Source organism: Segetibacter koreensis DSM 18137 (assembly GCF_000374045.1).
GTDB lineage: Bacteria > Bacteroidota > Bacteroidia > Chitinophagales > Chitinophagaceae > Segetibacter > Segetibacter koreensis.
On sequence record NZ_KB893359.1, the window covers coordinates 173015 to 288357 of the forward strand.

The window sequence follows — 115343 nt, forward strand, 5'->3', positions numbered from 1 at the left end:
GTTCCTGATGTCAAAGTTTGCGCTGATCAGGTTGTGCATACCTTTTATATAGTGTGCAGTTTCTATTTCGATCATATGTGGCTCGCGTTCAAAAAGATCTACCCATTTTTGTGTGTAACGGTAATACATTAAAAAATCCTGGAGGATAAATGCAAACCAACTATAGCTTTGATAATAATATAACTTTTCGTAGAAACCTGTTGCCTGGTCACCTTCAAACGGAAGTGACTCTTCAAAATATTGTTTTATAGCGGTGGCGTCGTGTTCGTTTCTTGCATGACCGTGTTTTATATACCAGCTATACAGTTTCAGCGCGAGGTTAGAAAGTAGTGTTATTCTTAGCAATCTTCGGCTTGATTGCTCTGCCTCGTTTGCCAAAACATCTGCCTTATCTTCCATACTACGGGTAATGTGTAGACCTTCAATATTTTTTTCAAGAAACAAAGCCTGCATCAGTAAGGTTACCTGGTTATTTTCGCGTGCAGTTTCTTTCAATTTCTCAATTATTTTCAAACTCTGCAGGTAAAGACCTTTGTTGTATAATAAATTTGCATAATCCAATTGTTCGTGCAATTGAACCTGCATATTTTCATTGGTTTTTAGTAATCGCAGACTTGCCAGTAACTGCTTGTATAAATGAGCTTTAATATTTGACAGTTGTTGCTTTTTTACTGAAGGATTTTTCTTTAATAAATATTCTTCATCATACTCCGTCATTTTATCCAATGCATCAAATACCTGTATGATTTTTAAATCTTCAGCGGAGCTGTTCCTGGTTACATATAATTTAAAGTTTCGCTTTTCTGATTTTTCCAGCGAATGAATTAATTGAAACAAAGCATCTGTGGACCTGTTGGGCATCGTATAATTTTTTTTGTAGAAATCAATACCAGTAAGCGTTTTAACAAAGTCTTGCTTTTTTTATTAGTGTAAAAAAGGTTCAACATTGTTTTATATATCATTTTAAACATGGTAATTTCGAAAATACAGGTAGTTTTCACTATATTTTACTATTATTACAAATATAAACAGCCTGTTCATCATCTTATAAAAATTAGATTTATGCAAGGCAAGCAAGTTTACATTTTCGATACCACTCTTAGAGACGGCGAGCAGGTCCCCGGATGTAAGCTGAATACTTTGGAGAAAGTGGATTTGGCATTAAAGCTTGAAGAACTGGGCGTAGATATTATTGAAGCTGGTTTCCCCATTTCCAGCCCTGGTGATTACGAGTCAGTTAATATGATTTCTAAAACCATTAAAAATGCAACGGTTTGCGGGCTAACAAGGGCAGTGCAAAAAGATATTGAAGTAGCAGGACAGGCACTTAAATATGCGAAACGGCCCCGCATACATACCGGCATTGGCACATCAGACTTTCACATAAAAGGAAAATTCAATTCAAATCGCGAAGACATTTTACAAAGAGCTATTCAATGCGTAAAATGGGCAAGAAATTTTACGGACGATGTAGAGTTTTACGCAGAAGATGCAGGCCGTACCGAAAATGAATATCTGGCAAAAGTAATAGAGGCGGTAATTGCGGCAGGAGCTACCACAGTAAATATTCCTGATACAACCGGTTATTGTCTTCCTTCTCAATACGGAGAAAAAATTGCTTATTTAAAAAACAACGTTTCAAATATTGATAAGGCTATTATTTCGTGCCATTGTCACAATGACCTTGGTCTTGCAACCGCCAACTCAATAGCAGGCGTTATAAACGGAGCTCAGCAAATTGAGTGTACGATAAATGGCATAGGTGAGAGAGCAGGTAACACTGCACTGGAAGAAGTGGTAATGATTATAAAGCAACACAAAGAGCTTGGTTTTTTTACCAACATCCAGACAAAATTATTGAATCCGCTCAGCCGCCTTGTTTCAGATACAATGCGTGTACCTGTGCAACCCAATAAAGCAATTGTAGGTGCAAATGCATTCTCGCATTCCTCCGGCATTCACCAGGATGGATTTTTAAAAGATGCAAATACTTACGAAACTATTAATCCCGATGATGTCGGGGCTGAGGGAAGTAAGATTGTTTTAACAGCACGAAGCGGCAGAAGTGCCTTAGCATATCGTTTTCAAAAATTAGGTTTTTCATTTACACGCAATGATATAGATGTGTTATATGAAAACTTCTTACAGCTTGCAGATAAGAAAAAAGAAGTTGATGAAGATGACTTAGCTAAACTTGCGCAGGAATACCAGCCCGAGATGTCAGAAGTGTTATAGGTTTGGTTACAAGCAGTATTGGTTCCTGTGAAACATCCGTCGGCGAGTCCAGTTTAAACTTGTTTCAAGATTATTTGGAAATACCATTACTTTCATCATCGATCGTTGTATTAAGCTTTTAGAAAAAGTCTAAATTTTGAAAAGGAATGGCCAAAACATTATTTGAATAATTGAGATAAAGAGGGATAAAATCAATGCCAGTGGGACGTTTTGGTTTGTAAAAAATGGTAATGATAATATTAATTTCTTATTGAACATAAAAGGCGAAATAGAAGAATTGAATCATTTGGCTGACTAATGAAACATTTGCATACTCTTCCCTAAAAGAGTTATTACATTTTATAAGGCGCTGTCTAAAGGGAGACATCGGCAAATTAGAGAGGCTTTTAATGGATAAGAAAATAGCAGTCATATTTGGAGACGGAATAGGACCGGAAGTAACGCAACAATCAATAAAAGTATTGGATGCAATTGCACGCCAGTTCAAACATAATTTCAAGTACCAATATGGCCTTATGGGTGCAGTTGCTATTGATAAAACGGGAAACCCTTTGCCTGATGAAACCCTCCAGATATGTTTGAAAAGTGATGCAGTCTTATTTGGAGCTATTGGCCATCCAAAATACGATAACGACCCATCAGCTAAAGTAAGGCCCGAACAAGGCTTACTTAAAATAAGAAAGGAATTAGGGCTTTTCGCAAATATTCGACCTGTAATCACATATACTTCTTTACATTATTTATCGCCTTTAAAAAATAATCGCCTCGAAAATGTAGACTTTATTATTTTCCGTGAATTAACAGGAGGAATTTATTTTGGAAAAAAACAATTAAGCGACGATAAAACAGAGGCCTCTGACGATTGCATATACCATAGAGATGAAATAGAAAGAGTAGCACACCTTGCTTTTCAATATGCTCAAAAAAGAAGAAAAGTTCTTACACTGGTTGATAAAGCTAACGTACTGGAAACGTCAAGGCTTTGGAGAAAAGTGATACAGGAGTTGGCAAAACAATATGCTGACGTTAAGGTGGACTATATGTTTGTAGATAATGCAGCGATGCAGATTATTCTTAATCCAAAACAATTTGATGTTGTCTTAACTGAAAATATGTTTGGTGATATTATAAGCGACGAAGCAAGTGTTATCACCGGCTCCCTTGGCCTATTACCATCGGCTTCTATTGGAAATAAACTTGCCCTGTTCGAACCTATTCATGGCAGTTATCCGCAGGCTGCAGGAAAAAATATTGCGAACCCGATCGGCTCCATCTTATCTGCGGCTATGATGCTCGACCATTTTCAGCTTCATACAGAAGCGGAGTTGATAAGAGAAGCGGTACAATGGACGTTGGCCAATGGTTTTGTTACCAAAGACATCGACCCTATAAATAATTATTCAACATCGACTATTGGGGAACTAATAACAGATTATGTGGAAAACAGGATACCGTCAAAAATCAATAAAGAAAATATGATTATCAGTAAGTCGACCATCATTTAACCCTAAAAGGCAGTAATAAATCCTACATTATAAACAACCAAACAATAGCTGAAGAATAATGGAACTAAATAAATACAGCAAAACAATTACACAGGATGTAACACAACCGGGAGCGCAGGCGATGTTATACGCTATTGGCTTTAAAGATGAAGATTTTAATAAAGCACAAGTTGGTATTGTAAGCATGGGTTGGGATGGAAACCCTTGCAATATGCATCTTAATGACCTTGCTACAACTGTAAGGGAAAATATTAATAAGACGAAAGATTTGCTGGGTCTACGGTTTTATACTATTGGTGTCAGTGATGGTATCAGTATGGGTACCGATGGTATGCGCTATAGTCTTGTTAGCCGCGATTTGATAGCTGACAGCATTGAAACAAATGCAGGGGCACAATACTATGATGCGATAATTACTATACCCGGTTGCGATAAAAATATGCCTGGTTCAATCATAGCAATGGGTAGATTAAACCGACCTTCCATTATGTTATATGGAGGTACGATTGCACCCGGTCATTATAAGGGAGAAGATTTAAATCTTGTAAGCGCATTTGAAGCACTGGGACAAAAAATTGCAGGCAACTTAAGCGAAGCAGACTTTAAAGGCATTGTAAGAAATGCTTGTCCGGGCGCAGGTGCTTGCGGTGGTATGTATACCGCAAACACAATGGCCAGTGCTATTGAAGCATTGGGTATGAGTTTGCCAAATTCATCATCAAATCCTGCATTGAGCACAGACAAACAAAAAGAATGTGTAGCGGTAGGCGCAGCTATAAAAGTGTTGCTTGAAAAAGATATTAAACCACGCGATATTATGACACGTAAAGCATTTGAAAATGCTGTTACAGTGGTGATGGTATTAGGTGGAAGCACCAACGCTGTATTGCATTTGATTGCAATGGCAAAGAGTGTAGATGTGGAATTAACACAAGATGATTTCCAGGATATCAGTAATAAAATACCGGTATTGGCAGATTTTAAACCCAGCGGTAAATACCTGATGGAAGACCTGCATCAATACGGAGGTATACCGGCAGTAATGAAATATTTATTGAGCAAAGGCTTGTTGCATGGTGATTGCTTAACAGTAACCGGAAAAACTGTGGCAGAAAATTTAGCTAATGCTCCTGACCTTGATTTTGAACAACAGAAAATAATTATGCCCCTTGAAAAGCATTTAAAGGCGACAGGTCATTTACAGGTATTATATGGAAACCTTGCTGAAGGCGGTAGCGTTGCAAAAATAAGTGGTAAAGAAGGAGAACGTTTCGAAGGACCGGCAAGAGTGTTTGATGGAGAGAAGCATTTAATAGAAGGTCTTTCAAGCGGAAAAGTAAAACACGGTGATGTAGTTGTAATCAGAAACATCGGACCTAAAGGTGCCCCGGGTATGCCTGAAATGCTTAAGCCAACAGGAGCTATTATTGGCGCAGGTTTAGGAAAAAGCGTTGCCTTAATAACCGATGGAAGATTCAGCGGAGGAACGCATGGTTTTGTTGTAGGACACATTACTCCGGAAGCATATGAAGGCGGTTTAATAGCATTGGTTGAAGATGATGATATCATCGAAATAGATGCCATAAAAAACACACTCATACTAAAAGTAGATGAAGAAACCATTGCGGAAAGAAAAACCCGCTGGAAACAACCGGCATTAAAAGCAACTAAAGGAATACTCTTTAAGTATGCGATGCAGGTTACGAGCGCAGCGAATGGTTGTGTGACAGATGAACAAGCAAATAATACCGTTCCTTCCTTTAAAAAGGAAGAAGCGATGAGCAAAATGTAGAATATTAATATTTTTATAAGCCTTTTTGGAATTAGGGCTAAAAAACAATTGTGATGATTAACTCAATTCTTGATGTAGAAGAACAAATCGTAGTTAAGCAAAAACCAGCAAAACCAGCGCTTCAAGGTCCGGGAATAATGAGCGGTGCCCAGGCGGTTCTTGAAGCATTTCTTGCTGAAGACGTTGATACCATTTTTGGTTATCCCGGCGGAGCTATCATGCCAATTTATGATGCGCTGTACGATTACCAGGAAAAGTTGAAACACATTCTCGTCAGGCACGAGCAGGGAGGCATTCATGCTGCGCAGGGTTATGCACGTGCATCTGGCCGTACAGGTGTCGTGTTTGCAACAAGTGGTCCCGGAGCGACTAATTTAGTCACAGGATTGGCGGATGCAATGATTGATAGTACTCCGCTGGTATGTATAACAGGACAGGTTTTTGCTCATTTGCTTGGCACCGATGCCTTCCAGGAAGTTGATGTAGTCAATATAACCACACCAGTTACAAAATGGAATTACCAGGTAACTGATGCTTCAGAAATTCCGTTGGTTTTATCAAAAGCATTTTATATAGCAAAAACCGGCAGACCCGGACCAGTGCTAATTGACATTACAAAAAATGCTCAGCTTGATAAATTTTCTTATGAGGGTTACAAACGTTGCGATCATATTCGCAGCTATCGTCCCAAGCCTGTAATAAGAAAAGAATACATAGAAGAAGCAGCAAAACTTATAAACGAAGCTAAGAAACCTTTTGTACTCTGGGGACAGGGTGTAATATTAGGCAAGGCCGAAAAAGAATTTAAAGCTTTTTTAGAAAAGAGTGGCATTCCTGCAGCCTGGACAATTTTAGGTGCAAGCGCTATCCCTACAGACCATCCTTTAAATGTGGGAATGCTTGGCATGCACGGTAACTATGGTCCAAACGTACTTACCAACGAGTGTGATGTGATGATAGCAATAGGTATGCGCTTTGACGACCGTGTAACCGGGAGACTTGATAAATATGCAAAGCAGGCAAAAGTCATTCATTTAGATATTGACCCTTCAGAAATAGATAAAAATGTAAAAGCAACCGTTGGTGTATGGGGAGACTGTAAAGAAACATTACCTATTCTTACTAAACTGGTTGAGCAAAAAGAACATACTGAATGGCTTGAAAAGTTTCATGAATATAGTAAAAAAGAAACTGAATTAGTTATTTATCCGGAGTTAAACCCTACAGGTGAAAAATTGACAATGGGTGAGGTTATTAACCAGATAAATTTACTTACCAAGGGAGACGCAATCATGGTAACAGACGTTGGTCAACACCAAATGGTCACATGCAGGTACGCAAAATTTAACCAGTCAAAGAGTAACATAACCTCAGGAGGCGCAGGCACTATGGGCTTTGGATTGCCTGCTGCAATAGGCGCAAAATTTGGTGCTCCCGAAAGGACAGTCATAGCCATAGTTGGTGATGGCGGCATTCAAATGACTATTCAGGAGTTGGGTACTATAATGCAGACGGAAGTAAATGTGAAAATTGTGATCCTGAATAACGAATTTCTTGGAATGGTAAGGCAATGGCAGCAATTGTTTCACGACAAGCGCTATTCCTTTGTCGACATTACCAGTCCTGATTATGTAACGGTTGCCAAGGGGTATGGCATTGCTGGTAGAAAAGTTTCTGCGCGAGGAGATTTACAACCAGCATTACAAGAAATGTTTAATCATAATGGTTCATACCTGCTCGAAGTAATGGTAGCAAAGGAAGATAATGTGTTTCCAATGGTTCCACAGGGATGTAGCGTAGCGGAAATAAGATTGGCGTAGAACCAAAATTAATTGGTCAACCAATTTCAATCACGCGTTATTGAGGTTTAGTATTTAATTTAGGAATATGTGTGTAGCGAACGAAAGAATAGAAATATAGCATTGTTGGGTCGCACACTTCAACTCTTGTACAATTATGGACAAAAAAAATACAGGCAACGTTAGCGGTTCCCCATCCTTAACAGGAGGCAAACAGGAATATACCATAACAGTATATGCAGAAAACCAGGTTGGTTTGTTAGTGCGTATAGCTATTATTTTTTCCAGAAGGAAAATAAATATTGAAAGTATTAATAGTTCACCTTCTGAAATAGAAAGTATTTCACGCTTTACTATCGTTATACATGAAACAGTAGACGTAGTAAAAAAAGTAGCACGCCAGATTGAAAAGCAGGTTGAAGTATTGAAAGTGTATTTTAATACAAATGATGAAATAGTATGGCAGGAACTAGCCATGTACAAAGTAAGTACAGACCAGATTGCAGAAAAAGTGCAGGTAGAACGACTTCTTCGTGAATACGGTGCCAGGGCAGTCGTTATCAGAAAAGATTATACAGTTTTTGAGACAAGTGGACACCGGGAAGAAACTGACAGGTTAATTTCTTTTTTGAGCCCTTATGGATTGATAGAATTTGTAAGAAGTGCAAGGGTGGCAATCATAAAAGCAAGCCACGGTTTTCATGACAAACTGAAAGAATTTGAAGAAGCGGAGCCAGGTGAAGAAGCAGTTGAAAATGAATACCTTAATAAGCAGGAAGAAGTTTTTACTATGTAAAAGCCTGAATCTCTTTTTATTGGATCAGGAGGGTGAGTACTTAATAAATCATTTTTATACATTAAAGTTCTTTATTAAAAAACAACAGCATGAATGTTGAAAAAACGATTCCTATTTTGAGAATCTTTGATTATGACAAAGCTGTTGAGTTTTACATCGATTGGCTCGGTTTTGAAATTGTATGGGAACACCATTTTGAAGAAAATACGCCGGTATATATGGAAGTAGCCAAAGATGGTTTAACATTACACTTAAGCGAACATCACGGAGATGGAACACCTGGAAGCAGGGTGTTTGTTTGGTGCAAAAATTTAAAGGAATATCATCAACAACTGATTGATAAAAAATATAAGTACAACAAACCAGGTTTTGACGAGACATTTTATGGTTCCTGGTGTGTAGAAGTAATTGATCCTTTTGCTAACAAAATATTATTTAACGAAAAAAAAGCTGAAAACATTTCAAAACGTACAAGTGAGTGACACAACAAAAGCTGAATAGAAATCAGGTGTTGGTTACAGAAAAATAAAATTTGCAATCAAAACTTTCAAATTAAAAATCAGAACTTAAAACCTAAATAACAATGGCAAAATTAAATTTTGGCGGTGTTGAAGAAAATGTAGTAACACGCGAAGAATTTCCTTTGGCAAAAGCACAGGAAGTATTGAAAGACGAAGTAGTAGCTGTAATTGGTTACGGCGTACAAGGTCCTGGACAGGCTTTGAACCAAAAAGAAAACGGTGTGAATGTGATAGTGGGACAACGCAAAAATTCGAAGTCGTGGGATAAAGCGGTTCGGGACGGTTTTGTTCCGGGCGAGACATTATTTGATATAGAGGAAGCACTGCAACGCGGTACAATCATCTGCTACTTACTTAGCGATGCTGCACAAATTCAATTGTGGCCAACGGTTAAAAAGCATTTAACTCCTGGTAAGGCTTTATATTTTTCTCATGGTTTTGGTATCACTTACAACGACCAAACCGGCATTATTCCTCCATCTGATGTAGATGTTTTCCTAGTGGCTCCTAAAGGCTCTGGCACATCTTTACGCAGAATGTTTTTGCAAGGGCGTGGATTAAACAGTAGTTATGCTATTTTTCAGGATGCAACAGGTCGGGCCTGGGAAAGAGTAATTGCTTTAGGTATTGCAATTGGTAGTGGCTACTTATTTGAAACAGATTTCAGAAAAGAAGTTTTCTCTGATCTTACCGGTGAGCGTGGAACTTTGATGGGTGCCATCCAGGGTATCTTTGCTGCTCAATACGAGGTTTTAAGGTCAAATGGACACTCTCCTTCTGAAGCCTTTAATGAGACAGTTGAAGAGCTAACACAGTCTCTAATGCCACTAGTCGCCGAGAATGGTATGGACTGGATGTATGCGAACTGCTCTACCACTGCACAACGTGGAGCCTTGGATTGGTGGAAAAAATTCCGTGATGCTACTTTACCGGTATTTAAAGACTTGTACCAGAGCGTTGCCGCAGGAAAAGAAGCGGCAAAATCAATAGAAAGCAACAGCAAACCTGATTACCGCGTTAAGTTAGAAGAAGAATTAAAAGAATTGCGTGAAAGTGAAATGTGGCAGGCTGGTAAAACTGTAAGAAGTCTCAGACCTGAAAACCAGGAACCTTCTACGCAGGAAAATGAAGAAAAGTTTGAAGAAGCGGTTATTTAAATAAACAAGACCACGATTTTTATAGATTGATAGTTTTTTTGTTAAGGTAAAGTAGAATTCATTTACTGCAGCCCTTAACCTTAAAATCTTTCGTAACTTTATAGATCGTGGTTTTTTTATTTTACCTCATCCAACCCACGACCTTGATGACCACAATATGCAAACAAGCACAGATAAAAAGCCGGTTTTAGACTTTATTAAAGCAACGGAAAGAATAAAACAACTGGTTAATAAAACTCCACTTGTTTATCATCATAATCTTTCAAAAAAGTATGGGTGCAATATTTATCTCAAGAGAGAAGATTTGCAAATTGTTAGATCTTACAAGATCCGCGGTGCCTATAATATGATGAGCAGCCTCCCTGCAGAAAAGCTAGAATGTGGTGTAGTGTGCGCAAGTGCCGGAAATCATGCACAAGGTTTTGCCTACTCGTGTAAGAAACTGAATGTGAAAGGAGTTGTTTTTATGCCTTCTATCACTCCCAAGCAAAAGATACAGCAAACCAAGATGTTTGGTGAGCAAAATGTTCAAATAATATTAGTTGGAGATACTTTCGATGACTGTGCAATTGCAGCAAAAAAATATACTGCTGACCATGGGATGACGTTTATACCACCCTTTGAAGATTATAAGATAATTGAAGGTCAAGCAACTGTAGCAGTTGAAATTTATGAGGAGTTATCAAATATTGATTATCTTTTTGTACCTGTTGGCGGCGGGGGATTAGCTGCGGGAATTGGCTCTTACATGAAAACAGTTAGTCCAAAAACAAAAATCATAGGTGTTGAACCTGAAGGTGCTCCATCTATGCTGGCTGCTTTTAAAGCCGGTCACCCGGTAACCCTGGAAAATATCGACAGCTTTGTAGATGGAGCTTCTGTAAAGCGTGTTGGTGATATCACTTATTCTATTTGCAAAGATGTTTTAGACGATATGCACCTTGTTCCGGAAGGAAAGGTATGCTCTACAATCTTGCAATTATACAATGAAGATGCGATTGTAGTTGAACCTGCCGGAGCTTTGTCCATTGCTGCTCTTGATGATTATAAAGAACAAATAAAGAGTAAAAACGTTGTTTGCATATTAAGTGGCAGCAACAATGATATAGATAGGATGCAGGAGATAAAAGAAAGGTCTTTGCAATATGAAGGCTTAAAGCATTATTTTCTCATTCGCTTTGCACAAAGACCAGGGGCTTTAAAAGAATTCGTAAACAATGTTCTGGGACCAACTGATGACATTACCCGTTTTGAGTATATGCAGAAGAATAACAAAGAAGCAGGACCAGCACTTGTTGGAATAGAACTGAAAAATAAAGATGATTATAAGCGATTGATCAACCAAATGAAGATTTTAAATTTCAAGTATACGGAACTAAATAAAAATGACCTTTTGTATGCCCACCTTGTTACCGGGTAACCCAACTATTAATCCAAAGGAATAACGCCTGAATTAGTCGCTATAAGCTTTTAATTGTCCTTATTCGATAATGTCTCCGTGAATTGCAAAAAATGAACATTTCCCGATTTTTTTTCGTTGAAGATACCTACCTTGATAAAACCTTCTGCGAGTCAACCAATGCAAGCATTGATTTTTATTTACTAGTAAACATTCTTATTCATTAAAGCGCCAACAAGTATCGTTAAAAGATGTTTGCGGCTACCAGAGTGGTCAGCATTATTAAAGGTGATCAACAATTGGAACTGCCTCATTGTTAACCATAAAAACTAGGTATACAAAAAAAGTCCTCCAAACAAGGAGGACTTTTTTTGCATACCATTGAACTTCTTTCAATGATTATTTCTTTGCAATAATATTATTCTTCTGCTACCTGGAAGGTTACAAACTGAATAGCCTGATAAATAACATTTCTTCCATTTTGAACTGCAGGCTCCCACTTTGGACCTTTCTTGATAACTTTTACGGCTTCCGGTCCGCAACTTGGACAAGGTTTTGGAACTTCAATTGCTTGTACATTACTGATGTTTCCTTCCTTATCAACAATAAACTGAACTTTAACTGTATAATTACCAGTTGGGGCACCATCATTGGCAGCTACATTCGCATCAAGATTTCTTTCCAGGTATCGTTTCCATCCTTCAGGTCCGCCTGGAAATTTAGCTTCCTTTTCTACTTTGGTAAATACTTTATCGTAATCTTCTTCCACCTTTTTAGGGGCTTCTACTACACCGGTACCTTGTTCTACAGGAGGGGCAACAAAACCTTCATCTTTTTTTCCTTCCTGGTTAATAGTACCGATTTTTGTTTCTTCAAGTTTCTCCTGAGGAGGTGGTGGTTCTTTCACTTCTTCATCCTTTACAATCTTAGGAGGAGTAAATTTAGTGATCTCTACTTTTGGAGGTTCTGGTTTCGGAGGAGGAGGTGGAGGAGGTGGCTCCGGCTTCTTCTCTTCGGTTTTAATATCCTCTAATTGCACATCCTGCACAATTATTTTGTTCTTGTCGTTGTCATTCCCCTTTGCCATTATTTGCGAAAGGAGAAACAACAAACATGCAACCACCATACCTGAAATAGCTATGATTATCCGTCGGTTGTATGTTTTTCTTAGCTCGTAAGCTCCATATTCTTTATTTCTTCCCTCAAAAAGAATATCGAGAAAATCCGCATTTTGAATTTTGTTAATATCCATTGTTTATGTCTTTAAAGATAAAGATAATATATTGTAATCAGTTTAGGATCTATTTACCAGCTGCGCCGCTTGCATCACTAACTTTTACTAACTGGGCTTCAACATCACTGATATCTACCAACGCGTAACGCTTAATATCATTTATGGTCATTTCATCCAGTGCGTCTACTACATCTTTGTAAGTTGATTCTTCTCCTGGTTTAATTACAATCATTAGATCTTCAGGTGGTGTAGACCTTTTCTTTTTTATTATCTCCCCTCTGATCTTCTTCATTGTACTGCTTTTAAGATTTGAGGCAGAGGGGTCTAACTGTCCTTCGTAATAATAGACATCGTTATTTTTCCCCAACAACAAAGTGAGCGCTCCGCTTTCTTTAAGCTTATTCTGCTCTTCCGGCTTATCAGTGTCTTTAGGCAAGTTCAGCTTCATAGCCGTCGGCTGACTCATCGTTGTAGTGAAAATAAAGAATGTAATCAATAGAAATCCAAGATCAACCATGGGTGTAAGATCCACCCTGGTAGATGCTTTTTTTGCCTTTTTGACTCCGGGGCCTTTCTTATGATGACCGCCACCGGAGGTATCCATTTCTGCCATTTCTGATATTTTTTTAAGTTATAAAATCTTATTCCTCTGATATGCTTTGCCCACTCTTGAACTTTTTCCAAAGATCAGTGCCTTCAGGAACGCCTTCTGCATTGGTTACCATTTGAAATTTGAACTGGTCATTCTTTTTCAATGCAGTCAGTATATTTTTAAAAGACGGATATTTCGCTAAATTATCTCCCTTAAACAAAATATTTATTTTTGTACCTGTAGCTGAATGAGCTGCTACTATTGCTCGCATCCACGCAACCATTTCGTTATGAGCCGTATCCTGCGTAGGTATTCCCGGTAACGATTCTGCTTTCAACTTATCTGTAGGAATCTGTAGAACAGATTTTAGTTGAGAAATAGGTGTTCCGAAAAAGTTGGCTTTTTTGAAAGCGGCAATATCAGACGGAGAAAGATTTGCTCCGTTATTTGCATTTAACTGGTTTGCAACTTCCCCTTTTACTTCTTCGTTATCCAAAGAAACATAAGTTTTTCCGTCTTTAGTAATGCTTATCAAAGTCACATCTTTTTCAGGTGCTACTTTAGAAGAGACGGAGCTGGGAGTTTCTACAGTAATAGCTTCCGCGGGTTTAAACTTAGTTGTAAGGATGAAAAAGGACAATAAAAGGAAAGCAACATCACACATCGCCGTCATGTCAACTGCTGTGCTCTTCCTTGCTATTTTAGGTCTTGCCATTATTTTTAATTTAATTCAATTATAGAGATGCAGAATTTTATATTTTCCACAAAAATATTACTACTATTTGTAATTAGCAGCAAAGCTTTGTGTTAGCGTAAATCCTGATTCATCAATACCGTATGTAATTCCGTCAATTCTTGTTGTGAAAACGTTGTACATGATAATAGCAATGGCTGAAGTACCAATTCCAAGAGCCGTGTTATACAAAGCTTCAGAAATACCCTGAGATAATTTTTGCGCTGCTTCACCACCACCGCTTTCGCCAAGTGCAGAGAATGAACGAATCATACCTAATACCGTTCCTAACAGACCTAATAACGTTGCTACTGATGCAATCGTCGATAAGAATACAAGGTTTTTTTCCAACATAGGCAACTCAAGAGCTGTAGCTTCTTCTACCTCTTTTTGAATGTTCAGGATTTTTTGATCCGTCTCCAGTTCTGTGTTGACTATCATTTCTTTGTATTTACGCAGACCGGCTTTCATAACATTTCCTACAGAACCTTTTTGTCTATCACATTCTGCAATGGCTTTATCAACGTCTTTATTAGCCAAATGAAATTGAACTTTTCTGATAAATTCGGTAATGCTGCCACTGCCTGCAGCTTTTGACACTGTAAGCATTCTTTCAATAACAAAAGTCAGAACAATTAAGAAAAGACCAATAAGAATAGGTACGATAATTCCTCCTTCGTACATACGTGATAGATTTCCTTTAGGACCCTGGTGGTTAGGCCAAAAACCACCTGTCTTATCAGGAGCTGTGAAATTAGCATCTGCCCCAATTACAAACCGCCATAAACAATACCCTAAAATAATACAAGCCAGGGGAGCAATCCATGAAATGGAATTTCCTGATTTTTTTGCATGCGCCGCCGAAGTCGTTGTTGTGCTTTTAACTGTAGCAGTTGGTTTAATTTCCGCCATGATTCGAATTTTTGTGTTTAATAATTTGTTTAAAGAAAATAATTAAGAATTGTTATGCAATTCTAAGGAAAAAATAACTTAATGATGAAAGGTTACCACAAATATTTTTTTATGAGGCACAAAATACAAAATTTCTTTGGAAGTAGTTAACATCAATAAATATCTGCTTTATAATGCCACAGCAAGTTTCAGGCCAGCCATTAACTATTTTTTATCATAAAATTAAATAAAAATAAATTTAAAATAAATCTCAATTTTTAATACTGACTAGGCCTTGTTTTACGATTTTTAACGATTTAAACCTATATCCTTCCATTAACTTCATAACTCTTTTAAAAAAGATAACTGTAAGATGAAGAAAATTGTATTTATGTTGCTTATAATAATATCTGCAACGACTGCAATAGCCCAAAAAAAAATTAAAACTCCACCTGCTGTTGTAAAGCCTCCTGTTACAACTTCTGCTCCTGCCGGTTTGTTTACAGGGCTAAAAGCCGGACCAAAAAGTTATAACGACATAATAACTGATAAGGCGGTTACGCAAAAAGGTTTATTTACGGTACATAAGGTAGAAGATAAATATTATTTTGAAATTGGTGACAGCGTAATGAATCGTGAAATTATGACCGTTACCCGTTTTGTGAAGGTACCTGCCAGCAAGGGCGTAGGACGTGGAGCGTACGGAGGCGAACTAACTAACCAGCAAACAATTGCGTTTGAAAAAGGTCCGAGCGATAATGTTTTCATGAGAGTTATTACATTGGTTAATGTTGCAGACACCAGTAACGCCATTTACAAAGCTGTCACCAATTCTAATCTGAATGCTATAGCAGCTGCGTTTCCCATTGCCGCTTACAGTAAAGACTCCTCGGGAGTAGTAATAGACGTTACAGAGTTTTTTAAAGGAGATAACCAGGTGGTGAGCGTTAATCCTACGGTTAAAAGAAATTTTAACCTGTCGTCACTTGCTTACGACAGGTCTTATATTCAAAATATTAGTTCCTTTCCGCTAAATACAGAAATAAGAACAGTAAAAACTTTTAATTCTTCACCGTCATTTGGATTGTTTTCTTCGGTAGCTCCTTCCTCCAATATTCCAGCCGCCAATGCCGCTGGGGTAGTAACCATAGAATTAAACACGTCTATGATACTATTGCCAGAAAAACCAATGGAAATAAGATACTGGGACCGTCGTGTTGGTTTTTTTCCTGAAGATTTTACCACTTTTAGCGACAACCAGCAAAGAACTGAAAGCAACATTTTTGCTGTTCGGTGGAGGTTAGAGCCTAAAGATGAAGATATTAAAAAATGGCAACGAGGCGAATTAGTTGAACCTAAAAAACCTATTATTTACTATATAGATCCCGCCACGCCCCCTAAATGGAGAAAATTTCTTATTGCGGGTATCAACGATTGGCAGGTTGCTTTTGAAAAAGCAGGCTTTAAAAATGCTATCATAGGAAAAGAATGGCCGCAAAACGAGCCCTCTATGAGCATGGAAGATGCAAGATATTCGGTGATAAGATATTTTGCTTCTGATATAGGCAATGCTTACGGACCTAACGTACATGATCCGCGAAGCGGTGAAATACTGGAAAGCCACATTGGTTGGTACCACAATGTGATGAAACTGGTGCACGACTGGTACATGGTTCAAGCTGCTGCAGTAGACCCGAAAGCAAGAAAAATGAAGTTTGATGATAGCCTGATGGGACAACTGATTCGTTTTGTATCTTCTCACGAGGTGGGGCATACACTAGGACTATTGCATAATATGGGCAACAGTAGCAAAACACCTGTAGAAAAATTAAGAGACAAAACATGGGTTGAGGAAAATGGCCATACAGCCTCTATAATGGACTATGCTCGTTTCAATTATGTAGCGCAACCCGAAGATAGTATTTCAGAAAAAGGATTATTTCCGCGAATAGGTGATTACGATAAATGGGCGATACGTTGGGGATATGGCTACATTGCGGGAAATACAAGTGAAGCGCAAAAGGCGGAAAGTAATAAGCTTATTATTAAGACCCTTCGCGAAAATCCCCGCACCTACTTTGGGACTTTTGAATTGGGAAACTCAAATGACCCGCGAAACCAGGCAGAAGACCTGGGCGATAATGCTATGAAGGCAAGTGCATATGGAATCAAAAACCTAAAATACGTTTTAAAAAATCTTCCGGCGTGGACAAAAGAAGAAACCGACCAGAATCAGAATATTGATGAAATGTATACCCAATTAGTAGAGCAGTTCCGCAGGTATATGGCAAACGTAACAGCCGATGTTGGCGGAGTGACTGAAACTATACAAACATCTGAACTGGGCGGTGCGGTATATGCTCCTACTCCAAAAAGTGACCAGCGTGAAGCTGTGGCATTTTTACACCACCAGCTTTTTACAACCCCAACCTGGCTTATTGATAAAAATATCTGGGATAAAATTAAAAATCCTGGAGACAGCGATCCTGTAGCTATTTCGCAGGAAATGGTGTTAAATAGCTTGCTAAGCACAGAACGATTAAATAGGATGCAGGTATCAACCGATCGTTTTGGGCCATTGAAAGCGTACAGTGCGCTTGAATTATTAAATGATATTCAAAATGGATTTTTTAGTGAATTAATATCTAAAAAGCCAACTGACAGTTATCGCCGTCGGCTACAAAGAAGTTATGTAGACAAAATCAGCAACATTGTTCATCCATCCTCAGGTAGTAGCTTTACCATCATTTCGTTTAGCCGTTCCAGTCCTTTATTGCCAACTGATGTAAGCAATACCGATATTCCATCTATTGCAAGAGAGCAGTTAACGCTGTTAAAAAGCCAGATAGCAAAAGCGATTCCCGTTATAAAAGATAAGATGAGCAAAATACACCTGGTTGATTTGCAACAAAGAATTGAAGAGGCACTCGAGACAAAAAAATAAAAAAGAAACTTGGTACAAACATTAAAAGTGCCTATAATGTTTGTTTAAAAGGTGATGCTTGTTCCGTATCAAGTTAGGCCACCTTCTACGGGATGCAGTGTCTGAAATCTTTCTTGGTTTGCAATTCTTGTTTTCAAAACGATTTTGTTTCGCGCTCCTTTAAAATAGCATTGCCAACCGCGCACTCAAGACAACGTCTCAGGTCGCAGTAATTATTTTTCAATTCAATAAGGGCCTGGCTCTCTAATGCGTTGTCATTTGAAACACCATACGCTGTCCATTTTTTTGTAATGGTATTTTTTTCTGCCGATAGTTCACTTAACCACCGCAATGCTTTGTCTTTCATTGCTTCATCCTGTTTGTATGAACCATAAGCAAATAAAACAGGTATGGCAGTGTTTATAATAATATTTTCGGTCATTTGCATTCCCAATTGTTTAGGGTGGTACTCGCTCGCTTCCCCTATCGTGTAATGATAATGCCAGTAATCGTTCGCTGTTACATTTAATAATTCTTTTACCTCTGTTGCATTGTCTGTTTCTTTAATTTTTGAAAATAAGTGCGAGGACTTATAGATCAACATTGCCAATTGAGCGAGGCGTATGGTAGGAAAACTTGCAGGCCGCATTCTTAAAAAAAACGGTTTTACAGGCACCGGCTTCAGTTGATATTTTTTCTGATAAAAAAGGTATTCTTTTTTTAAAAGCTTTGGATAATCTTCATCAAAATCCTCGTTAAGCAAACCTGCCTGGCCCAATAAAAATCCTTCAAGCTGGTGTATCTGGTTTTTATGTTTTGCAAGAATGTTAACAGGAATACTTCTGGCAACAGTCTCGAAAATATCAGCATTTACTTTTATGCCAAAATTACGTGAAAGCAGCCACCAGAAGACTTCTTCCCAATGCTGATTTGCGTCTGCCAACAAACTCAATATTTGAGAAGATTTACGTTGCAATCTTTCTATAGACATTCGTTCTTTCCAGGCAAGCCATTTCATTTCGCTAAAGACAGGCAAATATGAATCGCAAGGAACAAATGACTTGTGCAACATCAACTCTTTAAAACGGTCTAATAATAATTTAGGAACAAGATTTTGAAGAGATAAGATCGGCAACACAGATCCATTCTCAAAATAAATATCGGCGTCATTTTCCCAAACCACATGTAAAATAACGTTTGAATAGTTTTTATCTGCGGTATGGTTATGCTTATTCCAGTCTGATGATTTATGATGAATTTCTATATTTCCGGCCCACGTAGTATTATTAATGATAATTTTTGCATCAAGAAAATCTGGCCCCTGGTGAGTGTTATAATGTCCCGTATGAACAATGGTCAAACTTTCACCCCTATCTGTTTGCAACTCTTTTTTATTGAAGTATTGAAACTGCCAAATAAATTGAAGAAGGCGTTCATTCATAAGTGGAAACTTCTTTAGGTACTATATCTTGTCAGCAAAATACATTCCCTGGCAATTTTTTCAATCACTCCCCCAACAAACAAAAGTAAAGGCTCCTTAACAATGGTTATGTAATCCATCATTTTTTTTCAGTGAAGAGCAAAAAGAAAAATACGTTTCTAATAAAAATCTTAAAAAAATTTGAATACTCCTAAAGACTTTCGTTCAACCTGGCAATTTCCTGCACTACCCTGCTAACCGGAAGGCCCATAACGTTGTAAAAATCGCCAGCCACCGATTTTATACCTGTTACACCAATCCACTCTTGTATTGCGTATGCGCCTGCTTTGTCATAAGGTTTATAGTTGTCTACATAATATTCTATCTGCTCGGGAGTAAGTGTATGAAACTCTACTGAAGTAATATCAGAAAAAGCAATTTCACCTTTTTCGTGCATCAATACTACACCTGTAATTACGTTGTGAGTTCTGCCCGATAACGCAGTTAATATACTTATGGCATCTTCCCGGTGTTGCGGCTTTCCGATTATTTGAGAATTCAGTACAACTACAGTATCTGCTGCTAAAATTATTTCGTTGTTGAATTTGCCCTGACTTTGTTCATCAATATATTTCTTTACTTCAACGGCTTTTTGCTTTGCTATGTATATTGGAACATCTGCCGTATTCAATCCTTCAGGATAAGTTTCATCAGTACTTCTTATCACAATTTCGAAAGGAATTTCAGCCCATTCCAATAGTTGTTTTCTTCGGGGAGACTGAGAAGCAAGTATAATTTTTCGCATCGGTAAATGTACCTGAAAATTTGTTTTTACAGCATTTGTGAAAATAACAAAAACTCTTTTTACATGAGAATTATAAAATAATTGTTTGTACCCATAGAGTAAGAATTTGATAACAATTGCATAACCGCCAGTTAATAAAAGAATAACATAAAATAATAACTTTTGAAATTCTGTTATCAACAGTTATTTATATCCTAACTATATATGAAACCACATATAACGAATGTTAAACATAAAAAATTTTCTATGCTAATGGAAGATACCATTCAAAAACTGGAAGACATACCGGACCTGGAGAAAAAGCAGGTATCAGAAAAAATAAAAGAACTTAAAAACAATAAAAATGCATTAGAAGAAATATACGCAAATTACCAGGTTAAATTAAAAGAAGTCAGCAACCTGTTAGATAACTATGAGAGAACGCAACAAACATCGAGAATACAATTGCGCAAAATGCAATTGTGGCTAAAGTACACGCATACTAAACTGATGAAATACTTATTTCAATAAATAAAGGCTGTAAAAAAAACGATATAAAAATAAAAACCGTCTTCACAAATGCGAGACGGTTTTTTAATTATATAGGAAAGTCTGAAGAAAGATTATCTACCCCAAACCGCCCATTGAGCAGTCCAGTCATTTGAAGCATCCATTGCTCCTATAAAAGTAACCTTGTCAAAAAAAGCATCATTTAAAGTGCCCACGTCAAATTTTGCTTCTGTTGCAACAGCAGGCGAAGTAGCTTGTGGCTTCAGGTTTGGAGCAGCATTGTTAAAGGGATCAGTCAGCTTTATATCATCGGCATTTGCAAACAACTGACTTTTGTAAGTAGTAAGCGTTAGGCTCGATAATGTTGCAGAGTCAAGAAAAGTACCAACGTTGGCTACGCGGAAAGGACTTGCATAAGCATGTAAAAAGCTGTTATAAAAACGGCTTACGCCCTGCACATAGTACGAAGCTGTAGAGTCTTGTTCAATATCTAACCCTGCTTTTTGTCCCCCCATCACTATAGAGTTAGCAAGTACAAATTTACTACCTCTTCTCCAACGCATTCCAAAACCATAATCTGCACTGGTATTAGCTGCATTGTTTGGGCCGATAGCTGTGAAGTTAGATAAAACAGGATAAGTAACAGGCGCTTTACTTAAAAGGAAACCATTGGAAGGGTTCACATTATCAACCTCAAAGTTGTTTGAGATATCACCTGTAGTACCTTTAGGATCAGTGAATGCAGGGTCTTTTACTGAAATAGCATATTGAATTTTTCCAGAAAAACCGTCATCCATATCAAAATCGTCATCAGCAGAGTTATAAGCAATCAAATGCTTACAGTTTACAGTTCCACCAAAAAATTCGAAAGCATCATCAAGACCTCTTACCACCTGTACATAGTCAATAGTGGTTCCTGAACCTACACCGTACAGAGACAGGCCATTTACTTCATCACCCGGATTAACAGCTTTACCTGCATATTCAATTCTTACATATTTTAAAACTCCTGAATTATCTGCATCATTTGTTCCGCCGAAAACACTAAACTGCGGATCCACTCCGCCTTCTATTACAGAATGGTTACCATTTCCCTTTGCCTGTCCTACAAGAACAACACCTCCAAAATCACCAGGCGATGGAGCTGTTTCATTGGAGGTAAAAACGATAGGATCGGCAGCAGTACCTTGAGCCATTATTTTTGCAGTCCGATATATAATAAGTACCCCTGCAGAGTCTTTATTAGAAACAATTTTGGTTCCCGGATCGATTGTAAGTGTAGCTCCGTTGGTGACGTATACGTAACCCCGTAACCGATAAACCTTGTCTTTGGTCCAGTGTTGGTCGGTCGATATTACCCCCCTTATTTCTCCGGAAGAACTGGTGGTATCTGTCGGGTTTGTAACTGTTCCCGGATCCAACATGTCATCGCTCTTTTTACAAGAAGCAAAAAATATTGCTCCTAAACAAAACATAGCTGTTAGCTTTTTCATTTTTTCCTTAAAATTTTATTGAAACAAAACTCAATTTGTAATGTTAACCCAGCATTAAGCAATGGTTAACAATTGATGAATTAATAACCGGTGATAATAACTTCTTACTTGAAATTGTATTTAAATGAAACTGTGGTAGTGGTTCCGTATTTATACGAATTAATTATTCTGTCTTCGCCTGCTTTAAAGTTGATATTGGTTGCCTTCGGATCAAATTTGTAGTACCAGCTATAAGACTGTGCAAGTATATCACTGATGGTAAGCTTTATTTCAAACTTGTTTTTGGCAAGTTTTTTTGTTATCTGCACATCAAACATATCTCTTGGCTTTTCATATATATTTAGACCCGCACCAAGTATTGATCTGAACCGCAATCTCGGTCCTATTTTATTATACAATGCATTTACAACAAAATCATCTTCAGATGAAGAGTAAGTCAATCCACCATTTACAAGATATGGCGATTGGCCTTGTAGAGGATTGCTGCTGCTGATACCTCCAAATGTTACCCCGCCTTTTATATAAGCAGCATTTGCATAAGCTGTTAGACGGCTAAAAAAAGCAGTATTAATAAAATCCATTTTTTTTCTTGCCTCCACTTCTATACCATATGCACTTGCATGATCTGCGTTGCTGTAAGAAAACTTATCGTTACCCAGGTTTACCTGCTCTATGGGCTTATCGAAATATTTATAAAACAAACTTGCTGACAATATTTCTCCTGCCGCTGGAAACCATTCGTATTTCAGATCGGCATTGGTATTCTTAGCTCTTACCAGGTCAGGATTTCCGAGAACGGAAATATAATTTTCGTAATCGTAAGTTTCATAAGAAGCGAGCTCCCTGAACTCTGGCCTGTTAACCGCCTGAGAACCGGCTAAACGCAAATTAGCTTTATTACTGAGAGAGTAAGTTAACAGTAATGAAGGCAACACGTCTGTATTGTCTTTTTCAATATTCTTCTTATTGGCGGCTGTTACTTTCTGGTTGTATTTCTCAACTCTTGCGCCCCAGGTCAGTTTCACCTTGTCTGAAAACTTATTATCAAGCATTACATAACCCGCGTTAGAAATCACCTGCCCTTTGTAATCAATAGATTGGGAAGGAATGTTGGCAAGTGATAAATTGTACTGATTAATTGTTTGTGGTTGTAACACATTTGAGAAATTTAATCCTTTTGAAATTTCAATAGGAGTCGATACACTGTTAAGTGTGCCATAGCCTAAAGCATCTACCTGTACATTTCTATCCCGGAAATAATTATAAGTGCCAAATTTTAACTTCTGCTGTTTTCCAAAAAGGTTGAATTGTTTGGTAAGGTTAAGATTTGCGGCATAAATTCCTTCGGATAAAAAAGAATAAATTCTACCCGCATTTCTTATTTCAGGCGAATTTTCGTAACCGACTTTAAGATAATAAGTTGAAGGCGTACCGCTATTGGTAACAAACGTGAGTATTTTTTGATCAGGCTGATTTCTATAGGTTAAACCATAAGAGGTAGCCCAATCGACTGTCCAGCCTTTATTGAGACTATGCAAACCCTCGAGCACCGAGTTGAAAAGGCCATTGTTCATAGCCTCGGTGTTGGTACTCTTATAATAAAACACTTCGGGATTGTTCACCTCGTTGCGCCCGTTTCTTAATGCTACCGTTTTGGTAAATTCATTATTAAAAATATTTTTCCACGATAGCTTACTTTTTCCATAAGTGTAGGTAAGATTTAGCAAAGCTGACAAGTTCTTTCTTTCATCATAATTGGTGGTTCCATACTCATACTGAAAAAGCTTATCACTGGTGGCTAAGTATTCGTCCCTTACACGGTTTACAACTCTTCTGCCTGCACCATAATTAACAGAATAAATAAAACCTAACTTATTATTACCAATAATTTTGGTATCGCCGCCTGTATAGGAAAAACTTACATTAGGCATACTTTTATAAGCAGGATCAAAGCCAAAAGTATTGGGGAAAAGCTTGGTGACTTCTCTTTTAAAGTGAGGAGAAGTGTTGAAGAAAGCAGCGCCTCTTCTTCTATAATATGCACCAGGAATAAGCCGTGATTTGTTATCAAAAAAACCTGCCCAATCAAGATTGCCGTTATCCCTGCTTTTATAAAAATCTTTAAAAGTCGTTAGTGTATTAAAACCGACTGATAAAGACAATTCGTTTAACTGATTTGCAGGAAAATCTTTGGTGGAAACTTTAATCGCGCCGCCAGAGAAATCTCCTGGCAAGTCTGGTGTAGACGATTTATAGATTACCAGGTTATCTATTAAGGATGAGGGAATAATGTCAAATGAAAAAGCTTTTTTATCAGGTTCTGTGCTGGGCAATACGGAGTTATTGAGCAAGGAAGTATTATACCTTTCACTCAATCCCCTGATGACTACAAATTTATTATCCTGCACAGAAGCCCCGCTTACTCTTTTCAAAACCTCCCCGGTGCTTCTGTCTGGCGATCTCTTGATGGCCTCAGCAGAAATACCATCCGAAATAGATGAACTGTTTTTTTGCTGAAGATATAATGATGAAACTGTTTCTTTTCGCGTACTTGCTGACCTTACCGTAACATTACTTAATTGGCTGCTGGTCCTTTGCAGGGCAATCGTGAACGTTTGACCTGCCGTTGCTGCAGAAATATTTTTTAATGTTTTAGATGTAAAACCGATGCTGCTTACGGAAATATTAAACTTACCATCTTGAGGTATCACTAAAAAAAAACCTCCTTCCGCATCTGAATTTGTACCTTTTTTATTTTGTTCTATTACTATAGAAGCTCCTACAATAGGGCTGTTACTTTCTACATCTACTACTTTACCTGAAATTCTGTTAGTTTGCGCAGACCCAACTGAAACAATTTGAATAAGAAATAAGAAAATAAAAATTTTCTTTAGCGCTTTATTAGCAGCCATGGTTTTTATAATTTGAGGACGAAATTCTACCTCTACTATTATTGAATTGTTAACTAAAAATTACTTTACCGTTAACAAAGTCGTTCGTATAAAATTTTAATATTAATAATAGTACGCATCGAATTCATTTAGGAGTTTAATGCCATAGAGGTAAAGTCAAATGCAATTCATTTTATTTTTTAAATTCTTGTTTTTAGTCTTCTTACAGAACTTCCCTACCCAAACAACAAATAAAATTTATTTTCGTAGATTGCTTACAGAACGATCAATAACTAAAAATGAATGGCGGACATAGATGTTTTACAATACTTACAGGAACAATTTTCATCAAAGCAAGAAAAGTTTATACCTGATACAAAAAATGCAGCACAAAATGAGAAGCTGGTTGTAGTATTGAAGCAGCATAGGTTTTACAAGCAATTGTGTATAGAATTGTATAAAGCAACTGCTACGCTGGCGGGGAAAATAAAAAATCCGCTAACACCTGTCAACCCTTTAGACGTTGTATGGAAAACAAATGATCCTCGTGAACTTCAATTTTTTTCAGCTATTGCCCGCTTTCAGAATAATGCCACAGCAAATAAATCAGCAGCGGACATAGACGCGTTAAGAGCCCTTATAAAAAATCCACTAAATCTTTCTTTTTTGTATCACAACCCAGAATTTTCAGAAAATGTTGTTGCTGGTTCACTCGCCCCTGTAACTGTAGGATCGGTTGCAGATGACGTAATGCTTTTCGTTGATAAGAAAGTGAATGAATATGAAGTTACACTTGAGATTAAAATAAAAGGCTTCCAATACAATCTAAAAGATGTTGAGATCAAGTATGATTTTTTTGTTTTGATAAATGATGCCATTCATTTAATTGCCAATTTTCAAATTCTGCACGTAGTTCAGTCCTTTAAGCAAAACAAGGGCGGTTTATCTTTTAATGAAACCAAATTCAAGGAGTTCCGGCAAAACATACTTTCAAAACTGGAAGATATAATGAGTGTATATTATTCATATATAGAAGTTGGCACCCAGAAGCAAATAGAGAATAGTGAAGTGAATGTGCGGGAAGAAAAATATATTTTTTTATCTGATCTTGATAATTATGTTTTAATAGACCCCGTAATGAAATATGGAACTGCAGAGATTCCGGTCCGAACAAAAAGGCCGGTCTATGCAACGGATAATAAGGGAAATACATTTACTATAAAACGTAATGAGGAAGCTGAGATCAAGTTCATAGCATTGTTAATAAAGCAACATCCTGACTTTAATGAACAACTTGATAATTACCTCCCCTATTTCTATTTGCATAAAAAACGATTTTTAAATGAAGACTGGTTTTTAAATGCGTTTGAAGAATGGGAAAATCACGGCATTTCGGTATTTGGCTTTAACCAATTGAAAGGAAACAAACTGAATGCACATAAAGCAAAGATCACTATTCGTGTTACCAGTGGTACCAATTGGTTTAATACCGACATACAAGTTCGTTTTGGAAGAAAGAAAGCGCCGCTAAAACAGTTGCAGCAATCGGTACGCAATAAAAATAAATATGTCCACCTCCACGATGGGACACTGGGCATTCTTCCTGACGAATGGATTGAAAAATTTTCGAGCTATTTTAATGCAGGAGAAATTATACATGATGAATTGATTACGCCTAAAATAAATTTTTCAGCAATTTCTCAATTGTATGAAACTGAATTACTCGATGAGCAAGTGAAGAGTGAATTGTTGATGTTTCATTCAACATTTGAAAATTTTGATTCTATACCCTATATAGAAGTTCCTGCTGAGTTAAACGCTACCCTTCGTGATTACCAGAAGCATGGACTATACTGGCTAAACTTTTTGGATGACTACAACTTCGGAGGCTGCCTTGCAGATGATATGGGCCTGGGTAAATCAATTCAAATAATTGCCTTTATTTTATCCCAAAGAAAAAAAAGGAAACATAATACCAATCTTATTGTAGTACCAACCTCGCTTATTTTTAACTGGCAGGCAGAAGTTGAAAAGTTTGCACCGTCGATTAAAATATATATCATAAATGGCTTAGGTAAAGCAAAAGACGTACAGCAATTTAACAATTATGAGATCGTTCTTATCTCTTATGGAACCTTACTGGCAACTGTTACTTACTTAAGAAAGTATGAGTTCAATTATGTTTTTTTGGATGAATCGCAAAACATTAAAAACATCGACTCACAGCGCTACCAGGCAGCAAGGCTTTTACAAGCAAGAAATAAAATTGCCATAACAGGTACGCCTGTTGAAAACAATGTATTTGATTTGTTTGCGCAGACGTCTTTTGCATGCCCGGGATTACTAGGCAATAAACAACATTTTAGAGATATTTATTCTATTCCTATTGATAAGTTTAAAAGCAGCAAAAGGGCTATTGAACTACAGCAAAAAGTTGCGCCATTTATTTTAAGAAGAACAAAAAAACAGGTCGCAACAGAATTACCAGAAAAGACAGAAATGGTACTGTATTGCCCAATGGACACTGTACAACGCAAAGTGTACGATGCCTATGAAAAAGAGTTTCGTGAATTTATTACAGCAGAAAGCAACGAAGAAATCAAAAAAAATTCAATGCATGTTTTAAGAGGATTAACGAGGCTGCGACAAATTTGCAATTCACTGGCGTTATTGGTAGATGAAAAACTGTATGGAGACGCATCTGCCAAAATAGACCTGCTTGTGGAACAAATTGAAAACAAATCTGACCAACATAAAATATTAATCTTCTCACAGTTTGTTACAATGCTCGACCTGGTAAAAAAAGAATTAAAAACAAGAAACATTAGGTATGAGTATCTTACCGGGAGTACAAAAAACAGGGAGGCTGTAGTTAATAACTTCCGGGAGAATACAAATGTGCGAGTGTTTCTCATCAGCCTGAAAGCCGGGGGTACGGGTTTAAATTTGATTGAAGCCGATTATGTTTACCTTTTAGATCCCTGGTGGAACCCTGCAGTGGAAAACCAGGCTATTGACCGCAGTTACCGGATAGGGCAAAACAAACACGTAGTGGCCATCCGGCTGATCTGCCCTGATACAATTGAAGAAAAGATTATGAAGCTGCAAGCCTCTAAAAGAGATCTATCGGATGAGGTGGTTAAAACAGACGCCTCAATTTTAAAGTCCATTACAAAAAATGATTTGCTCGAGTTGGTGAAGTCCCGGACACTATAGCTAATAAGAAGCCGTTGATGGAGGAGACGGAAATACGAGATGCAAAGATTTCTGCTCCTTTTGGTTCGATGCGCCTTTTTATTTATTCAGATATTTTTTTCACTTATTCTAACAACTCAACACGACTCACTTTATCAAGAGGTATAGTATGAGGTTCATCGAAAGTATAACTGGTTGAGTCTTTCATATAAAGATAGATTTTTGACAATACTGAATCTTCCCCTTTCTTAAGCTGATATCCGTTAGTTTCTACGTTTTTTACATTTACAAGACGAGATGAGTCCACTTTATCAAGGGTAACCGTCATTTCTTTTTTTGCCTTATCCAGATCCACAGAAGTAATATTATATACGTTTATACCGGACTGCAGAATGAAGTACCGTTGATCCTTCTTTGCCCGCTCTATAACGCCCGGATATTTAGATTGGGAGGTAACCGTCTTTGCATTTAAATAACCATTAGAACAACTTGAGAAAGCAAATGAGAAAATAAAGGCAAAAATGGCAATACTGTAGAACGGGGAAGTCTTCATAGAAGTTTTTTTTGGTAAAAGAAGGCTAATTTTATTGAAAGTAAAAACATTTCCAGATGTGTAAACTTACTTATTTTTCTAATTGTCTTTCAGTTTTTTGCCATTGCAGCATGGCACCCGTTCGTTTATCAAGTAAAAACTACTAAATCCCGTAATTAGGAATAATATAATTAATCATCTCTCATATAACATTTGATTTTTTTATTATATATTGAAGGATAATCTCATCAAAAAATTGTAATGAAGAAAGTAGAAATGTTTATCCTTTTAATACTAATAATATTATTTGGATGTAAAAAACAAGCAGAGCAACTTTTACAAGTAGATAATAATTCTACTATAGTTAAAGAAACAGGCTCATATGGTACTGCTGCGATTCCAAACTCAACAGCAACCGTCCCTCACGTGCCAAGTCATATAATTTTTGTCTGGTTTGAGAATAAGGACTACAATGCAATCATAGGAAACCGGGCTGCACCTTACATAAACTCTTTGATTACCCGGGGTACGCTGTTCACTAACACTTATGGATTAACACATCCAAGTTATCCAAATTATATTCGTTTTTTTTCGGGGCAATCCAATGGTGTAGTTGATGACAACTGTATAAGTGGCAGCCCCTTTAAAACCAGTACAATGTATAACTCTTTAAAGGGCAAAGGTGTTTCCTTTAAATGGTTTAGTGAAGGTTTGCCATATGCAGGTAGTCGCACATGTAGTTCAGGTTATTATAAAGAGAAACATAATCCCACTACAGTATTTACCCAGGTTCCTGATACAATAAATCAACCTATCACTGCTATGAATTTAACCGACACATCAAAATATAAATACTTACCGAGAGTTGCCTGTGTTACACCTAACATGATTAATGATATGCACGACGGAACGATTAACCAGGGTGACACCTGGTTTAAAAAGAATTTTAGCAAACTAATTGACTGGAGTATTAAGCATAACTCAATTGTGGTGGTTTATTTTGACGAAAGTGAAAGTGGAATTAATAACAGAATTCCGGTAATCGCGGTTGGACAATATGTTGCTGCCAATTTAAAATTAGTTACAAAATATGACCATTACAATTGGACAAAAACAGTCTGCGCTATGTTTGGCGCGAATAACACGTGGACTTCAAACTTAAACAGCAGACAACTTATTACCGGATGTTGGAAATAACCCTTACCTAAGAAATTTTGGCCTAAACAATAGAAGTGGCTTTACTAATTTCCCTGTAAATAAATGAGCCACAAATATGCCTGCGTGCAAACCTACCGGGAGTATCAGCATTAACCAATTTGATGTAGAGAGATCTTGGCACATCAAAATATTCATAGCAGTTGCCTTCCGCATAGGTTATCTGAAGGTTTGCTCCTTTATAATTATAATCTACAATTATAGAAGAGGTTATAATATTTGTATATTCCTCTAAAGACGAGGCATGTGTCTCAGGAGAAATGCTAACTAAAAAATGATAAGCTTCAATTACCTTCTTGCTTTTTTCCTGCGCCGCCTCCAGTTCACTACTATCCTGGAATTTATCCGGGTGCCATTCTTTCATCAAATTCCTGTAAACTGTCTTTAATTCCTTTAAACCTGCCTTTTCATCAACACCCAGCATTTTTCTGTAACCAATGATCTTCTTCAATTTCCTTAAATTTCTGCAATGCTACGCTCTTTTAGTGTTTAAACGCCAAGAACTATCAAATATAACATTCTACTATGATCTCTTTTGCGCGATAGTAGCGCGAAGTATCTGCATCTCGCTCACTTCACACCTCTATCTTACTCAATATTTACACCTCTCATTCATTAATAATTATTTAACGTAACTTCCAAAAATAATTAAATATCTATCTTAGTAATCCTTAGATGTTCGAAAGCAAACATTGGAAAGACATTGAGTGTGGAGACCTTAACGCATATTCCAAGGCTTATGTTTTCTACTATAATAAATTATTTAATTATGGTAGAAATTTTACCGATAACACGGCAATTATAGAAGATGCTATACAAAGTGTTTTCATTATGGTTTGGAAAAACCGGGAAAAACTCAATGCTATTCACTCTCCTCACACGTACATTTTTTCTGCTTTTCGAAATCATATTTTTAAAGAAAAAAAGAATTTACTTGAAACAAGTTTGTTTAAAATAAAACAAGACGAAGATTTTGAGTTTGGGATTGATGCGATCTTAATCAGTAAGGATACAAGTGCGGAATTGAGCAATCGAATTCAACAAGCTTTAAATAAACTTACGGCGAGGCAAAAAGAAGCTATTTTTCTAAGATTTTATGAAGCCTTATCGTATGAGGAAGTTGCGCAGGTAATGCATATCTCTGTAAAAGCAACTTACAAACTAATGGCCAGATCTTTATTACAACTAAAAGAACTTATGTAAATCAGATTTACACAAGTTCTTTTTATTTATAACATTCGGGGGAGGTGAAAAGATAGGAGTCTTATTTAAAAAACTTTGAAATTTTCACTCGAATATTTAATATCCAGGATTCTGTATCAAAGTAGCATTGCCATTTTGCATGCTTAAATCTATCTGAGCTTGCGGAATTGGGTACAGCTCGTTTTTCCCTTTTGTAAACCTGGCCCCGTTCATGTATTGAAAAGTGTATCCGGGAATATGAGTTTCATGCTGGATGTAAGCGTTCAATACATTGGCCATATAACCTGTACCATTATCATAGCGTTGTAAATCAAAAAAGCGATGCCCTTCCATTGCCAATTCTATTTTTCTTTCAAAACGAACAGCTTTTCGTGCATAATCCTGTCCCTGTTGGGAAAATTGCCCTGTATAAACACCGATCTTATAGTTAGCAGCAGGAGTATTGGTAAATCCTTTTGAAGGATCATTATTATCTACGTAAGTATGTACCCATCCTTCAGGATTAGCTGCGCGGGCTCTAACCATGTTTACATATGCTTCTGCCTGCGAAAGGCTTCCTGCTTCCACTTCACATTCTGCTGCCCATAGTAAAACATCTGCATAACGGATCATTACATAATTGTTAGAAGTTACCTCATTTACGGCCCAGCCCTCGTAGGTATCACTGGTTGCGGCCTGGTCTGCTCTATAATACACATTTTTAATAGAAATATAAGGTCCCATTGCATCCTGCGAAACAATCCATATTCTTCCAGGCATTAAACCCCAGTCAAGGTATGGAATACCTCTTCTTCCTGCTGTATAATCGAGTCTTGGGTCAAGGGTTCCTGTATAAGGTGTAAAAGGAGCATCGCTGGCTATACCCTGATCATTTTTTACATCGAAATCATTCCAGGTATCAAGCAAAGGCAAACCAGTAACCGGATCAGTTTTAAAGGAATTTACAAGGCTAAAAGATGGCTGGTAGAACCCACAGCAGGTAGCAGGGCCACCGCTGGAGAAATTAAGAACATCACCTGCATTTCCGTTGGCTCCGTTTGCGTTATCGTGCACTGTCATCTGCACAGAAAATACCGCTTCTGAATTATTTTTTTTGGAGGGATTGAAGTTGTCAGCAAACTTTTGTAAAAGTGCATATTTTGCACCCGAAGACGTTACTCCTTTGGTTATAATATCTGTCAGCAAAGTTCTTGCGTCAGCAAATTTTTGTTGAAACATGTATGCTTTTGCCAAAAATGCTTTCGCTGCCCAACTGTTTGCACGTGCGATCTCACTTTTTGTATCTGTTAAGTTTGTTGCTGCAAACTCAAGATCCTCTTCTATTTTTGGCCAGATGGGCGTGGTGTTAGGAACATTATAATTATTATTTACAAAACCTATCGTTTCATCTACGTAAGGAACGTTCCTCCATATTTTTGCCGCCTCAAAATGATAAACTGCCCGTAAAAACCTTGCTTCTGCCGTAATTTGTTTTGCTTCTTCATCTGATATTGAACCATCTGTTACCTTCGCCAATATCCTAAGCACATCATTAGCCCGCTGTACACCGGCATACAAGGCTGTCCATTTCTCATTAAAAGGAAGAATTACAGGCGTTTCTGTATAATTTTCAATTTGCTGGTATTCTGATATGTCACCATATTCAGAACCTTTATGTGCGTCGTCCGATGCTATACCACCAAGCACCCAGTTGCTTACAGGAGTGTAGAAAGGAGCGCCGGTACCGCTTTGTCCTACTCCATCGAGTAAGGAATAAGCTCCGATCAATAAACCTTCTACTCCGGCTTTGTTGGCGAGTGTAGTTTCGCTTAGCGAACCTAACGGTTGTTTTTCAAGATAGTCTTTTTTACAAGCATACAGTAATAACAGGCAAGTAAAACAGGTAGCAATTATGAATTTATAATTAGATGGTTTCATGATTTTTTAAATTTTAAGAACGAATACTATTAAAAGGTAACATTTACTCCGACCAAAAAATTCTTCTGATTATTTGGATAATTACCGTAATCTATTCCGAAAGCAGAACTGGCCTGAGTACCACCCAGGCTTCCGGCAAGTTCAGGATCTAGCCCGGTATATTTGGTGATCGTAAATAAATTAGCGGCTTGCAAGTATACCCTGATCTTGCTAACGTTATATCTTTTTAGTATCGCAGGATTAATGCTATATCCCAGCATTAAAGATCTCAATTTAAGAAACGAACCATTTTCTTTATAGTAAGAATTGAAGACCCCGTTAGTGCTGAAGGTACTTGCATACTCCGCTATAGGAGTTTTAGCGTTTGGGTTCTGGGGAGTCCATGCATTCTTTAACACGTTACTTTTTCCCTTGCCTTCTGACGTGCCAAAGAAATCAGTATAATAACGTACAAAGTTAATAACATCATTACCTTGCGATCCGTAAAAGATGGTTGAAAAGTCAAAACCTTTATAGGTTGCACTGAGGTTTACGCCATAAGTAAAGTCTGGGTTAGGATTACCAAAAAATGTACGGTCCTCCGGGTTTATCTGACCATCCCCATTCACATCTCTGTACCTGAAACGACCCGGCGCCGCATCTGTTTGTGTCGGAGATTTTGATACTTCAGCATCGTTTTGGAATAGACCTACCACTTCATAACCATAGAAAGAGCCTACAGGGTGACCAACCTGGTTGCGAACCAGATTACCTATGCGTGAACCTGAAACATCAAAATAACCGGGATCAGGAATTGTAACCACTGAATTTTTATAAGTAGTAAGGTTTACTCCTATATTGTACTTAAAATTATTAGTTCCATTGCCATGATAGTTAGCAGAGAAATCCCACCCTTTATTTTGAATATCGCCGATGTTTATGGTTGGGGGATCAGCATTGCCAGTAGTTGCGGGCAAAGGCTGGGGAAATAATAAGCCATTGACAGACTTTTTATACCACTCTACAGAAAGATCTACTTTGTAATTAAGAATGGTAGCATCTACTCCTGCGTTTGAAATAATATCCTGCTCCCACCCGGTGTTGGGGTTTCCATTTCTTGACTGAAAAAATCCTTGGCGTGTAGAGCCGGAGCCAGTCATGTCATAATAGGAAGTGCCAAACCCGGAACCAAACAGAGTGAATGCATTAGAAGCACCTACGTTTGCCTGTGATCCCAAAATGCCATAACTGCCTCTGACTTTTAGGTCATTTATGAAAGCCACACTTTTCATGAATTCCTCATTAGATACTCTCCATCCTAATGAAAATGATGGGAATATACCGTATCGTTTGTTTGAACCAAATACAGAAGATCCATCTCTTCGAATTGTAGCTCCCAGTAAATATTTGTCATTGAAAGAATAATCCAGGCGACTAAAGAGAGAAAATAAAGTATTTACGTAAGCATTACTATAATTTGTAACGTTACTTGTCCCGTTATTTAGAAAAAGGTAATTAGGATCGGTCGAGAAAAAACCATTAGAACTTCCTCCCAATGCTTCACCATAATTTTTAACCGCTTCAGAGCCCGCTAATACTTTAATACTGTGTTTACCAAATGTATTATTATAGTTTAGCGTATTCGTAAAGGTGTAACTACTATTAAAAAAAGCATTCTCGTTATAGCTATTCTGACTGGTATGGCCTTGCTTGTCATTATAAGCATTAAAGGTAAAATTATGTGTGCTTTGGTGATCAACAGTGCCTCCAAAACTGCTGCGGGCAGTAAAGTGATTAAGAAAACTTACTTCAGCATATACGTTACCTATTACATCCCATGCATTGTTTTTGTTATTGGCGGTCCGTTGCTGCACCGCCACAGCATTTTCTACTGTACCGAGTTCAGGCCCTAACCATGTACCTCCATAATTTCCTTTTATATCATATACCGGTATTACGGGCAATGTGCGGAAAGCTAAAGAAACCGCATTACCTTCCTGCTGATTACTAAAGCCAGGATTTTGCTTGTAAAATAAATAAACGTTTTCTCCGATTTTTATATTTTTGTTTATCTTCAGTTCGGTATTAACCCTTGCAGAATATCTTTTTAAATAGGTATTTATTAATGTTCCCTGCTGATCTAAATAACCCAGCGAAAACAAGTAATTAGACTTATCTGTTCCGCCGCTACCAGTGATAGTATGGCTTTGCATGGGTGCCGGCTTAAAAATTTCATGAAACCAGTCGGTGCCGGATTTATTTATTCGTTGAATCAGGTAGTCGCTTCCCGGGTTTGATGCATCAAAATTATAATTTGCAGGATCAACGGCCGCGTCTCCCTCCATAGCTGTACCCGCACTCGAGGGGCCTGCATATGTATAATCAGGAAGTCCATTTGCAAATAATACAGTTCCTGGATTTACCTGCTTGAAAAGTGTAGCGTAATCCTGGGAGTTTAATAAATTAAATACGTTGCCTTTGGAGGGAGTTTGAACGCCATAATAGGAATCTAATGAAATAGTTGGTTGACCAGACTTTCCTTTTTTTGTGGTTATTACAATTACCCCATTGGAACCTCGCACACCATAAATAGAAGCAGCACCTGCATCTTTTAATACCTGCATGGAGGCTATGTCATTTATATTCAGGTCTGATAAGCTTCCCTGGACACCATCGACAATAATTAAAGGTTGAGAATTTCCGAATGAAGTCACCCCGCGGATAAAAATGTCATTTCGTCCGCCCGGGGCACCGGAGCCAATTACAGTTACTCCTGAAGCTTGCCCCTGCAGTGCCTGCTCGGCAGAACCTGTTGGAATAGATTTTAAAGCATTCACATCCACAACCGCTACTGAGCCGGTTATATCCTTTTTCCTTTGAATGGAGTATCCTGTCATGACAACTTCATTCAATACTTTTGTCTCTTCTGAAAGGTTTACATTAATGATACTTTGTCCACCAACCGGTATTTCTTTTATGATATAGCCAATTGAACTAAATACTAAAGTGCCATTATCAGCTACATTAATTGAATATTCGCCGTTAGCGTTAGTGGAAGTGCCGGTTTCTGTTCCTTTTACGTGCACAGTTACTGCAGCAATCGGCTTTCCGGCACTGTCAGCTACTTTACCTTTAACGATCTGATCTTTGATTACATCCTTTAAGACTTTCAAAGACGCATAACTTACCTCACTATTAACCCTGTTGCTTTCTTTGTTTTCATTAATCTTTTCTTTAGATACTATGGTGTAATAGTTTTCTTTTACATAAAGGAACACTAATCCATTGGGGTAAAGAATGGCTTTTAGTACCTCCTCTAACGACTTACCTTTTATAAGCTCCTCCTTGTAAGACGTTGTCTTACCATCCAGCAACGATTTTTCATACACAAACTTTGAATTAAATACATCACTTACGTTTTTCAGTGCCGTTGCAAGCGATATCACTTTCTCTTTTTCGTCATGGCCAAATTGTAATTGTCCCGGTTGCGCATAGATACTTTCCCCTGCTGAACACAGGAAAAGAACTAAACTTGTCCAGCCGATAAACTTGAAAAAAATTTTCATCATAAGACTAATGTTAGTTGGTTAGAAATTAGAAGTATATAAGTTCGAATTACACTAATGGGAATATTATTAAACCACGTTACTTTCTCTGTTTTTTGATATACTCGGCTACATTTTCTACAGGCGCTATCCAAACACCGTTAGCAGGGTTTTGTGCATATTCTATTAATTGTTTAAGCATTGCCAGCCGGGTAGTTTGCTGCCCAGAGTCACCCATCTCATGTCCCGCAAGTACCAGCCACTTTCCGGTCTCTTTTGCAGATTGAATCAACGGAAGCACCTGGTCAAAATCCTTTCCGTCCATTTCCATTCCTGTTAGTTGAGCAAAGTCGCAAAAAGTGGGGTCATTTGGACCTTCATCAAGCCAGCCACGGCCGCTGACAAATAACCTGGCAACGATGGGAACGTAGCTTTTTGTATTAACTCCCCGACCAACAAAAGTCTGTCCGCAAGGGAAAGCAAAATTTTTAGGTGTCACGCCTAATAAATACTGAATGCTATCGTTTGTAACTATTAATTCGCGTTGCATCTTATCCAGTGTATAATCTTCCAATGCTTTTTGCCTTGACCAGGGAAAATTTCCTGTACATGGATGATGAAGAGAATGATTTCCTATTTCATGTCCGCTGGCGACTGCTTTTTTCCATCCTTCAAGCCGCTGCTTTACTGCGGACGGAACAACATAAAAAGTAGCCTTAACTCCGTACTGATCAAGCAACGCGGTGCCGGCATCGACCTGGCTTGTACGACCATCGTCAAAAGTCAGGCTTATCGCTACCTGTTTACCATCAGGCCATGAGAAGGCAGCAGAATTTTGCTGGGCTTTTGCAACACCACCTAAAAGAATAATAAAGAAAAGCATAATCAAGTGAGGAAAAACAGTAACGACACCTTGTTTGTGTTTACAACCGAATTGGAAAGCTTGCGTATTTAATTTCATAAATAATCATTTTTTAATATGGAAGAATAGCGTTTAATTTTTTTATACCTAATTTTTAAATAAGAATTCTTTACGCACCACTTCACTCTTTTACTCTATCGGAAGGGATGCTTTTCATTTCACCTGTAAGGTATCCTATTACCGACTCTGTAACATCCTTTGCAGCAGCGGGTGTATAGGGAGATACAGTTGTTTCATAGCCACCATGTTCCCATGCAGACTCTGTCGGCAAGTAACCCAGCCAACCGTTTGCATAGCCAAAATAAAAAGTGTAGGGGAAAGGTGACCGGTCACGTATTTCATTAGCGATTTCACAGAACAACTCGACCGGCGAGCTCCAGATAGCTATGTTATCATTGATCTTTAAAAAACGCAGAGGGAGCCGTACCATATTGACCCCTTTCCTGGTGCTCGTATACTTATTCAAATCGGATGACCATTGCATTTCGGCTTTCCGCGGAGTTTCAATTATTAATTCTCCGGCGTTTAACTGTACATCTTCCGTTGTTGAAACAATTCTTTTATTTGCATCTACAATTTTATCACCTAATAAAACCTTGAATTGACCTAAATGACCTTGTTGCGCACTTGGGTACACACTGTAAATCGGAGCCAGGTTACCTGCAGCTCCATTTATAAACAGAACGGGGGCACCTGTCTGCTCAACATATTCTGAAACAATTCCAGGTGCGTCGCCACTAATCTGTAAATTTTTTTCGCCTAATACAGTTCCATGAATTGGGTAGTTTGCGATCAAAGCAAGAGGTTTACCATCGTCCTTATCAATTCGCAATAATCCTATGCGGCGATCTACTGCCCCATCTGGATTGAGACCAAGAGAAGCTTTACCATCAATATCTATAGCACGACGGTTAATATTTGCCTGTGAAAATCCCCACCCTACCCCGAGATGCGCAGGTACTAGTTTTTTTCGCGCCTCTACAATTCCTTCAATTAATTTTTGTACTACCAGAGCTGTATAATTAGAATCGACTGTGTGTTGAAAACGGTTGCCAAGAAAAACAGCATCTAAACCCGGAGAACCTACTTCTGGCGCTGAATGAGTATGGGTTACAGTCCACCAGAAATTGACAGGTTTAATTTTATATAGAGTATTCAACTTTGAAGCTATCTCATCATATAAGCCGGGAGAAATTTCGCATATGTCAGATGAAACCAGGAAGAATTGATTGCGCCCATCATCAAGAGCCACAATCCGGTGAAAAATATGATCAAGAACTCCTGTTGATTTGCGCGCATCATAGCCCAGCAACATTTGGGCGTCAGCCGGTGTAATATCTTCCTTTACTACCGCTGCTCTAAACTTCCCTGAACGTGTACTTATTCCCCGGTCATTTTTTTGAGCAAATAGAAATCCATCAAAAAGCAACAGAGTTAACAATACAACAAACCTGAGAGACTTATCTGACCCCTTAACTTTCTTCCCAAAATTCACTTCATTAGATTTTTTGTTTATTTCCATCATTAGAGGTTTATTATAAAAAATATAGAAGTTGCTTTTCTTATTCAGAGCAAAAATTTTATTTAGAAATAATCCTTTAAAAATTATTTGTTCTCTTTCAGGTATGCGATCAAGTCGGCCATTTGCTGCTGGTTGATTTGCTTTTCTAAACCAGTAGGCATAGATGACATGTTAAGCGCTTTTAAAGATTTAATATCTGCACGTCTAATCGTTTTTTCTTCTCTTCCGGCATTTTTTACGGTGATGGCTGTCGGAGTCTCTGTAGATATTATTCCCTGGAACGAACCTCCATCTTTTAGCTCAACCGACCAGAGATCAAAACCGCTTGATATGGAAAGATTGGGCGCTAATATATTTGCCATAATAGCATCGGGCGACCAATTATGAATGGTACCGAGATCTGGCCCGAAACTCACGCCCAGGTCACCTCGTATCTGATGACAGCTCGAACAGTTTTTAAAGAAGATATTTTTGCCATTTGCCACATCGCCTTTTAAAGTAAGTGCATGTTGATACTCTTTATTAACCTTTACGCGCTCTGTTTCATCTTTTGTAAGAAGTTTTCTTGCCCGCTCACGCAGCTTTAGATCTGATTGTGCCATAAGTCTTACGCTTCGCGGCCAACCAATGGCGGCAGGCTGAATCTTTGATGATTCAATTGCATCTAACAGAATTGAAATTCGCCCTGGATTTACCATAAAAGTATTTATCGCTTCATCACGGATCTCAGGAGTCAGATCAGACCATTTGTTTAAAAGATACTGAGATACAGTATTGTCAGGAATGGCACTTAGTGTCTGCAAAGAAGCCACCTGGATCGACGATTGTTCGGTCGGGGAAATCAGTTTTTCCAATTCGACCGCATAAGGAGCAGGATTTCCAAGAGCAATAAAATCGATAGCTTCCACCCTTTTATCTTCTGGCTGTTGATCGTTTGAGGCAATAGCTGCAGCTTGTTCCCTGGCTTTTTTAACCGAAGGGTCATTTGACAGACCGATCACCTTTAGCATGTCTAAAGAAGCCTCACGTACCTCCTTTGAAGGATTTTCAAACAAGTTTTTGATTAGCAGATTTTGTTCTTTTTTAAAAGGAGAGGTTGACTTTTGAGTTTTCAGTCCCCGGGCAATACCTTGTAGCAACGGCCCCTGCCAGCCTGCCTGCTGATTTACAACAGGGGCAACAGACTTTTCAATAAGCTGATGAATTACCTCCGGCTTTTCGCTCGCACCAATCATTGTGCTTAAACGGGTAACAAGAGATGCATAAGCAGGAACGTCATGCTTAAAGCTGTCAATCACCACTTTCAATAATTGTGCAGATTGTGAAGAAGAAGCAGATAAAGCGGCTATTTGCACCCAGGTTTCATTTAAGTCTCTAAACAACAGTTCATTTCGAACTTGTGAAGCTTCCGGGGTATTTACTGAACCTAATGAACAAAGGAGCTGGTATCTGACTTTTGGATTTGAATCTGCTTTTAATGATAAAAGTGCATTTTGTAAATTTGGAGAAGTTGAGAAATGAAGCTCTGCCAGTTTAATGGCATTTTCCCGAACTCCTGCAACAGGATCTTTTAAAGCTTGTTCAATCACTTGCGGTGTCAGTTCCCCAATGCCTTCCAGCGTCCACAGTGCGTGCAAACGGCCTAAAGGAGATGAGGTATTTTGAGCCATTTTAATTAATGAAGGAACAACTTGCTTATTAGCATGGTCTACCAACAAGCGCTGCGCATTTAGTCTCCACCAAATGTTAGCATTTGACAATTCATTTACCAATTGTTCATCAGTTGCATTACCTAACTGAAGACCTTTTATCCAGTCTGCTGATTTTGCATTGTTTGGTGAGATACGATAAATACGACCTTTATCCGAACCATTATATAGTTTGCCTGATTTTACGACCTCTTCTCCCATCCACTCAGGATGCTCAATAATCTGCCTGTAATAATCTACCACATACAGTGCCCCGTCAGGACCAATATACATATTTACAGGACGGAACCAGGGATCCGTAGAAGCAAGAAACTCTTTATTAGGATGAATACGGCTGGCGGTAAAAGTTGTGCCATTTTCTTTAATTCTGTCTACGTGAACAAGATTGCTTACCGGCTCGGCGACAAAAGTCACACTATCGAAGGGGGCAGGGAAAGCGCCGCCCAGATAGTCGGTAATTCCGCAGGCTGATGTGATGACGCCAACGTCAGTAAGAAGTTGATTTTCCGGGTTTTTAGTAATTGGAAAAACCTCAGCAGCGTCTTTATGATCCGACAGCGATTGGGTGGCATTGGAGACAAGTAGCTCGGGGTTTCGTTTAAGATAAGAGGCAGCGATGACCTCCTGGAAAATGTGATTGGCATTACTGACAAGAAAATGATGTCCCCAGGCATCAAAGGTATGTCCAAACTGAGTATTACTTGAAGTAGCCTCCAGCAGCTTCTGATCAGGACGGAAACGAACGGACCGACCACTCGCATTTTTTGCTAAACGGGGACTGTCAGGATGAGCCGGATAGTAAATTTCCTTTCCCGGATCTCCAAATTCGTTTTTATACGTTTGAGTTGCAACCGCTCCTTCATGTCCGAGGTAAATCCAATTATCTATTCCAAGAACAGGGTTATTAAGGTTATGTTGAGGATTAGATAATGCAAAGCCTGTAAGCATGGTATCTTTGATATCTGCACGACCATCTTTATTGGTATCTTCAAAATAAAACACGTAAGGTGCGTCTGTTACCAACACACCTTTTTTCCACCGCATAATGCTGTTTGGCAATGTTAACCCATCGGCAAAAACAGTACTCTTATCCATTCTTCCGTCGCCATTAGAATCGGTTATCAGTTTTATTTTGCCTGAACCTGTTTTATCAAGCGGATAGCCGTGCATTTCCACTACGTACATACGGCCAAATTCATCGATCTCCATATCAACAGGGTCTGAAATGAGGGGTTCATCTGCAACCAGCTCAATCTTAAAACCGGGCTCAAGTTCGAAAGTTGAAAGCGCGTCTTTAGTTCCTGCCTGCGAGCGACCAGTGTCGGAATTATTCTTACAACTGACAATAATAGCCATTGCAATAATTAATAAATAAGAAGTACGACATAGCCAAGGCGAAAAAAATTCTCTCATGTTTGTTTTCTGGTTTTTTATTTTAAAATCTTGTTTGTTAATAATATAAATTTCGTAGGTCAACAGAAAAGCCAATGAACTTTTTATTATATAAATATCTTTTTAAATTTAATGAACATCCCACCATATGGGCGTAAACAACTTATCTTTTCCATCAAGAAATTTACTTACAGCTTCTGCTGTAGCAGCGGCACTGGCATTAGTTATAGAAGTAGGATAAGTTATGCGTTTAATAAATTCTCCATTGGGAATATCGCCCCTGCTGTTATTAACCATTACAGGATAAAGTTTAGGATAACCGGTTCTCCGGAACTCAGACCAGGCTTCCTGCCCTTCAGGATACATTGATATCCATTTCTGGGTAATTATACGCTCCAGTTTTTGCTCCATTGTAGCACCTTCTTCCCATTTTATCGTTAAGGAAGTCAAAGGACCTGCGTTATTCGCAGGGTTTTTAGGATCGACGTAAGCTTTTGGTGTAGAGGTCGTATTATTTATATACTCATCTTCTCCCCCTACTCCATTTTCTTTAAAAGATGCTCTTATACCTTGTTCGTAAAAATCTTTTGCGGCGCCCCCCATGTTCCATCCTCTTAGATCACCTTCTGCTCTCAAAAAATAGCTTTCTGCAACATCCATAAGCTTTACCGGGGGGTTACCTTCAAACTTTACCTGGGAAAAACCGATGTAATCATCGTTAGAAGGAAAGGATATTCCTTGCCTCATTCCTTTGATTTCGTTATTAAGTGCAGGATCAGTTGATGGCAAGGCGTATTTTGATAATCTTGGATCATTATAACCGCCTAAAATAGTTTCTACGGGAGCACCTAACCTTGTTTCCTGCCAGGAAGACGTTATAGTTGCGAGGGGGTGACCATTACTGGCTGTTATTGTAAATGAACCCTCAGCGTCTGAAAGAACACCGTCACTAACAGCGGCTTCTGCCTCGGTGCGGGCCTTTGCGGGATCAATATAAGAAAGGCGCATAGCAAGACGAAGCCTTAGGGTATTTGCGAGTTTTATCCACTTTGCATAATCTCCACCGTACTGCGATTTATCAAATTTTGCAAAACGAATTTTATCAGCATCAGGATTATCCGCCTCAGCTTTTTTCAAACCCTCTACAGCTTGTCTCAGGTCAGAAAAAAATACATCATATGCTTCTTGCTCAGAATCAAATTTAACATCACTTGAGCTACCATATTGGGAGTAAGGAATGGGGCCAAAAGTATCAACAAGCCTGTGGCCTACAAAAGTTTTGAGTATTAAACCGATTGAATACAAATCAGGATATTTTGTATCAAAACCTTTTTTCTTCATCACTACCCACTGATCTAAAACACGTGTAGCAGGAACAGACCATATACCCGCATTCCAACTGTCGATCATAAAGTAGGTGAAGTTATTTATATCAGCGAAGTAAGGTTGAGGAAGTGCCATGTATCCGCTATAATAATCAGCATTGAGGTTTTGCTGAAATTCGTAGTTCCATGGCTCATCTACCTGCAGTATATTCTTCATCATACCAGGAAGAAGAATTCCTCCTTCATTAGCATCCTGTTCAAGCATTTTATCTGTAATAAGCTTTTCATCTATGTTAGGTGCTTTTGTACATGAAGCGAATAAGAAGACCACCGCACTTATATTTATTAAAAATTTATAACTAACCTTTTTACTCTTTAAGCATTTCATATTCTTAATGTTTTTAGGATGATTTATAGCGATCAATTTTTTATGTAACCAGTATCTACTGATCACTTTTCAAATTAAAGGGTTACCCGTATTGAAATGCCATAAGAACGGGTAGATGGAAGGTTATACGCCTCTATACCCTGTAAACTATTTGAAGCATTAATGCTTACTTCAGGATCAAAAGGCGCTTTTTTGTAAAAGAAGAATACATTTCTTCCCACCAGTGAAAGTGTTAATTCTTTAATTACACTATTTACTTTGGGGAAAGTATAGCCTAACGCAAGCTCTCTCAAACGGACATTAGTTGCATCAAAGAAATATTCTGAAACGGCTCCCTGGCTGCCAGCTCCGGTTTGGTTATAATAATAAGCTTTTGCATCAATTAGCTTTCCATTTACCATCACCCCGCCATTATCCCTGGCTATTGCTGTTCTTTTCGACAATCCCTTGTAATCAAGCCATCGCTCTGTTGCAGAAGCTACTCCACCCCCAAATCTTCCATCAATCAAAAACGAGAGTGAAATGTTTTTGTAATTAAACTTATTATTAAAACCTATTAAAAATTTAGGATTTGCATTCCCAATGTATTGATCAGCAGCAGCAGACAGCAATGGCAAACCGGTACTATCCGTTACCATATTACCCTTTTCATCTTTGAGATATGTTTTGCCAAACATATCTCCATACGAACCATACTTACCATCTTTTGGCTTGGTTAAGAAAAGAGCAACTAATCTTGTTGAGTTATAGTCGGTCAAAACAAACCGATCAGCTTTTAGAAGACTGCTTAATTCACGTATTTGGTTGTTGTTTTGGGAAAAAGTTATAGTAGGCGTCCACTTTACTTTTCCGAAATTTGAATTGTAACTTAAAACTGCTTCAATTCCTTTATTTAAAATAGTTCCCCCATTGATCCAAAAGTTAGAAGCACCGGCACCGGCAGGAGCCTGAATTTGAAATACCTGGTCGTAGGTTGTGGCGTTATAATAAGTGAGACTTAAACTTAATTTATTTTGTAGAAATCTAAAATCACCTCCTACCTCAAATGATTTTGTACGCTCCGGTTTTAATTGTGCAGTGTCAGTACCATTAAAGAAAGGCAACGCATTTCTTCCATTAACATTCCCGTTATTATCCAATGAATAAGGCGGAGCAAAGTTGGCTACTCCAAAAGGCAAACTATTTCCTACCTGTGCGTAAGATCCTCTTATTTTAGCGAAGGATAAATTTGAATTAGCAGGTTGATTAATCAATACATAAGACAAACCGAAGGAAGGATAAAAGAAGGACTGGGCTACTGTAGAACTCCATTCGTTTCTTGCCGTTACATCTACATACAACTTTTCTTTGTACCCGATAGTTAGGTTGCCAAATACAGCCTGGTTGGTGATTTTAGTTAAAGATTCTGATTTATTAAATTGCCCGTTTAAAGCATATATAGAAAAGAAATTGGGGTAAGACAAGGAAGTAGCAAGTGTACTTGACAACGCAATGTTAGAATAATCATTTTGTGTATTACTAAAACCAACGGTTCCTGATAGAGACACATTTTTATTTAGGTCTTTGTTACCTACCAGCAATACATCTGAATACAGTTGATTTGTATTCGTTCTGCTTTTTGCATAACCTCCATTAATGCCCGATTCAATTGGATCTGTCGAAGCACTGATTCGTTGTTCGTAAGTATCTTCAACTTTATCATACGTTGTTCTTCCTTGCAGATTTAGCCAATCAAAAATTCTATATTTTGCGGTGAAGGAGAAAATGGTACGATCACGAAAAAGATCATTCTGATCTCTTTTCTGTATCCAATATGGGTTTTGACTGTTAAGGGTTTCATTTCTTATGTAGGGCCAGTTTTGAACATACATTTGTCTTACAGGATCCCATACTTCGAAATTTTTACCGCTATATTTTGACCAATCATCGCCTGTAGGAAATGAATAAAGCGGAAAAATAGGGCTAAAGTTAAAACCAGCCTGCGGGCGGTTATAGACTTTTTGATTGATGTAATTTACAGAAGCATCAAGAGATAATCTATCATTCAGTAACTGGGTGGTGGCCCTTAGGTTAAGATTATGTTTATTAAGATGGTTTTCAGGAACAATTCCATTAACCTCGGTATTAGCATAAGACACATAAAACTGCCCCAGGTCATTACCATTCGATACAGAAACAGCGTTGATAAAGTTTTTACCTGTTTGAAAAAATTCCTTCAGATGCCTGTCACTGCCGTTAGTAATTTTAGGTCCCCAGCTATCATTCAAAGTCGGGTCGCTTTGCCCATAGGTAGTTTGTAATTGAGGTAATCCAATAGGCTCTTCTAAGATAGTTGTAGAAGAAAAATCAATTTTGGCAACTCCTTTTCTTCCCTTTTTGGTAGTTATTAAAATGACACCGTTGGCTGCCTGGCTACCATATAAGGCGGCAGCAGATGCTCCTTGCAATATTTGCACACTTTGTATATCCTCAGGATTGATATTAGAAATTGCATCACCACCATCAAATGCTCCGTACAAGCCTCCGGTCTGGCTGCCGGTTGCATTATTCATGGGAACGCCGTCTATAACATATAACGGAGAATTATTGCCGGTTATTGATTTATTACCACGAAGTATAATCCTTGAAGAACTGCCGGGACCACCGCCGCCTTTTGTTATAACCACCCCCGCTGCTTTCCCCGCAAGGGTGTTCATAAAATTAGCGTCTTTCACCTTGTTCACTTCTTCTCCCGAAACATTTTGAGTAGCATATGTTATGCTTTTTGCACTTTTCTCTATACCTAATGCTGAAACAACTACGGTTTCCAATTGGTTTCTTTGAGAAGACAGCTGAACGTTAATAACATCCCTTCCATTTATTTTTTCTGTAAGGGTTTCCATTCCTACATATGTAAAAATTAGGTTTGAAACATTATCAGGAACTCTGATAGAATATTCGCCTTCACTGTTAGTAATGGTACCCCTTGATCCGTTAACGCTAACGCTTACACCAGCGATACCTTTTTGGGTACTATCCGTGACCCTACCTTTAATAATTCTATCTTCTTTAATATCATTTGAAGTAACAGATGAATAATTAACGTGCCTGTTTTCAGCAAACGTCATTGTGTTATCTGTACCTGTATTATCATTTACAAAACCCTTATTATCATAAATTTGTTCTTTTGCGATAATGGTGAAATAATTTTCTTTTACGTAAAGAAAAACTAAACCATTAGGATATAAAATGCCTTTTAACACATCTTCCAGGTGCATTCCTTTTTTGTAATTTTCATCATAAAAACACGTTTTACCTTCTATTATAGATTTATCGTAAACAAATTTTGTATCGAATATTCTATTTACATTTCTTAATGCATCAGTAAGCGGAATAACGTTATTTTTTTTTACAGGCTTTTGTGATGAGTAGGTCTGGGCAAAGCCAAAATTTACTGTCAAATAAAACGTAACAGTTAAAAATGTGCAGGCAAGACATTTCAAGTGATTTTTAATCATAAGAAAAATGTTAGTTGGTTAGAAAATTCGAACAGTATGATAATATTATTCAATACTATAGCAGGACAATTTTTATACTTTTAAAAATTATCGTAACTACTACTTGTGTTTTGAGAATTACATCAACCTTTTGACGTAAGACGGAGAAAGCTATTTCCTGGTCTTAAAGTAAAGTTTATTGTCCTTTTTTGTAATTTCTACATGTAAAGTATTAGACAAAACAAACAGTACATCTTGCAAATCATCTAACATCAGTGTCCCTTCCATTTTCCTATTTCCAATTGCAGTATCTTCCAGTACCACCTGATACCCATAAATTTCCTGCAAATATTCTCCGATTTCATTTACAGATATGTCTTGTAAAACAAGTTCGTTCTTAGTCCAGGCAGTATAAATTGCAGGATCATTAACAGATTTTATTGATGGCCCATTAACAGGATCATAGGCTATCACCTGGCCAGGAGTCATGATTGAATTTGGCCGATCGTGATTATTATATGAAAGCTTTATTTTTCCTGTTTCTAAAATAACTTTTGTTGATTGTGCTCTTTTTTTAATATCGAAAGATGTTCCAAGTACCTCTATGTTTACATCTTTTGTATAAACAATAAATCGCTCTGCATCTTTAATATTATTTTCATCTTTGTTGAGGTGCTTTACATTAAAATACCCTTCACCTTCCAATCGCACATTTCGTATTTGATCGTTCCACCTGTTCCTTGAATAAGAAATTGTGGAATGTGCATTTAAAATAACAAGAGAACTATCTGGCAAAACAATTTTTTTTATTTCCCCATACCTGGTAGAAACTGTAATTTTCTCATTCAGGTAATAATAATAAAAGCCTCCTCCCATTAAAGATATCATAACAAAAACAGCGGCTATCCTTGCTATTTGTCTTAAACTAATAATCGAAAATACCTTATCTCTTCTTTCATCAAGAGCATTTATCACAGCCAGGTTTTTTTGCAACGACTTTTCAACCCGCTCGTCTGTCGGAAAATTTTCTTTAAATTTTATTTTAAAAAAAAACTCTCTTGCTTCTTCAACCGCTGCCCTTTTTTCGGGATGTTCCAATAGCCATTTATTCCAAAATTCATTTGTTTGTTCATCTGGTTGTATTAACCATTTTTGAAAAAATTCATCACAAATGAAATCTGAGGATGAGAAATTTGAATAATCCATTTACTTTTTTTCCCTAATATTAATTAGAGTTTTAAAAAGTACTTTTTTACCCCATGAAAAGAAAAAATATTTTAAATAAATTATTTAAAGCGTTGTGAAGAAAAGCCCGCTATCATTTTTTTGATTTATTCAGGCAAGTATTGCTATTATTTCAACCGTTCAAAATAGGGCAAACGATCGAGGGGAACTTGTATAACTACTTTAGAAGGGCCTTTTATAATTTGCCCATCATCTGCTTTCCATTTGCCTTTGGGAACCAGTACCTCACGTGAGGTTTTGCCTTTGACCAACATAGGTGCCACCATGATGTTATTTCCCAACATAAACTGGTCTTTTACATCCGCATACCCCTGCATTGGAAACACATATTCAAGGGGCCTCATTATAGGCTCACCGGTATGTGCAGCTTGTAAAACCAGTTGCATAATAATGCCTGTTTTTTGCTGGCGTAACGATACTGCTTTTTTAATAGCCGCTAAATGTACTTCATCCAACACCCTCCAGGGCGCCACTGAAAACTGCATCATAGGCATCAGAGCATGACACTGTGCTGACCTGACAATGAGATCCTGATCTAATGTGGTTCTGTTTAAAAAAGAAACATAATCGCCTCCTCCTATCATATCAGGACAAGTAAAGGAATAACCTTCTAAACCTTGTACAGCTACCTGTGGAATTAATTTTTGCAGATCTTCCCAATTATGATTTTTATCAGCTATTCGTTCTGCTAAAGGTTGTCCTCCCATCTTCCACATAGCGCGGTACTCATTTAAAGGATATGCTAAACCAATCTGTCCAAATAACTCCGTATGGTGATTGGGTAATGTTTTTTCAAAAGAAATAGTATTAGATGGATAAAAATAGCTGTCGCCTGCATCGAACTTAAAACCATCAACACCATAGGTTTTCTGCAAATAGTTTAATTGATCTTTAAACCATTTCACAGCAACAGGATTCGTAAAATCGAGTACAGCGCTGGCTCCATTCCACCAGCGAATGATAGCTGGTTCTGTTTTTGCTTTCTGCCACGTCATGGTTGTATCGCCACCACTTTCTAACAGCAAAGCTTTTTGACTTTTTAATGTACGATAAGGTGGAGCATCGGCACTAATAAAAGGGCAAATCCAAAGCATTACTTTAAAACCCATCTGATGCAATTTATTCATCATACCCTTCGGATCAGGAAAGCGGCCAGGATGAAAATTCCAAATACCATAATCTTCCTGCCATGTATCATCAATCATCAAAACACCAGGTTTAAAGCCATTTTCTATTATACTTTGTGCATATTTTAAAATATCCTGCTGATTTTGATTATAGGTCAATTCGATCCAGGTGTTCCACTGCGGCTGTGTGAAAAGTAAAGTGTCAGGGTGTTTTCCAGTTGCAGGAAAGTAATTTTGACTTACATACCGGTAAACTTCACCCAAAGTATTCCCTGCCTTTCCTTGTTGCATAGAATCACAAGCCTGATCAATTAGTAACGAATCGTGCAGGAATGAAAAAGCAAAAGGTTGATTACACCAAACATAACGGCCATGGTTAGAAATCAGTAGCGGTTGTGCCTGGTTGCCTTTGTTATCGCCTATCAAATTTACCCCATAAGGAAAAGCGCCAAATGGTCCTTTATCGGCTTCTGATACAGCTCCTCCCCACCATCTCTCACCCGGTTGCAGTTTGATGGCTACATTAGTGCTTACAGCATTAGACTGGCTAAATGTTTTAATGAACGCACAACAACATAAAAGAAAACAAAAGGTAAAATTTTTTATCATGGCTTGTCAATCGTAGATGTATAAATATGATATTGGTTCATAAAAAAACAGATAATAAATGAAATAGAAATTCTACAAACATTTATTCTTTTTTCCATTTTTTTACCTGTAAAAGAAAATATTCTTCAAATGTAATTGAATAAGCAATTCATGAATTTAAATGAATGAACAAGGCTAGTCATTACGGAACATTACCTCTTATCCGCCCAATAAGTTTGAATTGGCTCTTGCTGAAACCATAAAAATAATGGAGATTAAAGCAGGGCGAGCATATACAATTCATCCATCTACAACATTTTGCATCTTTTACTCGTCTTTAAATGTTATGGGCCTTACTACAATTGAATTTATAAATGCCGGATCGAAACAAATGAAAACAATATTAATTATGTTGTTTATTATAACAACAGCAAAAGTTAACGCGCAGGATTACAAAAAAATATATTGGAAATACGCCGACAGCATGTGGATGAAGCATTTTCAGAGAGACACGATAGCAAAGAACAGGTATATCGACAGTATGGCTAAGTATAGCAGGTTTGACGCAATATCAGGAAAAAGGCTGAAATAATGTGCTTTCAGCTTCTTTCTTTAGCTCATTATGTCTCAAAAGTCTATTTCCTAATTACCCACCATTGCTTTTAGACTCATTGCATTTGCAAAAGCATCACCCATTGTATTATTGAAGTATGCATAGACATCTTTGCCCTCGTTAAGCCATCCCAATATCTTTGCCGACTGTTCTTTTAGGAAGTCATTACTGTAGCTACCTCTATAATCTCCCTGAGGTCCATGATACCTGCAATAGATAAATGTTGCCTCTTTGTTTATCTCAAAATTCTTCGATTTTGGCATATCGTGTAAAACCATTGATGCGCCATACATATCAAGAAGTTGATAAGTTTGGCTACTGTACCAGGTTACACTTCTAAACTCTATTGCTTTTCGCCATTTATTTTCCTGATCCAGTTTTTGAAGTCTTAGTAAAATTTGTTCAACCTGCGTGCTATATTCGGCTGTAATGCTTCCGGGAAATTGAACAAGCAGGCACCCTTTCTTATTTCCAATGCAATTTGCTGCATTGATAAAAGTGTCAATATTTTCAACATCGAAATTCAACTGTTTTACATGCGTGATTTCCCGGCACAGCTTTACTGTGAATTGAAACTCTTCAGGAACATCCTGCGACCACTTTTCAAAAGTTGACAGCATAGGAATTTTCTGAAAAGTGCTGTTTATTTCAACTGTGTTAAACAACGAGCTGTAGTAGTTAAGACGGCTTTTGAGCCGAAATTCAGCAGGGAAAGAGTGCTTTGTTCCCGGTACAACTATACCGCTTGTTCCAATCCTTAAAATCCCGCTGCTTTGGTTAATCATTATTTCATTTGCAACACCATTGTTGCATCCTGCTTTTATAGGGCAAATCTAAGTTAGGTAAAAACAATAATGCTTTAAAAAATATCGCTTAGGAATTCTTTAAGTTCAAAATATAGATGAGCAATAACATATAGTGATGTATACTTATAGTCGCACGGGAGAAGATATGCGTTACAACTTAAGACGTCACCTTTAATACTTATTTTTATACTACTTAAAAACGTCGTATTGTTGAGTTATGAATACTCATATTCTTACCATTCATTGTCCTGATGAAAGAGGACTGATCTATAAAATAACGAACGTTATTTTTAATTATAACCTTAATATTATCAGGAATGATGAATTTGTAGAAAAAGATTTTAACCAGTTTTTTATGAGGACGGAGTTTTCGGGTGAGTTTCAAAATGATGCGTTTATTAACGAGCTCACTTCAATATTGCCTGCTACATCTAAGATAAAACTGACCAGTAACCATAAAAAGAATATCGTAGTAATGGCAACTAAAGAGTATCATTGTTTAAGTGATCTTTTAGTTCGTCATAAGTTCAATGATCTTCACGCTAACATTGTAGCAGTGATAAGTAATCATTCAGTATTGGAAGAGCTAACCAGTAAATTTGATATTCCTTACTATAATGTTGATAGTACCGGAAGGTCAAGAGAGGATCATGAAGAAGATATCATCAAACTATTAGACAAATTTAACCCCGACTTTATAGTACTGGCAAAATACATGAAGATATTGTCGCCTTCTTTTATAGCCCGTTACCCTAACAGGATCATCAATATTCATCATTCTTTTTTACCTGCTTTTGTTGGAGCAAAGCCTTATCATAAAGCTTACGAAAGAGGCGTGAAAATAATAGGAGCAACGGCTCATTTTGTAAATGAAGATCTTGATGAAGGTCCCATTATTGCACAAAGTGTAATTGCTGTTGACCATACCGATAGTGCCAGCGAAATGGCCCAGGCGGGCAGAGATGTTGAGAAGAGTGTTCTCGCAAACTCCTTAAAATTAGTATTTAATGAACAGGTTTTCGTTTTTAGAAACAAGACTATTATTTTCGATTAATACTATTAGAAAGTGAAAACTACGTAGTGTATTTCCTTTTCGCTCATGAAGCCCAGCAACAGGCAGACTGGTATTTATAGGCGTTGAAAAGACGCTTAAACATTTAGTAAGATTTTAGAAACATCATTAGGATTTTCGTAGATACAGCCAACCGCTAAAATCAGTAATTTTAGTATAATGAACAAAAAGTTTATTATAGCTTATTTTATTTGTGTTAGCCCCTTTTTTGTTATTGCCCAGGACATTGCCGGATTTTGGAAAGGAACTTTAGATATGTTTAATGGTTGTTTTACGAATAATAATATTGAACTTCAGATTACATTAAAAGGAGACAGCATTTACGGTAATTCATATCATTACCTGGATGTGAATAATTACGTTAAAAAGAAATTTACTGGTTTTTACGACGCAGAAGCCAAAAAAATATTTTTACAGGAAGGAGTAGTAACTACATATAAGATTCCGTCGCAATGCAAGGTTTGCATAAAAAAATATGAGTTATTGTATAGCAGCAATGCTAATCAGGAGTCATTGAAAGGCGACTGGAGCAGTGTTGTTACAGGAAACTACATTAATTGCGAGAGCGGCGCAATCACCCTCTCACGAATAAGGGAATCAGCTTTTAAAGATATACCGGAAATAATTGTTGATACCGGAGAAATACGTTTAGATTTTTATGATAACGGAGAAATAGATGATGACTCTATATCGGTACGGGTAAATGATAAAACGGTACTGACTCACCAGAAACTGGGTGCGGAACCGATAACAACTCTTATAAGGATGGATGTAACCAATACGTTCCAGGAAGTCGAGATGATTGCTGAAAACGTTGGTACCATCCCTCCCAATACCGCCCTTCTTGTTATTACTGCGGGCAAAAAACGGTACGAACTTTTTTTGACCTCTTCTAACCAAAAATCAGCAAAAGTTCGATTTTTATACGAAAAAGACAATTAGGAATAATTCTCAAATTATGATCAACATCTTTCAGAGGTAGTTATCATAAACATCATCATTGAATTGCAGTTACAATAGAATGGTTGATCCTAATCTCTTCGATAACAAACTATATTTTAATATTATTCTACTAAAAGCTTTTTAATAAAAACATGATTTTTATTAGTATTAATATTTAAAAAATAAACTCCTTTTTCTAACTGACTTACATCTATCAGTTGAGTGGTAGCATTAACATTAATAGGGACAGTTTTTCGTAATCTACCTGCCAGGTCAAACAATTGAATCAAACCACTTTTAACTGGGGTTCCAAAATCAACAGTTAAATTTCTATTAAAAACAGGGTTTGGATATATTCTTACCGAATCTAATTCTACCTGTTCCTTATCAATTTTCATACGTACTGTTTTTGTAGAGCTGTTGGCAATTAAAACAAACCCTATAATAGATTGACGCATGTTTTCTGGCACAGTTACCATAGGCTTTTCAGCTACACCCGATGCTCTCTTATATCCTGCCACTACATCTCCCCACGACTGACTTTGCTCGCCCAACCTTTTTTCAAAGCCGTTATTGACTACGTAGTCGGAAGTATTGGTTTCAGCTGTCGCAGCCACAATTATCATGTCTCCTGTTGCAGTTGCCAAAGACCTTGTAGAAACAGAGGCAGAATTATTATTGCCACCACTTGCTTTTTCGCCGACCATTGTTGATTGATCCACATTTGAAAAAAATGCGCTTATAACTGCCGTTCCTCCTGGAGGAGCCTTCGTCCAGGTTATGGCAATGCCGGTATCTTGTGCTGCTTTTATCCCGGTTTCATCCAGAATAAAAGCACTTGTATAAGAACTTTTACCAGAGTTTTGGTTTTTTTGAAGTATAGGTTTCATTCTTTGACCTCCATACTTAACAGAATTTATTGACATCGTTGAAGAATCTTCGGCATATATAAAAACGATGAGCGCCCGATTTTCACCACTTTCTGCACCATGGGAAGTTCCCGCAACCCATGGCCCAAGTAATCGCACTTCTTTTTTCCTACTATTTGTTACGTTTACAGTACAAGTAGCAGTCTTTTCGCCATCTAAGGTTGTTGCAGTTATAGTAGCGCTACCAGAAACAATACCTCTTACCAGCCCATTTGCATTTACTATTGCAACAGCAGGATTACTTGAACTCCACCGCACATTTTTGTTTGTGGCAATTGCAGGAGTTACCAAGGCAATTAATTGTTGTGTATCGCGGATGCCAATATTTACTGCTGACGGACTTACTGTTACCCCTGTTACCGCCACTCTGTTGATGGAGCCCCCGATCCGGAATATATCCTTATCAACATCTTCCTGTATGGCTTTTATATCTACCGTTTGCTGCATTCGTGTTAACCATTGAGGAGCATACGCACTACTTATTTGACTGGCGTAGTTTCTCCAACATTCTGCAGCAGAACGAAGATTCAATATAGCTCTGTTCTTATAAAACTCCTTTTTTCGCGCGTCTATAGCTTTATCAGAGATGCTCTTATATGTCGCTCCTAAGATTTTCCTTGAGTAGTATTGACCAAGATATGCCATTGCTGTTATATCTGACACTGTATGTCGCAGCTCCTTATCGGCACTTGCTATATCTGCAACCAACATAAGGGCTTCGTCACTAAGTGCGTCTAAATTATTAGCAACTCGCCTTGGGGTAGTTCCTGTCATTGGTGTTCCATTTAAAAAAGCATCTGAATACTCAGGAATACTCATCATTCCTTCACCGGTTTGTGGTTCTACATTAATAAATCTATAGATGTTATGAAACCCGCTATTACTAAAACAAGCCTCGGGATACCATTGATAATCCAATTGGCAGTCTTTGTTGTGAAATCTATTAACCAGGGGAATTACCCGAGAAGCTTTAGACCAGGCAAGAAAAAGATTTTTAGCATTCACTTTTGGAAAACGGATCTTCAAAACATTTATAAAAAAAGAATCTGACAGTTTAGGGTCATACGCCAGTTCTCCCCAAATTTTAAAACTGTACCATCGTTTATTCAAAATCAACTGGCCAGCAGAATGTCGGTCTTTGCTAACGCAGTCTTTTCCCCAGGTGTAACCATCAGGACCTAAAAAAAAACCACTAAAATTAGTATTGGGGATATTCTTTATAAAATTTCTTGCGAATGCAGGATCACTGCCACCTCTTAGATAATACCAGTCATCGTCGCGTAAGGTTAAAAAGAAATGAGAGTTGCCTATATTATTTAGAAAGTGAGATTTCTTTATATAATCAGGAGCAACGGAAGAATATAGATGAGCCTGTGAATATTTAAAGCTGAAATTGAGGCGACAACGAGAATTCAGGCGTGAAAAGGAAGATTTTATTAATTTAACACTCGTTTGATGAACCCGGTGAACTAAGTTAAATGTACGCTTCGGATTAGTTTCTAAAGCATCATTTATACCCTGCCCGTATGTATCATACAAAAAGGCTTCTTTTTGGAGATCCGTTCCTTTTAAATTTTCTCCCGCGGTAATTCCTATTCCTTTTAACAAAGGATATGTATTGATAAGTGCTTTGGTGGCTTTTCTGAAATAGTCCTTTGTTCTTGAATCGCGTAAAGCCGGCGTAAATCTGTAACCTGAATTCTCAGTTCCGTACGTAAATGTATTCCAGGTAAAAATATAGCAATCTATTCCTCTGTCACTTGCATATTGCATTACATCCTGCCAGAATTTTATTTTGTCTGAAAGAGATATCTTTTTTACCGTTACAAGATTCGCCAAAACATTTTCGTTTGACATGTTGGTTCCATTAAGGCTCTTAAATCCGCTTAACGGATACGTTGTCTTCTTAACATCATTTATTCCAATGTTCTTGTATTCCGGCACATCAACCATTGAAGGAAAGGGTGCAAGGCTCCACAGGGAAAGTGTATTGAAACGGTTTCTGGCCATATCATCAAGGAATTGGTGCCAGAAATTAATGTCCCACATATTTATTATATTCTCCTGAGCAATATCACTGTTATCAGAATATCCGGGAGTACGTGCATCAAGAGGAATATTAAACTTAATTCCTCTGTTAGTAATGTAAGGCCTCTTATCCTTCTCGCTTACAGAGTCAAGACCGTACATTTTCACCGACCTTCCAAAATCCTGTCCGCCATAGATCGCGCCGTTTTTGTCAGCTCCTATAATGTACCAATCTGTATTGGCTCCTTCAGTTTTTTTACGAAAAGAATACCCCTCTGCACTTAGGGAAGGGAGAGAAGAAACTCCGGGTTGCCTTAAAAAACTATTTGCTTCATCAGTTCCTCTCATTGTTATAATAACGCGATTTTTAACAATTACCTTTGCAAGGTTTCCTACATCCTCCAGCTTTACCACGTAGCCCGCGTCTTCCAATAAAGCTTTCGTCTCATCAGCAGCGAAGCTAATTGCCTTATTATTTTGAGGATAAATAACTGCTACTGTCTCTGCAGCAGACGCCGCACTAATCGAAATGAAAATGAACAGCAAATAAAAAATCACATGCCTGATACTCTTGGTTTTCAAAAGCATATAAAAAGCCCTTTTGTTTAACATCATACTGGATTAAAGAAAAATAAAGCTGTTTTCACTAATAAACTATTAGGAAAACAATACTATAAATCGGGCAAATTTAATAGCTTTCAACAATAGTTTAACTGCACGCCCTAGTGAACAAAGCATGAGGATATTACGAAAAATGTGTTTTAGAGTATGGAAAAAGGTAAATAGTGAACGTTCCCTTTGGTAAAACAATTGATGCAAACGTTGAGGAAAAAAATTATTTTCTATGGTAAATTGCGCATTGGAAACAGGAGTATTAATTTGTCATTCTTGCCTCATTAAGCTAACATGGAGGCAAGGCCAATAAGAAGTGAAGATTAGTTTTGAATGTCATAAATACTAAAGGCTTTCATTTAAATTGGATACTTTAACAGAACCATCCTGGTTAACTAAATACAATTTTAAAGAAAGACCGTTTGTAATAAAGTAATCCTGAACCTTTTCAATTATAGCAGCATACCTTTCAACATTTGGAAGTCCCATTGCAGCCTCTGCATTTTCATTTGAATAATATCTTCCAAAGTTTACAAGGTAACTGAACAACAAATCGGCAAAAGAATTATTAGATGATCTTGAAGGATTTATATTATTTGCAGCTTCATTTAGAAGTTTACTGCGGTTACTTTGAGCAATCAAACCCTTTACTTCAATTATTTCTTTTGTAAAAAACTTTGAAGTTATTATAACCTTTTCTCCCCTTTCAAATCTTTTACTTAAATCTTCTTTGTGAATTTTGTATCCGTTGTCTAATAAGTATTTAATAATACTATTGCTTACAAAATTTTCTGTATACCAGTCAGGGGTATCACTTACTTTGACTTCATTGTCAAAATATTGGTTTCTCATTACACTTGGTGTTTGCAAAGTTTAGCGGAATTGGATTTGCTAATCTAGTAGTAATCTATGAAAAAATATTATTCAGTTTTCCACATCATCAGGAAAAATTAATATGATGGGCTATTTTTTTCCTTTTTAATAATTCACAGCTATTGCATTTACAGGACGGCATACTGGCTGATCTGTCATCTTTTTAAAGGTACAACAAGTTTAATGAAGTCTATAACTGCCGCTCCTCAACTCATTTTTTTTTCGTTTCTTAAAAAGCTTCATTTAAACCAAGGAAAAAACCTTTTCTTCCATACTTACCAAACGCGTAATCAAGGCACAAATTGGTACGGGTGCTCTTATTAAATAACACTCTTAATCCGCCGCCACCGCCGGGTTGCCATTGTTGAAATAATTTAGTGCCTAATTCATCATTAGCCGTTTGTAAATTAAAAAAAGTAACGCCGCTTAAAAACTTGTTTCTTGTTAGAGGAAAACGGTATTCTATTTCTGTATCATTATATTTTGTGCCTTTAAAGTAAGTCACAGTATACCCTCTTCCACTACGGAAACCCCCATCCCGACCTGTGCCAGGCAATTCGAGGTAAGGCAATGCGCCAGTGAGTAAATACGAACCCCAATTCCAAAATGCGATGACGTGCTCAGGGTTTCGTTTCGAAAGGCTGACATATTTTCGAAAGTCAGTGGTGAACTGTATGGCGTTTTTTGTACTTCCCATCCAGGTTTGATTTACCCTAAAACCGGCATCGGCATAAATACCCTTATAAGCGCGGTTTTGATTATCACGCGTAGTATATTGTATACTAAACAGAAGACCGTTTGAACTATACTGATTGCGGTCAAAACCATAGCGGTCACTGTAGATTTTATACGGAGTTAGCTTATTTGCCGCTGTTATTCGGTCTTCGATTTTTCTTCTTATATCAAAAGAAACGCCTGCACCTACAAAAACATTCCTGGCAATATTTTTATACACCTTTTCCCTAAAATTGAAATAAAGAGAATGAAGGACATAACCTTTACGTCCGGCGTTGGTCAGTACCTTGTCCTGTTCGCTTACTCCAGCATCCTGCCCTATGCCCAGTCCAAAATCAGGGGTAACAGTCTTAGCAGCAACTAAACTGCCCTGGAGGTTCCACTTATTGCCACTAGTAAAAAGATTGTGGTTGAGGTAAAAGTAGATGATTCCTTTAGTAGTAATGGAAGCAGATGTTGCGGCAACCGACATGAGGGTTTTAGGATCATTCCCGAGTTTTAAACCGGCTACTGCTTTGATCCCTAACTGGAACCCGATACTTGGGTTTGCAGCGATATTGGGTATAATAGTGATACCTGATCTTTTATGAAGCAGGTCAGGCTTCTTGTTTGGATAAAAAATGTCATGGGCTAAATCACCAACATCATATTGCATATCCAGGTTATCTCCCCGCTTTTGAATTTTTTCCGAAACAATACGTAAAGAATCCTCCTTTAGAGAATCAACGGGTGCGAGTTGGCTATAGCCACACTTATGGATACACACAAATAACAGTAATAACAAGAAAAATCGGTTAAGTCCCTGGCTGTGCTGCATTGTCCGGTGCGATAATTGTTTAAATTCCAGTCTAGTGGTCTGTAATAGTACTGGAAGAGCAAATATTACACCAAGCGATTAAACAAGAGCAGCCCAGATAAGCGTAAAACAGGGATCAACTATGTCACTATCAGGTATGTTACGAAGGGCAATAGCGAATTAATAAAAAAGTTTTTAACAAATAGTTTATACATTACCGACTTATTAGTATAAAAAATTAAAGACTTCATGAAAGGAATAATATTATTGGCTGTGTTGGTTTGTAGCACCTTCACAAGTTGCGATACAGCGAAGCAGGTTTTAGATGGCGTAAACTCTGCATATGGAACAGGAGGTTTAACAAACACTGAAATCATAAGTGGTTTAAAGCAGGCGCTTACTATTGGCACTCAAAACAGCACGTCGCAATTATCAGCATTAGATGGCTTTTTTAAAAATGCAGCAATTAAAATATTAATACCTGAAGATGCAAAAAAAGTTGAAAGTACCTTACGTAGTATTGGCATGGGTAGCCTGGTCGATAAAGCAGTTCTTTCAATGAACAGGGCAGCGGAAGACGCAGCAAAGGGGGCAGGAACAATATTCATTAATTCGATTAAACAGATGACAATAACAGATGCTGTAAATATTTTAAAAGGAGGTGATTTTGCAGCGACTAATTACTTTAAAGAAAAAACTACGGCAGAATTAAAACAGCAGTTTAAACCAGTTATTGATAAAGCGCTTAATAACGTTAATGCCACAAAATACTGGACTGATGTTACAAGTGTGTATAACAAATTTTCAAGCAGCAAAGTAAATACTGATCTAAGTGCTTATGTAACGCAGAAAGCAATGGATGGCATATTTTACCAGGTAGGCCTAGAAGAACAAAAAATACGCAAAGACCCTGTTGCACGCACAACGGAAATATTAAAAAAAGTATTTGGAAGCAAAGCGGCGCAAGGCAGTTAAAAACATCTTCTAATTCATCTTCGGCATACTCAACATTTAATTTCCTTCAAACTTTTCGTTTCTTTTCTGAGTCTGTTTGAAAATAATTCAAATGAAGCAAAAACATTCTTAGAACTACCTTACAAATTTAAATTCTACAACGTCAAGCTTTAAAGATCAGTCAAAATTTAGACAACGTAAAGAAGATAAATGAATACGAACACAGCTTTTTAAAAAAAAATAAAATTTGAAAAGAAGTTGAGTTAGGTATGAATGATGCTTTTATGGATTTTTTATTACTTTTTTCTTTCTCACATTTCTGCGCTTTGATAAAAGGAATAAAATTTTACATTTAAATTCGAAGTTGCATTGATTAGTTCTTGACTAGGTTCACCTTATACCTCAGCGCTAAAGTTACCTTGTTCAAGCAGTCCTCCAAAAACACTACTAATATTACCGAGGTGAGCAAGTAAGGCATTTGAATCAGTATATCTTTCTATAATTACGCACTGCGTTTGATCCTGGTTAAAGAACCAGTCATATTGGAGCGTGTCTCGATCCTTTTCATTAACGAGTGAAATGCATTCTTTCGCCAGCTTTTTAAACACCGGCAGTTTTCCATCATGAATTTCAAATCGTGCTATAATTTTTAAATTATTCATAATAAGAACTATTACTTTTTAATTATTTACGTGATCTAAAACAAGTTTAGGTCTTACAGGGACACTATTATCCAAAATAAGATAAAATTTTTATTTGTGCAATAGGCAAAACTTAGATGGAAATTAAGAAGTATTACGTTTTTACATTTTTGAAAGATTCCTATTGATAAATTCTCCTAATTTTTGGTAACCCTTTTCGTTTGGGTGTAATCCATCGGAAAAAAGCGTTTCATCTATTTTTTTATCCTTTTTTAGAAACAGGTAACCTGCATCTGTATAGGTAACGCCTTTGGTAAAATGTTTTGCAGCAAGCTCGCGATTCAATTTTTCAACCCGTTCTTCCATATTGCGTCTCGGAAGAATGCCCATTAGTAAAATACCAGCAGCAGGTTGTTTTGCTTGTATGGCTTTAAGTAAAAATTGTAGACCATCAATTATCTCTCCGTCTGAATTAAATCCCAGATTATTCGTTCCGATCATCACCACAATTTGTTTGGGCGATATGCTGTCCAGTTCTCCATGATATATTCGCCATAAAACGTTTTCAATCCTATCCCAGCCATAACCAAGATTTACGGCATTTTTCGGTTCGAAGTACTTTTTCCATGATTCTTGTCCTCGTGCTGGTTGCCCCGCCGGCTCTCCCGCCCAATAATGTGTGATGGAATTACCTATGAAAACAAGTTTAGGCGACTTTGCCTTATTGTAGGCGAGAACATCGCTATGCCGCTTTTCCCACTCATACATTTTCGGCTCTCTGCGCTGTCTTACCGGTTTTGTGGTGCTGCTATTTCCAACCGGTTCTTTCATTATAGTCCTGATCGTTTTCTCGTAAGCGTCTGCATAACGCATCATACCTATATCATTTGGATGAGTGCCATCCACCATTGTTTCAATATCCTGGTTAATTTCATTTTTTGCCAGGTAGTAAATATTTCCAACTCCATTAGCAGACAGCGAATCAAATACTTCTCTAAGTGCCTTATTTACCTCCTGGTATTCTTTCTTTTTTGCAGGATACATTTCTTCATCTGTATAACTATCATGTTCGGTCAGCAGGATGGGGATACCCGGTCTTTTACTTTGCAATTGACGAACAGATTCAGCAACTCGTTTTTTCACTTCTGTTGCTGCAATACCTGTAAGGTTAGGCAAACAGTCCAATAAATATATAGATGCATTTAATTCCGTTATCAGGGAAATAACCTCTTTTTCCAACCTTCCATTCCCTGAAAAGCCGAGGTTAATTACAGGCCGGTCTAATTTGCGGCCTAAAATAGAAGTCCAGGCAAGACCCGGACGGGTGGCACATCCCCCCTGTGCAATAGATGTTCCGTACACTACAATTGGCTTTTCTTTCCGTACAGCCAGCGGTGTAAATACACTGTCTTTCGGAACACTTATCGTCATCCATTTTACAGTGTTGTATAAGGGTAGGTACAAATTATATTCAAAAGCATTTCCATATTCATCTTTTGTAACTAAATTGGTAAAACGGTACGTAATCGTATCTCCGAAAGAATATTTGCCGGCGCACCAAAGCCACTTACCATTACTGTTTTTAGTGTACATATCAATTCCACTTACACCAGTGGCGGGCATGTGTGGCATTTGTAAATTGCCGTCCACTGCATACTTCACAACTATTTCGTCAGCATTGGTTCTAAATTTTACAAAAATGCCTGCGGTGTTTTCTGATAAACCCCAGACTTCTTTCCTGACGGTTTGTTCTGCCCTTGCAGGCAACCGGTCATAATAATTTTTAATTTCATTCGGCCACCCCTGCCCTTCCAATACTTTTACTGTATCTGAAGCAGGGTTCCAGGTCTTATACTCTTTTGTGTTTTGAGCACAGGCAACGTTTAAAATAAAGGCAGTGTAAAAAGTCAGAATAATGGTGAGTTTCATATTAATCGTTAGAAAGTTTTAAATGAAAAGAATTCACTATTAGTACTAATAGCAAAAGTATGTATTAAGATGTCTCTTATGTCGAAACGACAAACGTCGCTTACAAAAATCACAAGGTAATCGCGAAATTTCTTTTAAACATATTTTATAAAGAAAAGCATATATGTAAATACATTGCCTAAAAAAGTTTGGAGCATTCAAAATAACATTGTTACTTTGAAACACAAAGTACTTTAATATGACCTATAAGAGCGAGCCCCTGAATGACTTGCACGAAATTAAACAAATGATGGAGAGAAGCAGCCGCTTCATTAGCCTTAGTGGCTGGAGCGGGATAGCTGCAGGCACATGTGCTTTGATTGGTTCATTTTTCGGACATATTGCTTTAAAAGAAAATTATTATAGCGTTAGTACTTCAAATCAAAACGATTATACCTATTTCCCCTTTTTACTTAAGCAATTATGGTACGATAAATTATTTCATATAGCCTTAATTACTTTTATAGCCGCATTTGTTTCTGCTTTCATTTTTACATACGCAAGAAGCCGTAAAAATAATACACCCGTCTGGAGTCCGACTTCACGAAGACTTTTGATTAATGTGTGCATTCCTATGATTGTTGGCGGCATTTTTTTATTAAAGCTTATAGAAAATGGAACGTATGGGTTAATAGCGCCGGGATGCCTTATATTTTATGGATTGGCACTGATCAATGGCAGTAAGTATACGGTAGGAGAAATAAAATACCTTGGTTACAGTGAAATTTTTTTAGGAGTAGTAAACTGCTGGTTCATTGGCCTTGGCCTGTACTTTTGGGCAGTGGGCTTTGGAGTATTACATATTATTTACGGCACGCTAATGTTACTTAAGTACGAAAGAAGTGCATAGGAACCAGGTTTAATTTTACTGTAAAAGCGAGAGAAGTGAAAGCATGAAGAACCCTATAGAAAATTTAAATAAAATATTTGACAGCCGGATAAGGTTGGGTATTATGAGTACACTTATGGTAAACGATGCGGTTAACTTCAACGAATTGAAAGAATTGATACAGGTCACAGACGGCAACCTGGCAAGTCATTTAAAAACACTGGAAGATAATAAATATGTAAAAGTGCAAAAAGGCTTTATCGGGCGCAAAACCAATACTACCTATTCTGTTACAAAGGCAGGCGAAAAAGCGTTTAAAGCTCACCTTGAAGCGTTGGAGCAAATGATAAAATCTATGAATTAATTTTTTTTAAACTAATCCTTTAAAATACAAATTACTTTTTTTAGGAACATGGTTTATGAATATCATGGAACCGGCGATAGATCTTTTTATCGTTCCGATGTTACTTTTGCAACCTTGAGAACTTACCAAAAACACTTCGCCACTTCCGACTATTGCTTAATACATTCTAATAAATAAATGATCATATTATGAACTCTGCCTGGTTTAAACGCTTCGGCTGCATTTATATTCCCGTTAACTTGATGGGATTATTAGTAACTACTCTCGCAATCATTTTTCTTGTACCTGTTTATCTAGCTATTATAAGAAACGGGCATTCTGTAAGCGATGATCTATATCACATGTTTGTTTATACAACCTCTACTGCATTTTGGTGGAAGTGGATAGCGGAAAAAACCAGTTGAAATGCGACATTGACAACTGAGTATGTTCGGCGAAGCTGTTTTACTTACCTTAAAAAATAAACAATTTTATTAAGATAAGTAAAATGTAAAAACGGGTAAAACACCATTTTCACCGCTTTTTGTTCTATAAATTTATCTATGAAAAAAAAGGGGCTGAGATACGATCTCGCCCCTAAAAATCAAATATTCAATGAAACAACAATTGTAAGAGCAATTATTGTTAACAAAGGTTGCCGTCACGCTACAACTTTAGAAATTGCTTATATAAAATCTTATTTCCATTTATAATCTTTATTGTATATACTCCTTTTGTTAGTGATGATACATCAAGTTGTATAACTTTAGTTGAGTTGTTTGATTGAATGGTTTTTAGCACAACTCCCGATGCAGATATGATGAATATAGTAGTTTGTTTATTCTGTTGTAACTGATCTGCAGAAATATGTAAACTGCTATGTGTAGGATTAGGACTTAATGTTAATCTTAATTTACCTGTTTCCTTTCTTTCATGAAATGCCCTGCTGCTTACTATCGTTGCGTCTGTGACTATTATGGTAACAGGTAACGAAGTTGTCGACACCCCTTTATCATCATACGCCTTAGCAGTAACAGTATAAGTGCCAGGCTGTACACTAGTCCATGTGTAAGTATAGGGATAAATGTATTCCGTTCTTAATAAAACAGATCCATTATAAAACTCTACTTTACTTATTTTATCATTGGGATCTTTTGCTTTAGCTAATAAAAAAATGGTTGCTGGGCCGGTATAGGTTGTATCAGCGACAGGACTTATAATGCGCACAACAGGTTGTACGTTAAAATCAACTACGGACACTTCTATTTTGTTTGATGTAATTACGTTGCCTTTAGCATCGTAGGCTTTTGCAGTAAGGTTGTAATTACCTAAGGGAACATTGTCCCACAAAAATCCGTAAGGAGAAATAGTTTCCGTATGAAGTAGGGTTGCGCCATTGTAAAACCTGACTTTTTTTATAGCTGCCACTTCGTTAGTAACTGTAGCGTTGAGTTTAATTCTTGCAGGTGCAGTGTACTTTACAATATTGTAAGGCATGGAAAGAGTTACAGTCGGAGTTTTGATGTTATCAAGAAAATACCTGGCAACAACTCCAACAGAACCGGGAGTCTCGGCAGAGCCTACAGCATATAATTTATTATTGAAAATTGCAATATCGTTAATAACATCGCTTCCAGCGCTTACGTCTGTTATTTGTTTTCCGGCTTTGCCAAAAGTATTATCCAAACTTCCGTTTGGGTTGTATCGAGCAAGGGCAAATTTAGAATTAATAAAATTTTGATCAGCAATGCCTGCCACTACAATCTTTCCATCATTTTCAATAGCCACTGAGTTAGCTTGAGAAGTTACTCCAAAATCAGTCGTTAGCTTTCCATCTCCTGAAAAAGTAGAATCAAGGGTTCCATTAGTATTGTATCGGACAAGAGTAAAATCGTAATCATTATTGCCAAGACCTACACCTGCCATTACAATTTTTCCATCACTTTGTATGGCTACAGAGTTGGCCTGATCATAGTACGAATCTAAAAATGTAATTTGCTTTCCATCTTTTGAAAAGCTTTTATCCGGTGTGCCGTCAGTATTATACCGGGCGAGCGCAAAAGCAAAACCTGCATGTTCACCAGCATTACCGGCTATTACAATCTTTCCATCATTTTGTATCAATACCGAGTTAGCGAAAGAATCAAAACCAAAATCTGTTTCTTGCTTTCCATCCGCAGAAAAAGTTACATCAAAGGAGCCATCAGTATTGTAGCGGGCAACCGCAAATCGAAAATAGTCACCCTTGTCGATAGAGCCTGCAACAACAATCTTTCCATCTCTCTGTATGGCCACAGCGGACGCCAAATAATTGGTAGTTACCTTTCCATCACCGGAAAAAGTAGTATCAAGGGTGCCATCTACGTTATAGCGGGCAAGAGCGGCAGAAAAGCCCACCACTACAATCTTTCCATCATTTTGTATAGCCAAAGCACGTCCATTCAAAACAGTTGTTTTCTTTACATTTCGTAAAAAGGCAGAATCAAGGGTGCCATTGATATTGTAGCGGGCAAGAGCAGTACCCGCTACTACAATTTTTCCATCACTTTGTATGGCTGTAGTTGTATAATTTGTATACCCGGTATGTAAGCGGTCAATAAATATCCCGGCTGACGAGAAGGTAGTATCAAGATTGCCGTTGGTATTATACCTGGCAAGAGCAAAATCAATTCCACTCGACCCAGCCACCACGATCTTTCCGTCACTTTGTACCGCCATCGATCTGACTTCCACATAGCCAGATCCAAAATTTGTAATTTGCTTTCCATCTCCGGAAAAAGTAGAGTCAATAGTACCATCCGTATTGTAACGGGCAAGGGCAGAACCAGAATTCAATGTACTTTGATTGCAAATACCTGCCGCCACAATCTTTCCATCACTTTGTATGGACACAGCGTTTGCTTCATCGTCTCCAAATTCGAAATCAGTTGTAAGCTTTCCATCTGTTGAAAAAGTAGTATCAGGGGTGCCATCAGCATTATAGCGTGCAAGTGCAAAGTCAGGAGTGCCAGAATTTGAATACTTATTAGCGACACCTGCCAGTACAATTTTTCCATCACTTTGTATGGCTACCGAATATGCTTCATCATCTCCTGAGGAGAAATCAGTCGTTTGTTTACCATTTTGTGCAAAAGCAGAATCAAGGGTGCCATCAGGATTGTATCGCGCAAGGACAAAAGTATGGTTAACAACAGGCTGATCACCTCGCCCTGCAATTATAATTTTTCCATCACTTTGTAGAGTTACTGGAAAAACAAAAAAATCGGTCAGTTGCTTTCCATCTGTTGAAAAAGTAGAATCAAGGGTGCCATCGGTATTGTACCGGACAAGGGCAGTACCTGCCACCAAAATCTTTCCATCATTTTGTATCGCTACAGATCGCGCGACGTCGAACTGGCCGTCAACGTCTGTTATCTGTACTCCGTCTTGAGAAAACGTAGAATCGAGGGTGCCATTAGTATTATAACGGGCAAGGGCAAAATCTTCGTCCAAACCTGAGGAAGACGTACCTGCTATTACAACTTTCCCATCGTTTTGTAAAACGGCCGGAACTCCATATGATATGCCGACTCGAATACCAATAGCTTCTGTGTAGCCATTGTTACCGTAAGTTGTATCTATAGTACCATTAGCAAGTATGCGGGTAATAACAGTTTGAAGATTTGTTTCAAAAACCAGGTATAGAGTACCATTTTTTTGTGTTAAAACCTGTTTGCCAGATGCACCGTAAGGAGAACCAGATCCATCAAACTCTGTGCGAACTATTCCATTTTTACCAAAAGCCGAGTCAAGAGTACCTGGCTGCAAGTAGCAAATTTTAAAACAACAAGCGGCTGCAATAAATAAAATAAGCTTTTTCATATTTTAAATATTTTTAGGTTCGTTTTGCGGCGTCTTATTTTTTTGCTATTTCAGCGATAGGGTTAGCGAATGAAAGAGGTGAGCAAGAGACTTTCAAATAGTTACATTACTTACTGCATTCACAATAAGCGGTCTTTGGGTTAGTTTAAGTAAGAAGAAACCTTGTACTGATCTTGATTGGCGGATCTCTATAAAAACAACTTTAAATTAAGCAATTATATTTTGAAAGTCAAGCCTTTTCAAAATTGCGGTTATGCCTGTTAGTAACGAGTAGTGTACAGCTATCACCACAAGGCAGCGGTATAATAAGAAAGGGGGCTGAGATAGAAATCCCGCCCCGTTTTTATCCAATATTCTATGAAAAACCAATGGTAAGAGTTATTATTTGAGCTAAAGGTTGCTATGGTTTAAAATTTTACCAGTTGCTTATGCAAAAAACTTATATCTCGCATAATTTTCAATATCTAAACTACCCATGTTAATGATGATGATACATTAAGCTGTATAACCGTCGGTAAGCTGATTGATTGAAGGCTTTTCCAGCAACAATTGCCGGTTTGTTTGCGGCTTTTACTCTCATTGTTATATTAATCTTTTAAAATCTCCTGACCACTCAATAATTTGACTGAACTACTTCATAGAAGACTTGTTCACTGGCAATCGTTTCATGGTACATTTTAATATATTCATCCGCTTTTTGGTCATCGTACATTTTTTTTATTAGGTTTTCTATTCCATAGTCAGCACTGGAAATTACCGGATCCATAATAAAAAGGTAATTAAAGGTGCCATCCTGTTCAGGCCTAAGGGGATTTAACACGCGAGTTTGCTTGAAAATTCGTTGCTCATCGGGACTTAATTTTTTAGCCATCGGCCAAAAAATCTCATGAATGAACCGCTCGAACTGCTTTCGTTTATCCGCCTTTATATGATTAACAATTACCCATACTGTATCTCCTTCATTTGCCATAGGCCTGATGGTTGCCTTTCGGTTTTTTTCAGAAGGTGAAGTAGTTTGAGCCACGGCTCTGTTAATTTGAAAGGCAGTCATAAAAACTGAAAGTATAATGATAGAAGGTTTCATAAAATGTAGTGGAATTTGTTGAGAACATATTTACAGAAATTTAAAAAATAATCATTATTATTCAAAACATTTAAACGACTTTAAGGAAAGAATGCATTGTAGTAACGTGTTGAGTTCGTTTTAATCCCTTTCCATGTTTTCTACAATAATTTACATCTAAGTGAAAGAATAGTTGCATTTGTACGCATTGCCAAACTAAAATGAATATGGGTAGATACTATACGGTTGATGTAGCAGAAGAATTAACTTGAAAGAAGTAGCGCGGCCAATTAAAGCAATAAAACGATTTAAAGAGTAAAATAGAAAGCTTTGAGCAAAAGTTAAGTAACGTAACAAAATAATTATTTCCTATTAATTCCCCTCCAATTACCAATTTTATTAATGAAGTAATTGATAAAATAAAATCGTCTGGTTGAAGACTGCAATTTCAAAAAAGTAATTCAAAACTTCCTTTTTATACTTCTGCCTGATTTTAAAGTTTGATGATCAGGATCCATATCGGGTGTTCGCAATCCTGCTACTTCATCCGCCATCAGCATAAATACATTCCAGCACAGCCCTTTTGTAGATGGCCACCAACTATCGGTAGTAGTCCACTTCGTAGGAATAAATTCTTTACTAAAAGGCCATTTCGGATTCAGGTAAATCTCGGCCCAGGCTCGGTTTTCCATCAGCTTCGCCGCTTTTTTCCAACCGTGCTTTAAGCCAACAGTGTAAGCACAATATTCAGCACGAAACCAACTGCCTCCATTATAATAAAAACCGTCGTTTTTGCCGTCGCTATAATTTTTTTCACCAAACTTTTCAAAAGGCTGGTAGCTTCCGCTCAGAAACTCAAATCCCTTTTCGTTATTGGTTAACCTTATAAGAATAGGGGCTGTTGTGCCATACTCAGGATGTGGAGAATTAGCAACTTTGTTTAGTATGGGTACCTGGCTTAAATGATTTTGAACCATTTCATCGGTCAGCAGAGGTTTTTTAAATAACCATAACGACAAGAACTCCGGTTCAAGGTCAGTAAGCGATATAAGATCGGGATATTTTCGATCGAATATCATATGTTTTCTTCCAACATCATAAAAATTGCGGTACTCCTGCTCAGCTTTGTGAATATATGGTTCATCTATATCGAACCCCAATTCTTTTATAGTTCGCAGGGCAATTGCCAGCATTCCCTGGTTTACAGAAAGTCGGTCTGTTTTAGGAGTATAATCAATAATATCAATCTGACTTAAAGGAAAATGCGATTTACATTTTCCGTCTCTGTCTGCATCAAATTCATTTAACACATAATCCACTGCCTTTTTAATTTTTTCCATAGGAAGGGCAATTCCGAATCTGCGTTTGTTTAGCATGGCCCAGATTAACCATTCAATGGTAGCTTCGTTATCCTTCGCTTCTACTGAGCCCATAAGAGGTGTAATGATCGTACCAATAGCTCCTTTAGAGGTTTGTGTTTTGCCCCACTGGTTCCATAAGGTGAGGTTCAACTCTTTATTATATGTAGATACAGTTGAAAAATAAGAATCTCTATTATACATGTCAGGTGCATAATTCATATTGGGAACGTTAAAGGGCGTAAAATCATTTACATCGGTAATCCATGTAAGCATATTAAAATTGGCGTACAACATTTTTTCAAGCAAAGATCCCTTAAAACCTTTTGCTTCGGCTAATCGTGACTGTGAAGAAATCATAAATTGTTGATGCGAAACCCAAGGCTCAACAAAAACATAGCTAGTTTTAGCTGCCTCTTCGCCAAGTGAAAGAAAATTATAAGGTTCGTGTTGAGGATCATGTTCTATTAATTGAAGGTTTTTAATATCAAGATGATATTCATCGCCAGACTGGGATCCCAAAAACAGTGAAACACTATCCTTTTCAATATAAGGCACCAGTATGCTACCCTTAAAAAGTGTCCATTCATTTTTACTTACAGGAAAATTATCAATGTATTTTATTCCATCTTCAAGCTCAAGCGTCTTTTTACCGTTTTTAACCCTAAAAAGTTTTAAGGCGAGCGGCGTATTTCCTTTTACCCAAAAAGAAATGGTATATACCTGCTGATCTTTAAATGGTGTTATAAATTCAAAACCTGAAGTACTTCCTTTATGTCCATTTATAGAAATACTATCTTTATCAATATCCACATCTACTTCTCCTATTTTTTTGTACAAAGAAGGTACTGCTAACTGTTGTTGATTACCGGCATCAACGTTGTACAATTCGCCAAATGTTTGACGTATATAATGATTTCCCTGTTCCCTTTCGATTATACTGGCAATAGAAAATAAGTTGGGATCAGGCAATCGGCGCATACCAACAAAACCGCCTCCCCTTCCACTGAAACGACGGCGCGTGTTTCTTGTATATTGATTTTTATAGCCGGCATCGGTTAGAAAGCCAACAACGTTGTTATCAGGAGTAATATACCCTGTAGAAGGAAACATTTCGTGGACAAAGCCACCCGGAAAACTATCATACTCAAATGTTACATACCGTTTGGGCACCTGCGATGGTCGCGACGTTTGTTGTAAGATATAATACAAGTCCGGCATCGAATGTTGGATCATTCGAACCTGCTTTTTTATAATATTGGAACTGACGACCTGGTATGAAACCGAAACAGACAAATTAGCATCAAATTCTTTTATATAAGAATCCCTTTTTAATGTAATATTTTTTTTATCTCCTGTCCATTGCTGTCCCGTCCAGTTTGGCAATACGGCTACCGTACTTAAGTCATGATTAAACAGTTGCAGCGAAAGCTCTTCGGTATTATGTATTATTTCGGTTGAGCCATTATAAATAGCAACCCGGAATCCCTCTTTTTCAGTCCCGGTAACTTTGAGGGACAGTTGCTGAGCGTTAAGCATTGAAGTGGGTAAGATGCCAGCGAGAAATAACATCAAAAAAAAGAATCGTGATTTTCCTATCATCGTAGCAGCAATTGAAAACGTAAGATAAGTTTAACTAATGGAGTTTGATGCAAGTGTTGTTTCCTGCGTAAACCAAATCTATGCTGCTTTGCTGTGTTCATTGTATTTTGTTTCTACTTCTAGTTCATCTCTGACTAAAATATATTCACTTCTGAGAAATATTAAAATCTCTGTTGCCGCTTTTTTACCATCTGTAAAAAATAATTCATCTCCATATCGGGAACGATCAATTATTTGTGCAATATGCTCCAGCAAATAGCTTTGATTGAAGTCTTTCATTATCTTAAAAATTATGCTTTAGTTTGTATTGTTACACTGCGTTTTTATTAAAAACGCAGGTATTTCTAATTCTAATTCATCATCCATCCAGGTAAAAAAATATTAGAGGCAAGACAAAAGCGTCCTTCAGGAATAGTAAAGCAACTTCCTATACTTACCCTAACATTACATTCTTTTATCTCAACCTGCCATAGAAAAAGATTCTCGTCACAAAGCGATTTTTGTATAATTCCATAAAACAATTCATTCAGCAAGCCATTCCAACAAGCTTCCTCTAATTGCTCATCCGCAGACAAATTAGAGTCACTGTCAAGTGTATTCATTTCATGGAGATGGCTATGAAAAAAAGATGATGTTTTAGGAATTACGATTTCGTGTATAATTGCTTCCGGTTTCACAGTAATTTTATTTAAAAGTTTATCTTAGGTCTTTGTCTGTTGAAAGAAAAATAATATACGTATAAGTATATCCCGTTTGATATTGTTTTGTTACCTCCATATTTATTTTTTTCAGAAATCTTTGTACACATTGCAGTCATCTTCTCCGCTCAACTCTTCAAATTCCCTTCACCGTACTGGCATTAACTTATTCATTAAATAAACTTGTCAGTTTTTTTTGAGAATGATCTCCTCGTTGCAATATTTAAAATAAGAAACTATGTAAAAACAGTGTAAATTCAATCCAATTTTAATGATGAAATAAAACAAAAAATGAAACAAATATTTACAACCTGTTTATTGCTAATATCAATTATTTCGTTAGCACAAAGAAAGTCATCGAACAAAGAGTGGATACAACTTTTTAATAAAAAGGACTTGAAAGATTGGATAATAAAAATAAAAGATCATCCCTTACGTGAAAATTTTGGTAATACTTTCCGTGTCGAGAATGGGGTGATGAAAGTTAATTATGATCAGTATGATAATTTCAATGAACAATACGGACATATTTTTTATAAAAAAAAGTTTAGCGCGTATCTTCTTGTGTTGGAATATCGGTTCATTGGTGAACAGGTAAAAGGTGGTCCCGGTTGGGCTTTCAGGAACAGCGGTGCTATGTTACATTGCCAGTCTCCTGAAAGTATGTTTCTCGATCAGGATTTTCCTATTAGTCTTGAAGACCAATTACTGGGTGGTAATGGTACAGATGAAAGACCCACATGTAATCTTTGCACCCCTGGCACTAATGTATTTTTAAAAGGCAAACTTTTTACCCCGCATTGTGTCAACTCTTCCTCAAAAACTTTTCACGGAGATCAATGGGTGCATGCAGAAGCACTGGTTTTAGGTGATTCTATTATTAAACATATTGTAAATACAGACACTGTAATGGTCTATGAAAAGCCACAATATGATGGTAATGATAAATGGGTAAAAAAAGCAGGATTGAAGGATGGCCAATTAATAAAAGAGGGTTATATCTCTTTGCAAAGTGAAAGCCATCCGTGCGAATTTAGAAAAGTAGAATTATTTAATTTGGAACCGTATATGAATAATCCGATAAAATTAAATTCTGTTTTGCAAAAACTTCAGGCAAGAAAAAAGTAGATGATCAGCGGAGATTTAAGGAACTGCAACCAAAGATTTCAGCCACGGTTTGTATATGCTGTTCATCAGCTTAACACAAAAACCACTGTCTAATTTCCTTGTATCCATCACCTTATTTCTTGCCGCAGACATGCAAACAATTATTCCAAGACAGGTCGGTATAAATATTGCTTAAGGCTAGAAAACAAAATTTAAATGGCGCTGTTAGGTGGAGTAATTAAAAAAGCAATAGATTTCAACGGATTTATAAGTCGTGAGCCAAATCCTCACAAAGCACAAAAGGCAGTTCTTTTGCAACTTCTGAAGAAAGCAAAACTTACTGCCTTCGGTTTAAAACATAATTTTAGCGATATTTTAAATAGTAACGATCCGATCACTGCTTTCCAGGAAAATATTCCTGTATATGATTATGATGCGATGTACGATGAATGGTGGCACTACCTGCTGAAAGGACACCAAAATATTACGTGGCCTGGAGGGCAGAAGTACTTCGCTTTGAGTAGCGGTACTACAAGCAATAAAAAGTATATTCCTGTAACCGGTGATATGATTAACGCAATCAAGAATGCAGGCTTACAGCAAGTGTTAAGCTTAAAAAACTTTGATCTGCCAGCTGATTTTTTTGAAAAGCAAATCCTTATGCTTGGAAGCACCACAAGTTTAATAGAAAAGCAGGATCATTTTGAAGGAGAAATAAGCGGGATCAGTGCAGCAAATATCCCGGGATGGTTTAGTAAATTTTACAAGCCGGGTGCAGAAATCGCTTCAATTGAGAACTGGGACGAAAAGGTAAAGAGAATTGCCGAGGAAGCTCCCGGCTGGGATATTGGAAGCATCTCCGGAATTCCTTCCTGGGTAGAACTGATGCTAAAAGAAATTATCAGTCACAACAACCTCAATACCATTCATGACATCTGGCCCAACCTTCATGTATATACTACTGGCGGTGTTGCCTTTGAGCCTTATCGCAAAAGCATGGAAAAGTTATTGGCAAGACCTTTAATCTATATAGATACTTACCTGGCATCAGAAGGTTACCTGGCTACACAAAAAAGGCCCGATACCAGTTCTATGTCACTTATAATCAATAACGGTATTTTTTTCGAATTTGTTCCTTTTATTGATGAAAACATTGATGATGAAGGACGGGTTAAACCGGGAGTAAAAGTCCTCACGCTGGAACAAGCAACCGAAAACACAGAATATGTTTTGCTTATTTCCACCGTCTCCGGAGCATGGAGATATATGATCGGAGATACAGTAATCATAACTGATAAGAAAAGATCAGAAATTCAGATCAGCGGACGCACAAAACATTATTTAAATGTTGTTGGTGAGCAACTCTCAGTTCAAAAAATGAACATGGCGATAGAAAAATTAGGAAATACGTTTGATAGGGAGATCAAAGAGTTTACTGCTGCCACTATTTTTAAAAATGAAGAATATGTGATGAAATGGATCATTGGATCAGACAAGAACATTGATTCGGCAAAAGCAGCGGAATTAATTGATAGCGAATTATGCGATAACAACAAAAACTATAAAGTAGCCAGGACAAAAGCATTAAAAGGCGTCGAAGTTGAAGTAATTCCAGTCGAACACTTTTATAACTGGAGCGAACAATACAAAAAACTTGGCGGACAGGCAAAAATTCCAAGAGTTATGAAGGAAGAATCTTTTAACGAATTCAGGGATTATATACAACAGCTATCTTAAGGCTGTTTGTTGCTGTTCCTGCTTCTTTTCTTCCAGCTTTCTTACCTGCTCTACAATAACATCCGGCGAAAGATAGAGCCTTGCAATTTTATCCTTATAGGCCTGGGGCAGTTCTGCATGATTTAAAATAAACCGCTTTGTGGCAATGATATAATTTCCCATTCCACGTTCAACGGCATAGGAATCTGCAACCATCTCTGCCTGTTTCACGTAGGTGGGTGAAAAGTAATAGCGATAACCAAAAGAAATCATTCCGGCATTACTTCTGCCTTCGTAGTCAAGTATATGGCCGAGTTCGTGACCTATCCATCCTATCATAACATCATCCGGAATATGTTGAATAGGCATTTGGGCATTTATAAGCTTGAAATGTGCACTGATATTTATCCTGTAACGCCTGTTCTTTCTCTTACTGAGCAGTGTCGTAAATACGGGCTGCGCCTGCATTACTGACGTTTTGATGTTTGTTTTAAAAATAAAGCTGATGGTAGCATTTTTTAATTCAGGGTAAAAAGACAAGGCTTTAAGTATGTTATTTTCTAATAAAGCTGGTATCTGCTTATTCTGCCCGAACTGCAAAAGGTCGGTATTGTCCTGTCCATTCGTGTTCATGGTGGGTGATAATGTCATAAAACTAATAGCAAATTTATTAATACAACTAAAATTTAAATACCAGTCAGGTAAAGGAATTAGTTTACCTGACCGTTAAAGAGTATTTACACTTCATTAAATGAAATGCTCAACTATTGATCCCAATACGTGGAATAATTTCTGCTTTCAGTGTCTTGCCCCACTTTTACAAAGAAAAAATCACACGTTTCTATAGAACAAATAAAACTGTTTATCATCTCATGCAAGTATAGAACCTGCAAATGCATTGAAGTCACCGCATTAAATTACATCGGCTTCCTCTTGTCAGTTAATGATTAACGTTCCATTAAGAGGCCAGAAAATCGTTTTTGCCGTAATACCAGCTATCGCCGACATATCAATACCAATACCTCGCCATACCTCTGACTTTTTTCTATATCTGCTTCTAAAATGCTACGTAATATTTACAGGTGTAACTGAAGTCATCCGTTTAAAACCATTTCAATCAATAAAAGAGAAAACATTACGGCTGTCCACCTCCACCCGCAGCCCCATAAATTTGTCCTGTTGCATAACTTGCATCACTTGCAGCAAGTTGCACATAAATTGATGCAAGCTCCGCGGGTTGGCCTGGTCGTCCCATAGGAGTTTGACCGCCAAACTGTTTTAATTTTTCCTGTGTGGCTCCTCCGCTTACTTGCAATGGCGTCCAGATCGGACCAGGTGCTACCCCATTAACCCTGATACCTTTAGGCGCCAGCTGTTTAGCAAGAGATTTTACGTAATTTGTGGTAGCAGCTTTTGTTTGGGCATAGTCGTACAAGTCGGCAGATGGATCAGTTGCTTGCTCAGATGATGTTCCAATGATCGCTGATCCCGGCTTCAAATGAGGCAACGCAGCTTTTATAATCCAGAAAGGGGCATAGATATTCGTCTTCATGGTACGATCAAATTGTTCAGACGTAATATCGAGAATAGAAGGCTTGGTCTGCTGAAGAGCAGCATTGCTAACCACGATATCTAACCCTCCCAAACCTTCGACTGCTACTGTAACCAGTCTTTTGCAAAATGCCTCATCGGTAATATCACCCGGTATAGCTATGGCCTTTCTGCCTTCGGCTTTAATCAACGCAATTACCTCCCGGGCGTCCGGTTCTTCAGCAGGAAGATAATTGATGGCTACATCTGCACCTTCACGTGCATAAGCAATGGCCGCGGCGCGTCCCATTCCAGAATCTCCTCCAGTTATTAATGCTTTACGGCCCATAAGTCTACCCGATCCTTTGTAACTCTTTTCACCATGATCGGGACGGGGATCCATCTGACCGGCCAATCCTGGCCAGGGTTGGGATTGCCCTTTAAAAGGTGGCTTAGGGTATTTAGTAGTAGGATCTTCAATTTCTGGTGGAGGTGGCGTTTTCTGATCTTTGTTTCCGTCTTCTGCAAAGACAGGTGAAGCAACTACTGCAGTTAGGCCAACTCCTAAACCTGCAATTGCTTTACGCCTGTTCATCGTATTTTTTTCATCCATAATATTATGTTTCGCACAGCTTTTATTTATAACTGTCGATAATATCTTGTTTAAAAATTTTATGCCAAAATTAAACACTAATGAAAGGAAGGCACACTTACTTATGAATACTGGCAGGCAGGCACACCAACAGGCCTTACAGAACAAGGTCAAACTAGCGCTATCTTACGAAAAGGGTTACTTCGTAATGCTTCTTATTCTTTACATTTGCAGCGTAAACAAAGGGGTGCTTTAAAAGGCTGAGAATATACCCAATGAAAGAAAACCAGCTTTGGTATTTTGCTTTCATATACCTGATCCGGGTAATGCCGGCGGAGGGAAAAAATAAACTTAATGAGTATACAGGCATGGCTGCATTTACTTGCAGAACAATTAAAAGAAACCGGCTGGCTGCAATGGCTAGGGCTTTTATTAGGCGTGTGCGAAGTGTTGCTTGCGCGCGCCAATAAAATAGCATTGTACCCAACGGGCATAGCGGGGTGTGCCATTTCTATTTACCTGTTGTTGCAGGCAGGGCTGTATGGAGAATCTTTGTTGACCTTCTACTATATCATTATGAGTTTTTACGGCTGGTGGTATTGGATCAAAAAGAAACATCTCCCCCCGGTAAAGATCAGCTACTCAACAAAAAAAGAATGGATAACCGTAAGCGCAATTGTAGTTATTGGATACTTGCTATTATACTTTATACTTAGGTATTTCACACCTTCAACAGTACCTCAATGGGATGCGCTGGTTAGCTCAACTGCCTGGGCAGGAATGTGGTTACTGGCACGGCGAAAAATTGAGAACTGGGTTTTATTAAACATCTCGAACCTGTTTGCCATTCCGCTCCTGTTTCAAAAAGCGCTTCCGCTGTACGCACTGCTCACTATATTTCTGTTTATCGTCGCGATACAAGGTTATTTTTCATGGAGAAAAGAAATAAAAAAAGAAAATGATGTATCCCGCCTCAGTCCTGTCTCCTGAAATCACAAATACCATCCGAAAAGATTGCTTGAAAGCAGAGGAGCAGGGAAGATTAACGCCCGAACAATTAGCATTGATTTATCGCGAAAAATGGTTTCATTTATTTGTACCAAAAGAATACGGTGGACTTGCATTGTCATTACCGGAGGCAGTCCGGTTAGAAGAAAGAATTGCCCGTGCTGATGGCAGTGTTGGATGGGTAGTAACCTTGTGCGCAGGAGCAGCGATGTTTATAGGTTATTTTAGTGAAGAACTGGCTAATGAAATATTTGTTGATCCCTACGTATGCCTTGCCGGTAGCGGCCAGGCCACAGGAACAGCAAAAATCATTCATGAAGGTTTTGAAATAAATGGTTCGTGGCCCTATGCCAGCGGCGCCCCTGATGCTACACATTTTACTGCTAATTGTAAAATTGAACCCGGTGGGCAAATACAATCGTTCATCTTTAAGAAAGAAGAAGTAACTCTTCAACCTAATTGGAAATACCTGGGCCTCAATGCTACCGCAGGATATTCATTTTCAGTTAAAAACCTCATAATTCCTGCTAATCGAACTTTTATCATCGATCCGGTAAACGCAAGATTATCCCACCCGGTTTACCGTTATCCATTTTTACAACTTGCTGAAACTACCATTGCAGCCAACATTTCAGGTATGTGCCTGTCTTTTTTTGATCTGGCAAAACAATTGCTGACCCAAAGACAACATACCAACTCAAGATCAGAAGGAGTAAAAAATAAAGGACTTCAATTAATCACTTCTGGATTAGCTGAAATAGATATGCTAAGACAAATATTTTATACTACCCTCGATGCTTCCTGGTCATCTCATGTTGCAACTAATGAAATACCCTCTTTGGAATTGAATGCAGTAAGCCGGGCAAGCATGAATTTAGCTCGCCAGTCACGAAACCTGGTGAACGCATTATATCCTTTCTGCGGCATCTATGCTGCAAGAACCGACACGATGATCAACCAGGTATGGAGAAATATTAATACAGCAAGCCAGCATACATTATTAGTAGCATCAACCTGAACGCGGTACTAATAAAACGCTCTAATAATCCTTTGGGCCGTTATAATTATCCCTTACATGTTGATTGACATAAGTCGTCAAGCCTGCTCCATCTACCGCAAGCTTTTTCATCTTTTCCACCTGCTCTTTTCCGGGCTTGATATAATCGTAAAGGTATGTTCGCCCGTCTTTGAATTTTAAAATAATTGCATCGTCAAAAATTTGATACTTAGCTACACCACCACTTTCAGACCCTTTATAATTCTCCATAACACCCCCTTTTAAACTAAACTAACTAATTGTATCAAATACAAAAATCGTACAGAATTAGGAGCAGTTAAAATGAATAATTAAGCTATAGAAACACTTTTCATCTATTTAATTTTGAACGGAATTACTTTGTACCCGAGGGTTAATATACTCAAGTAGCGGACGGTAAAAACTCTTGATTTAAAAAATTCATATCGGCGAAATAAATGTATACACCCGCAAAATTCACCACAAAAAAACCGGCATAAGCCGGCGGATGTATATTGAGGAAAATGATAGTTTTACTATCTAAATAAAAGCTCGCTATGTAGAGTCTCTGTTGACTGTTGTGCAACGGTTTTTTCTACCTTCTTAACTCCTTCAGCAGGACTAGTTAGAGTTACAATTGCTGAAGAATTTTTTATTGGATAAACAATAAGAAATATTACAACACATAAAACATAAAAAAGATTTGAAGCGTAACTGCGTTTCATAACCATTAGTTTGATATAACAAAACTACTCTCTATAAATGCCCTCTACAATCGCATAAAAGTGTGATATAATTTGATATTAAAATGTAATAGGTGAAAAATATGTGATAGAGTTTCAATAGGCTGTTGCAAGAATACCAGTAAAAGCAGAAAATGCTCTAAAATAAATTACTGCTCTTTTTCGTTATACACTGTTAACTGTCGTTGTCGTAATTCAAATGATTAGCCCGCCATTCTCACTGCCTTAGGTAGTTAATACGATTATTTAAAATTAAAGGGTTCGAACTTCCGGCAGAAGTCATAAAAGTTTATAAACAATAAGTAACAATAATGAAAAAAATTATCTTTTGCCTTTACTTCTTCAGTTTAGTATATCATAGTTACGGCGGAAACAAGGCTGATACTGGTGATCACTCTCCTGAAGTTGCAAAAGTAGGGGTGCTTTTTGTCAATATTTCTGAGCTGGATATGTCTGATAACTCTTTTCATGCAGACTTTTATTTATGGTGCAGATGGAAAGGTACCATCAATCCGCTTAAAAATATTGAATTTAGTAATTTGGAAGATGAGTGGAGTTTTTCTGACACAGACCTTCATGACTCTGCTATTTTACTAAAAGACAGTTTTTATTATAACAGCTTTCATGTAAGGGGAAAATTTACCCATAATTTCAAATTGCATCATTACCCTTTTGACAAACAGGAGATCAGTATTCAATTGAAAAACTCCATTTATACATCCGACGAGCTTGTTTATTCTGCTGACTCAATTAATACTAATTTCGAGCCTGATATTACAATTCCCGGGTGGAAAATAGAAAATCTGCGATGTAAGAGTTTGCAACATAAATATTCAAGTAACCTAGGCCTGCCAGAGAATAAAGACAACGATTCTTATAATAATGTATCTTTTTCATTAACGCTTTCCAGGCCCGTACAATATTTTTTTTGGAAGCTGCTGCTGCCTGTTTTTATTGTGCTTTTATCAAGTTTGGGATCTACAGTTATTCATCCAAAATATGTTGACGCCAGAATTTACGCTCCCATCGGTGCTCTGCTAACCACTGTATTTTTAGAACAATCTTATTCATCAAAATTGCCCGATATATCTTATCTTATCTTACTGGATAAAATTTATTTGATAGTGTATATTGCAATATTGGCGGGTATTTTTCATGCTATCTATACTGCAAACATAGTGAGGGACGGTTCGAACATCAGCATTAAAAGGGCGCAACGGCTTGATAAGATTTACCTCATTATTCTTGGAGGCTTACTTCTGGTTTCGCCGTTAATATTTCTAGTTTAGCAACTTTTAATCTTTGTTCTTCTGTTTTTTTCGACCAATAATTTATATAACTGTATTATAGTTTGTTTTTACCAGAAGAAATTTGAAGGTGAAGAGCACTACAATAGGCGAAATACCTCTCCTTATTTGATGCCATAATAAGACTGTATGGCATCAGCAAGCAAACTACCTGCAGCACCTATTGCTACTTCCCAACTACCATCGAGAGCTTTGTTTATCATCTTACCTATCCACAAGTTTACCATATAACCAAAAGTTCCCTTTTCTGGGTTTGGTATTTCTGTATCAATAACTTCAAGAAGTTCATTTATATCAACTTCTTTCACTCCACAATTTTTTAATACCCTTTTTAAATCTTCTTGACTACCTTTTATTATGTTAATAGCCGCCTTTACCGTTGCTTTATCCCCTGTGTTTACTACATTAGCATCTCCTGTATTTATGATTGTATGATTCATAATAGAAGTAATTGTTTTGTTTTCGTTTTGAAGCTCCTTTATTTCAGATATATGCCCAAACTCTTCTTCAAATTTTAGCATAAAATCTAAAAGCTTGGACCTAATAATGGCCAATATCTCTATAATAATATTAGATGCTGTCCACTTCTTTGCACTTAAAATTTGTAGGTTTGGATTTCCATTTCTATTAAGATTGAATTGTAGGTAAGCAATATTTTCTGCGCTAAATGCTGTTTCAACTTTTGCTGATTTCCCTGATTTAATTTGTTCTCTCAAAGCTTCTAAAGCTTCTACATTTTCAGTAAAATTCATTGAAATAAAAGCTTCTTCGACATCCTTCGGTAATGAAGATGTAGGTAAAGCCATATTAGTAAACTTACGGTTTCCGACAATGAAATTAGCAATTACATCACCTGAACAAGTTCTATATCCGGGAACTAAACTTCTACTCTCATAGCCGTTTAATTCATGATTTACCCAATTTAATAGTTCATCGTTTTTAACTCGAGTTGCTAAAACTTTTGTTTTAAGTAAAGGAGATGTCAACGGTTTATACACGTCTACCAGTTCATTTACAATGTCACTTATGAGCTTCATTAATTTTTTAACTTTGCCAAGCCATGTTCATGTTCATGTTCATGTTCAAATAAATTTTTTGGAGAAAGTATATGGGATTAAATAACTTGAAAGAAGGAATTTTTTTGTTACTTCCGCCTCATCGCCTCCGCAATTGCTTTCTCAGCCAACGGCTCCATTATTCTATATCCTTCAAGGGTAGGATGAACACCATCGTGAGATAAGTTGGCAGGTAAACCATTTCGTTCATCTTTCATTGCGTTGAAATAATCGAGATAGACAATATTGTTTTTGGTTGCATACGCTTTAAGCATCGCATTGAGCTTTATTACTTTTTCTGCAGGCTGCATGCCGGGCCGCCATGGAAAATCGTAAGCAGGCAAAACAGAGGAAATAACAACTTTTATGTGATTTGACTTTGCGAGTTGCGCCATAGAAACAATGTTGCCAAATGTTTCATCGAGGGTCATGAGACCAGTGTTGCCTGCAATATCATTGATACCTGCAAGAATAACAACCACCGCAGGCTTCAGATCAATGACATCAGGACGAAAACGTACCAGCATCTGGGGCGTTGTCTGCCCGCTAATGCCACGGTCAATATAATTTTTCCCGGCAAAAAAAGACGAATCCGCATTGATCCAACCGTCGGTTATAGAGTTGCCCATAAACACCACACGAGGCTTTGCAGATTTAGTTGCAGCCAGTGCAGAGTTGGCCTTTCTATAACGGGCAAGATTTTGCCAGTCCCCTTTTTTCATTACATCTTCGATCTGCCAATCTTCCAACTTTGTTGCCCACTCAGGTGTGTGTAAAAGCTTAAGATAACTATTTACTCTAAGCCAGTCGGCAAAACGATCTATCCAGGTATCAGAAGGCAGATGTTGCACCTTCATACCAAAACCATGACCTCCTTTTGAATACATGTGTATCTCTGCGGGATGTTTTGCGGTAAGCCATTGCTCATAGAGATTAACACTGTGAGGTGCAAGGTTTAAACCATCGTCGGTTGCAGCTACAACGAACAATGGTGGTGCGTCAGCAGAAATTTTGCCTATCATTTCAGGAGGAAAATAAGGATAAATTGGAGCAACAAAATCAGGGCGGTTTTCTGAAGTATAATTAAATGCAGCAGATGCCGCAACAGTGCCACCTGCGGAAAATCCCATAATGCCGATCCTATGTGAATCTATACCATATTCACCCGCATGTGCCCGTACATATGCGATGGCGTTTTTTCCATCAGCAACGCCAAGAGGTACTACAGCCTTGTTCTCTTCATGAAATTCGGGCTTGTCCCATTTTGCAGTCATTTCAGCGACCGGATCGGTGGTTGAACTGTGAGCAAGTCTATATTTTAAGACAAAACAGGTTACGCCTCTTTTTACAAGGTAATTAGCGACATCGAAACCTTCGCTATTAATAGATAACGCGTGAAATGCACCGCCCGGACAAATAACAACAGCAGTTCCTGTTGAAGACATTGAGTCCGGAGTAAAAACAGTAAGTGTCGGATGCGAAACATTGTATACGGCTTTTGTTTTCCAGGCATTGCTGTCGCTTTCCGCTTCGTTCCAATTCCAGTTTTCAGAACCAGGTGCTGCACCTTTATACAGTTGAATAACTTTTTGCTGTGCGGTTAAAACACCGGCAGAAAACAATAGTCCTGATAAGAGAAATAAAAATTTATTCATCAACAAGTTTTTTATAAATGGATAAATGTATAAAATATTTCAGAACGTTCTTTTTATAACTTCGAAATAATAATTTATTTAGAGGAAATTTTCAGATGAAAGAAAACCAAACCAATCGCCGCCGTTTTATTAAGAATGCAACTAATACTATGGGAGGAATGGCAATCCTTTCTGCTTTACCTAAAAAAGTACGGGCAAATGCAGAGGAATATGTGATTAGTGCAAAAGATCAACTTTACAACGCTGCACCAAGAATTAAATTCTCAGTTATCGGAATTAATCACGGCCACGTTCATTCACAGATTGAAGTAGTAATAAGGGGCGGCGGACAACTAGTTTCTTTCTATGCAAAAGAAGCTGATCTTGCGGCTGACTTCGCTAAACGATATCCCCAGGCAAAGCGTGCCGCAAGTGAAAAAGAGATCCTGGAAGACAAAGCAATTCACCTTATTGTCAGTGCTGCTATACCAAACGAACGAGCCTTTATTGGAATAGACGCAATGCGACACGGCAAAGATTTTATGGTGGACAAGCCGGGCATCACCACATTGGAACAACTTATCGAAGTACGGAAGGTGCAAAAGGAAACCGGGAGGATTTTTTCAATTTTGTATGGGAGGCTAGAAAGCCCGGCAACCATTAAAGCCGGGGAGTTGGTGAAAGCCGGTGCCATTGGCAAAGTAATTCAAACGATTGCGCTGGCGCCTCACCGTATGAGTCCAAAAACGCGGCCTGCATGGTTTTTCGATATCAAACATTATGGCGGCATCATTAACGACATCGGCTCCCATCAATTCGATGAGTACCTGTTCTTCACCGGTTCCAGCGAAGCTGAAATTGTAGCTTCACAGGCAGGAAATGTAAATCACCCTCAATATCCTGAATTTGAAGATTTCGGCGATGTAATGATTAAGGGTAACAGAGGAACGGGCTACCTTCGTGTGGACTGGTTCACTCCTGATGGACTTAAAACGTGGGGAGACGACCGGCTTACCATTCTAGGCACTGAAGGATATATAGAGCTGCGAAAAAATATTGATATAGCAGGACGAGAGGGAGGTAACCATCTCTTTCTTGTAAACCAAAAAGAAACGCGTTATTTTAATTGCAGTAACGGCCCTCTCCCCTACGGCGAACTTCTTATAGATGACATTATAAATCGTACACAAACTGCAATGCTGCAAGATCACTGTTTCCTTGCAACAGAATTGGCACTAAAAGCACAAAATCAGGCAAAAAAAATAAAATTGACGGCATAACAAATTTTTTGGGTAAACCGGTGTATGTATATTCAATTCTATGTCGCGATTAATTTAAATTCTATTGTTGCTTGTCTATTATTTGCAAGGTTTTATTGTCTTTTGATCCGTTGAAAAACTTATCCAAAACCTTCTGAAAAACAGGATTGCTATTATTTACTAAAGAAAACAAAGTCATAGAAGATTTTAATTTTAAGTCGTCAGGACTTCCAAATATTTTGTTTGCATCATTACCTTTAAGGCTCAGCAATTCCTCGCAAATTTCAACCAGCCGACTGCCCAAAACCGGATGCTTTAAAAATTCTTCTGCTTCCATCTTATTTCTTATAGCATAATATTTTGAAGTCTCGCTAAAACCTAAACCCTGTATCTGAGGAAAAATATACCACATCCAATGGCTCTGTTTTCTGCCATTCCTTATCTCCAACAAGGCTATGTCGTAATCCGCTTGCTGTGCATCGGTAAATCTTTTCAAGTTACTCTCTTTAGCCATATTTTTGCTGATTGTCTTTTTAAACTTATTACTCCCCTTTTAAAGTTATTAACGGGGTTGTAAACTATCTTCAATTACAACCTACACAACCACCTGTATTTTGCATAAAGCTTTTTTCTTACTTTGTTTTTAACCACATCGGATTTGTCTTCAATATGTCCTTGTATATCTTACAATCGGCCGAATGAGCTCCTTGCAGAAATCCTATACTCATTAAAAACTCGTTTACAATTTCTCCACCTGTAAATTTAAAAGTCTTTTTAAATAATTTCACCCATTCTTCTTTTGATCTTGGATGTTGATGTTCTAACCACTTTTCAAATGAACCATATTCTTTTTGAATGCCCACGATAGTTTTTGCGTTTTCTATTGCTGCATTTATTTTTAGTCGGTTTCGTATAATTCCTACGTCAGCTAAAAGTCTTTCCCTGTCCTCTGCAGTGTAAGATGCAACTTTTTCAATATTGAAATTATCATAAGCTTCCCTAAACCCGGTTTCTTTTTTCAATATAGTTTCCCAACTTAAACCTGCCTGGTTAATTTCTAATATGAGCCGGCCAAACAGTTCATTGTCATCGTGTATAGGAAAACCATACAACTTGTCGTGATACGCTTTATGCAAAGCCTTTTTATCCTCGCTCATATATTCTATTACGCTACAATACGACATTGTCTTAATTAAATATTTAGTTGAATTCTATTCAAATTTAAACTTCAAATATACTCCACCTGTTCAATTTTCGACTGCGTAGGTAAAAAGTATATAAGATTTGTAATAATCGCGGTTTAAAATTTCCTCATCTAAAATTCCTTGCTTCAGGGAAGAGTTTTTCCTGTGCATTTTCACGAACCTGGCTGCGTTTATTTAGCCCTGGCGGTATTGATCTTTCATCAGGCCGTGCAAGGGTTAATACTTGTGGAGTTTCGTGGTTTGACGGAGTAAGTTTTCGCAAGAGTCTGGAGAAATCGAAGCACTTTTTTACAATTACATGTATCACCTCGCCCTGCACCTGCAATTGCCCCTCCACCATTATCAATTTCGATTGTAAAATTTCTTTTCTGTATTTATCAAAAAGGGTATGAAAAATAACAAGATTAGCAACTCCTGTTTCATCTTCGATCGTCATAAAACAAATACCACCTGCTGTACCGGGCCGCTGCCGCACTAACACCAGGCCAGCTACTTTTACAGCCTGACCATCCTTTGCACCGGCCAGTTGGGTGGCAGACAAAATATGCAGCTGCTGCAGCTTTTCACGTACAAAACTTACGGGATGAGCTTTTAAAGAAAGTGACGTTGTAGCATAATCGTGCACCACATGCTCAGCAGGGGTCATTTGGGGGAGTGATATATTTTCCTGTTTTTCATCGGCTGAAGGCTGTCCGTTAAACATTGCTACCGGCTTATCCTTTGTGGATACTTCCCACAAAGCCTGCCGGCGATCAAGATCAATGGATCTGAATGCGTCTGCATCAGCCAGTTTCTCTAATGCTGCATCTGACAACCCAATACTGCGAAGTTCGTTTATGCACGAGAACTTTTTTTCTCTTGCCGATACCAGCAATTTAATGTCTTCTTCCCGAATTCCTTTTACTTGCCTAAAACCAAGGCGTAGTACACAGTACTTACCCGATTTTTCTTCCAGCTTATTATCCCAAAGGGAATGATTGATGTCAATAGGTTTTACTTCAACACCATGTTTTCGTGCATCAATAACGATTTGGGCGGGCTGATAAAAACCCATTGGCATACTGTTGAGTAATGCACACGCAAATACATCGGGATAATAACATTTGAGCCACGAAGAAACATACACCAGCAATGCAAAGCTGGCAGCATGACTTTCAGGAAAGCCATAACTGCCAAAACCTTCCAGTTGCTTAAACACCCGTTGCGCATATTCAAGAGAATATCCTCTTTCAGTCATTCCGGTAATAAGTTTTTCCTGGAATTTAGAAACCAGTCCTTTTACTTTAAATGTCGCCATGCTGCGCCGCAATTCATCGGCTTCTGCCGGTGTAAAACCAGCTGCTACAATGGCAATCTTCATTGCTTGCTCCTGGAAGAGGGGCACTCCCAAAGTTCGCTTTAATATCTCTTCCAATTGAGGAGAAGGATATTTTACCTCTTCTTCGCCATTTCGCCGTCGTAAATATGGATGCACCATGTCACCTTGTATTGGTCCCGGTCGAACTATTGCAACTTCAATTACAAGATCGTAAAAGCAACCTGGCTTTAATCTTGGTAACATACTTTGCTGTGCCCGGCTTTCGATCTGAAACACGCCAATGGTATCTGCATGAGAAATCATCTCATAAACTTTCTTATCATCTTCAGGAATATTGGCAAGGGTAAGATCGAGTGCATAATGCTCTTTAGCAAGGTCAAAGGCTTTACGAATACAGGTAAGCATACCTAATGCCAGCACATCAACTTTCATAAAGCCCAATGCATCAATATCATCTTTGTTCCATTCAATACAGGTCCTGTTTTCCATTCGCGCGTTCATTATCGGACACAGGTCAGACAACTTACCATTGGTAATCACAAAGCCACCTGTATGCTGCCCCAGTTGCCTTGGAAAGCCCATGAACTCTTTGGTAAGTTGTAACACCTTTTGCCGGTGTTTATCAGTAGGATTGAAGCCTTGTTCGGCAATTCGTTTTCCTTCAAACCATTCGTCTGTAAATTCCCAAATAGAACTTGATAACCGATTGATAATGTCAACAGATAATCCCATTGCTTTACCTACATCTCTTATTGCTCCTTTTTGATGTTGTTGGGTAACTGTAGCAACAATAGCTGCCCGGTCCCGACCATATTTTTGATAGATGTACTGAATAACTTCTTCACGACGTTCATGCTCAAAATCTACATCAATATCAGGCGGTTCATTGCGGGCAGCAGAAATAAACCGCTCGAACAATAAATCAAATTTTGCAGGATTAACAGAAGTGATACCAAGGCAATAACAAACAGTGGAGTTGGCAGCAGAACCTCGTCCCTGGCAAAGAATGCGCTGGCTTCGTGCATAACGAACAATATCATACACAGTAAGAAAATAGGGCGCATAATTCATGCGTTCTATAAAGGCAAGTTCGTAATTGATAGCATCTATTGTTTTCTCAGGTATGTTTTCTCCAAACTTTTCTTTTGCACCTTCCCATGCTAAAAAGGTTAGTTCCTGTTGCGGTGTTCGTCCTTTATTCGTTATCTCTTCAGGATATTCATATTGTAATTCATCCAATGAAAATTTGCACGATTCGGCTAATTCCTGCGTGCGCTCAATTGCTTCTGGATATTGCCTGAAAAGGCGAACCATTTCGCCGGCTGGCTTCAGATACCGTTCAGCATTTGGATGTAATCGAAAGCCCGCATTATAAATGGTGCATTTTTCACGAATGCACGTCATAATATCTTGTAGTTGTCTTCGTGAAGGTTCATGATAATGCACATTATTTGTAGCAACAATAGGTATGTTTAATTTTTCTGACAACTGGGTAAGCCGGTATAAATACTTGCTGTCATCTCCCTGGTATCGACGTGATGCTGCGATATACAAATGGCTTCCAAAAATTTGCCTGTATTCCTTTATGGCAGTTTCAAATGATGGTTCAAATTCAAATACTTCGTTTAGTTTACCAGGTGGCAACGCAACAAACTTAACTCCCTTAGCATACTTGTATACATCCGCTTTATATAAATGACATTCACCTTTTTCGGCCCGTCTATTACCGAGCGTTAACAAATTAGTTAATTGTGAATAAGCATTTTTATCTGTAGGATAAGCCAGCAAAGATACTCCGTCTAATAAATCAAGGCGACATCCAACAATTATTCTTATACCGCATTTTTTCGCCGCTGCATGAGCACGAACGATTCCGGCAAAGGTGTTTCGGTCTGTTATTGCTATTGATGAAAATCCCAGTTCTGCTGCATAAACTACCAGTTCGTCAGGATGTGAAGCACCTCGAAGAAAACTGAAGTTGGTGGTAACTTGTAGTTCGGTGTACATTTTAATGAATTAATATATCATGCAAAAAACCCATGAATAAACCATTTATATTCTTCATCATAATGCCCTGATCTAAACAACCAATAACGGCAGCCTTCCTCATCTTCCACAGCATAATAATCCCGGTGCTGTCCTTCCTGTATCCACCATTCCTGTTCTATCCGTTCGGGACCGTCAGCTTTTATTATTTTGTGTATTTTTCCTTTGTAGCGAAAGTTCATCGGGGGATAATCAGGAACAGGGGCTGTAACATCAATATTTTCAGGTGTAGTTAAAAGCTGCATCGGTCTTGGTCTGTCTAACTTCCACTCTGAAGTTTTTTGTTCGTGTAGTGATGATGCCTGTTTAATGGAACGTTCAGGCCAGTAATGCTCTTCAGGTAAAAAACGACGAATCGAATTTAAACCTACTTTTCCTGCTAACCTGTCAATTAATTCTGATAACTGATTATTATCAAGACCCCACATTGCTTCCCACAATTTTTGTTGTGAAGAGGCATGATCTTCCACAGTCGGCGCTTCCAATACAAATAACTCAATACCTAGGTCAGGTTCAATGGAAGGTAGTTTTATTTCAAAGAGCTTAATAAGATGTTTCACATTATGTGACGGAGAATTGGTAGCAATTTGAATTTGTATAATCCTTCCATCAACCCTATAGCATTTGAAGTTAGCAACACGAAGCCCTTTTTGCTCTTTTTGCAAGCGTTGACACAAAACTTCAAGCAATCGTTGAAGTGCAATTTCAATACCTGTTGCTGTAACAATTGGTTCTAAACAAGGCAGTCTTTCAGAGAAAGGTTCAATAGGCTGAACGGTTTGAATAATTTCTTCTTCAAGTCCCAATGCCTGGTTTAATCTCATGATTATTAAATTACCAAAACGACGACGTAATGCTGAGCGAGGCATACCAATAAAATCTTTGATTTGCCGAAGACCTAATTTGTGCAAATGATCAATTGTATCTGCATCTAAACGAAGTGCAGCAGTTGGCAAAGAAAGCAATGCTTTACTTTGTTGACCAGGATGAATGATGAATGACAAACCATAACGGGAAGTTGCCCACGCAGTTCCAATCGTATCCGCTATTGCAGCACGTACAGTATAACCACGAGACTTTAACCGATTGATTATGTCGTTCAAGTAAGGTTCGTCACCTCCCCATAAATAAGAACAACCACTAACGTCAAGGATAATACCACCAGGAGGATCAATAGCGGCAAATGGAGTAAATCGGATACACCACTCAGCAATCCGCCTTAATAATTTATCAATCAACTCTGGCTTATCATCAAGCACCTGTAACCCGGGAACAATTGCCCTTGCATCTGCCAACACCATTCCGCTTTGAATTCCTTGTGCTTCAGCTAAAGCATTTGCTGCGGTTACTACCATTCTTCCATGTGACGGCGTACATAAGACAAAAGCTGTATTACGTAATTGTGGCTTACGAAGGGCAAACCAGTCGGTTACAAGATACCGAAACCATATTGACACAAAACGCTTGCACATATTATCCTGTTTTTCTTTGCCCCTCGCTGTTAATAGAAGCTAATTTGTAAACATGCCTGAACCTTCCTTTCGCCCACTCTAACTGCCAATTGCCTGGAGTACCATTTCGTACTTTTAATAATTCTACATTCCACCTCGGAACCCCCAAGCCTGGCAAATCATTTTCTGTATTAGTAGACAAAGGCGTAATCTTCCAACGGGTAACACAGGTAGTAGCAAGGTTTCTGGGATTGCGTCGAATAATAAAACCAGTCACACGACTTTGCTCAACCGCTAATTGAAATCTTCTGCTTGCGGTAAAACTTATTTCCTGTGTCTGAGCAATAACTGCTGCAAGCCCCTCACACTTAAGTGCTTCTTCCATTGCCCATAAGATCTCTTTTTCTTTTTGAAGATAAATGAAGATGATTTTATCAGGTTCAATACCAAATGCTTTTAAAGCAGGAGGAAAGATCATTTGTGATGAACAAATCCATAGTGTCACTCCTCCCTTTCGCATAATTGCTGATACTATACCTGCTATAAATCCTGCTGAAGCTGATACATCTTCTTCTCCCGTACAGAAAAATTCATGTATTGCGGCTAAAGGAAATGACGCACCGGGAAAAGCTTGTTTTATAAATCCTAGACCACCATCAAAGCCACTATCACCAGCTACAGGTTTAAATCCTTGTAAGGGAAGAATATCTTTTCGCAATTGTTCAATAGTATGTGCTTTTGTCGTGTTCATAATTGCGATAAATAATAATCTTCAAAATCAAAATTACTAATTTTTTTAGCAAAAAAAAGAATTAATGATTGTTTTAGGAGATAGCAATATGAGGGAGTGTAAGGAATTTAAGCAAAAAAAATTCTTTTAACCTGTGAGATCATTGTTGGTATCTTCAATTCATTCATCGTGCTTTTTCCAAAGAATTTTTAACTGAAAGAGCCGTAGATTTTTTGTATTTTCGGGAAACCACTCCTATTTCCATGGAACAAGGTAAATTTAGAAGATTGAACATACACCTCCCAAAAGAGCCTGTAAGCAATGATCGTCCCTGGTTAGTTGCAGGTTTGCTTTTTGCGCTTGCTTTCGTAATTATTGCTACTTATGCTTATTTACAGTATAAGAGAATATTTTAAAAGTTATCGTGTGGATGGACATGCCATTTTTAAAACAAATAAAATCTTTAAGAATTTATCAGAAGCATTCAAGTCGGAAAGACATCTTAATTTTAATATAGTTAAAGTTCCTTCGTTATTGCAATTGCAGTAAACGAAGGAACTTTAACGTTGCAATCTCTTCTCTCCCACTTTTGCCTTTTGTAACTGCAATTATTAAAAAATTTTAATAGTTATAGCATGAATAATAAATTACTTTTATCATCCATGCTATAACTGTTCTCTAATGCCAGCATTGTAAGTTAAAAAATATCCTGTGCTTTCTAAATTTAAACATATTGTTATTGCAGATGACGACCATGAAGATGTGGAACTGCTGAAAGAATCTCTTGCAAAAAGTTGTTCTGATTTAGATTTTACACTTGCAGATAACGGTTGTAACTTACTCAATGCTTTGAAAACAACTTCTCCACCTGATTTAATAATCCTTGATATTAACATGCCTGTAATGGATGGGAAAGAGTGTTTAAAAGTTATCAAAAGCAACCAATTAATGAAAGCAATACCTATAATGATGTATTCAACATCAACCAATAAAAAGGATATTGAGGCATGTTATTCATTCGGAGCTGATTATTATGTAATAAAACCAAGCAGTATCGAAGAAATAGAGCAACTTGCTGAAGAAATATGTACCGGGGAGATAAAATCTTCTATAAATAAGTGAAAATTTCTTAAAAGATGTAATCTTACCTCATAACTACTTTTGCTAAAAACTCACGATGTACCGCACATCATAGTAGTACAGAGGCTGGCTCAAAAAAATCTTCGTATGATTTGTCTCATTAAAAAAAGTCTCAAAATTTCTTTGACCATTATCATCTAGTCTGCTATCAGCAGTCATTTCATAGGTATAGATGTGTTAGTAACTTTGACAATGACTTCGTAAAATTATTTCATCTTCATCTATCAATTAATACTTTATGGAAACAGTAATGCTTAAAGACGCGTTGACAGTTATACGGGAAAGAAAAAGTGTACGAAACTATACAGGCGAACCAGTGAGTAAAAAAGATATTGAGGAGATACTTCGTGCCGCGATGGCAGCACCTGCGGCTGTACACATGGAGCCATGGAAATTTATAATAGTAACGGATAAATTAAAATTAAAATCATTAGCCGACGGATTGCCTTTTGCAAAAATGTTGACCAACGCAGGAACCGGTATTGTGGTATGTACAGTTCCAGAAGAGGCAGCAATGGGCACTGAAGAATTTGCGATACTAGACGCAGTGTGCGCCAGCGAAAATATTTTATTAGCGGCCGAAGCATTGGGACTTGGTGCAGTATGGACGGCAGTATATCCAAATAAAGAAATGATGGATTTTGTAAGAAAGGAACTAAATATTCCTGCCAATGTCATTCCATTGAATGTGATACCAGTAGGGCATCCTGCAGATGAAGAAAAAGCAAAGGATAAGTATGATGCCAAAAATATTCATTGGGAGAAATGGTGAGAAGCAACGATTGCGTGAAATTCAATTTTTCGCCTCAAGTTGAACAACTAAACGGAATGCAACATCTTCCCTTGACTTGAGATGCAATTTGAAGGTAGCTTGCTGTATTATTGATGAATAGCCATTACAGGTACATGAGTATGTAATACTAACCGCGTTGAGTAGCTATGATGCACAAGGCTACTTAAGAGATCATGGTCTTTTCTGCAAAATCAGCGATGCCTTTTTCCGGTTCATTATCCTTTATAAAATGATATTTCGGATTCAGCCCATCAAGTATTTCCTGGAGCCAACCTGCTTGTTCAATGCTCTCAGCCGTAAATAATTCTTCTTTTTCAGCGCTCACATGCAATACATGAAACGCCGGATGTAACTCTTTCACAAGGCTCCTGATCTCTTTAATTGGTATTGTATCTACTACATTTTTAAAATCACATGCAAGCCCTATTCTTTTAATGCCTGCAAATTTAGCTTCCGGCGGGACGACTATTAATGACCATTTAAGTTTTCGCATTGCAGCAATGGTTATGCCTCCAAATAAAGTTCTTTCGATCGCTCCGGTACGCTCTGATCCCATCACCACTGCATACGTGCTTACAGAAGGACAATAAGCGTCTAATTCAGATATTATTTCTCCTTCCCTTATCTCAGTCATAATTTTTATACGTTCCCCGGTTCTGAAAGCGATCTTATCTTTAAGCAGAAACATTTGTTTTTCGGCATCTGTTATAAGCTCTGTCATGCTATATTCCGATACCGGCACTTCGCTTATAGCTACCGGAAACCGGCAAATATGTATCAACGATAGGCTAGTGCCGATAACACTCGCCATGTCAGCGGCATAGTTTACAGCGTTTAGTGAAGTAGTTGAAAAATCGGTAGGAGCAACAGTTGTTTTCATAACCTGATTTTTAAATTTGCCAATAGTAAACTAAAGCAATATATTGACAGTCGTTTAGTTCATCCTGAACAAACGAGTTCCACATTTACCTGTTGCGTCGTACAAACACCTAAGCAGATCATTCGCTTTGCTTTTTTAGCTCGCATAAGAATCTTTCCATAAAAATTAAAGCATGCTTTGTTAGTCTACCAGGTAATAAAGCCTTAAATAGTGTTTTTAAAATATCACTAACTATCTCAATAGTTGATAAACATCGGTTTTCAATTCATATTTATCTTTTACCATGTCGGGTGAATTTAAATACACTTCAAATGGCGGCCCGTTTGCCTGTTTACTATTATCTTTTACCCATTCGGTTATTGCATTGTAAGGCACCTCCATTTCTTCGTATGGGCCAGTATAATGTGCTACTACAGCATCGCCACCTTGTACCGTTTTAGATTGTATTCTGCCTGCGAACGTTGCAGGTAATTTATCAACTTCCACTGCCATCTCAAGCGATACAGGATTGACATAACGATGATAAAATGCCATCACTTTACCCGGCTTTAACCCATGTTGATTGATGAAAGCAAACAGTTCGGCATAACCTGATCCGATTACTTTACTAAGACCGGATGTGTCGCTTGTATCTTTTATAAATAAAACGGCTATGGGCTGTAAAACAACCTGCTCAAGACTTACTGTTGCTTTTTTTATTGAATCCTGTAGCATAGCTTGTCTAATTAAAGGTTTGCAAATCAAAATACTCCAGTTCTTTTATAGTGCGCTCCTATTAATATAAATGGAATTACAAGTAGTTTCATAAGTAAACTTTGAAAGCTGTTTCTAACCCTTATTATTTATCATCTCAATAGGAAAGCAAGAAGGTGGCGAGCTCGGATGCTTATGGAACAAACAGGACAATAGTGTGCTGCAACAATGCCTTAATCGCAGCAAGATTTGTCAAGCCTAAAAAGATCATTGCATCAAAATTGTAATCGTTGCTTCAAAAAATTACAACACATCCGTTGCCTCAATAATGGGCGATTCTTTCTTTTCAGGTTTTTTCACAATAACACATTCGGTTGTGATGAACATGCCCGCCACCGAAGCCGCAAACTCTATAGCCAGCCTGCTTACTTTGACAGGGTCGATGATGCCGGTTTCAAGGAGCTGTTCAAATTTTTCTGTTTTAGCATTAAAACCAAAATCGTTCTCGCCAGCCTTTACCTTTTGTACAATTTCAGATGTTTCGAGACCTGCATTAATTAAAATTTGTTTCAAAGGCTCCTCAAGTGCTTTACGCAAAATCTCTACGCCCACTTTTTCTTCCTCATTGTTGTTTTGTGCCTTATCCAGTTCCTGTAAACAGCGCAGGTAAGCTACACCACCTCCCGGAACGATACCTTCTTCCATGGCAGCACGGGTAGCATTTAGTGCATCGTCCACCACATCTTTTTTTACATTCAATTCAATTTCTGATGAAGCGCCTACATACACGACAGCTACGCCTCCTGCTAATTTTGCGAGGCGTTCCTGCAATTTTTCTTTATCATAATCAGAAGTAGTTGTTTTCAATTGTTCCCTTATTTGTGCAATAACGCCTTCAATGTTTTTCTTGTCACCGCCTCCTCCGACTAAAGTGGTCTTATCCTTTGTTATTATTATTTTATCACACCTGCCCAGGTGCACTATTTCCGCATTTTCCAATTTCAGGCCTTTTTCTTCTGATATAACTGTTCCACCGGTAAGTGCGGCAATGTCTTCGAGTATTTCTTTCCTGCGGTCGCCAAATCCTGGTGCTTTAACGGCGGCCACTTTTAAAACGCCGCGAAGTTTATTTACAACCAGCACGGCCAGCGCTTCTCCCTCTATGTCTTCGGCTATGATAAGTAAAGGATCGTTAGATTGTGAAATTTTGTCGAGTAATGGAACCATTTCTTTCATGCCTGCAATCTTTTTGTCATAGAGGAGAATATACGGGTTCTCGTACATTACATTCATCTTTTCTGGATTGGTGATGAAATAAGGCGATAAATAACCACGGTCGAATTGCATGCCTTCAACTACTTCCACATAGGTTTCAAAGCCTTTGGCTTCTTCAATGGTAATTACTCCTTCTTTGCCGGCTTTACGCATGGCATCCGCAATCAGTTTTCCAATCTCGGGATTGTTCCCTGCGGAAATTGTAGCCACTTGCTCTATTTTAGTACTGTCGTTGCTAACGGGTATAGCCATCTGTTTCAGTTTTGCTGTTACCAGTTGCACTCCTTTATCAATCCCCTTTTTAATGTCCATGGGGTTCATTCCAGCCTCCACTCTCTTCAAACCGGTGTCAATCATGGTCTGTGCCAGCAAAGTGGCTGTTGTCGTTCCATCACCGGCGGCTTCAGCTATACGTACTGCGGCATCCCGAATCATTTTTACACCCATTTCTTCCATGGGATCGTCCAGTTCAATTTGCTTGGCCACCGTTACCCCATCGCACGACATTTGAGGAGAGCCATCCATTTTTTCAAAAACTACATTCCGTCCTTTAGGACCAAGCGTAATAATGACCGCTCTGGCTAAACGGTCAACCCCTTTTTTCAATTTCTTGCGGGCATCCTGGTTGTAATCAATTAGCTTAGACATATGATACTATTTAAACGAGGGATAACTTTAAACATAGGATAACTGTGTTACAAGAAATCAATACCAATTAGTTGTGTCAATGGTTTAAGTGATTGTAATAAAGAGCGTGCAAATGCTCTATTAAAAGGAAAATCTTAGGACTGGCATTCAGGCTATTGGCACATACAATTTTATGGATCCTGTGAATATTTTGGAGGATAGAAGTAACATGTTTTGCGAAGCATCGTTAAAGATGCGACAGAAATGCTGCTTAATCTATAAATTCTCCTTTTTCATTTGTTTTTACTCTTATTCGCTTGTCTCCGTTTTCTAATAACAGTTTGTACATCTTGCTTGTCTCGCCTTGCTTTGAATTTGCATCGTAATAGTTTACGAGGTAGACATCTTTTGAAATATTCCAATTAGGAAATCTTTTTGTCACAGATTGTCTTACCGAACTTGGTAATTGTATATTTTTAAATTTTTCTGCTGTATGCAAGAGTTTTCCATCCTTGTCGTAGGCAGCAAGAATTTTACCCTGGGGAATAAAAAAGGAAATAAAATAAGTATCGTAGTCTTCTTCGTAGAACTCTGATTTTTTTACATCGTAAACCGCCGCTTGCCTTTGTAGCATTTTTACTGACTCAGCCGCGTTGGTATCAGTAACAGATTTAATGTACTTGTAATTAACGGCAGTAACTGTAACCTCAGGCAATACTTTCTGCGCCAAAGAAGGGATGTTTAATCCAATAATAAATACTGCAAGGCTCAACACTACTCTTGATTGTTTCATGGTTTTTAGTTTTAATTGTTTAATAATGATTTTTGCTGTTTTTTATTTCTAGGCTAGTACCTTTAATAAAATTATTCACTCATCTATTAAAGAAAAATGACCGGAGTCGGTAAAAACATGAGAGTGATCATAACAATAGGGGCGATATTCTTTCAGGCCTTTAAAAAAGAACAGTGGAGCTCGACCCTCTAATATCCTATCCAGCCTTTTTCAACTCGCCTAATTTATCCAGGTAAAACATTACTTCTTCATCACTTACCTGGTGAAAATCTTTATAAAAAGCCCCTACTCCATAAAATTCTTCCGGTATTAATACCGCAACTACTTCATCCACTTCTTTGGCTAATTTTTGCACGGCACTTTTTGATGCTACCGGAACACCGATTACAATTTTACCGGGATCGCTTTTTCGCAATACATTTACAGTACCGAGCAGCGTATTGCCTGTTGCAATTCCATCGTCAATCACGATCACCGTTTTTCCCTTCAGGCTTTCAGGCTCTTTATCACCCATGAACCTTTTATACATTTCTTTCAGCCTTTCACGTATTCGTACCAGTTCCTGGTCAATGTATTGTTTGGAAATATTTTCATGGGGGATTACAAAATAATCTGTTAGGCTTGCGGCACCTATGGCGTACTCTTTATTCATCGGGTGGCCGATTTTTTTTGTTAGAACAATTTCTATCGGAAAACCTAATTCGCTGGCAACTGCATAAGCTACCGGCACCCCACCTCTTGGCACAGCCAATACTACACCTGCATCACTTTTGTATTTTTTCAGTCTTGCCGCCAGCAGTACGCCTGCTTCTATCCTATCGCGAAACATAAGAGAAATTTTATAGTGTGATGGGGTTCCTTATTCTACATGTTTTAACCAACGATGTCGATTCTACTTCATAAATTCTGTTGCATCATTTGCTTTTCGCGCCATTGCAGGTATATCTTCAATCAAGTCGTATACTTTTTTAAATGCTCAGATTTAAATTATACAAGGGACCCGGTTTGACCTGGATGAGGATTTTCAATATTTTAATCGCCTTTAATTTGATAATAAAGCTATCCCACTCGTTATTTATTAATCATGATTTTAATCAACGACGGCACTGATACTTAACATCTTCAAACTTTTTCCATAATAAGGGTGGCTTTTTATTGCTTTATGAAGAATAATTAACTTGCGGGATCAGCCTTTTTAATAAAAGGATTGTATTGTTTGCGCATAATTCATGTAAACAATACATGCTGCTGTCTGTAATCATATTACAAGAACTAATCTTGATTGATGTAGCATGAAGATTTCAAGTATTTTTTTTCATCATCATATAGAAGATTTGCAGCGACAGCTAAAAAATTCTCTTCAACCATAATTTAGAAACTTTTCTCCAAGGAACCTATCACCGAGAATGGAAGGAACGACAAAATTATTTTTTCTGAATTACAGTGGTATCTGATAATTTCTTACTGTATTTTACCAGATGCTACCCGCACTTATTCACAAAAATAGCCTATTCAAGCTATTGACCCCACTTTTATATAAAAATATCTTTGTATTAATAAACAATTAATATACAAAAGATAGCATATAAATATTAATATAAATTACAAGGAATAAGGTGTATTATTTCTTCCAAATAGCTTTCTAAAACCAATTATTTCATCAAAAAAATAACGATCATGGGAATACAGATTCAAATTGTTGCAGGACCCGACCAAACTTCATCCAGCGTCCAGGCAAACAGGAAGCATCCAACACATGATATCCGTGGAGTCTGTGCTTAGTGCCAGCAGAGGAGTTATGCAGGTACGAATTACTTACCAGGCTTATTTAAGAGGCTATACAGCCGTAAATTATGGGGATCCCTACCAGGAACATCATTTCTGGGCTTTACCAATTGGTCCAGTAATGTCAGCAGCCGGAATTTCTAATTCAAAGATATCTACAGAAGATATAAAAATAGGCTTTTATTCTAATTCAAAAATAGAGTTAAAGGATACTGCTACAGGTGCTTCAAAACAAGTTTTTCTTATGACCAATGTTCCAGGCGTAACTACAAAAACAGCTAAAACCTCTGCTGCTGCGCAAATGGCATAGTTTAATTTAAAAAACAGTTAGACGTTAAACATCGAAAACTATTAGAGTTTTAGAAGGCATCCATTTGCATTTTTTTAAGAAACAACACACATACTTAAACCAATTATTAAAACAAAAACTGAAGTTTATGCCACTACAACAAATCGGAAAAATGAGCCTCAAGAATTCCGGAGGCTTCGTCGCCAGGATCCAATTCAGCTATTTAGATGAAAATGGCGAAAAAAAACTTACGGGCCAAAGTGGAGACGTATTATTAGGTCAAACAAAAACATTAGATCCGGGAGAAATGGGGGTACCGGATGGCTCTATGACTTATATGTACGTATCCGTTGTCTGGGGAAGAGACAACGAGGCGACCCGTGCATTCCTTTATCAAAAAGGAAATGTTAGTACTGCCCACTACCTCATTAGTGGCACGACCCTTAATAACGACCTAGGATTGATTGAGATTAGTTAATTATTAAAAACAATGGTTGCCTGGTCAGACCGTTATACTTCTTTCTCTCCAGGCAATCTTTAAATCAGAAAATTATGAGCCTTCAATATTTAGACAAGCGACTTATCGGCGCCATAATTGTTGATGCGTGGCAAAACCACTTTAACACAGAGATGGACCCTGCCGATGGACAGTGGTTTACGAATGGACCCGGGAACAACGGAGGTCTTTATGGTATATTAACAGATACGCTCGCATCTGAATTAAAGTTCTTACCTGATCAACAAGTTTTTACAATGAATAAGATAGCGGCTGCTACCAGCACAGCCGATAATCGAAATGGCCTAACGCCTCACCAGACTGTTTCACTAACATATGAATATCAAAATTCTACCACAGTAACACACTCTACTACCAACACTATAACTGTAGGAACAGGTGTAGAAATTAAAAGCTCGGCGGAATTTTTAGGAACAGGCGCAGAAGTTACGGTTAGTTTTAATACTGAATACAGCTACTCCTGGACTGAAGAGAGAAGTGAGTCGGTCTCAGAAACTAAAACGTTTGGACAAGAGGTATCTACCGACATTCCCTCTGGCCTGGTTTACCAGGTAACACTGCTTGCCGACAAAGCAAATATTAGAGTGCCCTTTTATGCTGATATAATTCTTACTGGACAGTCTGTTGCAAACTTTGCAAGCCCTGTTAATGGACAAAAAACCTGGGCTATTGATGCAGGTACTTTATGCGAATGGATTAATCAATATGGATCAGCAGGTAACGAGTCGTATAGATACATGAAGGATGCGAGTAACCCCAAGCAAGGATTTATTCGGCTGGAGGGTAACCTGACCGCTACTCAAACTTTGAATTTCACCGCATTAACAAGTGATATTACAGATTCATTCACTGCGACAGCTCAGCCAGCTCTTATGCGTGAGTTGAACAACTCTGAGCTAGAAAAATTAGAATCTAAGGCTATTAAGAAAGTAGCCCTGGGTTGATGAATTTATATGGGGGGCAAGCCTCCCATATTTTGAATTCTTATTTTCATATCAACTATTTCCATAAAAAATAATTATTCGTCCTACCGCTGGCAAGTAGCATTAATCACTTCAGGGATGTATAGGTGCTTATTATAGGAACCTAGTTCAGCCATTAATAAAAGAAATCAGGGGAAATTAATGGATTGGAAACAGGAATAGCATCAAGAACGTTTAGAATCTTTTATAACAAAGTGCTTGTTTTAAAAAGCCGTGGAATGACCATAATCATCGGGTAGGATAAAGTTTATAACCAACCTTAAATTATGTTATAAATAAAAAATATTTATGTAAATGTTTAATAATATCGCCTTAGATGTTTTTATAGGTTTAATATTTGTTTATCTCCTTTACAGTTTACTAACAAGCATAATACAGGAAATTATTGCAGCTATCCTCAATTTAAGAGCAGCAGTCCTGGTGAAGGCCATTCGGGTAATGTTAGAAGATCGAAAGCCGCTGGATTTAAAAAGCCGATCATTTTTAGGTAGAACTATGGAAAGGGTTAGGAATTATTTCAGGAATAAACACGATTATATTACCTGCCACTTACCAGATGATACTTTAGCAAAAGCATTTTATAAGTATCCCAGTATAAAATATTTAAGCTCGAATAGCTTAAGATCAAAACCATCCTATATTGATCCGAAAAATTTCTCAGCAACTCTAGTACGGATATTACGTGGAGAGAATTATGATGGTTCTATAACGCAAATGCAGGCAATATATAACAGGTTATACCCTGCGGTAATGGGCACCCAGGAAGATTCGAAAATTTCTTCTGTAGAAGTTGGTCAAGTTGACCCACTCGTTGCACCAATAAAGGCTGAAACCTTAGATCAACTAAGGCAATTGTATATAGATGCACATAATGATATAAATCGGTTTAAAACACTACTGGAAGGATGGTTTAATGAAATGATGGAACGGGCAAATGGCTGGTATAAAAGACAGACAAGGGTGATAATTTTTTACATTGGTGTAATCATCGTTGTTTGGGGAAACGTGGATACCATAAAAATCCGTAATATTCTTTCCACAGATAAAACAGCAAGAGCTCAGATGGTGCAGTTAGCTATTCAAGCTCAGCAAAAGTATGCTGCTGCTATTAATACTATTAAAGACAGAATTAAAGACACAGCTTATAAAAAAGGCGATTCCATTATAAAAGAGAAAACTTCAATTATATCAACTGGTGATACAATTTTAGATAAAGCTTATAAGGATGTTCGGAATGATATAGAAAGATCTAACAGTATTCTCGGTATGGGTTGGCATACCAGTGTTAATTATAAAGAATATGACTCTCTTCACACGTTAGAGAAGTTACTTAATAAAAGTTTGAAACGGCAAAAAGCTGCATTAAGAAAATTAAAATCATCTGTCACTAAAAATGATACGGCAGCAATTGACTATAAGCTACGCTACAAATCTCTTAATGATTCAATAATGTATGCTAGTTCTCAACTAAAAATAGTATCAAAACAATCAGATGAACTTGAAGCGGAAACGTATGATAAATTTGACGGTTTCCCTTCCCTTCTTGGATGGCTGATTACTTCATTAGCATTAACACTAGGCGCCCCCTTCTGGTTCGATTTATTAAGTAAATTCATGAGCATACGAACTGCAGGTAAAAAACCTGGAGAAGATAAAACAAAAGCGGATAGGCAAACAACCGCAGAGATACCATCTACACCTGTTGCTGGTTACGCTACCTCAAATATTGAATTACTACCTGAAACAGAAGACCAGTCAGAGCTGGTTGAAGACGAAGCAGTAAATTCTACTATTGCTCAAGGTTAAATTTATCACCATGACTATTGTTGACATGCCAAGCCCTAACCATACTTCGGGAAGAAAAAAGTATCGTCCCGAAGCCGTAGTGATTCATATTATGGAAGGTACATTAAGCGGCACGGATAGTTGGTTTAGAGATCCGCATTCAAAAGTTTCAGCACATTATGGAATTGGCAAGAACGGTGAAATTCATCAGTATGTCCCAGAAATGAATACAGCATGGCATGCAGGACGTGTGAATGCACCAAGCTGGCCGCTTATTAAAAGTGCGGGCAACGGTTTGTATATCAATCCAAATTACTACACTATTGGCATTGAACACGAGGGCAAAGAAGATAGCGAATGGAATGAGGAAATGTATCTGGCAAGTTCAGGCCTGATAAAAGACATTTGCACTAACTGGAGTATTCCTCTCGACCGCTTACATGTGATTGGACACCACGAAATTTATTCATTAAAAACATGTCCTGGTACAAAGGTAGATATCAATAAACTGATCAGGCTGGCAGGAGGAAATGTTGCAGTACCAGCAGTAACCGGGTCCATTACTCCGGCAAAGATGGCAGAAAAAGGAAAGGTGACAACTAAAACTCGTTTAAATATTCGTCCTCAACCAAACACCAGGTTCAAACCCATTATTACGGTAGACCCAAATGTTCAATTAGCTCATGATGGATTTACAAATGATGGCGAGGTGATTTCGGGCATCGGCAAGTGGTATTATACGGATGAGGGCAATTGGTTTTGGAGTGGTAGTGTTACCAAGGTGAGTATGCTACCAATACCCTTAATTGAGGTTTCACCTGCCATTGGTGATTTTACTGTGGAACAAATTAAAGAAGCGTCCGGAGCCAAAGCTGCCAGTGCAGCTAAATTTCATCCATTCATTGTTGACACCTGCACTAAATATGAAATCAATACGCCGATTCGTAGGTTATGCTTTCTGGCACAGGTTGGACACGAAAGTGGCGGGCTTTTTTTTACGGAGGAATTGGCTAGTGGGCGCGATTACGAAGGAAGAGCAGATTTGGGCAATACACATCCTGGTGATGGCACTCTCTACAAAGGCCGTGGCTTGATACAGATAACAGGACGCTTTAACTATGAAGCCCTTAGCAAGGACTTCGGAGAAGACTTTATAACACACCCCGAACGGCTGGGTGGTAAAAATGTAAATGTATGCATGCCAGAGCAACTGAAATACGCTGCACTAAGCGCCGGGTGGTTTTGGAATAAAAGGAACTTAAACGCTAGCGCTGATCAGATAGATATACACAAGCCCATCGATGAAGGAGATAATCTTACACATTTTAAAATGATAACAAAGAAAATTAATGGTGGCTTTAATGGTCTTGCAGACCGGATACAAAAATATATCAATGGTGTGGCTTTTTTTAGATAAAGAAATAACTGTAAAATTTGAGAAATTAGTAAGTAAATAAAATTCGCTTTGTTGCAGCTCTGCTACAAGAAAAAATTAAAAAGAAGCTTTTAGGTTATTATTGTTCTCCACCACATTTGATCTGATAGTTACAACCTGTTGATAGTAATTCTAAGGAAACAGATCAAACATGATTTTTTAATAAATAGACCTCCTAATTGTGATGTCACAGTACTATCCCGGAACTCTTTCTATTCTCAGATTATTTAAAGAACAAGAAATAAAACAACCAGTTATGAAACTTTTATTTAAAACAGTAAAAAAGTTGATTGAAGGAACACTGCTGTTTACATTTCTTGCCGTCTCATCGTTTTCACAAAAAAATCGTTTTAGTCTTTCAATTAATTCGACAACTACAAATTTCAACTACGGTAACGCAAACAAGCAATTGAAGCCATATAAGAAAAACGTTAGAGGAATACAGGTCGGCGTCTCCTACCAGGCGGGTATCACTCCCATGTTTTCAGTAGTCCCCGAACTTTACTTCTCGATGAAAGGCGGCAGACTGAAAAAAGACAATCCGCTCACCACCAATAAATCAACGTTGCGGCTTTATACGATTAATATGCCAGTCTTAGCACGTTTGCACTGCAAAAAGTTGTATGTAAACGCAGGCCCTTATTTTGGATATACATTATCGGGACGATTAAAAATTGAAGGGTCAGATAACCTACCGGAAAAAACTACCGCAATCTCATTTAATGACGATGCTGACGCCTTCAATCGGTGGGATTTGGGAGTACAGGCAGGAGGTGGTTATAATTTCGATATTAAGAAAAACATGCTCACAGTAGATGTACGTTATGGGTACGGCCTGGTCAACATCTCTAAAAATGTTGACCGCTATAATCGAATGTTCAATATAAGTCTGCTTGGCTCAAAGCATCGACTTTAAAACAAAAATATCTGCAATCCTCTCCTTAAGTAGATTTATCCATCTTAAGAGTTCCCCACTCTTTGCCTATTTCTTTTCGCAATTTTATTTTAAAAAAATGTATAAGCGAACTACGATTGCAATACAACTAATACACATAAAAAAAGTGTCAAAAAACCAAGGAGAAATTATTCTTTACCATATTTGCTTTTAAACTTATAAATAATCCTACAATAGTTTCGACTTTAAGTATCAACCTTCTTGCGGCTGGTCAATGTTTTTAAAATCATGTTTATCAGCCCATTTTTAAATTTATCTATCTGTATAGCTGCAAGCCCTGCCTGCTTCAATGCTTTCATTTCATCCAGCTCTGTTTCTTCTTGTAAAAGAAATTCCAGGTCTTCTTTTGTAAGTGCACCGTTTTCCACTTCAATAACCCACCGTTGAATATCCGCTTTCATACTGTCGATAGCATCTTGGGCATCTTTTTTTGCCTGGCTCATGTAATCCTGGAACATTTCATTAGCAAGAGATTCGGCTCCTGTCTCCAGGTCTTTAAATAGCTGATCAAAGTTGACTGTGCTCATTTTTATAATTCTTAATTCGAGATTTGTGTTGGTTTGATTTTACCGCTTTCTAACTGTGATATTTGATCAAAAGACTGGCCTACCAAAGCCCGGGACTCTGCAACAAATGCCGCATTCAGTTTGCCCTCCCGCTGCCATCTTCTTACAAATCCTCCAAAGAGATGGCCGGTTGAATCTTTAAGTATTGACCACATTTTTTCGGAAAATTCGTTTTTAGGACGGTTTTTTTCGTATTCAAACATTTTATTAATATCAGTTTCTACCTTTTGTACATCCATCGCATGATCATTATAACTCTCAGTAGCGTGGCTCATTAAGTTGCATGCATCTACTTTTAAGGAAGTAGTTTGCGTGTACGCATACTGATCAAATTTTGAAATGGTGGAGCAGGCGGCTAGGCACATCAACAGACCTGCTAAAAAATAAGATTTTGTTCTTGAATGATTTCTCATGTTGCTGCAGTCTTATAGTTTTACATGAATTGGACGGCATAGAATAGTATAGCACTTCATACCAATACATTTGAAATTGTGGTGATTGCAACAGGTTGGATAAATTGTAATGATAATATTATTAGAAAGGGTTCAGGCAATAAGTCATCTTACTTCTAAAGCGTTAGTACAAACATTTACAGTGAGAAAGTGCAGTAAGCCAAAGTTCTTTTAAAAAGGATTCCAGAGGTTATTTTGATTGTTTTTGACGTTACGTACAAAATTAAAATCAAAAAAAGTTACACAACCGCCAGAACCTCTATTCATACAATTTTATTTTGAATAGCCGTTACTACTGCTTCAGACACGTTATGTACCTGCAGCTTTTGATAAATATTCTTGATATGGTTGTTTACAGTAAAAATGGAAATATGTAAGTCTGCCGCAATCATTTTATGGCTATAACCTTTTACAAGATGGGTTAGTATATCCGCTTCTCTTTGGGACAGATTGTATAAATCATCATGGATCTTCAAACTTTTTCGCCCAAAATAATTTAGAACACGTCTTGCAACACTGGGTGTCATTGGAGCTCCGCCGTTTACTACATCAATTATGGCTTCAATAAGTTTTTCGTTGGGTGCTTTTTTCAGAATATAACCATGTGCTCCCGCCTGTAAACATTTGAATATTTTCTCGTCATCTTCAAAGACAGTTTGTATAATAATTAGCGTATCGGGAATATATGTCCGTAACAATTTAACCCCTTCTATACCATCTACTCCAGGCATTTCAATATCCATCAAAACCACATCCGGATGATTGTTCCGTAGATTATTTACAAGATTGCTGCAATCTTTATAGTCACCGATACATTCCATATCTTTCTGAAACCTGATCATCAACTTCAACGCTTCGCGCCGGTCTGTATGGTCATCAAATATTACAATTTTAATCATACTTTTCATGTTTTCCCATTAGCTTTTAACTGAGGCATTATAAGGCGAGATTTGTAAAGAAAACTGGTCTCGCTGCTTCTGTTTTTGCTAATCAAAGCATAGAACAAAGGAATTTTTTATATGCAAATATTATTACACAAAAATATGATATGTTGTGAACTGTCCAATAGCTAAAACAGGCTAATGACTGCCGATAAAGGTTAAAATGATTTCAGTACCCTCGCCGGGGTGAGAAGTAATTTTTATTCCTCCGTTAAGGGCAGCGGCCCGGTAACGCATGTTTGTAAGGCCATTCCCTCCTTCTCTTCCGGATTCAGTATCAAATCCCTTTCCGTCGTCTTTGATTGTAAACTCGAACTCATTGTGGTGTAGCTTCAAAGTAATCCATACATTTTTCCCATCAGCATATTTGGCAATATTGTTCACCGCTTCCTTGTAAATAAGATAAAAATCCCTTCTTTTTTCCATGCTTAATTTTATTTGATTAAGGTGCTGGTCAAAGTCGAGGTGTATGGCATAACCTTTAGCTTCCAGCAACTGGTAGACATGTTCTCGCATTCGGCTGATAATATGCTCGAAATTATCATTTTGGGTATTGATGTTCCATACAATATCATTCATCGATTCCATTATTTCGGTCGCAGAATCTGTAATCCTTTTTAAAAGAGGTTTATTATCGAATGTTTCATTACCACTCTGCTCATAAGCGATCCTAGAGTAGATAGCAATTGTGCTGATAGATGACCCGACTTCATCATGTAAGTCTCTCGCGATACGGTTACGTAACCTTTCAATCTGCGCAGTCTGGTAAACCTTGTAACGGTACAAGACATAGATGTTGGATGATACGATGGTAAATAAAGTAAGATAAAACCACCACGATTGCCACCATGGAGAGATTACGCCAATATTTAAAGAAGTCATTTTTGAACCCCATGTTCCATTTTTATAATTTGCCGGTACGAAAAAGGTATAGTTGCTTGAATTGAGATTTGTGTAGGTAGCTTCCCCAACAACACCAAAAGATATCCAGGTGTTATTAAATCCTTGCAACTTATAACGGTACCGGATGTTTCCCTGCATCGTATAATCTGTTGAAGCAAAATGTAGAGTTATTACATTTTGTTCATACTTCATTACAACTTTGCTTGCAAATTCACTGGTGTCTTTCAGCACGACGGGTATAAATGAAGAGTCAGTGACAGGAAAGTGGGATCTTTCCATTAGCATATATGAATAGCAATTTGTTTGATAAATCAGTTCCCACAACCGGTGATGTGTGGTAAGAAAAATGTCGTTCGGATTATCTACAAATATATTTTCGGGCCTATATTTTTTTTTCCCGCTTCGGGGGTGCTATCTAAGATAATATGAGAGAATAAAAGAGTATATTGATTCCATAAGCTTACCTCCTGCTGTAATAAGGACAGCGACTTTCCGCCCACAATTTCCATTTCGTCAATATCCTCCGTAGCACGTATCCATAAAGTTCCAGTCTTATCTTCAATACCATGCTGTCGAGTATCCGCCAACAATCGACCTTTTGAATCTTCAAAAACACAAGCAAGGTCATCACTACCTAAAGATGTTAAATCATTCGAGTCAGAGTGATAAACAGTAAACGTATAACCATCATACTTATTTAATCCATCCCCTCTGGTAAACCATATAATCCTCTTTTTATCCTGAAAAATACCGCTAACAAAACCCTCTGCCAGTCCTTTATCATGGGTAATGCGTTCAAAATATAATTGATGGTTATTTTGAGCGTAGGTAGTAAATATTAATAATTTAAAGAAAATTGGTATAGTGCTGATTAGTGTTGTTAAAGCTCTTTTCAATGGTAATGCAGTGGTTATTATCATATGAAAATAAACTGGATGATTACAATCGTTTTATAATTTTAAATTACTAATAATAATGGCTTGTAATAGGAGTTAGACTAAAATTATTCGTGCTATTGTGAGCATGTAGTTATAAAGGTAACATGTAATCGTAAAACTTAAACGGCGAGTTCAATCTTTTCAATTACCTGTGTGGTAATTAAATAACTTCTATACACGTGTGATTACCTAAATGAATTTTTTATCCAGACGAAACTCCTAATACCATTTAAATTGGTTTTATGTCACTAGTAGAACCAGGAGTGTTTAATTACAATACTAATAGGAGATGGATGAATAACAAGAAAGAAACACGCTGTATTGTGCAATGACTTTATCCAAAAGCCGCCGATGAACTACAAATCACCGGCAAGTTGTTGACATCTGCCAAAGTATACAGCGCAATGTTGATTACATACCTTGATTCCGTTGCCTAAAGAAATATCCTTACTAAGCAAAAGCAATGCTTTAAGAGCTATCCAAGGCCCTTTGCCGCTCATCCGTTTCTTTTACCTGTCATCATCGTTCCCTTGCATTTTTGTTAATTGTAACGTACTTTTCTTGATAATAGATTTTCTCCTCCGAAAACTTAAGAATCTCTCTGCTAATTTCCTCAACCGTAAAACTTACTGCTATGAAAGGTGAGTTATGCAAAGGAACACTCCTTTTTACGTTTGCCGGTTTTTTTGTATCTATCTCGTTTTCGCAAATTGCTATAAAGGGAACTGTTACCGACTCTATTGGTAAGCCTATTCAACAGGCCAATGTTCTTTTGGTAAAAAATGTCGACTCCTCTCTTGTTAAAGGAACCATTACCGATAATAAGGGACAATTTTTACTGGAAAAAGTCAGGGAAGGAAAATACCTGCTTTCTTACAGCTTTTCGGGCTATAAACAACTATTTAGCGAACCTTTTACTGTAAGCAATTCTTCCAGAAACGTAGACGTAAAAAACATAAGTTTATCACGTGATCCGTTACAATTAAAAAAAGTTACGGTAACTGTAAAAAAACAACTGTTTGAACAAAAGATTGACCGAATGGTCATTAATGTGGCAGGCAGCATAACCTCTGCCGGAAGTACTGCTTTGGATGTACTTGAACGATCTCCCGGGGTGATTGTAGATAGAAATAATAACGGCTTGTCTATTAATGGAAAGACCGGTGTCGTAGTAATGATTAACGGCAAGATTAATTATATGCCTCTGAATGCAGTAGTGCAAATGCTGGCAGGCATGAGCGCGGATAACATAGAAAAAATAGAGATCATTACAACCCCTCCGGCAAATTTAGATGCAGAAGGAAATGCGGGTTATATAAATATCCTTTTAAAAAGCAATCCTAATTACGGAACAAATGGTTCCTTTTCGTTAAGTGCAGGTTATGGCAATAAAGACAACAGCTCCGCAGATATAAATATAAATCACAGAAAAGGAAAATTAAACCTGTATGGCAATTACTCTTTTACAAGAATTCACCAATTGCAGGTTTTTAGTTTTTACAGGAAAGTTATTAACGGGTCAAAGACTATAGAAACGAGTTCTACCAGTAATCGGGATCCTGTGAGATATGTGCATAACGTGCGCTTTGGTATTGACTATCAACTTTCTAAAAAGACAATTGTGGGTGGAATATTTGCCGGGTACAATAATAGGTGGACGATGGATGCAATGAACGATGTTTCAGTAGTTGTAAACAATAAAACGGACACACTTTTAAGAATTGATAATAGTGAGATTAATCAATGGACAAATCTGATGGGAAACATAAATGTGCAGCGTACACTAAAAGGTGATTCAAAGATAACTGCGGATCTTGATTATGTATATTACAAGGATAACAACCCGACCAATTATTTAAACTCCTACTTCAACGGCAGCGGTAATTTTTTATATAATGAGAATACTAAATCAACTAAGATAACACCCATACACATAGGTGCGGCAAAGGTTGACTACACCGGAAAGATTGGTAAAAAAGTGGATGTAGAAACAGGTGCTAAATTCTCAATTTCTGAGTTTACCAACGACGTTGGAGTAGCCAAAATGGAACAAGATAACTGGAAATACGATGATACGTTAACAGCAAGATACAAGCTTAAAGAAAACATATCAGCAGCATATGCTTCGGTTAATATTGCCGTTAATGACAAAACATCTATTAAAGGTGGATTACGATACGAATACACAACATCAAACCTGGGAACAGCAACTGTGAAAAATATTGTTGACCGCAAGTATGGAAGACTTTTTCCTACACTGTATTTTTCTAGAAAAATAAATGATAAACATTCTTTTAACCTCGCATATAACAGGCGCATAACAAGACCATCATTTAATGACCTTGCGCCGTTTGTTATTTTTGTAGACCCCAATACATTTATATCCGGCAATCCTGCTTTACAACCCTCAACAAGTGACGTCGTAAAAGCTGACTACATGTATAAGAGCTATATTTTTTCCATTAGTTATACTTACGAGAAAGAGCCGATTGCAAGCTTTCAGACAAAGGTTAATCCTAAAAACAATAAACAATATATTTCAGCCGAAAACCTGATTAACACCAAAACGATTAGCCTTAACCTGACTTTGCCCATTACCTGTACAAAATGGTGGAGTATGCAAAACAATATCAGCGGGCAATGGCAAAAGATCAGGGGAACTTACGACAATTCACTTCTTGAAGTAGAGCAAAAAAGCGCAGAGATTTTCTCTCAACAAAACTTCACGTTCCCAAAAGGTTTTTCCTCTGAGCTTTCCGGATTTTATACTACTGGCGGACTTTTTGGACGAGCTATTTACAAATCAGTTTATTCTGTAAATTTTGGACTGCAGAAGAAACTAGGTGATAAAGCAGGCACACTTCGGTTCGGTATTGATAACGTTTTCAACTCTTTAAAGTTTCGCAGCTACCAGGATTTTCCCCAACACAACCTTGTCTCAAGATTGAACTTACAGTTTAATAACCGCCTGTTCAAATTGACATATACAAAGAAGTTTGGAAATAATGTTTTAAAAAGCCAAAGGGAAAGAGGCACCGGCTCAGAAGAAGAAAGAAAAAGGGTGCAGTAAAAAGAAATTGCTATCAGGTTCTACAATGACGACGTCAACTTTAATGTAAAAACTGGAACAGGAGTCTGGTTAATAAATGTGTCACTAATAGCAGAAAATGCAAGCGCTGATTAAGCTTTTGGCATTTTACGAGCAATTATAGTTATGCAGCATAAAGGCAGTAACTTTTTTTAATTTACTGCCTTTAATGTAGCTCAGTGTCCTACTTCAATAATTTAAAATTTATTAAAAGAGACTCTTTTCTTTATAACTTATTTTTAGTATCAAAAACCCTTTTCTAAACCAACTTATCTGCTGTTATTGGCAATTCTCTTATTCTCTTTCCAGTGGCGTGATATACTGCATTAGCTATTGCAGCAGCAATGCCAACTATTCCTATTTCACCTAAACCTTTTGCGCCAATAGGCGTAAGAATATCATCTGATTTATTGATAAAATTTACTTCAATATCCGGAATGTCTGCATGTACAGGCACGTGATAATCAGCTAAGTCTTTAATCATCCACCGTCCATAACGGTGATCTATCACAGACTCTTCCATGATGGCCATACCAATGCCCCAGGTAACCGAACCATACACCTGGTTACGGGCAGTTTTCATATTCATGATTTTACCAGCATCAATTGTAGATACAACCCTGTTTACTTTTAGCTGTTTCGTGAGAGCATGAACACCGACTTCTACAAACGTGGCATTGTAAGAATAGCTGCTATATTTAGATGATGCCTCTTCGCCTTTTGATTCTATGGTTATATCAATGTTAGGCACGTTTTGTTGCCGCAAAACATCTGTATAAGAAATATTGATTTTGCCATCTTTTGTTTTAATCTTCCCTTCCTCAAACACAAAATCAGCCGTAGGCGTTTGCTGCAGCGAAGGCTCACTCTTTTTCAAATACTCAACTATTTTTTTCTTTACCGCCATACACACATCATTTACTGCTGAGCCAACGGAGGTGGTAGTAAGTGAGCCGAACTGGCCAACAGCAGGCGGAAAGCGTGACTCGCCCAACTCAAATTTTATTTTTTCTATGGCAATACCTGTAGCGTCTGCAGCTATCTGGTTCATAATGGTAGCAGTGCCTACACCCACATCTGCAGTAGCGCTTTGTATCAGCAAAGTGCCATCACTATTCAACACTGCTCTTGCCGAGGAAGGCGCACGCCACGCACCGTATATACCCGAACTCATGCCCATACCTATCAGCCAATCGCCTTTACTCATAGAGCGCGGTTCGGCACTGCGCTTATTCCAACCGAATTGTGCAGCACCAGTCTCATAACATTCATTCAAGAACTTCGTGCTCCACGGCTGTTTGGTGTCAGGATTTTGGGTCGCATAATTTCTTTTGCGCAGCTCCAGCGGGTCTATTTTTAAAGTGTAGGCTAACTCGTCCAAAGCCGATTCTAAGGCAAAAGAGCCTGGAGCTTCACCTGGTGCACGCGTCCAGCAGGGCGTGCTTACATCCAATGGAACAAGTCGATATTTCGTACTTACATTATCACAGTTGTATAGGGCCTGGGTGAGGCTGGTCATATTAGCTATAAACTGCTCGTAGGTAGAAGTATTACCGTACGCTTCGTGATGAATAGCAGTAAGCTTTCCGTCTTTATCTGCACCTAACTTTACTTTTTGAACAGATACCGGGCGATAGCCCACCATGTTAAATAGCTGGTCACGGCTGAATATTACCTTAAGCGGTCTGCCAATTTTTTTTGCTCCAATAGTAGCTGCCATTTCATGAGGCCATATACGTGACGCAGATCCAAATGCACCACCTACAAAATGAGAGATGATATGAACATTTTCTTTTTGCAGGTTCCATGCTTTTGCAATATCTGCCTGGGCAATAGGTGAAGATTGCGTTTTATTATAAACCGTTATTTTGTCATTTCCTTCCCAAATTGCAATAGCAGCATGTGGTTCCATAGGATTGTGCACTTGCAATTGGGTACGGTATTGCTGTTCCAATTTATAAGTTGAATTATCGAAAGCGCTCTCACTACCCCGACTGTAATTAGGTTCTTCTTTGGGAACAACGGCATGATCAAGATTTGCCTCTATATCGGTTTGATGTGGCTCTTTTATATATTGCACTTTTACTAACGACGCTGCATATCGTGCCCGT

The 115343-nt window shown here is 37.8% G+C and carries 88 protein-coding genes (2 of these 88 running past the window's edge); 35 read left to right on the forward strand and 53 right to left on the reverse strand.

Going from position 1 to position 115343, the window contains the following annotated elements:
* A protein-coding gene (locus tag B154_RS0122095) for a hypothetical protein (RefSeq protein ID WP_018616541.1) crosses the window boundary here: on the reverse strand, positions 1 to 861 show its 5' portion. Its footprint begins 693 nt before the window's first position; only the first 861 of its 1554 coding nucleotides appear in the window; it begins with the start codon at positions 859 to 861; its stop codon lies beyond the left edge, outside the window.
* A gap of 201 nt (positions 862 to 1062) precedes the next feature.
* Between B154_RS0122095 and B154_RS29470 the strand changes: the two genes are divergently transcribed.
* The 8 genes from B154_RS29470 to ilvA all read left to right on the forward strand — a co-directional run bounded on the left by B154_RS29470 (position 1063) and on the right by ilvA (position 11225).
* Complete coding sequence (locus tag B154_RS29470) at positions 1063 to 2235, forward strand: 2-isopropylmalate synthase (protein WP_157580914.1); 1173 nt, start codon at positions 1063 to 1065, stop codon at positions 2233 to 2235.
* A gap of 389 nt (positions 2236 to 2624) precedes the next feature.
* The gene (gene leuB / locus B154_RS0122105; protein WP_018616543.1) at positions 2625 to 3740 is read left to right on the forward strand and encodes a 3-isopropylmalate dehydrogenase; all 1116 of its coding nucleotides are present in this window, start codon (positions 2625 to 2627) and stop codon (positions 3738 to 3740) included.
* 58 nt (positions 3741 to 3798) lie between these two features.
* Positions 3799 to 5532 carry a dihydroxy-acid dehydratase gene (ilvD, locus tag B154_RS29475; RefSeq protein WP_018616544.1) on the forward strand — a complete coding sequence of 578 codons (1734 nt, stop codon included), beginning with the start codon at positions 3799 to 3801 and terminating at the stop codon, positions 5530 to 5532.
* Positions 5533 to 5585: 53 nt separating this feature from the next.
* On the forward strand, positions 5586 to 7352 hold the full coding sequence (gene ilvB / locus B154_RS0122115) for a biosynthetic-type acetolactate synthase large subunit (protein WP_018616545.1): 1767 nt from the start codon (positions 5586 to 5588) through the stop codon (positions 7350 to 7352).
* Between the two features lie 136 nt (positions 7353 to 7488).
* Entirely contained in the window at positions 7489 to 8127 is a 639-nt protein-coding gene (ilvN, locus tag B154_RS0122120) for an acetolactate synthase small subunit (protein WP_018616546.1), read from the forward strand.
* An 89-nt stretch (positions 8128 to 8216) separates the two neighbouring features.
* Positions 8217 to 8609, forward strand: a complete 393-nt coding sequence (locus tag B154_RS0122125) for a glyoxalase superfamily protein (protein WP_018616547.1) — start codon at positions 8217 to 8219, stop codon at positions 8607 to 8609.
* Between the two features lie 101 nt (positions 8610 to 8710).
* Positions 8711 to 9805, forward strand: a complete 1095-nt coding sequence (gene ilvC, locus B154_RS0122130; RefSeq protein WP_018616548.1) for a ketol-acid reductoisomerase — start codon at positions 8711 to 8713, stop codon at positions 9803 to 9805.
* A gap of 157 nt (positions 9806 to 9962) precedes the next feature.
* Positions 9963 to 11225, forward strand: a complete 1263-nt coding sequence (gene ilvA, locus B154_RS0122135) for a threonine ammonia-lyase (RefSeq protein ID WP_018616549.1) — start codon at positions 9963 to 9965, stop codon at positions 11223 to 11225.
* A gap of 397 nt (positions 11226 to 11622) precedes the next feature.
* On the opposite strand, the gene B154_RS0122145 is transcribed toward ilvA, so the two are convergent.
* From B154_RS0122145 to B154_RS0122160, 4 genes are all read right to left on the reverse strand, one after another.
* Positions 11623 to 12456 carry an energy transducer TonB gene (locus B154_RS0122145; RefSeq protein ID WP_018616550.1) on the reverse strand — a complete coding sequence of 278 codons (834 nt, stop codon included), beginning with the start codon at positions 12454 to 12456 and terminating at the stop codon, positions 11623 to 11625.
* 49 nt (positions 12457 to 12505) lie between these two features.
* Positions 12506 to 13051, reverse strand: coding sequence for an ExbD/TolR family protein (locus tag B154_RS0122150; protein ID WP_018616551.1), 546 nt, complete (start codon positions 13049 to 13051; stop codon positions 12506 to 12508).
* Between the two features lie 28 nt (positions 13052 to 13079).
* On the reverse strand, positions 13080 to 13745 hold the full coding sequence (locus B154_RS29480; RefSeq protein WP_018616552.1) for an ExbD/TolR family protein: 666 nt from the start codon (positions 13743 to 13745) through the stop codon (positions 13080 to 13082).
* Between the two features lie 63 nt (positions 13746 to 13808).
* Positions 13809 to 14675, reverse strand: coding sequence for a MotA/TolQ/ExbB proton channel family protein (locus B154_RS0122160; RefSeq protein WP_018616553.1), 867 nt, complete (start codon positions 14673 to 14675; stop codon positions 13809 to 13811).
* A gap of 352 nt (positions 14676 to 15027) precedes the next feature.
* Here B154_RS0122160 and B154_RS0122165 point away from each other — a divergent pair, with 352 nt between their 5' ends.
* Positions 15028 to 17598, forward strand: a complete 2571-nt coding sequence (locus B154_RS0122165) for a zinc-dependent metalloprotease (RefSeq protein WP_018616554.1) — start codon at positions 15028 to 15030, stop codon at positions 17596 to 17598.
* A 133-nt stretch (positions 17599 to 17731) separates the two neighbouring features.
* Here the strand turns inward: B154_RS0122165 and B154_RS0122170 are convergent, their stop codons facing one another.
* Together B154_RS0122170 and B154_RS0122175 are read right to left on the reverse strand one after the other, a co-directional pair.
* Positions 17732 to 19018 (reverse strand): DUF2851 family protein, encoded by a 1287-nt coding sequence (locus B154_RS0122170; RefSeq protein ID WP_018616555.1) that lies wholly within the window; start codon positions 19016 to 19018, stop codon positions 17732 to 17734.
* A gap of 190 nt (positions 19019 to 19208) precedes the next feature.
* Positions 19209 to 19802 carry a Maf family nucleotide pyrophosphatase gene (locus B154_RS0122175; protein ID WP_026260359.1) on the reverse strand — a complete coding sequence of 198 codons (594 nt, stop codon included), beginning with the start codon at positions 19800 to 19802 and terminating at the stop codon, positions 19209 to 19211.
* Positions 19803 to 20006: 204 nt separating this feature from the next.
* Here B154_RS0122175 and B154_RS0122180 point away from each other — a divergent pair, with 204 nt between their 5' ends.
* The gene (locus B154_RS0122180; RefSeq protein WP_026260360.1) at positions 20007 to 20312 is read left to right on the forward strand and encodes a hypothetical protein; all 306 of its coding nucleotides are present in this window, start codon (positions 20007 to 20009) and stop codon (positions 20310 to 20312) included.
* Between the two features lie 92 nt (positions 20313 to 20404).
* Here the strand turns inward: B154_RS0122180 and B154_RS29485 are convergent, their stop codons facing one another.
* Together B154_RS29485 and B154_RS0122190 are read right to left on the reverse strand one after the other, a co-directional pair.
* Positions 20405 to 21784 carry a hypothetical protein gene (locus B154_RS29485; RefSeq protein WP_018616558.1) on the reverse strand — a complete coding sequence of 460 codons (1380 nt, stop codon included), beginning with the start codon at positions 21782 to 21784 and terminating at the stop codon, positions 20405 to 20407.
* A 104-nt stretch (positions 21785 to 21888) separates the two neighbouring features.
* A complete protein-coding gene (locus tag B154_RS0122190; RefSeq protein WP_018616559.1) occupies positions 21889 to 24696 on the reverse strand; it encodes a TonB-dependent receptor in 2808 nt (935 codons plus the stop codon).
* Positions 24697 to 24978: 282 nt separating this feature from the next.
* On the opposite strand from B154_RS0122190, the gene B154_RS0122195 reads away from it, so the two are divergent.
* Complete coding sequence (locus tag B154_RS0122195; RefSeq protein ID WP_018616560.1) at positions 24979 to 27891, forward strand: DEAD/DEAH box helicase; 2913 nt, start codon at positions 24979 to 24981, stop codon at positions 27889 to 27891.
* Positions 27892 to 27994: 103 nt separating this feature from the next.
* Here the strand turns inward: B154_RS0122195 and B154_RS0122200 are convergent, their stop codons facing one another.
* A complete protein-coding gene (locus B154_RS0122200) occupies positions 27995 to 28423 on the reverse strand; it encodes a hypothetical protein (protein ID WP_018616561.1) in 429 nt (142 codons plus the stop codon).
* A 240-nt stretch (positions 28424 to 28663) separates the two neighbouring features.
* Here B154_RS0122200 and B154_RS29490 point away from each other — a divergent pair, with 240 nt between their 5' ends.
* A complete protein-coding gene (locus tag B154_RS29490) occupies positions 28664 to 29599 on the forward strand; it encodes an alkaline phosphatase family protein (protein ID WP_018616562.1) in 936 nt (311 codons plus the stop codon).
* Between the two features lie 22 nt (positions 29600 to 29621).
* Here the strand turns inward: B154_RS29490 and B154_RS0122210 are convergent, their stop codons facing one another.
* Positions 29622 to 30068 carry a KTSC domain-containing protein gene (locus B154_RS0122210; protein WP_033412326.1) on the reverse strand — a complete coding sequence of 149 codons (447 nt, stop codon included), beginning with the start codon at positions 30066 to 30068 and terminating at the stop codon, positions 29622 to 29624.
* Positions 30069 to 30292: 224 nt separating this feature from the next.
* Between B154_RS0122210 and B154_RS0122215 the strand changes: the two genes are divergently transcribed.
* A complete protein-coding gene (locus B154_RS0122215; RefSeq protein WP_018616564.1) occupies positions 30293 to 30820 on the forward strand; it encodes an RNA polymerase sigma factor in 528 nt (175 codons plus the stop codon).
* A gap of 96 nt (positions 30821 to 30916) precedes the next feature.
* Here the strand turns inward: B154_RS0122215 and B154_RS0122220 are convergent, their stop codons facing one another.
* The 9 genes from B154_RS0122220 to B154_RS0122260 form a co-directional block, all read right to left on the reverse strand.
* Positions 30917 to 32737 (reverse strand): RagB/SusD family nutrient uptake outer membrane protein, encoded by a 1821-nt coding sequence (locus B154_RS0122220; RefSeq protein ID WP_018616565.1) that lies wholly within the window; start codon positions 32735 to 32737, stop codon positions 30917 to 30919.
* 29 nt (positions 32738 to 32766) lie between these two features.
* Positions 32767 to 36285: a SusC/RagA family TonB-linked outer membrane protein gene (locus B154_RS0122225; protein WP_018616566.1), complete on the reverse strand. Its 3519-nt coding sequence runs from the start codon at positions 36283 to 36285 to the stop codon at positions 32767 to 32769.
* 76 nt (positions 36286 to 36361) lie between these two features.
* Entirely contained in the window at positions 36362 to 37222 is an 861-nt protein-coding gene (locus B154_RS0122230) for a polysaccharide deacetylase family protein (protein ID WP_018616567.1), read from the reverse strand.
* 82 nt (positions 37223 to 37304) lie between these two features.
* Entirely contained in the window at positions 37305 to 38708 is a 1404-nt protein-coding gene (locus B154_RS0122235) for a neutral/alkaline non-lysosomal ceramidase N-terminal domain-containing protein (RefSeq protein ID WP_157580915.1), read from the reverse strand.
* 80 nt (positions 38709 to 38788) lie between these two features.
* Positions 38789 to 41827, reverse strand: coding sequence for a PVC-type heme-binding CxxCH protein (locus B154_RS0122240; RefSeq protein ID WP_245542639.1), 3039 nt, complete (start codon positions 41825 to 41827; stop codon positions 38789 to 38791).
* Positions 41828 to 41935: 108 nt separating this feature from the next.
* Positions 41936 to 43519: a SusD/RagB family nutrient-binding outer membrane lipoprotein gene (locus B154_RS0122245; protein WP_018616570.1), complete on the reverse strand. Its 1584-nt coding sequence runs from the start codon at positions 43517 to 43519 to the stop codon at positions 41936 to 41938.
* 74 nt (positions 43520 to 43593) lie between these two features.
* Positions 43594 to 47016 carry a SusC/RagA family TonB-linked outer membrane protein gene (locus B154_RS29495; RefSeq protein ID WP_051084331.1) on the reverse strand — a complete coding sequence of 1141 codons (3423 nt, stop codon included), beginning with the start codon at positions 47014 to 47016 and terminating at the stop codon, positions 43594 to 43596.
* Between the two features lie 150 nt (positions 47017 to 47166).
* Positions 47167 to 48201: a FecR family protein gene (locus tag B154_RS0122255; RefSeq protein ID WP_018616572.1), complete on the reverse strand. Its 1035-nt coding sequence runs from the start codon at positions 48199 to 48201 to the stop codon at positions 47167 to 47169.
* A 146-nt stretch (positions 48202 to 48347) separates the two neighbouring features.
* Positions 48348 to 49976 carry a glycoside hydrolase family 31 protein gene (locus B154_RS0122260; protein ID WP_018616573.1) on the reverse strand — a complete coding sequence of 543 codons (1629 nt, stop codon included), beginning with the start codon at positions 49974 to 49976 and terminating at the stop codon, positions 48348 to 48350.
* Between the two features lie 247 nt (positions 49977 to 50223).
* Between B154_RS0122260 and B154_RS0122265 the strand changes: the two genes are divergently transcribed.
* Entirely contained in the window at positions 50224 to 50547 is a 324-nt protein-coding gene (locus B154_RS0122265) for a hypothetical protein (RefSeq protein WP_018616574.1), read from the forward strand.
* Between the two features lie 50 nt (positions 50548 to 50597).
* On the opposite strand, the gene B154_RS0122270 is transcribed toward B154_RS0122265, so the two are convergent.
* Positions 50598 to 51353 carry a DUF72 domain-containing protein gene (locus tag B154_RS0122270; protein ID WP_018616575.1) on the reverse strand — a complete coding sequence of 252 codons (756 nt, stop codon included), beginning with the start codon at positions 51351 to 51353 and terminating at the stop codon, positions 50598 to 50600.
* A gap of 238 nt (positions 51354 to 51591) precedes the next feature.
* On the opposite strand from B154_RS0122270, the gene purU reads away from it, so the two are divergent.
* Both purU and B154_RS0122280 read left to right on the forward strand, forming a co-directional pair.
* On the forward strand, positions 51592 to 52428 hold the full coding sequence (gene purU, locus B154_RS0122275) for a formyltetrahydrofolate deformylase (protein WP_018616576.1): 837 nt from the start codon (positions 51592 to 51594) through the stop codon (positions 52426 to 52428).
* A gap of 177 nt (positions 52429 to 52605) precedes the next feature.
* Complete coding sequence (locus B154_RS0122280) at positions 52606 to 53388, forward strand: hypothetical protein (RefSeq protein WP_018616577.1); 783 nt, start codon at positions 52606 to 52608, stop codon at positions 53386 to 53388.
* Positions 53389 to 53510: 122 nt separating this feature from the next.
* Here the strand turns inward: B154_RS0122280 and B154_RS30995 are convergent, their stop codons facing one another.
* The 3 genes from B154_RS30995 to B154_RS0122295 form a co-directional block, all read right to left on the reverse strand.
* Positions 53511 to 56933, reverse strand: coding sequence for a T9SS type A sorting domain-containing protein (locus B154_RS30995; RefSeq protein ID WP_169337689.1), 3423 nt, complete (start codon positions 56931 to 56933; stop codon positions 53511 to 53513).
* A 369-nt stretch (positions 56934 to 57302) separates the two neighbouring features.
* Complete coding sequence (locus tag B154_RS0122290; RefSeq protein ID WP_018616579.1) at positions 57303 to 57809, reverse strand: hypothetical protein; 507 nt, start codon at positions 57807 to 57809, stop codon at positions 57303 to 57305.
* A 250-nt stretch (positions 57810 to 58059) separates the two neighbouring features.
* A complete protein-coding gene (locus B154_RS0122295) occupies positions 58060 to 59382 on the reverse strand; it encodes a BamA/TamA family outer membrane protein (protein ID WP_018616580.1) in 1323 nt (440 codons plus the stop codon).
* 228 nt (positions 59383 to 59610) lie between these two features.
* On the opposite strand from B154_RS0122295, the gene B154_RS0122300 reads away from it, so the two are divergent.
* The gene (locus tag B154_RS0122300; protein ID WP_018616581.1) at positions 59611 to 60336 is read left to right on the forward strand and encodes a DUF4197 domain-containing protein; all 726 of its coding nucleotides are present in this window, start codon (positions 59611 to 59613) and stop codon (positions 60334 to 60336) included.
* A 374-nt stretch (positions 60337 to 60710) separates the two neighbouring features.
* On the opposite strand, the gene B154_RS0122305 is transcribed toward B154_RS0122300, so the two are convergent.
* The gene (locus B154_RS0122305; RefSeq protein WP_018616582.1) at positions 60711 to 60977 is read right to left on the reverse strand and encodes a putative quinol monooxygenase; all 267 of its coding nucleotides are present in this window, start codon (positions 60975 to 60977) and stop codon (positions 60711 to 60713) included.
* Positions 60978 to 61118: 141 nt separating this feature from the next.
* Complete coding sequence (locus B154_RS0122310) at positions 61119 to 62885, reverse strand: SGNH/GDSL hydrolase family protein (protein WP_018616583.1); 1767 nt, start codon at positions 62883 to 62885, stop codon at positions 61119 to 61121.
* 238 nt (positions 62886 to 63123) lie between these two features.
* On the opposite strand from B154_RS0122310, the gene B154_RS0122315 reads away from it, so the two are divergent.
* The 3 genes from B154_RS0122315 to B154_RS0122325 all read left to right on the forward strand — a co-directional run bounded on the left by B154_RS0122315 (position 63124) and on the right by B154_RS0122325 (position 64521).
* Complete coding sequence (locus tag B154_RS0122315; RefSeq protein WP_018616584.1) at positions 63124 to 63774, forward strand: hypothetical protein; 651 nt, start codon at positions 63124 to 63126, stop codon at positions 63772 to 63774.
* 43 nt (positions 63775 to 63817) lie between these two features.
* Positions 63818 to 64117 (forward strand): winged helix-turn-helix domain-containing protein, encoded by a 300-nt coding sequence (locus tag B154_RS0122320; RefSeq protein WP_018616585.1) that lies wholly within the window; start codon positions 63818 to 63820, stop codon positions 64115 to 64117.
* A 188-nt stretch (positions 64118 to 64305) separates the two neighbouring features.
* Positions 64306 to 64521 carry a hypothetical protein gene (locus B154_RS0122325; protein WP_018616586.1) on the forward strand — a complete coding sequence of 72 codons (216 nt, stop codon included), beginning with the start codon at positions 64306 to 64308 and terminating at the stop codon, positions 64519 to 64521.
* Positions 64522 to 64762: 241 nt separating this feature from the next.
* Here B154_RS0122325 and B154_RS31000 read toward each other — a convergent pair whose 3' ends face one another.
* The 5 genes from B154_RS31000 to B154_RS0122350 all read right to left on the reverse strand — a co-directional run bounded on the left by B154_RS31000 (position 64763) and on the right by B154_RS0122350 (position 72657).
* Positions 64763 to 67957 carry an Ig-like domain-containing protein gene (locus B154_RS31000; protein ID WP_018616587.1) on the reverse strand — a complete coding sequence of 1065 codons (3195 nt, stop codon included), beginning with the start codon at positions 67955 to 67957 and terminating at the stop codon, positions 64763 to 64765.
* 613 nt (positions 67958 to 68570) lie between these two features.
* Positions 68571 to 69041 carry a hypothetical protein gene (locus B154_RS0122335; RefSeq protein ID WP_018616588.1) on the reverse strand — a complete coding sequence of 157 codons (471 nt, stop codon included), beginning with the start codon at positions 69039 to 69041 and terminating at the stop codon, positions 68571 to 68573.
* Positions 69042 to 69481: 440 nt separating this feature from the next.
* A complete protein-coding gene (locus B154_RS0122340) occupies positions 69482 to 71917 on the reverse strand; it encodes a hypothetical protein (RefSeq protein ID WP_211217530.1) in 2436 nt (811 codons plus the stop codon).
* Between the two features lie 141 nt (positions 71918 to 72058).
* Positions 72059 to 72259, reverse strand: a complete 201-nt coding sequence (locus B154_RS0122345) for a hypothetical protein (protein WP_018616590.1) — start codon at positions 72257 to 72259, stop codon at positions 72059 to 72061.
* A gap of 71 nt (positions 72260 to 72330) precedes the next feature.
* Positions 72331 to 72657, reverse strand: coding sequence for a hypothetical protein (locus B154_RS0122350; protein WP_026260361.1), 327 nt, complete (start codon positions 72655 to 72657; stop codon positions 72331 to 72333).
* A 312-nt stretch (positions 72658 to 72969) separates the two neighbouring features.
* Between B154_RS0122350 and B154_RS0122355 the strand changes: the two genes are divergently transcribed.
* Both B154_RS0122355 and B154_RS0122360 read left to right on the forward strand, forming a co-directional pair.
* Entirely contained in the window at positions 72970 to 73806 is an 837-nt protein-coding gene (locus B154_RS0122355) for a 3-keto-disaccharide hydrolase (RefSeq protein ID WP_018616592.1), read from the forward strand.
* Positions 73807 to 74001: 195 nt separating this feature from the next.
* Positions 74002 to 75522 (forward strand): GH3 family acyl-acid amido synthetase, encoded by a 1521-nt coding sequence (locus tag B154_RS0122360; RefSeq protein ID WP_018616594.1) that lies wholly within the window; start codon positions 74002 to 74004, stop codon positions 75520 to 75522.
* Here B154_RS0122360 and B154_RS0122365 read toward each other — a convergent pair.
* Positions 75514 to 76152, reverse strand: a complete 639-nt coding sequence (locus B154_RS0122365) for a hypothetical protein (RefSeq protein ID WP_211217531.1) — start codon at positions 76150 to 76152, stop codon at positions 75514 to 75516. The genes B154_RS0122360 and B154_RS0122365 overlap by 9 nt on opposite strands.
* 484 nt (positions 76153 to 76636) lie before the next feature.
* Complete coding sequence (locus B154_RS0122375; RefSeq protein WP_018616597.1) at positions 76637 to 77644, reverse strand: SDR family oxidoreductase; 1008 nt, start codon at positions 77642 to 77644, stop codon at positions 76637 to 76639.
* A gap of 333 nt (positions 77645 to 77977) precedes the next feature.
* Here B154_RS0122375 and pnuC point away from each other — a divergent pair, with 333 nt between their 5' ends.
* Positions 77978 to 78613, forward strand: coding sequence for a nicotinamide riboside transporter PnuC (gene pnuC, locus B154_RS0122385; protein ID WP_018616599.1), 636 nt, complete (start codon positions 77978 to 77980; stop codon positions 78611 to 78613).
* Positions 78582 to 79649, forward strand: coding sequence for an acyl-CoA dehydrogenase family protein (locus B154_RS0122390; RefSeq protein ID WP_083935011.1), 1068 nt, complete (start codon positions 78582 to 78584; stop codon positions 79647 to 79649). The genes pnuC and B154_RS0122390 overlap by 32 nt, the downstream gene beginning before the upstream one ends.
* 21 nt (positions 79650 to 79670) lie before the next feature.
* Here B154_RS0122390 and B154_RS0122395 read toward each other — a convergent pair whose 3' ends face one another.
* Both B154_RS0122395 and B154_RS0122400 read right to left on the reverse strand, forming a co-directional pair.
* Positions 79671 to 79898: a hypothetical protein gene (locus B154_RS0122395; protein WP_018616601.1), complete on the reverse strand. Its 228-nt coding sequence runs from the start codon at positions 79896 to 79898 to the stop codon at positions 79671 to 79673.
* Positions 79899 to 80182: 284 nt separating this feature from the next.
* Positions 80183 to 80371: a hypothetical protein gene (locus B154_RS0122400; protein WP_018616602.1), complete on the reverse strand. Its 189-nt coding sequence runs from the start codon at positions 80369 to 80371 to the stop codon at positions 80183 to 80185.
* A gap of 329 nt (positions 80372 to 80700) precedes the next feature.
* Here B154_RS0122400 and B154_RS29510 point away from each other — a divergent pair, with 329 nt between their 5' ends.
* On the forward strand, positions 80701 to 81678 hold the full coding sequence (locus tag B154_RS29510; protein ID WP_018616603.1) for a ligand-gated ion channel: 978 nt from the start codon (positions 80701 to 80703) through the stop codon (positions 81676 to 81678).
* A gap of 122 nt (positions 81679 to 81800) precedes the next feature.
* Here the strand turns inward: B154_RS29510 and B154_RS0122410 are convergent, their stop codons facing one another.
* Positions 81801 to 82733: an AbiTii domain-containing protein gene (locus B154_RS0122410; protein WP_018616604.1), complete on the reverse strand. Its 933-nt coding sequence runs from the start codon at positions 82731 to 82733 to the stop codon at positions 81801 to 81803.
* 107 nt (positions 82734 to 82840) lie between these two features.
* Positions 82841 to 84406 carry a GDSL-type esterase/lipase family protein gene (locus B154_RS0122415; protein WP_018616605.1) on the reverse strand — a complete coding sequence of 522 codons (1566 nt, stop codon included), beginning with the start codon at positions 84404 to 84406 and terminating at the stop codon, positions 82841 to 82843.
* Positions 84407 to 84501: 95 nt separating this feature from the next.
* Between B154_RS0122415 and B154_RS0122420 the strand changes: the two genes are divergently transcribed.
* On the forward strand, positions 84502 to 85665 hold the full coding sequence (locus B154_RS0122420) for a Gfo/Idh/MocA family protein (RefSeq protein ID WP_018616606.1): 1164 nt from the start codon (positions 84502 to 84504) through the stop codon (positions 85663 to 85665).
* 61 nt (positions 85666 to 85726) lie between these two features.
* On the opposite strand, the gene B154_RS0122425 is transcribed toward B154_RS0122420, so the two are convergent.
* The 5 genes from B154_RS0122425 to B154_RS0122445 all read right to left on the reverse strand — a co-directional run bounded on the left by B154_RS0122425 (position 85727) and on the right by B154_RS0122445 (position 92415).
* Positions 85727 to 86158 carry a DUF1810 domain-containing protein gene (locus B154_RS0122425; protein WP_018616607.1) on the reverse strand — a complete coding sequence of 144 codons (432 nt, stop codon included), beginning with the start codon at positions 86156 to 86158 and terminating at the stop codon, positions 85727 to 85729.
* A 118-nt stretch (positions 86159 to 86276) separates the two neighbouring features.
* Positions 86277 to 86828 carry a DNA-3-methyladenine glycosylase I gene (locus tag B154_RS0122430; RefSeq protein WP_033412331.1) on the reverse strand — a complete coding sequence of 184 codons (552 nt, stop codon included), beginning with the start codon at positions 86826 to 86828 and terminating at the stop codon, positions 86277 to 86279.
* Between the two features lie 127 nt (positions 86829 to 86955).
* The gene (locus B154_RS0122435; RefSeq protein ID WP_018616609.1) at positions 86956 to 90174 is read right to left on the reverse strand and encodes an error-prone DNA polymerase; all 3219 of its coding nucleotides are present in this window, start codon (positions 90172 to 90174) and stop codon (positions 86956 to 86958) included.
* Positions 90175 to 90191: 17 nt separating this feature from the next.
* The gene (locus tag B154_RS0122440) at positions 90192 to 91685 is read right to left on the reverse strand and encodes a Y-family DNA polymerase (RefSeq protein ID WP_018616610.1); all 1494 of its coding nucleotides are present in this window, start codon (positions 91683 to 91685) and stop codon (positions 90192 to 90194) included.
* A gap of 1 nt (position 91686) precedes the next feature.
* Entirely contained in the window at positions 91687 to 92415 is a 729-nt protein-coding gene (locus tag B154_RS0122445; protein ID WP_018616611.1) for an ImuA family protein, read from the reverse strand.
* Between the two features lie 690 nt (positions 92416 to 93105).
* On the opposite strand from B154_RS0122445, the gene B154_RS29515 reads away from it, so the two are divergent.
* Together B154_RS29515 and B154_RS0122460 are read left to right on the forward strand one after the other, a co-directional pair.
* A complete protein-coding gene (locus B154_RS29515) occupies positions 93106 to 93516 on the forward strand; it encodes a response regulator (RefSeq protein ID WP_018616613.1) in 411 nt (136 codons plus the stop codon).
* A gap of 256 nt (positions 93517 to 93772) precedes the next feature.
* Positions 93773 to 94306 carry a nitroreductase family protein gene (locus B154_RS0122460; protein WP_018616614.1) on the forward strand — a complete coding sequence of 178 codons (534 nt, stop codon included), beginning with the start codon at positions 93773 to 93775 and terminating at the stop codon, positions 94304 to 94306.
* 184 nt (positions 94307 to 94490) lie between these two features.
* On the opposite strand, the gene B154_RS0122465 is transcribed toward B154_RS0122460, so the two are convergent.
* The 5 genes from B154_RS0122465 to B154_RS0122485 form a co-directional block, all read right to left on the reverse strand.
* Positions 94491 to 95207: a universal stress protein gene (locus B154_RS0122465; protein ID WP_018616615.1), complete on the reverse strand. Its 717-nt coding sequence runs from the start codon at positions 95205 to 95207 to the stop codon at positions 94491 to 94493.
* 231 nt (positions 95208 to 95438) lie between these two features.
* Positions 95439 to 95921 carry a GyrI-like domain-containing protein gene (locus B154_RS31005; RefSeq protein WP_018616616.1) on the reverse strand — a complete coding sequence of 161 codons (483 nt, stop codon included), beginning with the start codon at positions 95919 to 95921 and terminating at the stop codon, positions 95439 to 95441.
* A gap of 282 nt (positions 95922 to 96203) precedes the next feature.
* Positions 96204 to 97823, reverse strand: a complete 1620-nt coding sequence (gene groL, locus B154_RS0122475) for a chaperonin GroEL (RefSeq protein WP_018616617.1) — start codon at positions 97821 to 97823, stop codon at positions 96204 to 96206.
* Between the two features lie 250 nt (positions 97824 to 98073).
* Entirely contained in the window at positions 98074 to 98595 is a 522-nt protein-coding gene (locus B154_RS0122480; protein ID WP_018616618.1) for a carbon-nitrogen hydrolase family protein, read from the reverse strand.
* Between the two features lie 196 nt (positions 98596 to 98791).
* Positions 98792 to 99424 (reverse strand): phosphoribosyltransferase, encoded by a 633-nt coding sequence (locus B154_RS0122485; protein WP_018616619.1) that lies wholly within the window; start codon positions 99422 to 99424, stop codon positions 98792 to 98794.
* 927 nt (positions 99425 to 100351) lie between these two features.
* Between B154_RS0122485 and B154_RS0122490 the strand changes: the two genes are divergently transcribed.
* From B154_RS0122490 to B154_RS0122520, 6 genes are all read left to right on the forward strand, one after another.
* Complete coding sequence (locus tag B154_RS0122490) at positions 100352 to 100690, forward strand: hypothetical protein (protein ID WP_157580917.1); 339 nt, start codon at positions 100352 to 100354, stop codon at positions 100688 to 100690.
* Positions 100691 to 100817: 127 nt separating this feature from the next.
* Positions 100818 to 101147 carry a hypothetical protein gene (locus tag B154_RS0122495; RefSeq protein ID WP_018616621.1) on the forward strand — a complete coding sequence of 110 codons (330 nt, stop codon included), beginning with the start codon at positions 100818 to 100820 and terminating at the stop codon, positions 101145 to 101147.
* 74 nt (positions 101148 to 101221) lie between these two features.
* Positions 101222 to 102130 (forward strand): ETX/MTX2 family pore-forming toxin, encoded by a 909-nt coding sequence (locus tag B154_RS0122500; protein WP_018616622.1) that lies wholly within the window; start codon positions 101222 to 101224, stop codon positions 102128 to 102130.
* Positions 102131 to 102463: 333 nt separating this feature from the next.
* The gene (locus B154_RS0122505) at positions 102464 to 103975 is read left to right on the forward strand and encodes a hypothetical protein (protein WP_018616623.1); all 1512 of its coding nucleotides are present in this window, start codon (positions 102464 to 102466) and stop codon (positions 103973 to 103975) included.
* A gap of 10 nt (positions 103976 to 103985) precedes the next feature.
* Positions 103986 to 105371, forward strand: coding sequence for an N-acetylmuramoyl-L-alanine amidase (locus B154_RS31010; protein WP_018616624.1), 1386 nt, complete (start codon positions 103986 to 103988; stop codon positions 105369 to 105371).
* Between the two features lie 274 nt (positions 105372 to 105645).
* Positions 105646 to 106305, forward strand: a complete 660-nt coding sequence (locus B154_RS0122520) for a porin family protein (protein ID WP_157580918.1) — start codon at positions 105646 to 105648, stop codon at positions 106303 to 106305.
* A 224-nt stretch (positions 106306 to 106529) separates the two neighbouring features.
* Here the strand turns inward: B154_RS0122520 and B154_RS0122525 are convergent, their stop codons facing one another.
* The 5 genes from B154_RS0122525 to B154_RS0122550 all read right to left on the reverse strand — a co-directional run bounded on the left by B154_RS0122525 (position 106530) and on the right by B154_RS0122550 (position 110102).
* Complete coding sequence (locus B154_RS0122525; protein WP_018616626.1) at positions 106530 to 106871, reverse strand: hypothetical protein; 342 nt, start codon at positions 106869 to 106871, stop codon at positions 106530 to 106532.
* 11 nt (positions 106872 to 106882) lie between these two features.
* The gene (locus B154_RS0122530) at positions 106883 to 107323 is read right to left on the reverse strand and encodes a hypothetical protein (RefSeq protein WP_018616627.1); all 441 of its coding nucleotides are present in this window, start codon (positions 107321 to 107323) and stop codon (positions 106883 to 106885) included.
* A 302-nt stretch (positions 107324 to 107625) separates the two neighbouring features.
* Positions 107626 to 108261 (reverse strand): response regulator transcription factor, encoded by a 636-nt coding sequence (locus B154_RS0122540; RefSeq protein ID WP_245542640.1) that lies wholly within the window; start codon positions 108259 to 108261, stop codon positions 107626 to 107628.
* Between the two features lie 180 nt (positions 108262 to 108441).
* Positions 108442 to 109485: an ATP-binding protein gene (locus B154_RS29535; protein ID WP_018616630.1), complete on the reverse strand. Its 1044-nt coding sequence runs from the start codon at positions 109483 to 109485 to the stop codon at positions 108442 to 108444.
* An 83-nt stretch (positions 109486 to 109568) separates the two neighbouring features.
* Entirely contained in the window at positions 109569 to 110102 is a 534-nt protein-coding gene (locus B154_RS0122550; protein ID WP_157580919.1) for a hypothetical protein, read from the reverse strand.
* A gap of 676 nt (positions 110103 to 110778) precedes the next feature.
* On the opposite strand from B154_RS0122550, the gene B154_RS0122560 reads away from it, so the two are divergent.
* Complete coding sequence (locus tag B154_RS0122560; RefSeq protein ID WP_018616633.1) at positions 110779 to 113214, forward strand: TonB-dependent receptor; 2436 nt, start codon at positions 110779 to 110781, stop codon at positions 113212 to 113214.
* Between the two features lie 277 nt (positions 113215 to 113491).
* On the opposite strand, the gene B154_RS0122565 is transcribed toward B154_RS0122560, so the two are convergent.
* Positions 113492 to 115343 carry the 3' portion of a xanthine dehydrogenase family protein molybdopterin-binding subunit gene (locus tag B154_RS0122565; protein ID WP_018616634.1) on the reverse strand. Its footprint extends 359 nt past the window's final position, so 1852 of the gene's 2211 nt are visible here — the last part of the coding sequence; its start codon lies off the right edge, out of view; it ends in the stop codon at positions 113492 to 113494.

What these genes read in the sequence shown, in the direction of transcription:
- B154_RS29470 (WP_157580914.1), top strand. Translation starts at nt 1,063, where the DNA reads ATGCAAGGCAAGCAAGTTTACATTTTCGATACCACTCTTAGAGACGGC.
- leuB (WP_018616543.1), top strand. Translation starts at nt 2,625, where the DNA reads ATGGATAAGAAAATAGCAGTCATATTTGGAGACGGAATAGGACCGGAA.
- ilvD (WP_018616544.1), top strand. Translation starts at nt 3,799, where the DNA reads ATGGAACTAAATAAATACAGCAAAACAATTACACAGGATGTAACACAA.
- ilvB (WP_018616545.1), top strand. Translation starts at nt 5,586, where the DNA reads ATGATTAACTCAATTCTTGATGTAGAAGAACAAATCGTAGTTAAGCAA.
- ilvN (WP_018616546.1), top strand. Translation starts at nt 7,489, where the DNA reads ATGGACAAAAAAAATACAGGCAACGTTAGCGGTTCCCCATCCTTAACA.
- B154_RS0122125 (WP_018616547.1), top strand. Translation starts at nt 8,217, where the DNA reads ATGAATGTTGAAAAAACGATTCCTATTTTGAGAATCTTTGATTATGAC.
- ilvC (WP_018616548.1), top strand. Translation starts at nt 8,711, where the DNA reads ATGGCAAAATTAAATTTTGGCGGTGTTGAAGAAAATGTAGTAACACGC.
- ilvA (WP_018616549.1), top strand. Translation starts at nt 9,963, where the DNA reads ATGCAAACAAGCACAGATAAAAAGCCGGTTTTAGACTTTATTAAAGCA.
- B154_RS0122145 (WP_018616550.1), bottom strand. Translation starts at nt 12,456, where the DNA reads ATGGATATTAACAAAATTCAAAATGCGGATTTTCTCGATATTCTTTTT.
- B154_RS0122150 (WP_018616551.1), bottom strand. Translation starts at nt 13,051, where the DNA reads ATGGCAGAAATGGATACCTCCGGTGGCGGTCATCATAAGAAAGGCCCC.
- B154_RS29480 (WP_018616552.1), bottom strand. Translation starts at nt 13,745, where the DNA reads ATGGCAAGACCTAAAATAGCAAGGAAGAGCACAGCAGTTGACATGACG.
- B154_RS0122160 (WP_018616553.1), bottom strand. Translation starts at nt 14,675, where the DNA reads ATGGCGGAAATTAAACCAACTGCTACAGTTAAAAGCACAACAACGACT.
- B154_RS0122165 (WP_018616554.1), top strand. Translation starts at nt 15,028, where the DNA reads ATGAAGAAAATTGTATTTATGTTGCTTATAATAATATCTGCAACGACT.
- B154_RS0122170 (WP_018616555.1), bottom strand. Translation starts at nt 19,018, where the DNA reads ATGAATGAACGCCTTCTTCAATTTATTTGGCAGTTTCAATACTTCAAT.
- B154_RS0122175 (WP_026260359.1), bottom strand. Translation starts at nt 19,802, where the DNA reads ATGCGAAAAATTATACTTGCTTCTCAGTCTCCCCGAAGAAAACAACTA.
- B154_RS0122180 (WP_026260360.1), top strand. Translation starts at nt 20,007, where the DNA reads ATGAAACCACATATAACGAATGTTAAACATAAAAAATTTTCTATGCTA.
- B154_RS29485 (WP_018616558.1), bottom strand. Translation starts at nt 21,784, where the DNA reads ATGAAAAAGCTAACAGCTATGTTTTGTTTAGGAGCAATATTTTTTGCT.
- B154_RS0122190 (WP_018616559.1), bottom strand. Translation starts at nt 24,696, where the DNA reads ATGGCTGCTAATAAAGCGCTAAAGAAAATTTTTATTTTCTTATTTCTT.
- B154_RS0122195 (WP_018616560.1), top strand. Translation starts at nt 24,979, where the DNA reads ATGGCGGACATAGATGTTTTACAATACTTACAGGAACAATTTTCATCA.
- B154_RS0122200 (WP_018616561.1), bottom strand. Translation starts at nt 28,423, where the DNA reads ATGAAGACTTCCCCGTTCTACAGTATTGCCATTTTTGCCTTTATTTTC.
- B154_RS29490 (WP_018616562.1), top strand. Translation starts at nt 28,664, where the DNA reads ATGAAGAAAGTAGAAATGTTTATCCTTTTAATACTAATAATATTATTT.
- B154_RS0122215 (WP_018616564.1), top strand. Translation starts at nt 30,293, where the DNA reads ATGTTCGAAAGCAAACATTGGAAAGACATTGAGTGTGGAGACCTTAAC.
- B154_RS0122220 (WP_018616565.1), bottom strand. Translation starts at nt 32,737, where the DNA reads ATGAAACCATCTAATTATAAATTCATAATTGCTACCTGTTTTACTTGC.
- B154_RS0122225 (WP_018616566.1), bottom strand. Translation starts at nt 36,285, where the DNA reads ATGATGAAAATTTTTTTCAAGTTTATCGGCTGGACAAGTTTAGTTCTT.
- B154_RS0122230 (WP_018616567.1), bottom strand. Translation starts at nt 37,222, where the DNA reads ATGAAATTAAATACGCAAGCTTTCCAATTCGGTTGTAAACACAAACAA.
- B154_RS0122235 (WP_157580915.1), bottom strand. Translation starts at nt 38,708, where the DNA reads ATGATGGAAATAAACAAAAAATCTAATGAAGTGAATTTTGGGAAGAAA.
- B154_RS0122240 (WP_245542639.1), bottom strand. Translation starts at nt 41,827, where the DNA reads ATGAGAGAATTTTTTTCGCCTTGGCTATGTCGTACTTCTTATTTATTA.
- B154_RS0122245 (WP_018616570.1), bottom strand. Translation starts at nt 43,519, where the DNA reads ATGAAATGCTTAAAGAGTAAAAAGGTTAGTTATAAATTTTTAATAAAT.
- B154_RS29495 (WP_051084331.1), bottom strand. Translation starts at nt 47,016, where the DNA reads ATGATTAAAAATCACTTGAAATGTCTTGCCTGCACATTTTTAACTGTT.
- B154_RS0122255 (WP_018616572.1), bottom strand. Translation starts at nt 48,201, where the DNA reads ATGGATTATTCAAATTTCTCATCCTCAGATTTCATTTGTGATGAATTT.
- B154_RS0122260 (WP_018616573.1), bottom strand. Translation starts at nt 49,976, where the DNA reads ATGATAAAAAATTTTACCTTTTGTTTTCTTTTATGTTGTTGTGCGTTC.
- B154_RS0122265 (WP_018616574.1), top strand. Translation starts at nt 50,224, where the DNA reads ATGGAGATTAAAGCAGGGCGAGCATATACAATTCATCCATCTACAACA.
- B154_RS0122270 (WP_018616575.1), bottom strand. Translation starts at nt 51,353, where the DNA reads ATGATTAACCAAAGCAGCGGGATTTTAAGGATTGGAACAAGCGGTATA.
- purU (WP_018616576.1), top strand. Translation starts at nt 51,592, where the DNA reads ATGAATACTCATATTCTTACCATTCATTGTCCTGATGAAAGAGGACTG.
- B154_RS0122280 (WP_018616577.1), top strand. Translation starts at nt 52,606, where the DNA reads ATGAACAAAAAGTTTATTATAGCTTATTTTATTTGTGTTAGCCCCTTT.
- B154_RS30995 (WP_169337689.1), bottom strand. Translation starts at nt 56,933, where the DNA reads ATGCTTTTGAAAACCAAGAGTATCAGGCATGTGATTTTTTATTTGCTG.
- B154_RS0122290 (WP_018616579.1), bottom strand. Translation starts at nt 57,809, where the DNA reads ATGAGAAACCAATATTTTGACAATGAAGTCAAAGTAAGTGATACCCCT.
- B154_RS0122295 (WP_018616580.1), bottom strand. Translation starts at nt 59,382, where the DNA reads ATGCAGCACAGCCAGGGACTTAACCGATTTTTCTTGTTATTACTGTTA.
- B154_RS0122300 (WP_018616581.1), top strand. Translation starts at nt 59,611, where the DNA reads ATGAAAGGAATAATATTATTGGCTGTGTTGGTTTGTAGCACCTTCACA.
- B154_RS0122305 (WP_018616582.1), bottom strand. Translation starts at nt 60,977, where the DNA reads ATGAATAATTTAAAAATTATAGCACGATTTGAAATTCATGATGGAAAA.
- B154_RS0122310 (WP_018616583.1), bottom strand. Translation starts at nt 62,885, where the DNA reads ATGAAACTCACCATTATTCTGACTTTTTACACTGCCTTTATTTTAAAC.
- B154_RS0122315 (WP_018616584.1), top strand. Translation starts at nt 63,124, where the DNA reads ATGACCTATAAGAGCGAGCCCCTGAATGACTTGCACGAAATTAAACAA.
- B154_RS0122320 (WP_018616585.1), top strand. Translation starts at nt 63,818, where the DNA reads ATGAAGAACCCTATAGAAAATTTAAATAAAATATTTGACAGCCGGATA.
- B154_RS0122325 (WP_018616586.1), top strand. Translation starts at nt 64,306, where the DNA reads ATGAACTCTGCCTGGTTTAAACGCTTCGGCTGCATTTATATTCCCGTT.
- B154_RS31000 (WP_018616587.1), bottom strand. Translation starts at nt 67,957, where the DNA reads ATGAAAAAGCTTATTTTATTTATTGCAGCCGCTTGTTGTTTTAAAATT.
- B154_RS0122335 (WP_018616588.1), bottom strand. Translation starts at nt 69,041, where the DNA reads ATGAAACCTTCTATCATTATACTTTCAGTTTTTATGACTGCCTTTCAA.
- B154_RS0122340 (WP_211217530.1), bottom strand. Translation starts at nt 71,917, where the DNA reads ATGCTTAACGCTCAGCAACTGTCCCTCAAAGTTACCGGGACTGAAAAA.
- B154_RS0122345 (WP_018616590.1), bottom strand. Translation starts at nt 72,259, where the DNA reads ATGAAAGACTTCAATCAAAGCTATTTGCTGGAGCATATTGCACAAATA.
- B154_RS0122355 (WP_018616592.1), top strand. Translation starts at nt 72,970, where the DNA reads ATGAAACAAATATTTACAACCTGTTTATTGCTAATATCAATTATTTCG.
- B154_RS0122360 (WP_018616594.1), top strand. Translation starts at nt 74,002, where the DNA reads ATGGCGCTGTTAGGTGGAGTAATTAAAAAAGCAATAGATTTCAACGGA.
- B154_RS0122365 (WP_211217531.1), bottom strand. Translation starts at nt 76,152, where the DNA reads ATGACATTATCACCCACCATGAACACGAATGGACAGGACAATACCGAC.
- B154_RS0122375 (WP_018616597.1), bottom strand. Translation starts at nt 77,644, where the DNA reads ATGGATGAAAAAAATACGATGAACAGGCGTAAAGCAATTGCAGGTTTA.
- pnuC (WP_018616599.1), top strand. Translation starts at nt 77,978, where the DNA reads ATGAGTATACAGGCATGGCTGCATTTACTTGCAGAACAATTAAAAGAA.
- B154_RS0122390 (WP_083935011.1), top strand. Translation starts at nt 78,582, where the DNA reads ATGATGTATCCCGCCTCAGTCCTGTCTCCTGAAATCACAAATACCATC.
- B154_RS0122395 (WP_018616601.1), bottom strand. Translation starts at nt 79,898, where the DNA reads ATGGAGAATTATAAAGGGTCTGAAAGTGGTGGTGTAGCTAAGTATCAA.
- B154_RS0122400 (WP_018616602.1), bottom strand. Translation starts at nt 80,371, where the DNA reads ATGAAACGCAGTTACGCTTCAAATCTTTTTTATGTTTTATGTGTTGTA.
- B154_RS29510 (WP_018616603.1), top strand. Translation starts at nt 80,701, where the DNA reads ATGAAAAAAATTATCTTTTGCCTTTACTTCTTCAGTTTAGTATATCAT.
- B154_RS0122410 (WP_018616604.1), bottom strand. Translation starts at nt 82,733, where the DNA reads ATGAAGCTCATAAGTGACATTGTAAATGAACTGGTAGACGTGTATAAA.
- B154_RS0122415 (WP_018616605.1), bottom strand. Translation starts at nt 84,406, where the DNA reads ATGAATAAATTTTTATTTCTCTTATCAGGACTATTGTTTTCTGCCGGT.
- B154_RS0122420 (WP_018616606.1), top strand. Translation starts at nt 84,502, where the DNA reads ATGAAAGAAAACCAAACCAATCGCCGCCGTTTTATTAAGAATGCAACT.
- B154_RS0122425 (WP_018616607.1), bottom strand. Translation starts at nt 86,158, where the DNA reads ATGGCTAAAGAGAGTAACTTGAAAAGATTTACCGATGCACAGCAAGCG.
- B154_RS0122430 (WP_033412331.1), bottom strand. Translation starts at nt 86,828, where the DNA reads ATGTCGTATTGTAGCGTAATAGAATATATGAGCGAGGATAAAAAGGCT.
- B154_RS0122435 (WP_018616609.1), bottom strand. Translation starts at nt 90,174, where the DNA reads ATGTACACCGAACTACAAGTTACCACCAACTTCAGTTTTCTTCGAGGT.
- B154_RS0122440 (WP_018616610.1), bottom strand. Translation starts at nt 91,685, where the DNA reads ATGTGCAAGCGTTTTGTGTCAATATGGTTTCGGTATCTTGTAACCGAC.
- B154_RS0122445 (WP_018616611.1), bottom strand. Translation starts at nt 92,415, where the DNA reads ATGAACACGACAAAAGCACATACTATTGAACAATTGCGAAAAGATATT.
- B154_RS0122460 (WP_018616614.1), top strand. Translation starts at nt 93,773, where the DNA reads ATGGAAACAGTAATGCTTAAAGACGCGTTGACAGTTATACGGGAAAGA.
- B154_RS0122465 (WP_018616615.1), bottom strand. Translation starts at nt 95,207, where the DNA reads ATGAAAACAACTGTTGCTCCTACCGATTTTTCAACTACTTCACTAAAC.
- B154_RS31005 (WP_018616616.1), bottom strand. Translation starts at nt 95,921, where the DNA reads ATGCTACAGGATTCAATAAAAAAAGCAACAGTAAGTCTTGAGCAGGTT.
- groL (WP_018616617.1), bottom strand. Translation starts at nt 97,823, where the DNA reads ATGTCTAAGCTAATTGATTACAACCAGGATGCCCGCAAGAAATTGAAA.
- B154_RS0122480 (WP_018616618.1), bottom strand. Translation starts at nt 98,595, where the DNA reads ATGAAACAATCAAGAGTAGTGTTGAGCCTTGCAGTATTTATTATTGGA.
- B154_RS0122485 (WP_018616619.1), bottom strand. Translation starts at nt 99,424, where the DNA reads ATGTTTCGCGATAGGATAGAAGCAGGCGTACTGCTGGCGGCAAGACTG.
- B154_RS0122490 (WP_157580917.1), top strand. Translation starts at nt 100,352, where the DNA reads ATGATATCCGTGGAGTCTGTGCTTAGTGCCAGCAGAGGAGTTATGCAG.
- B154_RS0122495 (WP_018616621.1), top strand. Translation starts at nt 100,818, where the DNA reads ATGCCACTACAACAAATCGGAAAAATGAGCCTCAAGAATTCCGGAGGC.
- B154_RS0122500 (WP_018616622.1), top strand. Translation starts at nt 101,222, where the DNA reads ATGAGCCTTCAATATTTAGACAAGCGACTTATCGGCGCCATAATTGTT.
- B154_RS0122505 (WP_018616623.1), top strand. Translation starts at nt 102,464, where the DNA reads ATGTTTAATAATATCGCCTTAGATGTTTTTATAGGTTTAATATTTGTT.
- B154_RS31010 (WP_018616624.1), top strand. Translation starts at nt 103,986, where the DNA reads ATGACTATTGTTGACATGCCAAGCCCTAACCATACTTCGGGAAGAAAA.
- B154_RS0122520 (WP_157580918.1), top strand. Translation starts at nt 105,646, where the DNA reads ATGAAACTTTTATTTAAAACAGTAAAAAAGTTGATTGAAGGAACACTG.
- B154_RS0122525 (WP_018616626.1), bottom strand. Translation starts at nt 106,871, where the DNA reads ATGAGCACAGTCAACTTTGATCAGCTATTTAAAGACCTGGAGACAGGA.
- B154_RS0122530 (WP_018616627.1), bottom strand. Translation starts at nt 107,323, where the DNA reads ATGAGAAATCATTCAAGAACAAAATCTTATTTTTTAGCAGGTCTGTTG.
- B154_RS0122540 (WP_245542640.1), bottom strand. Translation starts at nt 108,261, where the DNA reads ATGATTAAAATTGTAATATTTGATGACCATACAGACCGGCGCGAAGCG.
- B154_RS29535 (WP_018616630.1), bottom strand. Translation starts at nt 109,485, where the DNA reads ATGGAAAGATCCCACTTTCCTGTCACTGACTCTTCATTTATACCCGTC.
- B154_RS0122560 (WP_018616633.1), top strand. Translation starts at nt 110,779, where the DNA reads ATGAAAGGTGAGTTATGCAAAGGAACACTCCTTTTTACGTTTGCCGGT.